We start from the raw sequence: 108,757 nt of genomic DNA, 5'->3' as shown, positions 1-108,757 counted from the left end.
GACGGCGAGCCGGCCATTCGGTCGCCTCGGCGGAGTCGCTCTTGCCGTCGTGCAAGCACTGATCTCCAAGCACTGATCTCCAAGCACTGATCTCCAAGCACTGATCTCAAAGGCTTCTTGGCGTCCGGCCATTTGCTCCCCTATGATATGGGTAGCGGTGCGGCGCTGATTATGATTTGCACTGTAACTGGACTTCAAAACACAGGCGCGCGACGTATCGCGCACCAATCGGGGGGCGTACGCCGATGAGAATTATACTTCTGGGGCCACCGGGATCGGGCAAGGGCACCCAGGCGCAGCTGCTGGTGCAGCGCTATGGCATCGTCCAGCTCTCGACCGGCGAGATGTTGCGTGCAGCGGTGGCGGCCGGAACGCCGGTCGGGCTCAAGGCCAAGGAGATCATGGCCAGCGGCGGTCTCGTGCCAGACGATGTCGTGGTCGGAATCATCTCCGATCGGATCGATCAGCCGGATGCAAAAAACGGTTTCATCCTCGATGGTTTCCCGCGGACCGTGCCGCAGGCCGAGGCGCTGGATGAGCTGCTCAAGCACAAGCACCTCAAGCTCGACGCCGTGATCGAGCTCCGCGTTAACGAGAGCGCGCTCCTGAACCGCGTCGAGACTCGCGTCGCCCAGATGCGCGAGCGGGGGGAGGAGGTCCGGCTCGACGACACCCCGGAAGTCCTGACCAAGCGGTTAGCCAGCTACCGCAGCCAGACGGAACCGCTGATTCACTACTATTCCGAGCGGCGGAAGCTCTCGACCATCGATGGTATGATGGCCATCGACGAGGTCACCCGCGCCATCCATCGCCAGCTCCTGGCGCTCGGGGCGGTCGAGCCCAAGACGCATGGCAAGACGCACGCCCGGGGTGCGACAAAGGCGGCCCCGGCCAGAAAGGCCAAGGCGGCGAAGAAATCGGCCAAAAAGCCCGCGAAGACGGCCAAAAAGGCCGCCAAATCCAAGAAGGCGGCCAAGAAGGCTACGAAGGCAGGCAAGAGAATCGTCAAGAAAGCCGCCAAGGAGGCGGGGAAGAAGAAGGCAGCCAAAAAGACCGCAAGGAAGGCTGTCAAGAAAGGTGCCAAAAGAGCCGCAAAAAAGGTCACGAAAAAGCGAGCTAAGCGCTAGCAGCGGTTGACGAAAGCCCCCTGAATCCCCTAATAAGCCCCGCATCCAAGTCGGATAGTTTCAAACGATGCCGGGCCCCAGGAAGACCAGGGGTGGGCGTCGTGTTCGCGTTTGTGAACACCTGCCCGAGAAACCAAGCACTTAAAGCACGATTCCTGACGAGGGATCGGCGACAGGAGAGAAGGCCGTGGCCCGTATTGCCGGCGTGAACATCCCGACCAACAAGCGCGTGCTGATCGCGCTCCAGTACATCCATGGCATCGGTCAGAAGATCGCCGGTGAGATCATGGAGAAGGTCAAGATCCCAGACGATCGTCGGGTCAATCAGCTCAGCGACGCCGAAGTGCTTCAGATCCGCGAAGTGATCGACCGCGACTATCTCGTCGAGGGCGATTTGCGTCGTGAGGTCGGCATCAACATCAAGCGTCTGATGGACCTCGGCTGCTACCGCGGCCTGCGCCATCGTCGCGGTCTGCCGGTGCGTGGCCAGCGTACCCACACCAATGCGCGTACGCGCAAGGGTCCGGCCAAGGCCATCGCCGGCAAGAAGAAGTAAGTTTTCGCATCCAATCACGGCGTGTGGCGGCCCGGGGATGACCCGTTCGCCACGCGCCTTTCGTTCCACAGGTGTAGCCGCTGGCATTACGGCGGCGTTTGAGATCTTCAGGAAAGGTAGTCTATGGGCAAGGAAGCCACCCGCGTTCGTCGTCGTGAGCGCAAGAACATCGCCTCCGGCGTCGCGCACGTGAACTCGTCGTTCAACAACACGACCATCACCATCACCGACGCGCAGGGCAACACGATTGCCTGGTCCTCCGCCGGCACGATGGGCTTCAAGGGCTCGCGCAAGTCGACCCCGTATGCCGCACAGGTTGCCGCCGAGGACGTGTCCAAGAAGGCGCAGGAGCACGGCATGCGCACGCTGGAAGTCGAAGTCGCCGGTCCCGGTTCGGGCCGCGAATCGGCGCTTCGGGCGCTCCAGGCTGCGGGCTTCACCGTCACCTCGATCCGCGACGTGACCACGATCCCGCACAACGGTTGCCGTCCCCGCAAGCGTCGGCGCGTTTGATACCAGATTGCGGGCGCATTGGCGCCCGCGATTACTTTTTGCAAAGCCGTGGAAATGATCTGCGGCCTTTCTCCAACGCCAGTGCCTGCAACAGCAGTCTGACTGGCCTGTATGGGTGAAACAGTGACGATCCAGAAAAATTGGCAAGAACTGATTCGGCCGAACAAGCTGCAGGTACAGCCCGGCAGCGATCCGACCCGTTTCGCGACCATCGTCGCCGAGCCGCTCGAGCGCGGTTTCGGCCAGACGCTCGGCAACGCGCTGCGCCGCATCCTGCTGTCCTCGCTCCAGGGCGCGGCGGTGCAGTCGGTGCACATCGACGGCGTGCTGCACGAGTTCTCCTCGATCGCGGGCGTCCGTGAGGACGTCACCGACATCGTGCTCAACATCAAGGACATCTCGATCAAGATGCAGGGCGAAGGCCCCAAGCGCATGGTCGTCAAGAAGTCCGGCCCGGGCGTCGTCACCGCTGGCGACATCCAGACCGTGGGCGACGTCGTCGTGCTCAATCCCGACCTGCAGATCTGTACGCTCGACGAGGGCGCCGAGATCCGCATGGAGTTCACGGTCGCAACCGGCAAGGGCTACGTGCCCGCCGAGCGCAACCGTCCCGAGGACGCGCCGATCGGCCTGATCCCGGTCGACAGCCTCTACTCGCCGGTCCGCAAGGTCTCCTACAAGGTCGAGAACACCCGCGAGGGCCAAATCCTCGACTACGACAAGCTGACCATGACGATCGAGACCAACGGCGCGCTGACGCCGGATGATTCCGTGGCCTACGCTGCGCGCATCCTGCAGGATCAGCTCAACGTGTTCGTCAACTTCGAAGAGCCGCGCAAGGAAGTCGCCCAGGAGATCATCCCGGACCTCGCCTTCAACCCGGCCTTCCTCAAGAAGGTGGACGAGCTCGAGCTGTCGGTGCGTTCGGCCAACTGCTTGAAGAACGACAACATCGTCTACATCGGCGACCTCGTGCAGAAGAGCGAAGCGGAAATGCTCCGCACTCCGAACTTCGGCCGCAAGTCGCTGAACGAGATCAAGGAAGTGCTGGCCCAGATGGGTCTGCATCTCGGCATGGAAGTGCCGGGCTGGCCGCCGGAGAACATCGACGAGCTCGCCAAGCGCTTCGAGGATCACTACTGATCCGAACGACGATAGGCTAAGGCGCGAATTCATCGCGCCTTAGCGGGCGAACGCAGGCAGCCCACCTGAGCAACTGTCCGACGAACCGTCGCGACGAATGAAATTCAAGGAATAGATAAAATGCGTCACGGCAAGGTTCATCGCAAGCTCAACCGCACCGCCGAGCATCGCCGCGCGATGTTCGCCAACATGTGCGCCGCGCTGATCAAGCACGAGCAGATCGTCACCACGCTGCCGAAGGCGAAGGAATTGCGTCCGATCGTCGAGAAGCTGATCACCCTCGGCAAGAAGGGCGGCCTGTCCATGCGTCGCCAGGCCATCTCCGAGATGCGCGACAAGGATCAGGTCAGGAAGCTGTTCGACACGCTCGCGCCCCGCTACAAGGATCGACAGGGTGGCTACACCCGCATCATCAAGGCCGGCTTCCGCTACGGCGACAACGCCCCGATGGCCGTGATCGAGTTCGTCGATCGCGACGTCGATGCCAAGGGCCAGGACTCCGGTCCGGTGCAGGAAAAGGAAGCCGAGGCGGCGTAAGCCGACCGCGGAGAGTTTTCAGAAAGCGGCGCCTTCGGGCGCCGTTTTTTTGTTGGCGCGGCTGCCTCTCATACCGCGCATCGTTTCGTTGAACGCGATTCCGGCCGGGGGGCTCTCGATGAGGATTGTGTCAGGGATTGCGCTGGCGCTGCTGATGTCGCCGGCCTCTGGCGAGACGCTGGTCGAGCGCGGCGCCTATCTCGTCAACAGCGTGATGGTTTGCCACAACTGCCACACGCCGCGAGGGCCGCAAGGGCTCGATCTCTCTCGCGCGCTCTCCGGCGGCAGCCAGGTTTTTGACGAGCCCGCCTTCAAGGTCTCTGGCTCCAACATCACACCGGACAAGGACACCGGCATCGGCAATTGGACCGACGCGGAGCTGAGGCGGTTTCTCGTCAGCGGCGTCAGGCCGAACGGAACCAGGGTCGCGCCGATCATGCCGACCGCGTTCTACACCGTGCTCACCACCCGCGATCTCGACGCGCTCGCAGCTTATTTGCACTCGGTGCCGTCGGTGCATCACGAGACGCCGGCGCCGGAGTACCGCATCATGCTGAAGCCGGAGATGCCGACCTACGCCGGCAAGCAAGCGAGCGAGGCTGAGCTGTCCGACAAGCTCGCGCGTGGGCGCTATCTCCTGACCATCGCCCATTGCCTGGAATGCCACACGCCGGACGGCCCGTCCGCCGTGCACGATTTCGCCGGAGCAAGCGGCAAGGGCGGTCGGACGTTCAAGGGGCCGTGGGGTGAATCTGTCTCTCCCAACATCACCGCGGATACAGCCGCGGGCATCGGCGGGTGGAGCGACGACGAAATCAAACGTGCGATTACACAAGGCATTGCACGCGACGGCCACAAACTGAAGCCGCCGATGGCCTATGCTGCCTATGCCAGCATGACGGCCCAGGATCTCGATGCCATCGTCGCGTTTCTCAGGACGCTTCCGCCTCACAACTGAATCCTCACGCGTCGGTGAGGAGCGATTGCACGCGCCCTTGCAGCTCACGATATCTCCGTCAGCTCTAATGGAGACATAGCATGAAGATCGACCTTTCCGGAAAGACCGCCCTCGTGACCGGCTCGACCGCCGGCATCGGCCACGCCATCGCCAGAGGCCTTGCCGGCTCGGGTGCGAGCGTCGTGATCAACGGACGCGGCCAGGACAAGGTCGATGCGGCCGTGCGCAAGCTGGAGGGAGCGGGCGGAAAGGTCCGCGGCATCGCCGCCGATGTCTCGACCGCTGCCGGCTGCAAGGCGCTTACCGCGGCGCTGCCAGACGTCGATATCCTCATCAACAATGCCGGCATCTTCGAGCCGAAGGACTTCTTCGACATTCCGGACGAGGACTGGAGCCGCTTTTTCGAGGTCAACGTGATGAGCGGCGTGCGCCTCTCGCGCGCGTACATGAAGGGCATGCTCAAGCGCAACTGGGGCCGAATCGTCTTCATCTCCTCGGAGTCCGGGCTCAACATTCCCGTCGAGATGATCCACTACGGCATGAGCAAGACGGCGCAGCTCTCGGTCGCGCGCGGCCTGGCGCAGCTCACACGCGGCACAGGCGTCACCGTCAATTCCGTGCTGCCAGGCCCGACAATGTCGGAAGGTGTCGAGACGTTCGTGAAGGATCTTGCCAAGCAGAACGGCCAGTCGGTCGATGAGGCCGCGGCCAATTTCGTCAAGCAGCATCGCCCAAGCTCGCTGCTCCAGCGCTTTGCCAGCGTCGACGAGATCGCCAACATGGTGGTCTATGCAGCTTCGAAGGAAGCCTCCGCGACCAACGGTGCGGCGCTGCGCGCGGAAGGCGGCATCGTCAACACGATTGCCTGAGATCAGCTCATGCCGGCCTATGTGATCTCGGAGGTCGAGGCGCGCGATCAGGCCGCAATGGAGGCCTATCGCACGCTGGCTGCTGCAACCATCGCGCAATATGGCGGCCGCTATCTCGTCCGCGGCGGCGCCACCGAGGTGGTGGAGGGCGGCCCGCCGCCTAAGACCATGATCATCGTGGAGTTTCCATCGATGAAACGCGCGCGCGAATGGTACGCCTCGCCGGAATACGCCGAAGCGCTGAAGCTGCGGCAGACGGCGCTGGAGCGGCGGTTGATGTTCGTCGAGGGCGCGGTTCCAGTCTAGCTGGTCTGCTCGCTTGCCTCTTCAATTCGCGGCGGGACCGGCTAAACCTCGGCTTCATGCTCTGGCCCCTGTCGACCCGCCACAAACGCCTGTTCAGGCTGACATCCGCGCGATGGCAGCGGCGGGCGATCTTCGTGCTCGGTGGGATCGGGGTGGGCGCCGCGGCGGTGGTGCTGGCCCAGCTCGCCGATCTGGCCCAGCACGCCTTCGCGCTGGTGTTGGCCAAGTCGCGCTACGCCGTGCTGGCGGTGACACCTCTCGGCTTCATGCTTTCGGCCTATCTGACCACCCGGCTGTTCCCGAACGCACAGGGCAGCGGCATTCCCCAGGCGATCGCCGCGCGGCATCTGACCGACCAGGCGGCGCGCGAGAGCCTGGTCTCGATCCGAATCGCGATCGGAAAGGTGATCCTCACCTTGTTCGGCCTGCTATGCGGTGGCTCCGTCGGCCGGGAAGGACCGAGCGTTCAAGTCGGCGCTTCCATCATGTTCGCGCTCGGACGCGTCTCGCCACGCCGCCAGCCCGGATTGATCCTGGCCGGCGCGGCCGCCGGCGTCGCGGCCGCCTTCAACACGCCGCTGGCGGGGATCGTCTTCGGCATCGAGGAGATGAGCCGTGCTTTCGAGACACGTACCAGCAGTCTCATCATCGCAGCGGTGATCGCGGCCGGTCTGACCTCGCTCGCGCTGATGGGCAATTACGCCTATTTCGGCAGCAGTGCGATGTCGCTAGCCCCCGGTGCCGACTGGCTGGCGGTTCCGGTGTGTGGCGTGGTTGGTGGCGTGGCCGGCGGCGTCTTCAGCCGTATCGTCATCGTGATGGCGCGCGGCTTCGCCCATCCGCTAGGGCGTTCGGTCAAGCGCCACCCGTTGTGGTTTGCGCTCGTGTGCGGCTTCGCAGTCGCGATCTGCGGCATCGTCTCCGGCGATACGATCTATGGCACAGGCTACCAGCAGGTAAAGACGGCCCTGGAGCAGGGCGCACCGCTGCCGCAGGACTTCGGCATCCTCAAGCTTCTCGCCACCACCTTCGCGGCAATCAGTGGCATACCCGGCGGAATCTTTTCGCCGTCACTCGCCGTTGGGGCCGGCCTCGGCAGCAATATCGCGTCCTTCTTCCACGACGCTCCGCTCGGTGCGATCATGTTGCTCGGCATGGTCTCGTATTTTGCCGGTGTGGTGCAGGCGCCGATCACCGCTTTCGTCATCGTGACCGAGATGACCGACAACCACGCCATGGTGGTGCCGTTGATGGCCGCCGCCCTGATTGCACATGCCACATCGCGGATGATCTGCGAGGAGGGGATCTACCACGCGCTCGCGAAGGGCTTTATCGAGCGGGCGACGCGTCCGCCTGAGACGAATGCGGCGCCCGCTTCGAGCTAAGACCTACCACCCCTCCAGCACGATCTTGCCGCGCGACTTGCCGCTCTCGAGCAGCGCGTGGGCCCGCTTGAGATTGGCCGCGTTGATCGTGCCGAAGGTCTGGTCGAGCGTCGTGCGCAGCACGCCCTTGTCGATGAGGTCGGCGACGTCATTGAGCAGATGATGCTGCGCGATCATGTCGGCGGTCTGGAACGAGGAGCGCGTGAACATCGATTCCCAATGCACCGAAATTGCCTTGCCCTTGAACGCGCTCACAGTGAATTCCGGGGGATCGTCGATCAGGCCGAACCTGCCCTGCGGCGCCATGAAGTCGGCGATGCTCTTGTAGTGCTGGTCGGTGAAGGTGAGGCTCGCCACCAGCGCGACCGGCGGCAGCATGAGCTTCTCGATCTGCTCCTTCATCGGTTGGCCGTGGTCGATCACCGCATGCGCGCCGAGATCGAGGCACCATTTTTGCGATTCCGGCCGCGTCGCGGTCGCGACCACCGTGAGGCCGGTGAGGCGGCGGGCGAGCTGGATCAGGATCGAGCCGACGCCGCCGGCGCCGCCGGTGATCAAGAGCGTGCGCGGATCGACACTCTTGCCGGGCACCGCACCGAGCCGATCGAACAACAGCTCCCAGGCGGTGATGGAGGTGAGGGGAAGGGCGGCGGCCTGCGCGAACGACAGGCTCTTCGGCTTGTTGCCGACGATACGCTCGTCGACAAGGTGGAATTCGGAATTGGTACCCTGGCGCAGGATCGAGCCGGCGTAAAATACCTCATCGCCCGGCTTGAACAGCGAGACGTCAGGCCCCACGGCATCGACCACGCCTGCCGCGTCATAGCCCAGAATCTTGGTCTCGCCCTCGGGCGGGGCGGCGCGCTTGCGCACCTTGTAGTCGACCGGATTGGCCGAGATCGCCTTTACGGCGACGCGGATATCACGGCCCTTGGGTTCGGGCTTGGCGGTCTCGAAATCGAACAGCGCGTCCTGATCCTCGATCGGAAGCGATTTCTTGTAGCCGACGGCCTTCATGGCTTGTCTCCTTCGAAAGTGTTGCAGGTGCTGGGTCCCGGGTTCGCGTTTTTTGCGCGCCCCCGGGACGACAGGCGAGACCTAGAACGCGAACTGCGTCCGCATCGCGACCGCATCGAACTTCGAGCCGACATCGGCGGTCGAGATCGGCGAGGCCTGCCTTGACACCGTGCCATGCAGATAGTCCAGCATGAAACGGACGTTGCCGTTGACGTACCAGTTCAGCGCCGCCGTGTAGACGGTCTGCCGGCCGCCCGCGATGCCGGTGGCGGTCCCGAGCTGATCGTTGAGGTCGATCGTGGAGAAGCGTCCCGCGACTTCCCACGCGCCCCAGCCGCCGCCCTCGAGCGAGAACGGGTGCGCCGGCTTGACGCCGCCATAGGCCGCATTCGCCGCATTATAGCTGCGACCCTCGCCCGTCAGCACGTAGCCGGCCTGCGCGTAGCCGCCCTGGAATTTGAGGCTCGGCGCACCCAGCGGCGGCAGGCCGGTGTTGGCGCTGCGATCGATGTTGTACCAGAAATACTCGCCTTGCAGGATCAGTGGTCCATAAGTGGCGGCCGCTTCGACGCTGTAGACCTGCGCGCCGGAGGCATTGGCGATTGCGCCGGTCGTGGCGAGCGCCGTGGGATCGATGCGCAGTTCCGGACGATCGTTAAGCGTCACCGTCTGCGCACCCGTCACCATGTTGCGCGACGGCTGGATCAGCCATTCGGCATTGCCGCCGAGATGGACTGAGTAGTCTTTGCCGCTGACGACCTGGCCGGCAACGCGGGCGACGGCGCCATACTGCTCGGAGGCACCGTTCGGTGCTGCGCTCGACGCCGAATGGATCGCGCCGGTCGAGGGCCCCGTGACGTAGCCGCCGATCCAGAGCTGGTCGTTGTACCAGCGCGTGCCGACAGCCGAGCGGAAGTCGCCCGCGGCGATGCTGGTCGCGATGATGCCGGCCGAGGCGCGCTCCATGAACATGATGTCGTTGGAGCTCGTGGCTTCATCGAGAGTGTAGGGCAGGTCCATGATGCCGCCTTCGATGGCCATCTTGCCGCCGAACGGTTTCAGGCCGGTATAGCTGAGATAGGCGTTCTCGATGCCGGAGACGCCGCCGCCGGGCAGCGAACCCGGAGCTGCGCCGCCAAACCCGTCGGAGGAGCCGCCGAAGTCGTAGACCAGCGCGAAATTCCAGTCGTTGAAGAACTTGCCGGCGAGACCGATGCGCGCGCGGCGGACGTTCTCGCCGCTATCGAGTTTCTGCGGCACGGTTGCGGCCGTGTTGGGCCGATAGTCGTAGCCGCCGGCGTCCCAATGCACGCGACCTGTGATCCCGACGCAGTTTGCCCCATCGGCAGTGCAGATGGTCGGCCGATTGTTCGGCATCGTCACGAGGACGCCGGAGGCAGGCGCCGGTCCCTTGAGCGGGATCGCCGCGTTGGCGTTGGCGACGACGGCCTTCGCTTCGGACCGCGCCTCAGCTTTCGCATCCGCCTTGGCTTCGGTCCTGGCCTTTGCTGCAGCGGCAGTGTTCGCCGCGGTCTGGCTCTGGAGCTTGTCGAGCTTCTGCTCCAGCATCTTCAACTGCTGCTTCAGGAGCGCGATCTCCTGGTCGCTGCTGCTCGCCGATTGAGCCTGGGCCTGCGAGGCTGCCAGCGCGGCGGCGAGACCAATCGCTGTGGCTGCAATTCTTGTCCTGCTCACGTCATGACTCCATCGGTTGACGAACTTCCCAAGTCGCTGGCGGAGAGCCTAGGTACGATCGATGACTGCTCCGCGACGCTGCGCCCGGTTGCGCGGTTCCCACTGGTGTAAATTCGCCGCAACCGAATCCGCCTAGCACCACCATGCAAGATGACGCACATCATGCCAATCGGCAGCCCCGGCAAATTGTAATTTCGCACGCAGAGCTTGCAGGCGGGACACACCAAAAAGGGGGTCGAATATCGCGCCGGGCGCCCTTCTATTGGCGGGCGAACGCGCCTATATTCCGGCGTCTTTTCCAAGAGGTAGGAATGTTTCGATCGACCTGGAGCGCCGTCGTCACGGCACTGTGCATAGCCTTTTCGGCCAATTTCAATCCGGCCGCCGCGCAGGACCGCCGAGTGCCGTCCTCGCCCGCCGAACTGCGGCTGTCCTATGCGCCGATCGTGCAGCGGGTGCAGCCGGCGGTCGTCAACGTCTATGCCGCCAAGGTGGTGCAGAATCGCAACCCGCTGCTCGACGACCCGATCTTCCGCCGCTTCTTCGGCGTGCCCGGCCAGCAACAGGAACAGGTGCAGCGCTCGCTTGGTTCGGGCGTGATCGTCGATGCGTCGGGACTCGTTGTCACCAACGTCCACGTCATCGAAGGCGCCGACCAGGTCAAGGTGTCGCTGTCGGACAAGCGTGAGTTCGAGGCCGAGATCGTGCTGAAGGACTCTCGCAGCGATCTCGCGGTGCTGCGCCTGAAGGACACCAAGGAGAAGTTTCCGGCTCTCGAATTCACCAATTCAGACGAGCTGATGGTCGGCGACGTCGTGATGGCGATCGGCAATCCCTTCGGCGTCGGCCAGACCGTGACTCACGGCATCATCTCGGCCTTGGCGCGCACGCAGGTCGGTATCACCGACTACCAGTTTTTCATCCAGACCGACGCGGCGATTAATCCTGGCAATTCCGGCGGCGCGTTGGTCGACATGAACGGCAGGCTCGCGGGCATCAACACCGCGATCTATTCGCGCTCCGGCGGCTCGCAGGGCATCGGCTTCGCGATCCCCGCCAACATGGTGCGCGTCGTCGTCGCCTCCGCGAAGGGCGGCGGCAAGGCGGTGAAGCGACCCTGGCTCGGGGCGAAATTGCAGGCGGTGACGCCGGAGATCGCCGAGAGTCTCGGCCTGCGTTCGCCGACCGGTGCGCTGGTCGCAAGCGTCGTTCCGAACGGACCGGCGGCCAAGGCCGGGCTGAAATCCTCCGACCTGATCGTCTCGATCGACGGCCAGACCGTGGATGATCCAAACGCCTTCGACTATCGCTTCGCCACACGGCCGCTCGGCGGCACGGCGCAGATCGACGTGCAGCGCGGCGGCAAGCCGGTCAAGTTGACGGTGGCGCTGGACGCCGCGCCCGATGCCGGCCGCAACGAGCTCGTCATCACCGCGCGCTCGCCTCTCCAGGGCGCGAAGGTCTCGACCATCACCCCGGCGCTCGCCGACGAGCTGCATCTGGACGCCGACACCGAAGGCGTCGTGGTCACCGATCTCGGCGGCGACAGCGCGGCCGCGAATGTCGGCTTCCAGAAGGGCGATGTCATCCTGGCCGTCAACAACCAGAAGATCAGCAAGACCAGCGATCTCGAAAAGGCGGCGGCCGAGCGCCAGCGCATCTGGCGCATCACGCTGGTGCGTGGCGGCCAGCAGATCAACGTCACGCTGGGCGGATGAGTCCGAAGCGACCACAGGAGACGCCAACTCTCTTCGCCGCGGCGGGGCTCGATCACGAGGCTCCGCATCCGCTGCCGGATCGGCTGCGGCCGCGCGCGCTTTCGGAGGTCGTCGGCCAGGATCACATCCTGGGTCCCGACGGCGCGCTGACGCGCATGCTGGAGACGCGCACGCTGGGCTCGCTGGTGTTCTGGGGCCCGCCCGGCACTGGCAAGACCACGGTCGCGAGGCTGCTCGCGGACGCCACCGATTTGCATTTCGAGCAGATCTCCGCGGTGTTCTCCGGCGTCGCCGATTTGAAGAAGGCCTTTGAGGCCGCGCGCGCACGCCGCGAGATGGGCAAGGGCACGCTGCTGTTCGTCGACGAGGTGCATCGCTTCAACCGCGCCCAGCAGGATTCGTTTCTGCCCGTCATGGAAGACGGCACGGTGGTGATGGTCGGCGCCACCACCGAAAATCCGTCCTTCGAGCTCAACGCGGCGCTTCTGTCCCGGGCGCGCGTGCTGGTGTTTCGCTCGCTCGACGCGGCCGCGATCGAAAAGCTGTTTGCGCATGCCGAGGAGATCGAGGGCCGCAAGCTGCCGCTCGACGAGGAAGCGCGCGCCGTGCTGGTGCGCATGGCCGATGGCGACGGCCGCGCGTCGCTGACGCTCGTCGAGGAAGTCTGGCGCGCCGCGCGCAAGGACGAGATTTTCGACGCCGCGCAGTTGCAGGAGATTTTGCAGCGCCGCGCGCCCATCTACGACAAGTCGGCCGACGGCCATTACAATTTGATCTCGGCGCTGCATAAGTCGGTGCGGGGCTCCGATCCCGATGCCGCGCTGTATTATCTCGCGCGCATGTTGGACGCCGGCGAGGATCCGCTGTTCCTGGCGCGCCGTGTCGTGCGCATGGCGGTCGAGGATATCGGGCTTGCCGATCCGCAGGCGCTGGTCATCGCCAACGCAGCCAAGGACGCTTTCGACTTCCTCGGTCACCCCGAGGGCGAGCTCGCGATCGCGCAGGCGGTGGTCTATCTCGCCACCGCGCCGAAATCGAATGCCGTCTACACCGCCTTCGGCAAGGCGATGCAGGTCGCAAAGCAGGCCGGCTCGCTGCTGCCGCCGAAACATATCCTCAACTCGCCGACCAAGCTGATGAAGTCGGAAGGCTACGGCGCATCTTACGAATACGACCACGACACGCCCGACGCCTTCTCCGGCCAGGATTACTTCCCGGAAGCCCTGGGCCGCCAGACCTTCTACGACCCGCCGGACCGCGGGTTCGAGCGGGAGATCAGGAAGCGGCTGGATTATTGGGCCAAGTTGCGCAAGGAGCGGGGTGGCTGAAGCCAAAATCGCCATTTCGCCGTGACGCGAGGCCGCTTTTGAGCTAGGCAGGCACCATGAGCCGCCGCATCAAAAGAACCGATCCAAAGCCCCGTTCGCGCGATGAGCGCAAGGAGGCGCGCCCGTTCCAGGCGCGCAGCGCGAAGCCTGCTGGGCTGCGGCCGGGCGGCAAGCCGGGCGCGAAGGCGCCGCGCTTTGCCAGCGAGCGCGTCGAGCGGCGCGCGCCCAAAGCCGAACCGGAAAAGGCTGCACCGGCAAAGCCCGTCGAGGCATTGCTGCCGACCAAAGTGCAGACCGTCAAGGTGACGGCCGACGAGAACAACATGCGCGTCGATCGCTTCCTTGAAGCGCACTTTCCCGGCCTGTCGTTCTCCCACATTCAGCGCGTCGTTCGCAAAGGCGAACTGCGCGTCGACGGCAAGCGCGTCGACAGCAAGGACCGGCTGGAGGAGGGCCAGAGCGTCCGCATTCCGCCGCTGAAGCTCGACACGCCGAAGGCACCCAACCCGCAGTCGGAGGCGGCGCAAAAGACACTTGCGGCGCTGAAGGAGATGACGATTTACGAGGACGACGACGTTCTCGTGCTGAACAAGCCGGCCGGACTTGCCGTGCAGGGCGGCTCGGGCATGACGCGACACATCGACCAGATGCTCGAGGTGATGCGCGACTCCAAGGGCCAGAAGCCGCGCCTCGTGCACCGCATCGACAGGGAGACGTCGGGCTGTCTCCTGATCGCCAAGACCCGCTTTGCCGCCTCGCATCTGACCGGCGCCTTTCGTTCGCGGTCGGCGCGAAAAACCTATTGGGCGCTGGTACCGGGGCTACCGAAACCGAAGCAGGGCCGCATCTCGACATTCCTTGCCAAGGAGGAGAGCGAAGACGACACCATCATGCGCATCGCCCAGCATGGCGACGAGGGCGCAAGCCACGCGGTCACGTACTATGCGGTGGTCGAGACCGCCGGCAACAAGCTGACCTGGGTGTCGCTGAAGCCGGTGACGGGGCGCACCCACCAGCTGCGCGCCCACATGGAACATATCGGCCACCCCATCGTCGGCGATCCCAAATATTTCAATATCGAGAACTGGCAACTGCCGGGCGGCCTGCAAAACCGGCTGCACCTGCTGGCGCGCCGCATCGTCATCCCGCATCCCCGCGGCGGCTTCATTGATGCCACCGCGCCGCTGCCGCAGCATATGCAGCAGTCATGGAACCTGCTCGGGCTCGATGCGAGCCGGTTTGATCCGATCGAGAACGCGCCGGAAGAGTAATCAAGTATGGCGCGCAAGTTGGCTGGCTACGTTCATTCGTACCGCCTTGCGAAACCGGTCAGACGCCACTGCTACGGTTGCGGCTCCGAAATTCGTACGAGGTAGCCCAAGAACAGGAAAAGCAGCCCGTCTCGCGCCAGATCGCCATGAGCAAAGCTTAGCATTGCCACGAAAAGGAAACCCATGAAGGCAAATCTGGCCTCGGCTCGTTCCAGGCGAGCGGTCATGGCAAGCGCTCCAAGCGCTATAAATCCAAGCAGCACGCCAGCCAGCCATCGAACTCAATGACAACCTGGGCAAGGCTGAGGTGGGTTTCCATGCCTAGGCACGTCATCTGGGTGAAGCTCGAAAGGCCGTGACCAAAGATCCCCGCGCGAGGTATCGCGCTGGCTACGTCGCTGATGAGCTTCTTTCGTGTCAGGACAGAATTATATTGTTTTAGGTCGCCGCACGCCGCTGTGCCGGCCTCACCTCGAGGACCGGCCTCAGCCTGAGGACCGGCCTCACCCCGAGGACCGACCTGAACCTGAGGACCAACCTCACCCCGAGGACCGAGCTCGCCCGGAGCGCCCACCTCAGCAGGAGAGCCCACCTCAGCAGGAGGAGACGCCGATATGGCGACGGCGAGACGCTCGGCGGTAGCGACGCGAGTATAGTACCCGGCGGCCCAGGAGGTCGAAACCACCAAGATGGCGACGAGTGCCTTAGCTCGCGTGCGGCGAGAGATAGCAGCTTCGCAGGCTAACGTGCATAGCAGCGCCACAATGGAAAAACGCAGGAGTGACGCCGCCAAGATGGCAAATACCACGCCGGCAGATATGTAGCCGATAACCAACCATAAGCGATTGAGGTGTGAGGCGACGAGACCAGCCAGCAGAAGAGCAAAGCAAACGGAAATCTGGGCCGGAGCGGCATCAAAAGTGCCGAAGACCAATGGTTTCCCGTGGAGATCGCTCCATTGATCTCGGAGCGCCACTACGATGCACGCCAGGCCAAGGAACCCGACCAGACCGAGCACCGCGAAAAATGGCCGCCCGGTCGTGCCAGACAACCGAGCTGCGGGATAAGCCGCCAAGGCGAGGATAAGTAGGGCTTCCTCCTTCAGAGGCCCTGGGCCGTTGACGACGGTAGAAATGCCAAGCCAAAGCACGAACAGGAGGAAAACGGAATCCCAGATCGTATTCCGGAAGTGGCCCATGGCGACAAGACCGACCAGCGGGCAAATTAGCACCGCGGCGCTTGACCACGATCCGAGCCCGATCCCGTGCAAGAGGATCATGATGGCGCCGGAACACACCAAAATGCCCAACAGAACGGACCTGACGGGCTGCTTATTTCCCGACCATTCCTCTAGCGGCTGCAATAGCCATTTGCTCGATGTCTCCTGGTCCATCCTCTAGCAAATCATCCAAAGCTGACTCGTTCGTGCCCATGACATGGTGGGAGCAACCAAAACTAGCCCGGTCTGACGTCGACTGTGGCGGCCATCAGTGAAACTCACCGGCATTGATCGTCCACCAGTTCTTTTCCAACCTTTAGTGGCTCTCGCGCGCAACGTCTATTGCCTTGGCCAGATCGACGGCCTTGGTCCCGTGACTTTGGCCGTTCCCGCCGACGGAACGGGAGGCGCTTGGCCGGGATCTCGGCGGAAGAAGTCTCTTCTTGTGTGTTACCTGCCGGGACATGCTGACGCAACCTGCCGCACCTCAAAGACGCTCCATCGAAGCAACTGAGCAGCCGACGAAGCGGCAGATCGGATAGACCTACCTCAATTCCGAAACTGCTCGAGAAACATCCGCAAGCTGTCGTGCGGGCTCTCGACATCCGTGATCAGCCAGCCCTCCGGGCCGTTCACCAGGATGAAGTTCAGCCTGAGCGGCCGGCCGCGGTTGTCGAAATTCGCCGCGACATAGGTCTTGTCGTATTGCCTGCGAACGACCGCGATCGCGACCGGGCCGAGCTTCCAGCTCGGGCTCTGCACCAGGAAATCGTAGGGCTCGACTCGCGGCGCGGACCACACCTTGCGCAAGGAGGGGTCGAAGAATTGCCGGGCGGTGGCGGCATCCCGCGGCAGGCCTTTTGAGAGCTCCGGCGCGCCCTGGCCGTAATGAGCGTAGACATTGCGGACCACCGATTCCGGAGTCCGAAATCCGGCCTGCGCCGCGGCCGGCCAAAACCCGGCGAACAGAGCCACAATGCCCGCAAGTTCCCTCATACCTGCCGCTCGCTTTATCGGTCGCCGCTCTTACCTTACAAGCCTAGCATTGAGTGATCAGGGCCGAAAACCAGATGCGCGAATTGTTCGATGAAGTTGCGGGGCGATCCCCGCTCGATCCGCAAGAGGCGGTCCGCCAGGCCTTGCGCGTGCCGTTGCGCAAGCGTTTCTATAAGGAGGTTCGGGTAACCGAGGCCGAGGGCGGCTTCGCCATCACCCTCGATGGCAAGCCGGTCCGAACGCCCTCTGGCCGCCAGGTGGTGATCCCCTCGCGCGCGCTAGCCCACGCAGTGGCCGCGGAATGGGCGGATCAGAAAGAGACGATCAATCCGTTGACCATGCCGCTGACGCGGATCGCCAACAGCGTGGTCGAGGGCGTCGTCGACCGCGTCGATCTCGTCACGGACGACCTTGCAAAATATCTTCAGTCCGATCTGCTGTTCTATCGCGCCGGCCATCCCGAGGGACTTGTCGCCCGGGAGGCCGCGCATTGGGATCCCGTGCTGTTCTGGGCCGCGGAGACGCTGGGCGCGCATTTCATCCTGTCCGAAGGCGTCATGCATGTGACGCAGCCGGAGGAGGCGCTCCAGGCCGCGCGTGCGGCGCTGCCGGGAGATGCCTGGTCGATCGCCGCCCTCCACGTGATCACCACCCTGACCGGCTCGGCGCTGCTGGCGCTGGCACTGGCCCATGGCGTGCGCGACGCCAATCAGGTCTGGGCGGCGGCTTATGTCGACGAGGACTGGAATGCCGAGAAATGGGGCGTGGACGACGAAGCGGCCGGCCGCCGCGCCGCCCGCCTGCGGGATTTCGAGGCTGCCGTGGCGGTTTTGACCGCGGTGAGGCCGCCAGCGGTCGGAGGTCCTTAACGAGAGGTTTACGAGGCGGCCTTAGGGTAGGACCTGCGCTTCCCGGGCCCCTCGCGATGCCGACGCCGATAAGTTCGATCGTTCCCGTCAGTGCCGCCAGCCCTGTTGCTGACGCGGCGACGCCCGATCTTGTGCTGCAGGCCGGCAGCGTGGTCGACGCAAGAGTCGTCAGCGTGCTCGCCGATAATCTGGTGCGGATCGCGATCGCCAACCTCTCGATGGATGTGATGTCCGAGGTGGCGCTGACACCGGGACAAAATCTCCAGCTTGCGGTGTCGCAAAACGGCGGCACGATCCGGCTCGCCGTCATGGGCGGGGCAGGCGAGGCGACCGCCGATCAGGTCACGCTGACGCCGGCTGCGGCCTCCCTGGTGGACAGCCCGCCGATTGCGCCGTCAGCGGGCGCGGCCCGCAATACCCTGACCCCGTCCGAACAGGCTGCTGTCACGACGGCCTCGGCCGAGGCGGTCACAAAGCAGGGCAGCCAGGCGCCGCTGTTCGCCAATCTGGCCGCGGTCGTCACCGGCAGCGATCTTCCAGTGGGGCTGAAGCAGGCGATGCTGGGCGTGCTGGCGCAGCAGACGCCGCTCAACACCGGGCTCGACGGCGGCGACATCGAATCCGCGTTCCAGAAGTCCGGGCTGCTCCTCGAGGCCTCGCTCGCCGCAGGCGTGACTCCGTCCTCCGGAACGATGCCGGATTTGAAAGCCGCGCTGCTGGTGCTGCGCCAGACGCTGACGACGCTCGAGGCGACCGCGCCACAGGCGCAAGGTGCCGCCCTTCCAGCTGGTACCGTGGCGACACCGCAGCTTGCTGCCGCGCAGACGCAGGCCGCGCAGGCCGCATTGCCGACAACCGAACCCGAGATCGCCCAACCACCGCAAATGCCGCACAGTGTCAATCTCGCGGCCTCTGTGTTGGCGGACATCGCTGGCAGTGCTCCGCAGCCCGCGGTGCCGCGGGCCATGACCGAAGGCCTTGCCGCGAGCCTCCTGCAAGAACTCACGCAAAACCTGCCGCGCATGACGGGTAATTTGCCGGGCTCGAACAAAGCCGTGCCCGACGGACATTTTTTCGAAGCCGCCGCGCGCGCGACGCCACCACCGGTTCGCGGAGCGTTGCCGTCGCCGCAATACATCGCCTCGCCGTCACTCGTACCAGATACGCCGCTCGCTGCGACCGTGCGTCGCCTGCTCGACGACACCGATGCCGCGATCGCGCGCCAGACCTTGCTGCAGGTTGCTTCGCTCCCCGATCGCACCGACGCCAGCGGTCACAGGATTGATCCGACCGTGCCGCAGTGGAATTTCGAGATTCCGTTCGCTACGCCGCAGGGGACGGCAATGGCGCAGTTCGAGATCTCGCGCGACGGCGGCAATGAATCCGCCGACCCCGCCAGGCGCGCCTGGCGCGCGCGGTTCACACTCAACGTCGAGCCGGCCGGACCCGTGCACGCTTTGATCACGCTCAACGGTGACAAGACCTTCGTGCGGATGTGGGCGGAGCGGCCGACGACCGCACAGCAGCTTCGCGCCGGAATCGGTGAGCTCAACCAGGCCCTGACCAGAGCCGAGCTCAAGCCCGGCGACATCCTGGTCCGCGATGGCACCCCGCCACAGCCCACTCCGGCCCGCGCTGGCCACTTCCTGGATCGCGCCACATGAGCGACCCGTCGAAGCTTGCGATTGCGCTTCATTACGAGAAGGGCAGCAACGCGCCCGTCGTCGTCGCCAAGGGCAAGGGCACGATCGGCGAAAAAATCGTCGAGATCGCGAAGGCCAACGACATCCCGATCGAGGAGAACGAGATCCTGGCCGGCGCGCTCTCCAAGGTCGAACTCGGCGAGGAGATCCCGCCCGACCTCTACAAGGCCGTCGCCGAAGTGCTGGTGTTCGTGCTGCGGCTGTCGGGGAGGCGGTAGCTGTCATCGTTTCACCACGAAAGCGGTTGCATGGTCGGGCCTTCTTCATCGCGTAAACGGACACGCCAGTGCTCACCCGCCGTTCCACCCTCGGCCTTCTCGCTGCAGCTGCCGCTTTGCCATCGCGCGGATTCGCCCATGTCGCGCCGCCGCGGAACGAGATTCGTGACAGCCTCGCAAAGCGCTTCACCGACCTCGGCACGGCCGGGACGTTCGTCGGCTACAAGGTCGAGGATTATCTGATCGTTGCGAGCGACAAGGAACGTTCGGGCGAGGCGAAGCTGCCGGCTTCGACCTTCAAGATACCGAACTCGCTAATCGCGCTCGAAACTGGCGTCGTCGCCGATCCCGACAAGGACGTATTTCCCTGGGATGGCGTGAAGCGTCCGATCGAGGCCTGGAACAAGGATCACACGCTGCGCAGCGCGATTCTCGTGAGCGCGGTGCCGGTCTATCAGGAGATCGCGCGCCGCATCGGGCAAGAGCGTATGCAGAAATACGTCGATCTGTTCGACTATGGCAACCGCGACATCGGCGACGGCATCGACCAGTTCTGGCTCACCGGCGCCTTGCGCATCGATCCGGTCGAGCAGGTCGATTTCGTCGACCGGCTGCGCCGCCGCGCGCTGCCGATCTCCAAACGCAGCCAGGATCTCGTCGCTGACATCCTGCCGGTGACCAAGGTCGGCGATAGCGTCATTCGCGCCAAATCCGGGCTGCTTGGCGCCGAGCGCGGCGAGCCGTCGCTTGGCTGGATGGTGGGCTGGGCCGAGAAGGGCGAAGCGCACACCGTGTTCGCGCTCAATATGGACTGCAAGGAGCCGCGTCTGGTCGGCGAGCGCATGCCGCTGACGCAAGCCTGCCTTGCCGAGATCGGCGCCGTCTAGCGCACACGCGCTGGCGCCGCTCGACTAGCATCCTCCGGGTCAAAGAAAAACCGGGAGGACAACATGAACTCAACGCCGCTCTGGCTGTCGTCGCTCACGCTTGCCGCCACGGGCGGCTGGCTCGCCGCCACGATGTTTGCCGGCCCCGCCAGCAGCAGGGAGCCGCGCTTTCCGCAACTCACGATGGACCAGCTCGACGCGAAGCAGAAGCCGCTCGGCGAGCAGATCATGAAGGTCTCGAGCGTCGGCATCGGCGGTCCCTACAATCCGATGATCCGCAGCCCGGTGCTCGGCCAGCGCCTGTTCGACCTGTTCCACTATCTGCGCTGGGAAACCTCGGTCCCGACAAAACTCAACGAGTTCGCGATCCTGATCATCGGGCGGCAATGGCGCTCGCAGGTGGAGTGGTACGCCCATGCGCCGCTCGCCGCGAAGGCGGGCCTGTCGCCCGACATCATCGCGGAGCTGAAGGCCAATAAGCGGCCTGCGAAGATGGCCGAGGACGAGGCCGTCGTCTACGACTTCGTCACCGAGCTCACCACGACCAGGAAGGTTTCTGACGAGACCTACGCGCGGGCGAAGAAGGCGTTTAACGATCAGCAGATCGTCGATCTCACCGCGGTCGCCGGCAATTACGTGATGGTCGCGATGCTGCTGGCAATGGCGGAGGAGACCGTGCCGCCGGACAAGCAGGAGCCGTTCAAGGCGGGCGAGCCGTAGGGAAGGTTCGTTGTGGCTATCCTTCGAGACGCCTGCTTCGCGGGCTCCTCAGGGATGAGGTCTTGTTGTGCGGCAAGAAGTCAGACCCTCATGGTGAGGAGCCCGCAAAGCGGGCGTCTCGAACCATGCAGGCCGAGCTGCTTCTCAGCTCAGCTTGAACAGCGCCTGCAAAAATCCCTCCACGGCCTTGCGCGACTCGGCGGCTGTCGCTGGATTGCCGCCGACATGCGGATTGAGCTCGACGCAGGAATCCTGGTAGGTGAACGGCGCTTTCGTATCGGCATTCATCAGCACGCCACCATCGCCTTCCTTGATCTGGCAATTGCGCACGGTCTGCGCACCCGTGGACACGGCAACCGTCTTGACGCCGAGCAGCCCACTGTCGAAGCCGTGCGCACTGTCGGGATATTCGGTCAGCACCACGTCGCGGCCGCCCGTCTTGAGCCGCTCGACGAAGGCCTTGCAGCTCTTGACGGGATTGTAGTCGTCGGGGGTGCCGTGGAAGATGCGGATCGGGCGCGCGGCGACGTCCGTGTCGTTCTGATAGGTCGTCGAGCAATCCGGATAGAACGGAATGTAGGCGGCGAACTGGATGCCGGACTTGTTCCAGAGCTTGTGGAAGCGGTTGAGGCTCGCATAGAGCGTCGCTTGTCCGCCGCGTGAAAAGCCCATCAGCACGATGCGATCTGGATCGACGCGGGGATGTTTTGCGAGGATCTCCAGCGAGCGATAGATGTCGATGACGAGGTTGAGCCGGCCGAGCAGGGCCTGGTTCGGCCCCACCACCGTCAGCCCGCGGCCGGTAAAGCCGTCGATCACGAAGGTCGAGATGCCCATGGCGTTGAACGCGTGCACCCAGGCTTCGGTGGTGGCGCCGACGCCGCTCGAGCCGTGCATCAGCACCACGACGGGGAGTTTTCCGCTGCCTTGCGCCACGCGGAGTTCGCCGGCGACCGTCACCGGCCTTCCGGCCGCGGCGTCGCCGCTGAGGAATTGCTGGTCGGAGAGGGTGAGCGAGGGGATCGGGTAGATCTCGGCGCGGGTGGCGACTTCCCTGGGAAGCGATTGCGCGTTGGCGCCCATGCCGGCGAATAGCGTTGAAATGCAGAGCGCCATGGCGGCGCGGAATGCCGTCGGCATCGGATCCTCCCCCGTGATTTTCAGTGAGTAGAACAACAGGCCTGCGCGCTGTCAAATTGACGCAAGCCGGCGGTTCGCCTCAGGCGGGATCGGCCTTCTTCACCGTCAGCGCCTGGTCGATGGCAAAACCGCCAATCTCGCTCATCGCCTGCGAGATGACGTCGCCCTTGCGCGCAAAGCCGGCGGAGAGGAAATCGAACTGGGTGCGCGCCAGCCGCAGCACCTCGATCGGCACGGAGATTGCGGTCTCGTTGAAGCTGTCGACCGAGGCGTGCAGCGTTTCCAGCTCGCTTGTGAGCTGGCCGATATGGCTCTCGGCGTGCTGCATCAAGCCGAGCAGCTTGCCGCGCTCGGCATCGAATGCCGCGCGCTCGGCCGCCGCGGCGGCGGTGACTTCGGCAAGCTGGCTGCGCAGCCCGTCGATTTGCTTGACCATGGCGTCGGACGTCATCTCACCGGCCTCGCGAAGCTCGCTGTTGCGCGTGTTCTCCTCGTGCTCCCGGTGATAGAGGCGTTCCGCCGACATCGCCCGCTGCGTCAGCGACTCGATCAGCACGGCCGCGCGCAGCAGCATCTCGCCGTTCCGCCCCGACACCATGCTGGCCATGCGCCGCAGGAAGTCGGTGGTTTCGGACGACGAGTTCGGCGGCAGGGGAACGACCGTCGCGGACATGGGGTGATGCTTGCAGCCGGAAATGATGACCGCCGCCGTACCGACTGAGCCCACGCAACATTCGGCGCCTGATCGCAAGCCTGGAGCAAGCCTGAATCGCCGCGCCCGGTCAACCGGCCGGGCCGCCAAATTTACGGGCAGCGCGCGGCGGTCAGGTATCCTTCTGCCGGCCGATCCGGCCGAGATGGGTGAAGCCGAACCCGGCCGAATATTTCAAGCCATAGCCCAGCGCCCGGTCGATGCCGATATGGGCGAGCCAGATCAAGGCGATGGACAGGGTGAGCGGCGAGGCGAGGCCGAAGCCGAGCGTCAGCAGCGCGACCGGCGCCATGTAGCTGTGGGCGGCGTTGTAGACCATCGCGCCGAGTTTGGCGTCCGACAGGTATGCCAGGAAGCTGAGATCGGGGACGAAGAACAGCAGGGCGAACACCAGCCATGAGCCGTCCCAGGCCCAGTAGAGCATCACCATCCCCACAAACAGGGTCAGGCCCTCCAGCCGCAGCAGGATGTTGACGCCGCCCGTCGCAGCGCCAATCTCCGCCGTTCCTTCGGTCATGCTCGTCTCCCAGGCAAAACTTTGAAATTCCTTGCGCTTTCCCGCTGCGGCAAGGCAGCCCTGCGGGACCGAAAGCCGCTTCCCGGCCCGCAAAATGCCGTGTTAGAACCCCGGCAATCGCATTTAGGTTAAGAACTGGCGGGAGCAAATGAAGAATATCCTGGACGCCCTTGAAGACCGTCGCGCCGGCGCAAAGCTCGGCGGCGGGGAGAAGCGCATCGAGGCGCAGCACGCCCGCGGCAAGCTGACCGCGCGTGAGCGTATCGAGCTCTTGCTCGACAAGGGATCGTTCGAGGAATTCGACATGTTCGTCGAGCACCGCTCCACCGAGTTCGGCATGGAGAAGAACAAGGTGCCCGGCGACGGCGTCGTCACCGGCTGGGGCACCGTCAACGGCCGCAAGACGTTTGTCTTTGCCAAGGACTTCACCGTGTTCGGCGGCTCGCTCTCGGAAACGCACGCGCTGAAGATCACAAAGCTTCAGGACATGGCGATGAAGGCGAGGGCGCCCATCATCGGCCTCTATGACGCCGGCGGCGCCCGCATCCAGGAGGGCGTCGCTGCCTTGGCCGGCTATTCCTACGTGTTCCGCCGCAACGTGCTCGCCTCCGGCGTGATCCCGCAGATCTCCGTCATCATGGGCCCCTGCGCCGGCGGCGACGTCTATTCGCCCGCGATGACCGACTTCATCTTCATGGTGAAGAACACCAGCTACATGTTCGTCACCGGTCCCGACGTGGTGAAGACCGTCACCAACGAGGTCGTCACGGCCGAAGAGCTCGGCGGCGCCTCCGTGCATGCCACGCGCTCCTCGATCGCCGACGGCGCCTTCGAGAACGACGTCGAGACGCTTCTGCAGATGCGGCGTCTGATCGACTTCCTGCCGTCCAACAACACCGACGGCGTGCCGGAATGGCCGGGCTTCGACGACATCGGCCGCGTCGACATGTCGCTCGACACGCTGATCCCCGACAATCCGAACAAGCCCTACGACATGAAGGAGCTGATCCTGAAGGTCGTGGACGAGGGCGACTTCTTCGAGATCGCGGATGCCTTTGCCAAGAACATCGTCACCGGCTTCGGCCGCATCGCGGGCCGCACGGTGGGCTTCGTCGCCAACCAGCCGATGGTGCTGGCCGGCGTGCTCGACTCTGACGCTTCGCGCAAGGCGGCACGCTTCGTGCGCTTCTGCGATGCCTTCAACATCCCGATCGTCACCTTCGTCGACGTGCCGGGCTTCCTGCCGGGCACCGCGCAGGAATATGGCGGCCTGATCAAGCACGGCGCGAAACTACTGTTCGCGTACTCGCAGTGCACCGTGCCGCTGGTCACCATCATCACCCGCAAGGCTTATGGCGGCGCCTTCGACGTCATGGCGTCCAAGGAGATCGGTGCCGACATGAACTACGCCTGGCCGACCGCCCAGATCGCGGTGATGGGCGCCAAGGGCGCGGTCGAGATCATCTTCCGCGCCGACATCGGCGACCCCGACAAGATCGCCGCGCGCACCAAGGAATACGAAGACCGCTTCCTGTCCCCCTTCATCGCCGCCGAGCGCGGCTACATCGACGACGTCATCATGCCGCACTCGACGCGGAAGCGGATCGCGCGGGCGCTGTCGATGCTGAAGGACAAGAAGGTGGAAACGCCGGCGAAGAAGCACGACAATTTGCCGTTGTGAGGGCACTTGTAGCCCGGATGAGGGTAGCTACATCCGGGTTTCTATCCAAGTCACGCATGTCGCTTCGCTCATGTGGGCTACCGATTCTGTTTCTGAGTTGGCATCCTCGATCCAAATCCAATGACCGAAGACGATCCGACCGACGAGATTTCAGACATCGAAGCGCGTATCGAGGCCTTGGCCGAGGTCGCCGAGCGCTGCCGTAAGTACATCCTGGCATCCAAGCTCGCGATCGGTGGCGGGGCTGCGCTGTTGCTGATCACGATCCTCGGCTTGTTCGGGATGGGGCAAACGGCCGCGCTCGGATCGATCGCCCTTGTGCTCGGCGGAATTGTCTCGCTTGGTTCGAACGTCAGCACGCTGCGGCAGACAGAGAGCGCGATCGGTGACGCGGAGGCGCTTCGGTCTCAACTGATCAGCCGCATCGACCTTCGCGTGGTCGCCGACACGCCGATGAAGCTCGCGTAATCGAGCAGCCTTACGCCGCAGCCTTGCGCGAAAGCACCTGCAGCTCCTCGCGGCATTCAGCTGCGAACGCCTGAAGCTGCTCGGCGGTTTGCCGGTCGAGGATCGCCTTTGCCAGCCGTTCGGCGCGGGCAAGCTGGTCTCTGAGATATGCGATGCGGGCCATGTGTCACCTTCCGCAGGGGTTGATTTGATGGCTGTGAGCCTAGGGCCGTCGCCGAATTAATTATGTGAGGCACGTCACACCTCACGCCGCGTCAGCGCGTCGCGTCCGCCGCAGCGAAATGCGCCATCTGGTCGGCGTGGGCCTTGGCGAAGGCGGGGCGGGCGGTGGCGCGCGCGACGTAGGCGCGGCAGGCCGGATGCTCCGTGAGCCCGTCAAAATGATCGACGAGGCGCAGCACGTCGGCCATCAGGATGTCGGCGACGGAGAAGGAGACCGTGAGCCATTCACGGCCGGCCAGCACCGGCTCCATGTGCTTGAGGCGGAGCTTGAGGAAGTCGTCGAAAAACTTCACGGCCGGTGAGCCGTCGTTATTCCCGGTGAACCTGAAAAGCGCCCAGGGCAGGCTCGCCATCTCCACGGAATTGAGCGCGGCGAATATCCATTCCTTCGCCTCAACGCGGCCGCGTGGATCCGTCGGCATCAGCTTCGCGCTGAGCTCGCTAAGATGCAGCAGGATCGCGCCGCTCTCGAAGATCGAGAGATCGCCGTCGGTCAGCCACGGCACCTGGCCGAACGGCTGGTGCGCGAGATGCGCGGCGCCGCGGTCGTCGAACGGCGCGCTGGCGACGCGGTAGGGCAAGGCGGCTTCTTCCAGCGCCCAGCGCACGCGAAGATCGCGGACGAAGCCGCGGGGCAGTTGGGGAACCCAGTTGAAGGTGGTGAGGGTGAGGTCGGCCATGGGACGTCTCCGTGCTGTCTTACGCATAGGACGGATGAGGGGCGCGCGGTCCGACACCGCTGCCAATCCTTTTTTGTCGTCGCCGACGTCATCGGCTAGTCTCATCCCAAACAACAGGAGGAAATCCGATGCCGTCAGCCTTCTTCGTCGTCCGCGCCATCATCACCGATGTCGGCAGGCGCGCCGCCTTCGACAGGTGGTACGAGACGGAACATCTGCCCGACGCGATGAAGGCGTTCGGTGCGAGTAAGGCCTGGCGGTTCTGGAGCCTCGACGATCCGTCACTGCATCAGGCGGTGTATCAGTTCGAGAGCGAGGCTGCGCTGCGCGCCATGCTGAAGGGCGATGCGCTGACGCAGCTGGTGGCGGATTTCAAGCGCGACTGGCCCGACGTGACGCGCACGCGCGAGTTGCTGGTGCTGGCGCAGGAGTTCGGGAAATAGAGCATCGGGCTACGGTGCTGCGAATTCTCCTGTCACCTGCGCAACGAAGCTGAACGCGCGATTCAGCTTCGGTTCATGTCGTCACCACGACACTCGCCTCTGCATCACTGGCACGACCATCCAAGAGGAAAGAAGTCATGGAGCGCCGGAACTTTTTGAAATTTGCAATCGGTGTCGCGGCCGGAGCTGCCGCGTTCACGACCGCCGCGCAGGCTGCGCCGCTGGCGCCGCAGTCGCTCGGTGATCCCAGCACGCCGCAAGGCAATCCCGACGCTCATCCCGCAGTCACCAGCAGCGAAGAGGTCGCGCAGTTGAAGCCCGAGCAGGTGCACTGGCACGGCCACCACCGTCATTGGGGTTGGCGCCGCCGTCACTGGGGCTGGCATCGCCGGCGATGGCACCGCCGTCATTGGTAAGCTTCGCGCACCAGGCTTGAACGGGGACCGCGATCGCGGTCCCCGTTTTGATTCGAGACATCCCGGTGCGGCGTCAGGCGCTCAAAAAGAAAATGGCCGCGCAGGCTTTCGCCGCGCGGCCATTTAGCTATGCAAAAAACGAGATCAGAACGGGCGGCAGCGGCCGGCGTACCAGCGGAAGCCATACGGGCACACGCGCGCGCGCGGCACGACCACGACAGGGGCCGGCGCAACCACGATCGGACCCGGGCGGACAACGACCGGACCGCGCATCGGGCGGCAGCCGCCATAGGCGCCGCGATACCAGCCGGGGCCGCAACCGCCGGCGGCGCTGGCCGCCTCGCTGAAACCAACGACCGCGCTGGCGAGCATCACGGCGGCGAACAGGTATTTCATTTGATCTTCCTTCTCGTCTTTGGGGGCAAGCTTTGGGGGGCAGGTTTTGGGGGCAGGATTGGGGCAGCTTCTAGGAGGGCTTGGCGCTTTCGGCGCACCATGAATCAAAAGACACGATTCGACACGTTAAAATCGCAACATGCCGACACGACGCCAGCCAAATCTGCCAATCATGACCTGAATGCGGCATGAACATTCCCCGCACGCGGCTCCGGACGACAGCAATGTCGCTAGCGGCCGAGAAAGCCCAGCACCAGCTCCTTGTACTTCTCTGGTGATTCCAGGAAGACGAGATGGCCAGTGTCCGGGATCACCTCGGCGCGCGCATTCGGCATCTTCGCCGCGAGTGCCTTCGCGAGCTCGGCGTTCTGCCCCATTTTCGCGCGCAGCGCCTCGGGCGCGTTCGGTCGGCCCGGTGCGTTGTGGTCGTCGGCGCCCATGATGAACAGCGTCGGCTCGGTGATCAGCGCGATCTCGTGCGCCACCGGCTCCCGATAGATCATCTGGCCGGAACTGACGAAGGCGCGCAGCCAGCGCGGATAATCCGGGCTGCCCTTGATGTTGAAGCGGGCGTCGATGAACTGCGTGATCGCCTCCGCCGGTAGCTTGATTGCATAATTGGTCTGGAGCTGCTTGCGATAGCCATCGGCGGTGAGCTTGTCCTCGGTCTCGATGATCTTCTCGGTCGGCGTCGGCGGCACATAGAGGCGGTAGTCTTCCAGCCCGATCGGGGCCGTCAGAACAAGATGAGCGACGCGGTCGGGATAGGCGCGCGCGATGCGGACGCCCAGCATGCCGCCGAGCGAATGGGCGACGATCTCGGCCTTGTCGATCTTGAGGTGATCGAGCAGTGCGATGGTGTTGCGCGCCAGATTGTCGAAATGCAATTCGCCGATCGGCTTGGAGGATTTGCCGAAGCCGATCTGGTCCGGCACCACGACGCGGAAGCCGGCCTCGCTCAGCATCTTGATAACAGGCGCCCAGTAGCTCGACGGGAAATTGCGCCCGTGCAGCAGCACCACGGTGCGGCCGTTCGGCTGCGCAGCCGGCACGTCCATATAGGCCATGCTGAGCTGCTCGCCGTCATTGGTCAGGGGCAGCAGGTGGACGGGATAGGGATAGGCAAAGCCTTCGAGCGCGATGCCGTAAGGCTCGCGCGGGGCGGCGTCGGCGGCGCGGGATATAAGAGGAGCGGCGAGAAGAGCCGCGCAAAGCACGGTCGGGAGGAGGCGGATCATTGAAGGCTCTGAGTCATGTTGGCGCTAGGAGACACATTCTCCGTCATGCCCGAGCTTGACCCAGGCATCCACGTCGTGCCGCGCAAACTGCACTAAAGATTGGGATGGCCGGGTCAAGCCCGGCCATGACGACGAGACACGCTTACACGCGCTTGTGTTCAGTCCTTCGCAGTCCCGAACAACGCGGCAAACTGCTTCTCGCCGGTGCGGGTGAAATTCACCACGCGGCTGCCGGGCGTGGCGTCGCGGGCGGCCCATTTCAGCTCGGCGAAACGCTGCATCATCGCGGCGCCGAGCGTGCCGGCGAGATGGTGGCGCCGCTCGCTCCAGTCGAGGCAGGCCTTGCACACGGGGCGGCGGGGATGGCTGAGCATGTCGGGCGAGATCTGCAGATGCTTGGCCAGGAAGCGCTCGCCCTCCGCCGTCAGCTCGATCTCCTGCTTCTTCTGCCTGACCAGGTTTTTCGCACGCAGGGTGTCGAGCATCTGCACGCCGAGATCGCCGGCGAGATGGTCGTAGCAGATCCGCGCACGCCGCAGCGCCGGATCCTTCGGCCCGGTGCGCACGCGCATGTGGCCGGTCCGCGCGGCGAGGCCCGCAAGGCCCTCCAGCACACCGGCGACATCGTCGTCGGTGAGGCGGTAGTAGCGGTGGCGGCCCTGCTTCTCCGGTTCGATCAGGCCACCGGCCTCGAGCTTGGAAAGATGCGAGCTCGCGGTCTGCGGCGTGATGCCGGCCTCCTGCGCCAGCTCGCTCGCGGTGAGCGCGCGGCCGTTCATCAGCGCCGTGAGCATGTTGGCGCGTGCGGGATCGCCGACGAGCGAGGCGATCATGGCGATGTCGGGACCTGATTTCATGCTTCGATGGTAGCCGAAGCATTGCGGTGAGGCAAGCGCGTAGCCTGTGTCCCGCAAACACGTCCTTGCGAGCGAAGCGAAGCAATCCAGTGCTTCAGCGGCGACGATGTCGCTCGCGTGTCTCGCACGATAAATCAGGAGCCCATCATGTCCATCACCGTCTTCATCCGCTACCAGCTAGATCCGTTCAAGAGGGCGCAGTTCGAGGAGTATTCGAAGCGCTGGCTTACCATCATCCCGAAATGCGGCGGTGATCTGATCGGCTATTTCATGCCGCAAGAGGGCACCAACAATATCGCGTTTGCGCTGATCACCTTCGAGAGTCTCGCTGCGTACGAGGCCTATCGCGCCCGGCTGCGTCAGGATACGGAAGGCATGGCGAACTTCCACTTCGCCGAGGAGCACAAATTCATCCTCGCGGAAGAGCGCACGTTTCTGCGCCAAGTGGTTTTGTAGGTGGTATTGTAGGCCATCAACTCAAGGAGAGACGTCCATGATCGCCGTGATCTTCGAGGTCTGGCCGAAGCCGGAACACCGCCAGGATTATTTCGACCTCGCGGCCGACCTCAAGCCGATCCTGCAAACCATCGACGGCTTCATCTCGGTCGAGCGTTTCGAGAGCCTGACCGACAAGGGCAAGATCTTGTCGGTGTCGTTCTGGCGGGACGAGGCGGCCGTGCAAGCCTGGCGCAACAGGATGGAGCACCGCCGCACCCAGGCCAAGGGCCGCGCAAAAATCTTCGCCGATTATCATTTGCGGATCGCCAGCGTGATCCGCGACTACAGCATGAATGATCGCGAGCAGGCGCCAAAGGACAGCCGCGCGGTGCACGACGCGCACTAGCGCGCGCGGCGGCACGTCCCCATCTCTGCGCGGCCAACAAGGGAGAGAAACATGCACGTGACAACTGCTGACAAGCGCGCGACCTTCAGGAAGCTGCACGAGAGCGGCTGCTTCATCCTGCCCAATCCGGTCGACGTCGGCAGCGCGAAAGCGTTGCAGCATCTCGGTTTCAAGGCACTCGCGTCGTCGAGTGCGGGCTTTGCCTGGACCATCGGCAAAGCCGACAACCATGTCAGCGTCGAGGAGGTCTGTCAGCATCTGGCGGCATTGAGCACGTCCGTCGATATCCCGGTGAACGCGGATTTCGAGGGCGGCTTTGCGGTCGAGCCGGACAAGGTCGCGGACAATGTCGAGCGCTGTGTGCGCACCGGCGTTGCCGGCCTGTCGATCGAGGATTCCACCGGCGACAAGGACAAGCCGATCTACGATCGCGCGCTCGCAGTCGAGCGCATCAAGGCGTCGCGCAAGGCGATCGGCGACAGCGGCGCGCTGCTGGTCGGCCGCTGCGAAGCCTACCTGTGGGGCGTGACCGACCTCAAGCTCGTCATCGACCGGCTCACTGCTTACGCCGATGCCGGCGCCGATTGCCTTTACGCGCCGGGCCTGAAGAGCCGCGAGGACATCGCCGCGGTGGTGAAGGCTGTCGCACCCAAACCGTTCAACCTGCTGATCGGCGGCTCCGGACTGTCATTGCAGGAAGCTGCCGATCTCGGCGTGCGCCGGATCAGCGTCGGCGGTTCACTCGCTCGCGCCGCCTGGGGCGGCTTCATGCGGGCCGCGAAGGAAATGGCGGATAAGGGGACGTTCACCGAGCTCGGTACCGGCTACCCCGGGGGCGAACTCAACAAGATCTTCAGCTAAAGACAAACGAAAGCGGCGGGATCTGAAATCCCGCCGCTGTCGCATATTGTTGCAAATCGTTACTTCGCGCCGTCAGCCGGTGCGGGCGTATCCGGGGCCGGCTTGCTCGGCGCGGCGCCCGTGGTCACGCCCGGGCCGGTGTTGGTGCGCGGCGTCACGTCACGCATGCCGGGAGGTGCGGCCGGATTGGTGGCCGGCGCCTGCTGGGCGGTCTGCGTTGCCGGCGTGGTGCTCGCCTGGTTGCTCGTGCCGGTGTTGTTCAGGCCATAGAATACGGCACCCAGCACCAAGGCGATTGCCACTGCGAACAGGGCTACTTTGCCGCTGGAGGCGGGGCCTTCGCCAAGCTCGGGGTCGACCTGAAGCTGGGCATCCCGTCGCGCCGCATTACGATACTCATCATCGGCGAGATTCGGGCGGTACGGATCGTTGATAAAACGGTCGTCAGCCATCGATTGGTTCTCCTCGATTATTGCGGCTGGACAACCCTTAGATGCGAGCTTCTGTTCCGCCCTCCTTAGTGCTTTCGTCGTATGTTGCGCCCGCGGCGGGAATCGGGAACCTGTTCGCTGGGGTGCCTGAAGCGTAAGCTCCGCTGACGGAAGGGAACAAAGCGATGTGGAGCTTGCCGCCGAGCGATAGCGTGCTGCATCTGTTGTCGCTGGTCGCGGTCGCGGCGCAAGGCATGACCGCCGCGCTCGCTGCGGGGCGCCGCAGCATGGATTGGCTTGGCGTCTGTTTCCTTGGCTGCATCACCGCGCTCGGCGGCGGCACCTTGCGTGATGTCTTTCTCGGCCATTATCCCCTGGCTTGGGTGCAAAACCCCATCTACCTCGCAATGGCCGGGGGCGCCGCCTTCCTCACCATCCTGATGGCGCGGCTGGTCCACCGGCTCAAACTGGCCTTCATCGTGCTCGATGCCATCGGCCTCGTCGTCTTCACCATGACCGGCTGCGACATCGCCTGGCAGATGGACGCCACGCTGCCGATCGTCATCGTCTCCGGCATGGTGACCGGTTGCGCCGGCGGCGTGTTGCGGGACGTGCTCTGCAACGACGTGCCGCTGCTGTTTCGCTCCGAGCTCTATGCCAGCGTCTCGGTGGTGACGGGGCTGTTCTATGCCACCGCCTTCGGCCTCAAGCTGAACGCCGAGCTCTGGACCATTTTGACGTTCGCCCTCGGCATCAGCTTCCGTCTCCTCGCGGTGCGCTACAAATGGGAGATGCCGAAATTCGTCTTCACGGAAGAGGAGGAGCGGGGGCCTTGAGCTACGGCTCCTGCTTCCGCGCCCTTGCCACTTGCGCCGGCGTCACCAGCGGTGCGGCGTTGCCCCAGGAATTGCGGATGTAGTTCGTCACCGCCGCGACCTCTTCGTCGGAGAGCTGGTTGGAATAGGCCGGCATCTCGCCGGTGTTGGGCGCGCGGGGCGTCGTGACGGTGTGAGCGCCGTCGAGGATGATGCGCAAGGTCGAGGACGGATTGACCGATTGCAGCAGCGCGTTGGCGGGTAGCGGTGGATAGATGCGCGGTGCGCCGGATCCGTCGGCCTCATGGCAGGCGATGCAGAGCTTGGCGTAGACGGCTTGGCCGGCCTTCATCTCGGGATCGTCAGGCGGCGTCACGATTGTCTCACGCCGCGCCGGCGGCAGGTCCTTCAGGTAAACCGCGATCGCGCGCACGTCGGCATCGCTCATCTTCGAAGTCGAGTTTACGACCACCTCTGCCATCAGCCCGCTGGCGTGGCTCCTGGCGTTGCGCCCACTCTGGAGATATTCCGTGACGTCCTCGACGCTCCACGATTTCAGCCCGGTGCGGGCGGCGCCATCGAGCCGTGGCGCGTACCAGCCGCCGACCTCGTTGCCCGCGAGTGCCTGCGCCTGCTTGTCCGCGCCAAAATAGTTCTTCGGCGTATGGCAGGCGCCGCAATGACCGAGCCCGGTGACGAGATAGCCGCCCCGATTCCACGCCGCGCTCTGGCTCTGGTCCGGCTCGAACAGGCCGGGTTTGAAATAGACCATTTTCCAGATCCGCATCAGGCCACGATAGCCAAACGGCCAGCGTAGTTCCGGCGGCTTGTTGCGGCTCGTGACGGCCGCGAGCGTTCCGAGATACGCCCGGATCGCCAGTGTGTCGTCCTTCGTCATCCGCGTGAAATAGGGGTAGGGAAACGCCGGGTAATAATTGGAGCCGTCGGGCGCGACGCCGGCGCGCACGGCGCGGGTGAAGTCGGCGTCGGTCCAGGCGCCGATGCCGGTGTCGCGGTCCGGCGTCAGGTTCGGCGCGTAGATCGCGCCGAACGGCGTGTCGATGCGCTTTCCGCCCGCGAACGGTTTGGCGGGATCGGCGGTGTGGCAGCCCGCACAGTCGCCGGCCTCCACCAGCGCCTTGCCGGTGGCGATCAGCTCCGGTGACGGCTCGGCAGCGACGGCCGCGTTCCCAACCGCACTGCACAACGCCAGACCCACGAGAGCCAGGCCAGCCAGAATCGTCCGCATCGAAAGCCTCTCCTGCGACCCATCGACGCCGTCCCGCATGATCGGGCGTCAATTCGTTGCGCGACGGCGGGGGTATGGTGACACAAAATGAAAATCGCGGATGCCAATGCAGCCACGAAATTGCGATTTTTACCCGGCGCTGGCTTTGGTCCAGAATTGTGATGCGGAGCGTGAAATATCCGACATAGAGTGGCGGAAATGGTCGGCGCGCCCTAGCTAAAAACAACGGGCAGGCAACGGCTTAAGCAGCCAGGCGCTCAAAAGGGCGGAAGAGGACATAATGGGCATCAACCAGGGTCCGATCAGTCTCGATCAGAAATACACCCAGGACACCGGACATATTTTCACGACCGGCATTCAGGCCCTGGTCCGCCTGCCGATGGCCCAGATCCGGCGCGACCGTGCCGCAGGGCTGAACACCGCCGGCTTCATCTCCGGCTATCGCGGCTCGCCGCTCGGCGGCTACGACCAGCAGCTCTTCGCCGCGCGCAAGCATCTCGAGCAGTACAACATCAAGTTCCAGCCCGGCGTGAACGAGGATCTGGCCGCGACCGCGGTCTGGGGCTCGCAGCAGCTCAACCTCTCGCCCGGCGCCAAGTATGACGGCGTGGTCGGCATCTGGTACGGCAAGGGCCCCGGCGTCGATCGCTGCGGCGACGTCTTTCGCCACGGCAATGCCGCGGGCTCCGCCAAGAACGGCGGCGTCTTATGTCTCGCCGGCGACGACCACGGTGCAAAATCCTCCACCGTCCCGCATCAGTCCGACCACGCCTTCATGTCGGCGCTGATGCCCTATCTCTACCCGTCGAGCGTCCACGAGATGATCGAGATGGGCCTTCTGGGTATCGCGATGTCGCGCTACTCGGGCTGCTGGGTCGGCATGAAGGTGATCACCGAGACGGTGGAGACCACCGCCGAGATCGATCTCACCGACGAGATGACGCCGTTCGTGATCCCGACCGATTTCGAGATGCCCGAAGGCGGCCTCAATCTGCGCTGGCCCGACGACCGCTTCGCCCAGGACCGCCGCCTGCAGGACTACAAGGGCTTTGCCGCGATCGCCTTTGCGCGCGCCAACAAGGTCAATCGCATCACGATGGACTCGCCCAACGCCCGCTACGGAATCATGGCGTCCGGCAAGAGCTACGAGGATATCCGGCAGGCGCTGCGCGAGCTCGGCATCACGCCCGAGGTCGCCGCCAAGATCGGACTTCGATTGTACAAGATCGGCATGCCCTGGCCCCTGGAGCCGGAAGGCGTCAGGCAGTTCGCCGTGGGCCTCGAGGAAATCTTCATCATCGAAGAGCGCCGCGAGATCGTCGAAAATCAAGTGAAGCAGGAGCTGTTCAACTGGCGCGACGACGTCCGTCCTCGGATCATCGGCAAGATGGACGACCACGACAAGCGCTTCCTCCCTTTTGCCGAAGAACTCAGCGTCGCCTCACTGGCGAGCTCGCTGACCGAGCGCCTGCTTCGACTTGATCTCAATCCCGAAATTGCAACGATGCTGCGCTCGAAGGCCGATTGGTTCAACGGCCGCCAGGCGTCGCAAATGCAGGCGACCGCGCCTGTCGCCCGCACCCCGTATTTCTGCTCCGGCTGCCCGCACAACACATCGACCAAGGTGCCCGAAGGCAGTCGCGCCTTTGCCGGCATCGGTTGCCACTTCATGGCGCTGTGGATGGATCGCTCCACCGAGACCTTCACGCACATGGGCGGAGAGGGTGTGCCGTGGGTCGGCGTTGCCCCCTTCACCAAGGAAGAGCACGTGTTCGCCAATCTCGGCGACGGCACGTATTTCCACTCCGGCAGCCTCGCGATCCGCCAGGCGATCGCCTCCGGCGCCAACATCACCTACAAGATCCTCTACAACGACGCGACCGCGATGACCGGCGGCCAGCATGTCGACGGCGAATTGTCGCCGCAGCAGATCACCTTCCAGCTTCACAGCGAAGGCATCCGCGAGATCTATCTGGTCTCCGAAAATCCCGACGCCTATCCGGCCAACGAGATCGCGCCCGGCGTCAAGACAGCGCATCGTGACGAGCTCGACGCGGTCCAGAAAACGTTGCGCAAGGTCAAGGGCGCGTCCGCGATCGTCTTCGTGCAGACTTGCGCCGCGGAGAAGCGCCGCCGCCGCAAGCGCGGCACGATGGAAGATCCGGCGCGCCGTGTGCTCATCAATCCCGCGGTGTGTGAAGGCTGCGGCGATTGCTCGGTGCAGTCGAACTGCATTTCGGTCGAGCCGCTGGAGACCGAGTTCGGCCGCAAGCGCGCCATCAACCAGTCGACCTGCAACAAGGATTATTCCTGCGTCAAAGGCTTTTGCCCGTCCTTCGTCACCGTCGATGGCGGCAAGATGCGCAAGCGCGCGCCTGCGGGCGTCGGCGATATCGGCGCGCTGCCCGAGCCGGCGTCGCGCCCGAACCTGGACAAGCCCTACAACATCGCGGTCGGCGGCGTCGGCGGGACCGGCGTGCTGACCATCGGCGCGTTGCTCGGGATGGCCGCGCATATCGAGGGCAAGGCCTCGATGATCCTCGACATGTCGGGCCTGGCGCAAAAGGGCGGGGCGGTGCTGAGCCACGTCCGCCTGTCGGATCACCCGGCCGAGGTGACCTGCTCGCGCATCGTCACCGGCACGGCCGATGTCGTGCTTGCCGCCGATGAGGTGGTCGCGGTTGCCAAGGACACCATCTCGCTCTGCGACAGCAGCCGCACCCGCGGCATCATCAACAGCCACGTCATCCCGACCGCTGACTTCGTCCTTAATCGCGATTTCAACTTCCAGACCCGCAAGCTGAACGGGTTGCTGGAGACCGCGCTGCACAAGGACTCGGTGTTTTTCGACTTCACCAAGCCGGCCGAACAGCTGCTCGGCGACAGCATCGCCACCAATATGATGATGATGGGCTACGCCTATCAGAAGGGCTTGCTGCCGTTGTCGGCGGAGTCGATCGAGCAGGCGATCGAGGTCAACGGCGTCTCGATCAAGATGAACAAGGAAGCCTTCCGCCTCGGCCGGCTCGCGGTCGCCGATCCGGCACGTCTTGCCGACATGCTGAAGGGCACTGACGAGGTCGTTGCGCCGAAGACGCTTGAGGCAATGACGCTCGACGAGCTCGTCGAGCACCGCGCCAAGCATCTCACCGCCTATCAGAACGGCCGGCTGGCCAAGCGCTACCGCAGGCTGGTGGACCAGGTCAGCGATGCCGTCAGGCAGGGCGGCTATGATGAGGCGCTGACGCGCGCCGTTGCGGTCAATTACGCCAAACTGCTGGCCTACAAGGACGAATACGAAGTCGCGCGGCTTTACACCGAGGGCGCGTTCGAAAAGCAGCTTCGCGACCAGTTCGAAGGCGACTTCAAGTTCAACTTCAACCTGGCGCCGCCGATCCTCAGCCGTGGCGTCGATGCGCTCGGCCGCCCGAAGAAGCGCGCTTTCGGCCCATGGATGCTTCCGGTGTTCCGCGTGCTCGCAAAATTCAAGTTCCTGCGCGGCACGCCGCTCGACATCTTCGGTCGTAGCGCCGACCGCAAGCTCGAGCGCGATCTGATCGCCGGCTACGAGAAGGACGTCGCCACCGTGCTCGGCCTGCTGTCGCCGCTCACGATCGACACCGCGGTTGAGCTGCTCTCGTTGCCCGACCGTATCCGCGGCTACGGTCCGGTCAAGGAGAAGGCCGTCGCAGACGCCAAGGCCCGCTACGCCCAGCTCGCCGCCGATTTGGCGAACCCGCCGCCGGCGCCGCGGCAGATCGCAGCGGAGTAGAATTTGTTGGGTGGGGTCCGCTGATCCACCCCACAAATTTCTGTTTGAAATCAATCTCCTTTCTACTGTGCATGGGGTTGTTTTCGCAGAAAAGGGTTTTTCGATAAAGCGAAACCGCTTGTGCCGTCGGGCAAAACACCTTTAGGGTTCTGCCCGTCGTTCCCGTCATTGCGAGCGCAGCGAAGCAATCCAGAAATGCGTCCGCGGAAAGATTCCTGGATTGCTTCGCTGCGCTCGCAATGACTGCTCCGGAAGCAGAGGCGCTCCGACCGACCGTCCACTTGCGCGGACCCGCTGCTCTCTCGCCCGGCGGAATATTTCCGCGCTTGCCAACAGGGCGGCAGCGGTTCAGAAAAAACCGGACGTGAGACACGCCAGCGGAGACCTTATTTGACCATCAAGGGCAAGGCCTACATTGCCGGGATTTTTGAACACCCGACCCGGCACGCGCCGGACAAATCCACCGCGCAGCTCCATGCCGAGGTCGCCAAGGGCGCGATCGAGGATGCCGGGCTCAGCAAGGACGATGTCGACGGCTATTTCTGCGCCGGCGACGCCCCGGGCGGCGCCTGGCCGATGGTCGATTATCTCGGGCTGAACACCAAGAAACTCCGCCATGTCGATTCCACCGAGACCGGCGGCTGTTCCTACATCATCCATCTCGGCCATGCCGCCGAAGCGATCGCCGCGGGCAAGTGCTCGATCGCGCTGATCACGTTGGCCGGCAAGCCGCGCACCGGGGCGATGCCGCCGCGCGCGGCCGGCGCCGAGGCCGATTTCGAGACGGCATACGGCGCGACCACGCACAATGCCTACGGCATGTGTGCCATGCGCCACATGCACGACTATGGCACCACGAGCGAGCAGCTCGCCTGGATCAAGGTCGCGGCCTCGCACCACGCGCAATACAATCCGCATGCGATGCTCAAGGATGTGGTCACCGTCGAGGACGTCCTGAACTCGCCGATGATCTCCGATCCCTTGCATCGCATGGATTGCTGCGTCGTCTCCGACGGCGGCGGCGCGCTGATCGTGACCACGCCCGAGATCGCAAAAAGCCTGAAGAAGCCGCTGGTCCGGTTGATCGGTCACGGCGAAGCGATGAAGGGCCCGCGCGGCGGCAAGGATCTCGACCTCACTTACTCCGCCGGAATCTGGTCCGGCCCGCGCGCCTTCGAGGAGGCCGGCATCACGCCGAAGGACATCAAATACGCATCGATCTACGACAGCTTCACCATCACCGTCTTGATGCAGCTTGAGGACCTCGGCTTCTGCAAGAAAGGCGAGGGCGGCAAGTTCGTCGCCGACGGCAATTTGATCTCGGGGGTGGGCAAGTTGCCGTTCAACACCGATGGCGGTGGCCTCTGCAGCAACCATCCCGTCAACCGCGGCGGCATGACCAAGATCCTCGAGGCTGTGCGGCAGCTGCGCGGCGAGGCGCATCCGAAGGTGCAGGTCAAGAATTGCGATCTCGCCATCGCCCACGGCACCGGCGGCTTGCTCGGTGTCCGCCACGCCGCCTCGACTGCCATTCTGGAGCGCGTGTGATGAGCGAAGCCAAGAAATATCCGGCGCCGGTGACCAACCCTGAGACCGCCGCGTTCTGGGACGCCGCCAAGCAGGGCAAGTTCATGATCAAGCGCTGCACCGCCTGCGGCGAGGCGCATTACTTCCCGCGCGCGATCTGCCCGTTCTGCTACTCCGACAAGACGGTGTGGGAGGAGTCTTCGGGCGAAGGCACGATCTACACGTACAGCTTGATGCGAAAGTCGCCGACCGGTCCTTACGCGATCGGCTACGTCACGCTGAAGGAAGGCCCATCGCTCCAGACCAATTTCGTCGATTGCGATCTGACGACGTTGAAGATCGGCCAGAAGGTGAAGGTGGTGTTCAAGCCGACCGATGGCGCGCCGCTGCCGTTTTTTACGCCGGCGTAGTTTGCTTCTTCCTTCTCCCCTCATGTCCGCCGAAGCCTTGGCGAAGGCGGATGTGGGAGAAGGTGGCGCGAAGCGCCGGATGAGGGGTATCGCTCCGCGGAGAAAGCTTTCACTGCGGAAGCAACCCTCACCCAAACGAGTTTGCCGCACGACTCGTGCAGCCCTCTCCCACAAGGGGAGAGGGCACTTCGACTGGCAGCGGCGCATAAGAATCCGGGGAGTAACAATAAAATGTCCGCCAGATACGACGAACTCAAAGGCCTCAAGAACCTCGGCCAGAAATATGCCTACACCGACCGTGAAGTGATGCTCTATGCCTACGGTATCGGCCTCGGCGCCGATCCGATGGACGAAAACGAGCTCGCCTTCGTCAACGAGGGCACGCTGTCGCCGCGGCCGCTCAAGGTGGTGCCGACCTTCGCCTCCGTCGCGGCATGGGGCGCGGGGCCCGGCGAGATGAACCTCAACCGCGTGATGGTGGTGGACGGCGAGCGCGATATCACCTTCCACCAGCCGCTGCCGGTCGCCGCGCACATCACCGCCGACTCCTCCGTCGTCGAAGTCTACGACAAGGGCAAGGACAAGGGCGTCGTCATCAGCCACCAGACCGTGCTCAAGAACGAGAAGGGCGAGAAGCTTGCGACGCTGGTCGCTTCGCGCTTCGCCCGCGGCGATGGCGGCTTTGGCGGGCCGAACCTGACCCAGCCCGATCCGCACAAGATCCCGTCGCGCGCGCCCGACACGACCATCGACATCGTCACGCGCCCCGATCAGGCGCTCGTCTATCGTCTGTGCGGCGACCGCAACCCGCTGCACTCCGATCCCGAGTTCGCAAAGAAGGCCGGCTTCCCGCGTCCGATCCTGCACGGCATGTGCACCTACGGCATCACCTGCCGCGGCGTGCTGCAGACCTATGCCGACTACGACGCCTCCGCCTTCCGCCAGCACGTCGCGCGGTTCTCCTCGCCGGTCTATCCCGGCGAGACCGTGACCATGGACCTCTGGAAGGACGGCAGCGTGATCTCGTTCGAAGCCAAGGTGAAGTCGCGCGGCGTCACCGTGATCAAGAACGGCAAGACGGTGCTGGGTTAGTCGGGCACCGGCGTTTCACTCCCTCGCCCCGCTCTTGCGGGGAGAGGGTGGGGTGAGGGGCTCTCACCGCGAGCCAAGACGGTGTTGAGACCTGTACCCCCTCACCCGGATCGCAAGGGCGATCCGACCTCTCCCCGCAAGCGGGGCGAGGTAAGAAAAACAAAACCAGGGAGACGCCACCATGGGATTACTCGACGGCAAGGTTGCGCTGATCACCGGCGCGGGCGGGGGGCTCGGTGAGGCCTACGCAAAGCTGTTCGCGCGGGAAGGGGCCTCCGTCGTCGTCAACGACCTCGGCGGACCTCGTGACGGCACCGGCGCCGACACATCGATGGCGCAGCTCGTGGTGGACGCGATCAAGGCCGAGGGCGGCAAGGCGGTCGCCAACGGCGCCGACATCTCCACCATGGAAGGCGGCCAGTCGGTGTTCGACGACGCCATCAAGCATTTCGGCCGTGCCGACATCCTCGTCAACAATGCCGGCATTCTGCGCGACCAGACCTTCGCCAAGGCCTCTGAGTCCGACTGGGACAAGGTCATCAAGGTGCATCTGAAGGGCACCTTTTGTTGCACCATGCCGGTGTTTCGCTGGATGCGGGAAAACGGCGGCGGCGTCATCGTCAACACCTCCTCGACCTCGGGCCTGATCGGCAATTTCGGCCAGAGCAATTACGGCGCGGCCAAGGGCGGCATCTGGGGCCTGTCCAACGTGCTGGCGATCGAGGGGCGCAAATACAACATCCGGATCTGGACGCTTGCGCCGGGCGCGCTGACCCGCATGACCGCAGACCTGCCCCGCTATAAGGAGAACCCCGGTGCGGCGCTGGGGCCGGACGGCATCGCGCCGGCCGTGCTATACATGGTCAGCGACTTGTCGGGCGACCAGACCGGCAAGGTGCTGGGCGTGTCCGGGCCCCGCGGCGTGCGCGAAATGCGGATGATGGAAATGGACGGCTGGAAGCCGCCGCACACGGCCTGGAAGGCCCAGGACATCGCCGATCATGCCAAGGAGATCTTCTTCTCCGAAGAGCAGATCAAGATGGGGGCGCGGCGGTTTTGACAGGCCGTCATCCCGGGGCACACGAAGCGTGAGCCCGGGATCCATGGTACAGCACGCGCAGCAGATAAATGGATTCCGGGCTCGTGCTTTGCACGCCCCGGAATGACCGAGGAAGAGAGACCCAATGAAACTCACCGCCGACGCCAAGGGCACCTTCGCAATCGCGCCGACGCCGTTCCACGATGACGGCCGGATCGACGAGCGCTCCATCGACCGCCTGACCGATTTCTACGAGGAGGTCGGCTGCGACGGCGTCACGGTGCTGGGCATCCTCGGTGAGGCGCCGAAGCTCGATGCCGCCGAGGCCGAGCGGGTAGCGGTACGCTTCGTCAAGCGCGCCAAGACAATGCAGGTGATCGTCGGCGTCTCCGCGCCGGGTTTTGCCACCATGCGCTCGCTGGCGAAGGCATCGATGGAGGCCGGTGCAGCCGGTGTGATGATCGCGCCGCCGCCGTCGTTGAGGACCGACGACCAGATCATCGGTTATTACAAGCAGGCGGCCGAGGCGATCGGCCCCGACGTGCCCTGGGTGCTCCAGGACTATCCGCTGACCTTGTCGGTGGTGTTCACCCCTGCCGTGATCCGCAAGATCGTCATGGACAATCCGAACTGCGTCATGCTCAAGCACGAGGACTGGCCGGGGCTGGAAAAGATCTCGACGCTGCGCAATTTCCAGAAGGACGGCTCGCTGCGGCCGCTCTCGATCCTCTGCGGCAATGGCGGGCTCTTTCTCGACTTCGAGATGGAGCGCGGCGCCGACGGCGCCATGACGGGCTACGCCTTTCCCGAGCTTCTGATCGACGTCGTGCGCCTTTCGAAGGAAGGCAAGCGCGACGCCGCCCATGATCTGTTCGACGCACATCTGCCGCTGATCCGCTACGAGCAGCAGCCGGGCGCGGGCCTCGCCGTGCGCAAATACGTGCTGCAGAAGCGCGGCATCATCGCCTCCAGCGCCCAGCGCAAGCCCGGCGCCACCATTACGCCTGCGGCGAAGGCAGAGGTCGAGTACCTGCTGTCGCGCGTCGCCCGAATCGACAAGCGCGCCAATCTCGGTCCGCAATCCAGCGCGGCAGGTTAGTCGAATGGCCGAGGCATCAGCATCACGCCCTGCGTCGACGATCCTCCTGCTGCGCGACGGCGTGAAGGTCGACGGCAAGAGCCGCGACGAAATTGAAGTCTTCATGATGGTCCGCCATCATCAGATCGAGTTCAATTCGGGCGCGCTGGTGTTTCCCGGCGGCAGCGTCGATGCCGGCGATCAGGAGATCGTCAAGCGCTCCGACCTGTATTCGGGAGGCGAGGGCTTGAGCGAAGCCGACCGCGGATTTCGGATCGCCGCGATCCGCGAGACCTTTGAGGAAAGCGGCATCCTGCTGGCGCGCTCGAAGGATTCAGGCAGCCCTGTTGACGCCAAGCGCGCCGGCGAAATCGCCGATGCGCATCGCGTGGCGCTCAACGAGCACAAGATCAGCTTCCTGAGCATTCTGGCCGATAACGGCCTCCAGCTCGCGCTCGATACGCTCGTGCCTTACGCGCACTGGATTACGCCGGAGGGCATGCCAAAACGTTTCGACACCTGGTTCTTCCTTGCGGCGGCACCGCCCGACCAGCTCGGCGCCCATGACGGCAGGGAGTCCACCGACTCGATCTGGGTCTCGCCGCGCGAGGCGGTGGAGGGCGGCGAGAGCGGCCGCTTCAAGCTGCCGTTCCCGACCACGCGCAATCTGATCCGGCTTGCCAAGCAGGGTAGCGTGAGCGCCGCGCTCGACCACGCCCGCGGGATGTCCGTCGTGACGGTGATGCCTGTCATGACCAAGACCGAAACCGGCCGTCAGCTCCGCATTCCCCGCGAGGCCGGCTATGACGGCGACGTGTTCGAGGTCGGAGCGATCGGCTAGGACACTTCGATACAAAACGAACTATTGACGAGGGCAGACGCGCTAGGTTCCGTCCCTGACGACGGGGCGGAGCGCGCGACATGGACGACCGGCAGGACAACAACATCGCCGTCGAGCTTGCGCTGCTGCTCGCACTCGCAACGCTCTGGGGCGGCTCCTACACCTTCATCAAGCTCGGCGTCGCCACCATTCCGCCGATCACGCTGATCGCGGCGCGCACCACGATCGCGGGCCTGCTGCTGCTCGCGATCATGTGGGCGCGGGGCATCAGGATGCCGACGGATGCCGCGACCTGGCAACGCTTTGCCTTCCAGGCCGTGCTCAACAGCGTGATCCCCTGGACGTTGATCGCCTGGGGCGAACGCCACGTCGGTGCCGCGCTCGCGACCATCCTCAACTCGGCAGGCCCGATCTTCACCTTCCTGCTCACGGCGGTCGTGACGCGTCACGAGGCGACGACACCGCGCAAGCTGGTCGGCGTCGTTGCCGGCATGGCCGGCATCCTGCTGATCGTCGGCGTCGATGCGTTCCATGATGTCGGAAGCGGCCTCGTCGCGGAGGCCGCCATCGTTGCCGCCACCATCTGCTACGCCTGCGCCGCCATCTTCGGTCGCGGCTTCAAGGGCCTCGATCCCATGGCGCCCGCGGCCGGCTCGCTGCTGGCGGGGGCGGCGGCGCTGATCCCGGCTTCGCTGATCGTCGAGCAGCCCTGGACGCTGTCGCCCTCGCTGAGTTCCGTGCTGGCGCTGGTCGCGCTGGCGACCTTCTCGACCGCCGCGGCCTTCGCGATCTATTTCCGCCTGATCCAGACCCTGGGCTCGGTCGGCACCACCGCGCAGGCCTATCTCCGCGTGCCGATCGGGGTTGCCATCAGCGTCGCCTTCCTCGGCGAGAGCCTGAGCCGGACCGCCTGGATCGGCCTTGCCTGCGTCGTCCTCGGCGTCGCCGCCATGACCATCCCGGCCCGGCGGCCGGCCGGCGTCAAAACGTCATAAAGCCGGGGCCAAGGAGGGCGGCAGGGCTTCAATATTAAGGATATTCGGCGGCCAGACGCATGTTCCCCCGGGACCGCAATACGTCGTATATTGGAGCTCCAATAGCCCGGTCCTCACATCACCAATGTCCGCCGAATTGACGCCGACCCCTGAGAAAAAGCGAACATTCTCGCTCTCCATCGGCCAGCTCACGTTCGGCAGCTTCCTTCTGGTGCTGGCGGTGATCATCGTCACCTCGACCGCGAGCGTGATCGCGATCCGGCACATCGACACGACCTTTGCCGAGCTGCAGCGGCTGCAGAGCGTCGGTGATCTCGCCGAGGACATCGACCGCCGCATGAACGAGCTGCGGCTCGCCGCGCGCGACTTCGTCACCGACCCCGGCGCTGGCATCCAGTTCAAGCAGGTGGGCGAGGCGGCCTCGACGCTCAGCGACATCCTGAAGAAGACCCGCATCGAGCTCGTGCCCGAGCAGCAGGATATGATCGACGGCGTCAGCGAGCGGCTTGCCACCTATCGCAGCGGGCTGGAGCGGATCTCGACGCTGATCGACCGCCGCGCCCAGCTGCTTGCCGGCCTGCCGCCGCTTCGCGACCAGTTCGACGCGGCTGTCTCCGGCACCGCGGACCGCGAGCTGGCGTCCCGCCTGTCGGAAGCGCAGAGCCGGATCGCGCTCGGTTTGCTTGCGCGCAACCCGTCCGCGGCCGAGCAGGCGGCGCAGAGCATGCGCGCGATGGGCGTCGCTGATCCCAAGCTCAGATCGGCCGTCAACGACTACGCCGAGGCGATCATCGCGGTCGCGGTCCGCGAACGGCAGATCGCCGACATTGACCGCGAGGTGCTGGGAACCGAGGGCCGGCTGATCGGCCGCGTCACCGAATTGCTGCGCGAGGTCAGCGCCCGGCGCGGCCACGTGCTGTCGCGCGACTTCGCCCGCACGCTGACGGAGGCGCGCTGGCAGAGCATCGTGCTCGGTACCATCGGCGTGCTGATCGGCATTCTCGCGGCCGGTTTCGTGGTGCGGCGGACGGTCCGTCCGCTCGCCCAGATCGCGCGGTCGATCCGCGCGCTCGCAGCCGGCGAGAAGAACACCTCGATCCCGTCCGCCGACCTCGACAATGAGATCGGCGACATTGCGCGGGCAGCCGAAGTGTTCCGCCGCGCGCTGGAAGAGGCCGACACGGCGCGCGAGGCGGCGGTGCGCGCACTGACCGAGCAGCGCCTCGCCGAAGAGAGCTATCGGAAACTGTTCGAGGGCTCGGTCGACGGCATCTATGTCACGACGCCTGCCGGCGACCTCCTCAACGCCAATCCGGCGCTGGCGCGGATGATGGGCTACGATAGCCCGCAGCAGCTGATCGACAGCATCAACGACATCGCCCACACCATCTACGTCAATCCCGAGGCGCGCGTCGAATATCAGCGGCTGATGGCACGCGACGGCATGGTGCGCGAGTTCGAGTACCAGGTGCGTCAGCGCGGCGGCGACATCCTGTGGCTGTCCGACAGTGCCACCGGCGTCCGCGACGACGCCGGCAACATCGTCCGCTACGAGGGCACGCTGCGCGACATCACCGACCAGAAGCGCGCGGAAGACGCCATCGCTGAAGGACGGCGCCTGCTCCAGCAGGTCATCGACACCGTGCCCGCGGTCATCAACGTCAAGGACCGCGACCTGCGCTACGTGCTGATGAACCGCTACATGGCCGGCATCTTCGGAATCGAGCCCGGCGATGCGCTCGGCCGCACCACGGCCGACCTGATGTCTCGCTACGGCGCGGCCAAGTCCGACGAGAGCGACAAGCGCGTGCTGACGCTGCGAAAAGGTCTCGGCTTCTACGAAGAGGAGTACATTGATTCTTCCGGCCACATGCGGCAATGGCTCGTCAACAAGCTGCCGCTGCTCGATGCCGAAGGCGAGATCGAGCGGATCGTCACCGTGGCGCTCGACATCGGCGAGCGCAAGCGCGGCGAGCAGGAGATGCGGAAAGCCAAGGAATCCGCCGAGACCGCGCTGCGCAATCTGCGCGAGACCCAGGCCTCGCTGATCGAGGCGGAGAAGCTGGCGGCGCTCGGGCGCCTCGTCGCCGGCGTCGCGCACGAAGTCAACAATCCCGTCGGCATCAGCCTCACGGTCGCCTCCGCGCTGGAGCGCAAGACCGCGATGTTCACCGCCGAGGTCGAGCGTGGCGAGCTGCGCCGCTCCGCGCTCAACGACTTCCTCCACACCAGCCGCGATGCGTCCTCGCAGCTCGTCTCCAATCTCAACCGCGCCGCCGAGCTGATCCAGTCGTTCAAGCAGGTCGCCGCCGACCGCAACTATTCGGACCAGCGCAGCTTCGATCTCGGTGACCTCACCGAGCAGGTGGTGATGAGTCTGCGGCCGGGCCTGCGCAAGCACAATCTGACACTCAACGTCGAGTGCCAGCCTGATCTGACCATGAACAGCTATCCCGGACCGTACGGCCAGGTGCTGACCAATCTGTTTCTCAACGCGGTGGCGCACGCCTTCCCGGACGGCCGGCCGGGGACCATCGACATCCAGGTGCGCGAGTCCGGCAAGGACAATGTCGAGATCATCTTCTCTGACAATGGTTGCGGCATGTCGCTCGACGTCCGTCGCCGTGCCTTCGATCCGTTCTTCACGACGCGCCGCGACCAGGGCGGCACCGGTCTCGGGCTGCACATCGTCTACAGCATCGTCACGAACAGGCTCGGCGGACGGCTCGATCTGGATTCCGAACCGGGCAGCGGCACACGCATCCAGATCATCCTGCCGCGCGTGGCGCCGCTCGAGCAGGCCGCGGAATAGCTCGAGCATTTTCGAGCGAACTAGATGCCGGTCCGCGTGAAGAAAACCCGTCGAAACAACAATTGAGAGATTCAGTTCTGATTCAATCAGAACCGAAGCTCTAGTCGGCCTCCGCAAGCTTGTGCAGCGTTGCGCCGAAAATCTGGCTGGCCTTGCCGACCAGCGCGGTGCCCGTCATGTCCCCGCGCGTCTCCGTGAAGGTGCCGCTGACGCCGATGCCGACCGCGGCAGGCCCGCCGAACAGCGGATTGTCGTCACCCCGCGGCGAGGTGTGACGCTGGACCAGCACCTCGCCCTTGAAGGTGTTGTCCTTCACCGTGTAGCTGCCGGTGTAATAGAGGTAGGCATCGCCGCCAAGAATCTTGCCGTCGCGAAAAAGAATCACGCCGCTGCCCTTGCCGACCCGACCATCGAGCAGGTTCACGTGAATCGAATAGAGGCCGTTCTTCATAACGTCCCGAGGCCGGCCGCCATCGCCCAATGGCGTAACCGGTAGGGCATTTATGCCAAAGGGCATGCGCCCACGCAACGCGGGAGTTTGGCCGCCGGCCTTGCGAGCCTGCCCGTGAGCCGTAGTTGTCCCGGCTTGTCTATGACACCGCCATGACCGTCTGATCATGAAGCGAGGCCAGTCGTTGCGAATCAAGTTGGCCCGCGAAATGCATAACCATTGTTGCACTGGCCGCGGGGTGCTGGAGCAAGACAAACGTGAGCAACTGGATCGATTCCGGCGGCGAGAAGCCGCGTCTGTACAGTGTGCGTCCCACGATTTGCGAAACACGAAAACGGCGGATTGGCGGCGCGGCACGCTGGCGAAGCGTGGCGAGCCTCGCTTGCGTCCTGGCCCTGATAGCACTCGCAGCCCCGATCGGGCACGCGCGCGACCGCGGCCAATTCGTCAACACCAATGCCGAATTGAAGGCCTGGTTCGACGGACTGCGAAGCGGCAAGGGGCCTTGCTGCTCCGACGCAGACGGCTCGGCGCTCTCGGATACCGACTGGGACAGCAAGGACGGGCACTATCGGGTCCGCGTCCCGCGCTATGGCTACGTGATCGACGGCCGGCCGCAGGAGCTCGTCTGGGTGGAGGTGCCCGAGGAGGCCGTGATCTCGGAGCCGAACCGGGTGGGGCGCACCATGGTCTGGCCGATCTACGGCTACATGGGCGTCGCCATCCGCTGCTTCATGCCCGGTAGCATGACTTAGGCGCACCGGGCGGCACATGACCGGTGAGCCGATGCGGCTCGCGCGGTATCAGGTATATTTCTTGTCGCGCTCGAGCAGCTCGATGGAGATGCCTTCGGGGCCGCGGATGAAGCAGATGCGCACGCCGGGGCGGATCGTGGTCGGTTCGCGCGTGAAGGTGACGCCCTTGGCCTTGATCTCGGCGGCGACGGCGTCGATGTCCTTCACCGTGAGACCGAAATGGTCGAGGCCCTGATGCGGGTGCGGCGGCGGCGGGTTGACCGCGTTGTCGCCCTCGAGTGGCGCGATGAAGATCCTTGCGCCTCCAAGGTTCACGTCGATCCGCCCGGGTGCTTGCACGATCTCGCCCCCAAGGATGTCCCGCAGCCAGGCCGCCGTGGCCTCCGGATCAGGGCTGCGCAGATGGACGTGATCCCAAGTGACGACTGGCATTTCATGTTCTCCCGACGGGTCTTGATGTTGCAGCGCATGTTAGCGGCCTCGGCCGGTGACCGCCACCGCTCTTGCCGACTCGACAGCTGCGCGGGAACCTTAGTTCGTCTTCCGGATTAAGGTAAGCAGTGGCCGAATCCGTTGTCGAACGTGTTTCCGCGGGGATCGGTGAGGCAGCCATGAACGCTGGGTTTGACCGCATCGGGTTAGGGCGTTTCGCCGGGACCGGCGAACGACTGGTGTGGGCGGTGACGATCGCGAGCGTTTCATTTGGGCGAGGCCTGCTGTGGCTGTTGGCGGCCATCATCGTCGGTTGCGGCACCTGGATGCTGCTCCCTGTTTCCAGAGGCAACAGTGCCGAACCGGTGAGGTCTGACGTGGCAGCCGTCGAGACGGCTCCTTCGCGCGATGTGGCCGCCGTGTCGTCGCCATCCGAAGCTCAGATTCCGACAATGGCAGAACTCGGTCGGATCAGGATTTCATCCCAGACCTGGCGCCGCGGCGGCCTTGGCTCCAAGGCGCTGGTGACGCTCACGCTGCGCAACGACAACGACTATGCCGTCAAGGATGTCGAGATCGTCTGCGCTTTTGCGCGGCGCGATGGTAGTCATCTCACCGACCGCAGCCGCGTTCTGGCTGATACGGTCGGCATGAAGAGCCGCAAGACTTTTGCGCGCATTCCCGTCGGCTTCGTCAACGTGAATGCCGATCAGGCAAAGTGTTCGCTTGTGGCAGCACGTCGGACATAAGGCCGGCATTGCCTGATAGCGGAAAAGTTACTGTCCCGGGGACTTGGCCAAGAAACTTGGCGTCGCCATTTGAACCGAACGGCTGGGCCAGGAACCAATTAAATGATCGCCTGTTAAGGTGGAGAGCCCACGCGGGGATGCGGGGGGCGGAGCGTGGCCAATGCCCATCTTTCGGTATTTCTTCTTTGTCGGTGGAGCCTTGCTGGCACTGCTGTTCGCGGCGAACTACGTTCTGCCGACTTCGCCTGTGACGCAGGCTATCGCAACAGCAAGCAACGAGCAGCCGTTGATCCGGATCCGGTCCGATCGCCACCTGCCGGAGCGAATTGTGCTCGACACCAGTCAGCCGACGCTTGCCGCCCCTGCGGTGAGGATCGCCGCAGTCGCGGCTCCCCAGCCGGCCGTGGAGGGCATGTCACCGGCTTTGGCCGAGATATCAGCCAAGGCGCGGGTCCGCGAGACGTTCGCTCAATTCACGCCGGCCGCGAAGGCCGATACCGCTGCGGCCAAGAAGACCGAAGCCAAGACGCAGATTCAGGCGCAGGCCCAGCTTCCTCAGGCTCAGCCCCCTCAGAGCCAGACGCAGCAGCCCAAGCGCAAGCTCGCCAGGACGCATCCGGTGCCGCAGCAAGGTCGCCCGATGATGGTGATGGCCCAGCAGCCGCATTTCGGCTTCTTCAACAGCACTTGGTAAGATCAGGTCCGCCCCCCTCTCGAATCGGGGCGGGAAGGGCTTTTTATTGGCCGGTCTCTCTGCTAATTCGAACCCATCCGAACGTCGTCCGGCCTGCTGGCTCGCCAGCAGCGATCTGAGGCGTGTCGGCTGCGGCCCAATGTCGGGGCCAGGGCGCTCGTAGCTCAGCTGGATAGAGCATCGGATTTCGATTCCGAGGGTCGGGAGTTCGAATCTCTCCGAGCGCGCCACTTCCGGATATGTTCCGCTCACAACGACGACCGCCGCGGCGGCCTGCCCCCGTCAGCCAGCCGTCGGACCGGCTTGCCGGCCTCGTGCCAGCGTGTCGGACGGCGCTTCGTGGAAGATCGCGCGGTAAGCTGCGGAAAACTCCCCCAAATGGTGAAAGCCTTGGGCGCGCGCGCATGTGGCGACGGTGGCGCCGCTGCCCTTGAGAAGGCGAGACCGGGTCGCCCACAATTTTTTCAGGCGAATGTACTGGTGCAGGCTCATGCCACGCACTTTGCTGACGGCGCCGCCGAGCGTCCGGATCGAGACGCCAAACTCGCCGGCGAGATCGGCGGTATAGATCGGAGCAGTCGGATGTGCTGCGACGTAATCGTCGATCCGTTGCACAAGTTTGATCGACCGCTCGCCCTGGACGGAGGCACTCCGGTCCGAGAGCGAATCGATGCGAAACAGATCGTCGAGCGCGAGCAGCAGGCCTTCCTGGAGATGGGCGGCGACCTCGGTCGTTTCGAACAGGGCCGGCTGCACCGACGCGGTACGCAGAATGTCGAACAGGAGCTGGCGTATGTGAAGCAAAGCGGGGCGGTTCGCGCTATAGGCCCGCAACTCGTCCGCCTGATCGAACCAGCCCCGGTCACTCAGGCCGAGTGAGAAGATGATCATCGCATGATGATTGGTCCGGCGCTCGACGAAATGGCATTCATCGCTGCCTCGGAGCGCGATGAAGAAACGCGCGTCCAGATCCATGCCCTTGGAATTGACCTGAAGGTCGTCCGTCATGGGCAGGATCACCATCCCGCCGGGCATCCGATAGGCGGCGTCGAGGATGCGCGCGAACGAGCGCATCATGACGATGCGGCAGCCGGGCAGGGAGACGACAGCGCGAGCCGCTGCGAAACTCCGGACGTCGAGCGGAATGCTTCTCGCATCCTCCATCGACTCGATCGGCCGAAACGCATCGACGTCGGCAAAGCCAATCAATTGAAGCGCCGAGGATGGGGCGAGGGCGTCGAACAACATGCGTATGGCCCGCTGTCGCAATGTGACAATCAAATGAACGTCAGTACATCGCCATCAATGGCGAAACATCGTGCTTCAGTAAACCGGATTCCGGGCCGTAGTATTGCGGACATCATGGCATGAGCCCGGCGGATCGATGTCGCCGTCAACGGTCCCGAGTCATCGGCTGGCCGGAAGCGAGGTCGATGAAATGCAGCCGCGTGCAGGCGGGACAGGCGAAGGAGGCAAAGCTCTGGGCCTCCTGTCTCTGTTGCTTCTCAAGATGTGTCTGCACGTTCATGCCCGTCTGGGGACATCGAAAAACGATCAAATCGACCATCGTCGGAGAATGACGGCGTCGCGGATTTCGTCTTTGATCTAGATCAGTTTTGGAATGACTCCAGACCAGCATCCTTGATCTCGCAAAAAGCGAAGGGGCCCCGGAGGGCCCCTTTAGAATCACCAGCGGCGGTAGCGAGGTCCGTAATAGCGAGGGCCGCCATAAAAGCGCGGTGCATATCGGGGACCGTAGTAGGGCCGCGGCGCGTAATATCCATAGTAGTTCGGACGCCAGAAACAGCGTCCCCACGCGTCACAGACCATGCGGACCTGCTCGACGTCGGAAACCTGCGGCGTCGCAGGAGCAGGCGCGATGGGCATGGCGGACGCCGCCGGTGATGCGACCAACGCACCCAGCAGGGTCGCGGCGACGAGGCCAATTCTAAGCTTCATGATGTCTTTCTCCGCTTACGCAATACAGGGATATCGAAGTTTGTTCTGATCAAATTGTGGCGGGACCGAAATGTAATGCTGATGAACAGGTCTTCAGCCAGCCCGCCGCAGGCCTGACCTTTAGCTCCGCCAGACTATCGCAGGTTCGCGCTCTTGACCAATGCTGTGCTTGCGTTGCGCTCCGCAGGACATGGCCGCCATCCTTGATCCCGCGCAACTCATCGGTGCAGCTTCGTCCCTAAGCTTGGCGTCGTGGCCAGCCTTTCGAGCATTTCGAAGAGCAGGCTCGCGAGGTCGCTTTGGAGCTGTGCAATGGACAAAATGAGAATCGACAAGGGTGACTGGCTGGTCGTGTGCGACGGGCGCAAGGCGCTCATTCTGGAAAACCTCGGCGACGGGATGTTTCCGAACCTCCACACCAGGGAGGTGCACGAGCAGCCCAATCCCTCGACCGGTGCGCAAGGGACCGACGCGCCGGGCAGGCTTCATGGCGCGGCCGGCACGCGCAGCTCGGTGGAGCAGACGGATTGGCACGACGAGGCCGAGCGCGCCTTCCTGCGCGGCCTGGCCGGACGGCTCAATGCCGCCGTCAGCTCAGGCGAGACCTCGGCCTTGACCATGGTGGCCTCGCCGCGAGCGCTTGGGATGATCCGCGCCGATTATTCGGACGTGGTGCGCAAGGCTCTCCAGGGCGAGGTCGGCAAGGACCTCGTCAAACTGCCGGTCTACGAGATCGAGAAGCAATTGCTGCTGTCGGGCACCGCCAAATAGCCGCCCCTCCCGCAGAGGACGCGCCTGCGCCCCTCAGAAGCAGGGGTGCCGGCGGCGGTCCTGGCCGACATAGGCGGCTGCGCTCTGGTAGCAATGGTTGGTCGATGGGCCGTCGTAAAAGGCGAACGTCCCGGGCGTGATGCCGGGCCCGTAATTGTGCAGATAGCTGATCGGGTAGGGCAGCGGGTTCGTGTAGTGGCGGTGATACCGGTGATGTCCCCGCGCCTCTGCGAGGCTAGGGGCAAGGATTGCGGCCGACAGGGCAGCAATCGCGGCTACAAGCTTCAACTTGCTCATCTCGAATCTCCGGAACCCGCACGAATAGGTCAGCCGTTTATAGCCAGTTCGAGCGGCCGGAACACCCGTCTGCAGCCCGGAAACCGGGGCCAATCCGGCAGATTTCCGGGTGGGTGTGACAGAATTGCCGGTTCTGTGGCCCAGACTTGCCCATTTTTGGCCTTTTCGAGATGCTTAACGAATTCCCCACACAAGTGTGACCAAAGAGAATTAGCTCAAGACTCCTGTTGCCGGCTTCGTGGGGTCCATAGGCCGGTCCATTCCTGAAGGCTTTCGCCGTCACCTCGCCATGCGCATCACGCTTCTGAGCCTGCTGTTGCTCTCGGTCGTCGCCGCCGCGCCGGCGCGGGCCGAACTGCACATCACCCGCGACCACGGCGGCTATGTCGAGGAGTACAAGGCCAAGTACAAGCGCGTCCGCGAGAAGGGCGAGCGCGTCATCATCGACGGCATCTGCAACTCGGCCTGCACCCTGGTGCTCGGCATCGTGCCGATGAACAAGATCTGCGTGACGCCGCGCGCCAGCCTCGGCTTCCACCAGGCCTACTACGACAAGGCCTTCACCTTCGGCATCAAGGTCACCAGCGCGGAGGGGACGTCCGACCTGATGGCCTACTACCCCGACACGGTGAAGGACTGGATCCGCCGCAATGGCGGGCTCACCACCGACATGAAAAAGATCAAGAACGGCGTCGAGCTCTGGAAGATCATCGATCCCTGTCCGGACGAATGGTGAGCGGCTGAGCCGTCCGGTCCATCGCAGCGCAGCATCGTCCGGACGGCACTGGCCGAAATTCGCATTGCCGCATTGGCCCCCGGTGGGGCAATGAGGGCGGCAATGAACCATAATCAAGAAGCCCTGACCGCCCGTGCCGCGCCGATCCTGTTCGTCCTGCTCTGGAGCACGGGCTTCATCGGCACCAAATACGTCGTCAACAATGCCGATCCCTTGACCTACCTCGCCATCCGCATGGCGTTCGTGGTTGGTCTGATGGCAATCATCGTCGCGATTGCGCGACCGAAATGGCCGGACCGTATCGGCATCGCGCACAGCGCGGTCGCCGGCATTCTCGTCCATGGCTTCTATCTCGGCGGCACCGCTATCGCGATTGCTCACTCGATTCCGGCCGGGCTCTCCGCGCTCATTCCGGGCCTCCAGCCGATCCTGACCTCGACCATCGCCAACCGATGGCTCGGGGAGAAGGTGACGCCGGTGCAATGGGCGGGGCTCGTGCTTGGCCTCGGCGGCGTGGTGCTGATCCTGCACGGCCGTCCCATGACCGGCGAAGCCGGGCTCGGCTGGCTCGCCTCCGTGGTCTCGCTGATCAGCATCACGCTCGGCACGCTCTATCAGCGCCGCTACTGCAACCACATCGACTGGCGCGCCGGCAATCTCGTGCAGTACGTGTCCGTCACGATCTTCTTCGCGATCGGCGCGTTCCTGTTCGAGGACCGCGTGGTGCACTGGACGCGCGAGTTCATGCTCGCGCTGGCCTGGCTCGCCGTGGCGCTTTCGATCGGGTCGATCGGGCTGCTGTACTGGCTGATCCGCCACGCCGCCGCCACGTCTGTTGCAAGCCTGTTCTATCTGGTGCCCGCCGTGACGGCGCTGATGGCTTATCTGCTGTTCGGAGAAATGCTCGATGCGCTGGCGATCACGGGCATGGTGATGTGCGCAGCCGCGGTGTTCGTGGTCAACCGACGCTTTTAGGATCGGCGAGCCGGGCCGCCGGAATACATCCCTGACGTGTGGGGTGTTGGTGTTAGGCTTGGGGCATTTCAGCCTCCTTTCACGTGGTGATTTCCATGAAGAAAGCGCGTCGTGCACCGCTCGGCAGATCTCTGAAGCCAGTCCGCATTGCCTGCATCAATTATGCAGAGGAGATGATGAGCGAGCGGATGATGGCGCGGCTCACGGCCGCGCTGTAGAAATGCTATGACGAGCACTTCCTGCCGGTCTGGGCCTACCCCGTCGATCTCGACGTTACCCGCAAGCCGAAGCCCGCCGACTGGCAGCTGGTCTATTTCAACGATGCGACCCACAAGAATTTCCTCGGGCGGCATGAATTGACGCATCGGGGACAGCCGATCTCGAAGATCTTCGTCAAGGCGCTGGGCGACGAGCCCGTCAGCGTGGCAGCCTCGCATTGAGCTGTTCGAGACGGTGCTCGACCCCATGGCCAATCTCTGGGCCGACAAGACCCGGCACACCCAATATGCCTACGAGGTCTGCGACGCAGTCGAAGAGGACGCCTTCGTCGTCATCGGCTTCCCGATGTCGAACTTCGTCTATCCCTCCTGGTTCGAACCCTTCAAGCATCCCCGCGGCACGAAGTTCGACCACATTGGATCGCTCAAGGAGCCGTTCTCGATGACCGAGGGCGGCCACGTCATCAAGAAGGTGAACGGCAGGAGATTGATCAAGCAGTTCGGCTCACCCGAGAAACGGCGGCGCTTCAACGCCGAGGACCGGCGCGGCCATCGCAGCGAATTTCGCGATCCGCAAGGCGAGCATCACCCGGGCCGGCGCGCAGCCAAGCGGCGAGGGTAGGGTATCGCTGGAGCCGTCTCCGGGCGCGTCCGCCCCCGGAGACTTCAGCGTTGCGATCAGCGCTTGGCCTTCTTTTTCGACTTGGCAGCTTTCTTGGTGGCCTTCTTTGCTGTTTTCTTGGCCGCCTTCTTCGACGACTTCTTTGCAGCTTTCTTCGAACTCTTCTTGGCCGCCTTCTTCGAAGTTTTCTTCGGAGCCTTCTTCGCAGCCTTTTTGGCTTTCTTCTTGGAAGCCTTCTTCGGCGCTACTTTCTTCGCGGCCTTCTTGGCGGCTTTCCTGACCTTCTTCACCGCAGTGACAGCGGCGTCCTTGGTCGCTTCCACGGCGGTGGTGATCGTGTCCATCGCCTGTTCGGTGATCGGCTTGTCGTCGTCCATATCGTCCCCCACGGTTTGCATGGAGCGATGACGATAGCGCGTTTCATAATTGTGTCAAAGCAACGCTCAACCTTTGCGGATCTTTGCGTAGGCGGCGAGCGCGCGCTCTCGTCCCTTGGCATGATCGACGATCGGCTGCGGATAGCTCTTGCCGAGCGTGACGCCGGCGCTCGCAAGCTCGATCGGCGTCGTCTGCCAGGGCTGGTGGATGAGCTTGGCTGGCGCATCCTTCAACTCGGGCACCCACCGTCGCACATAGGCTCCATCCGGGTCGAACTTCTCGCCCTGGAGCACCGGATTGAACACGCGGAAATAGGGCGCCGCGTCGGCGCCGCAGCCGGCGACCCACTGCCAGTTGGCGGGATTGCTGCCGGCATCCGCATCGACCAGCGTGTCCCAAAACCAGCTCTCGCCGGCGCGCCAGTCGATCAGGAGGTGCTTGACCAGGAACGAGGCGACGACCATTCGCACCCGGTTGTGCATCACGCCAGTGTGCCAGAGCTCGCGCAGGCCGGCGTCGACGATGGGATAGCCGGTGCGGCCGTGCTGCCAGGCGGCGAGCGCCTTGGCGTCGGGCTTCCATGGGAAGCCGTCGAAATTCGTTTGCAGGTTTTCGGTGGCAAGGTTGGGATGGTCGTGCAGCAGGTGCCGGCAGAACTCACGCCAGCCGAGCTCGCTCAGGAACTTGTCGATGCCGGATCCGATCGCGGGATTTTCTGCCGCGGCGAACCGCGCGGCGTGCCAGACCTGGCGCGGGCTGAGCTCGCCGAACCTCAAATGCGGTGACAAATGTGAGGTGCCCTCCCGGTCCGGGTGGTCGCGGTCGCCGACATAGCCGCGTGCGGTGTGCTTGAGAAAGTCGCGCAGGCGGGCGCGGGCGGAGGATTCGCCGGGGGTCCATGTCTCGCGCAGGCCGCCGGCCCAGTCGGGCTTGCCGGGCTCGAGCTTCCAGGTCTCCAGCGCGTCGCTGGCGACCGTCGGCGCCGGACGCAGCTCCTTCGGTGCCGGCAGGGGCTTCGGCGGATCGCCGAGCGCCAGCACGCGCCGCCAGAATGGTGTGAACACGCGCAAGCCGCGGCCTTCCTTGTTGCGGATTGCCGCGGGCGGGACGAGCAAGTCGCCCGGGAAACTTTGCGAGTCCACGCCGAGCTTTGCCAGCGCTGCTTCGAGCTGCCGCTCGATCGCCTGATGCGGCGCCTGTGCGATGCCGTTCCAGTAGACGGTGCGGGCTTCGCTGTCGCGGACCACCTCCGCGATCACCCTGACCGCCGGCCCCTTGCGCAGGATCAGAGATCCGCCGCGGGTAGCAATCTCGGCGCCGAGCGCCCGCAGCGACTGCGCCAGCCACCAGCGAGCCGCGGCGCCCGGCGCTCGCCCGGCCGCGTCGTCGAGCACATAGAGGCAGATCACCGGCGCGCCGGTCTTCACAGCCGCCTTGGCGGCAGCGTGGAGAGCGGGATGGTCGGACAGGCGGAGGTCATCGCGAAACCAGACGATGATGGGCGGAGCGCTTGGCGTAGTCCTTTGCGTAGTTCTGGGCGTGGTCAGGATGTCCTCGTTAACAATTTCGAAAGCATGTCGCGGGGCGTCGATTGGAACCGCCGTTAATGTGACCGTAAGCCGATTGCATGAATATGCAGGAATTACAGGAGTCATTCCATTCATGTCCGACCTTGCAACGGCGAAGTTTCTGCCGCAATTCAAACTTGGCACCAAGGCGCTCCTCTGCGCGGTGCTGCTGATCGCCATGAATACGGCGCTCGTGGTCGGCGCCGGCTATTGGTCGCTCAGCTCCGCTTTCAACGATCGTGCGCTCCGCGACATCGAAGTGAGTTTGCGCACGCTGGCGCTGGCCTTTGCCGAAATCGTTCCGGATGCGAAGATCACGATGCGGGATGGCGCGGTCGCGCGCGCCGAGATTCCCAAGATGCCGGAATTTAGGGATCACGCCATCGTCGATCGCGCGGTGTCCTATGTCGGCGGCAACGCCACCCTGTTCGTATTCGACGATGCGAGCGGGCAGTTCGTGCGGCGCTCGACCAACGTGAAGAAGGAAAATGGCGACCGCGCCGTCGGGACCCAGCTTGCCGCCGATCATCCGGCGCAGGCGCTGCTGCGTCGTGGCGAGGCCTACAAGGGCCCGGCCACGCTGTTCGGCAAGACCTTCATGACCGCCTATTTCCCGATCGCCGACGCCAGCGGCAAGGTCGCCGGCATCCTCTATGTCGGCATCCCGATGGCCCAGTTCGAGAGCATGCTGGCCCACACGATCGAAAGCATGGCGATCGCCGCCGGGCTCGCCGCGCTGTTGGTGCTGGTCCTGACCTTGCTGGTCGTCCGCCGCGTCACCAAGCCGCTCACCTCCGTGACGCGCTCGCTGACCGCGCTCGCCGAAGGGCAGAGCGACGTCGAGATCGATTGCGAGGATCGAGGCGACGAGATCGGCGAGATCGCCCGCACGGTCGCGGTGTTCAGGAGCAATTCGCAGGAGCGGGCGCGGATGCGCGGCGAGCAGGCGGCCGCTTCGGCTGCAGCCGCCGAGCAGCGCAAATCCGACCTGCGCAATTTCGTCGAAGAGTTCCGCGGCGGTGTCGGCGGCATTCTCGACAAGGTGCTGACATCGTCAGGCGAATTCGAGCGGACTGCGCGGCAGCTCACCGACGCCGCGCGCTCGACCGCCGATCTGTCGGCGCGCTCGGCCGGAGCTTCCGAAAACGCCTCCGAGCACGTGCGTTCGGCGGCGTCGGCCTCGGACGAGCTGTCTCAATCGATCTCTGAAATCACCCGGCGCGTGCAGGAATCGAACGTCATTTCCGCTGAGGCCGTGCGGCAGGCCGAGGCGACCGATCAGCGCATCGCGCAGCTCTCCGAGGCGGGCGCGCGCATCGGCGATGTCGTCAAGCTGATCACCTCGATCGCCGAGCAGACCAACCTGCTGGCACTGAACGCGACCATCGAGGCCGCGCGCGCGGGCGATGCCGGCCGCGGTTTTGCGGTGGTGGCCCAGGAGGTCAAGACGCTCGCCGGCCAGACCGCCAAGGCGACCGACGAGATCTCGAACCAGATCGCCAGCATGCAGCTTGCGACCGAGGAATCGGTTGTCGCCATCAAGGCGATCAGCCAGACCATCGAGCGCATCAGCGGCATCGCCGGCTCGATTTCGGCTGCGGTCGAGCAGCAGAAGAGCGCGACCCAAAACATCGTCGCCAGTGTTCGCGCGGCGGTATCGGGCACGGCCGATGTCGCCGTCAACGTCCGTCAGGCCGCCGAGGGTGCGAACGAGACGGGTGAGACGTCCAGCCGGATGTTTGCCTCCGCCCAGGCGTTGTCGGGCGAGAGCCTGCATCTGAAGGCCGAGGTCGAGGGCTTCCTCGAACGCGTGCGCGCGGCGTAAGAGCTAACATCGTCATCCCGGGCGGCGCTGACGCATCGCCCGGAATGACAGTTGGGTTATTTCGGCTGCGGCACGATCCGGATGTAGGGCTTCGGCTCCTTCCAGCCTTGCGGGTAGATCGTCTTGGCCTCGTCATTGGAGACCGAGCCCGCGATGATGACGTCGTCACCCTGCGACCAGTCGGCCGGGGTTGCGACCCGGTGCTTGGCGGTGAGCTGGAGCGAGTCGATCACGCGGAGGATCTCCTGGAAGTTCCGGCCCGTCGTCATCGGATAGACCAGCACCAGCTTGATCTTCTTGTCCGGCCCGATGACGAAGACGTTGCGGACGGTCTGGTTGTCGGCGGCGGTGCGGGTGAGGGGATCGCCCGAGATGGCGGCCGGCAGCATGCCGTACAGCTTGGAGACGTTGTAATCGGTGTCGCCGATCATCGGATAGTTCGGGGCCGCGCCTTGCGTCTCCTTGATGTCCTCGGACCATTTGGCATGGCGGTCGACCGGATCAACCGAGAGGCCCATCAGCTTGACGCCGCGCTTGTCGAATTCCGGCTTCAGCTTGGCGAGCGCGCCGAGCTCGGTCGTGCAAACCGGCGTGAAGTCCTTGGGGTGCGAGAACAGCAGCGCCCAGCTATTGCCGATCCAGTCGTGGAACTTGATCTTCCCTTCGGTGGTCTCGGCTTCGAAGTCGGGGGCGGTGGTGCCGATCGGAAGCGTCATGGTTCTACCTCATGCTATTGAATTTGCTTATGAATTCATCTTTGACCGTCGGGGCCAGTATAGGGGCTCCACGACCTCAAGTGAACGCTAACTGAACCGCTTCAAGTAAAATGTGAATTCCTTCTTCGAAGGCCTGATTTCCTAGCACCTTTTTGTTACAGCCGCGCCTGCGGCGAAACATCTCCACCGGGGCTATACGGGCGCGATTGCCCCGAGAAAGCCTTTTATGACCCCCATCACGCTCGCCCGGCGCTTGCCAGAACCAAACTGGTCCTGACAGCGACCAATTGGCAACCATTGAGAAAAGTCGCGATCCCCGTACCGAATCATTAACCACCCCTTTACGCCGGCATGAAAATGCTGGCCGATCAGAAGAAATCTGGAAGTGAACTATGTCTGCCGCTGCGCATAAGTCTGTTGAGTCGCCGTCCCTCGAACCGTCCTGCCTCGAACCGTCCTGCCGCGATACCTCGGCCCATGCACTGACCATCGTGCGCGACGGCGTGATCACGGGCGAAGGCCCGACCACCAAGGGAAGGGTGCACTTCTCCCGCTCGCTCGATGCCGATGACACCGCCTGGTGCGCCCGCATCCTGACCGCCACAGCCGTCAACGACCAGCCGATCAGCCGCACTGAGGCCGAAGTGCTGTTCGAGATCAATGAAGCCGCAACCGAGCGCACCGATGGCGGCCGGTTCGACGATTTGCTTGCTAAGGCTGTGGCCCACTATGCCGCCAGCGCGTCTGGCCTGAAGGTGCCGCCGCGTAGCGTGGCGCTGTCGGCCGAGTCCGACATCGAGAGCTGGGCGCCGTCCTATGCCTCCAAGGTCAACAGCGAAATGCTCGAGTGGATCGCCGGCCAGATGCGCGGCAAACGCCACAACAACCGTCGCCTGATGGCGATGGTGGCGACCTTCCTGGGCGCCACCGCGCTGCCTCTGGCGGGCCAGCTGCCGAACGTGTTCGACATAGGCATGTAAGATTTTGGGCATGTAAGATTCTGCGCCTCTCACGAGGACGCATTTGAACGGCGGGGTTATTTCCCCGCCGTTTTTTGTTTGCCGGCGTCCGGCTCCAGCCCAAGCGTGCGGCCCGGGAAGCCGGCAGTGTCGAAATAGCGCTGGCTGCCGACGCGCTGGAAGTTCAGCACGGTCTGCAGGCCGTTCTCGGACTTCTTCGACTTCTCGACCCCCTTGTACGCCTTCGGCACGATGCCATTGGGCAACGCTTCCGACATCACGCGGCCGAGGAGGCCGCCGTTCTGCGATGCGCGCAGGCCGAGCAGCTGGGCGGCGGTCATGCCGACATCGGCATTGCTGACCGGAATATCGCTGACATAGCCGGCTTTGAAGTCCGGCCCGATCGCGGCCATGAAGTTCATGGTGTCGCCGCGGCTGAAGCTGCCATGCATGCCCTGGCCCTGGCGCAGCACGGTGTCGGCGACCTGCACCGAGCAGTTGGTCGGCGCCTCGCCGCAATCGCTGGCGTAGGAGCGGAAGTTGACGACGATCGCCGGCGTCGGCGTCGCCGCCTTGCCGCGCAGATTGATGCTCGACAGCGGCAGGGTGCCGGGGAAGCGGCCTAGCGAGTCGTCGACGAACAGGCCCGAGACGTAGTCTTGCTCGAGCAGCGTCTTGATGGTCCTGGCCGCCAGCTTCTTGTCCTTGTTCGGCAAATAGATCAGGTCGGAGCCGCCATTGGTGGCGACGACGAGATCGGGCTTTTCCGGATCCTTGCCGAGCACGCCGTTGCCGGCCTTGGGATGCTTGTTGCCCTCGACCTTGGCGTTCTTGTCGTTGGGATCGAACAGCGGCAGGTCGAGCGCCTTGGCAAGGTCGAGCGCCAGAAAGCCCATTGGCAAAAAGTCCTTCGGCGTGTCGTCATAGCTGAGCTTGGCCGAGGGGCTGGTTTTGCTTTCCTTGGAGATGGTCGAGAAGCCGTGGTCGGCCTGGACCATGATGTTGGTGTTGGCGGCAAGGCCGAGCTCGTCCAGCGCCTTGCGGAGCTGGGCGAGGTTGTTGTCGGCATTCTTGATGCCGGCCATCGAGGTCGGCCCGTTGATGCCGGGCATGATCTGGTTGAGGCTGTCGCCGGTGTTGTGCTGACTGCCGTCCGGGTCGCGCGACCAGAACACCAGCACGAACGGCTTGTTGCGCGCCTTGAACATCGGCAGCACGACCTTGGCCGCGACGTCGGCGAAATAGGCCTGCTGCGCGACATTGGCGACCGTGGTGCCCGGCGTCTTGGCATCGCCCGCCTTGGAGTTGTCGCCACGCGGCGGCGTTGCGAGGGGCAGGCCGGCCTTGGTGAGAGCGGCCTTGACCTCGTCCGACAGCGCCACGCCATTTTTGCCGCCGGCATCGTCGAACACGACCGAATGCAGGCCGGCCTTTTCGGGCTTGTCGGTGTGGTCGAACTGATAGGTCGGCCCATGCTTGCCGAGCGCGGCGGTGCTGTAGCCCTTGTCGCGGGCCAGCTTCAGGATCGTGTCTTCATTGAGATAGTCGCCCTTGAAATGCTCGTCGATGTCGCCGAGCACGGCGTCGTTCTCGATGAAGGGGACGACGGTCTCGCCGGCGGGCACCGAGGTATAGTTGGTCCAGATCGTGTTGGAGAACACGCCGGTGTCGCCGAGATAATGGCCGGTCGACATCGCCGAGCCGTTGGCCATGGTGAAGGTCGGGAATAGCGAGTGCGAATTCTTGAAATTGACGCCCTTGTCGCGGATTTCGGCCATTGCGGGGGCAGTCTCGGGTGTGACCTTCAGCGCGCGTAGACCGTCCGGAATGAACAGGATCAGGTTACGGGGCGTGTTGTTCTCGGCGGAGGCAGGTCCGGTCGAAAGTCCGGCGGACAACACTGTCAGTCCGGCTGACAGCAACACCAGTGAACGGCGCATCAAAATCTCTCCCTGCGAGGCGGCTTGGCCGCCAACCGCGGCCCCCGGTTCGTTTAGTTTCGCTGCATGACGGTTTTGTTACAAGAGCGGAGCGGCACGCAAAGAAGGGTGGCGGCCGCTCGCGTGTCCCGGACGCGCTGCAGCGCGTAGCGGTGCTGCGCAGAGCCGGGACCCAGCAGGTCCCACGGCACGCTGTTGCATGGGCCCCGGCTCTGCAGCGCACCGCCAAGAGGCGCTGCGCTGCGTCCGGGGCACGAGACCGTTGTTGGACAACCGACATGGGATCGCAGCCTCGCGGCGCATTTCGCCCGAGCTTTGCTTCGTCGCCTCACCCTCGATTGAAAGAGGGCGCAGGGAAGGCCGGGTGCCGGCTGGCACCCGCGGTCCACTGTGCGAGATTGTCGTAAGAACAATGCACAGCGGCATACAGGTGAAGCCCAACACACGGCCTTCCCTGCGCAGTGGCTTTACGGCTTATGTCGTGATCTCCCCGGGGAGCGATGCACTATTGCCCCCGTCGCCTTGCGGATGGCTGACGCGTGTGCCCGGTTGGGCAACCACATCACCACAAGACTTGACGCACAGACCCCGGGCGTCAGGACCACACGATTTTGCCGTACGCCGGTCACACCGGTCGTGTGCGCGACGCTTTCGCTCACGGTTGCCCGCCCTGCGAAACCCTTCGCGCCGATGTGACCAACGTCCACCGCCGTCCGGCCCGCGTTCGTGACGATCGCGATACGCCCCTCTTCCTTGGGCCGGGTCGAGAAACTCCTAACAAAAATCCGAATTCTAATAAAGAGAAATATTTTGTCGCCGGTCCGTTGACCCCGGACTTGGGTGTTTCGCCCGAAATGACGCAAGGGATTGTGGCCGGAGCCGTCAGTCCGGCGCGGTCGGGACCGGCGTATTCTGCGCGACCGCCTTGGCCGGCGCGGCCGTCATGGAATTGCGGCCGCCATTGGCGAGGTTGCGGCGAAGCGATGGCGGCGCCGCTTGCAGGGCGAAGATGATCGCGATCTGGGTCCGGTTCTGAAGGCGGTATTTGCGCATGATGTTGCCGATATGCGCCCGCACCGTGTTCTCCGAGATCTTGAGCTCGTACGCGATGTTCTTGTTCTGCATGCCGCGTGCGATCAGCATCATCAGGTCCCGCTCGCGTGGCGTTGGTGTGATCGAATGTTTCGGATCCGGACTCATGACTGCTCCTCCGTGGCCTTTGGTCGACGCGAACACCCCAGCATGTTCTCACTCCGTCTTGAGTGCCTCGATCGGACTGAGCTTGGATGCCTTGTAGGCGGGATAAAAACCGAAGATCAGGCCGGTCGCGATCGAGAAGGCGAGGGCGAGGCCGATCGCCTGGCCGTCGATCGAGGTGATCCATCCTGCCATGCGCGCGACCGTCATCGAGAGCGTGACGCCGGCACCGACGCCGATCGCGCCGCCGAGCAGGCAGAGCACGAGCGCCTCGCAGAGAAACTGAAGACGGATGTCCCGCATCCGCCCGCCAAGCGCGCGCCGAATTCCGATCTCTCGCGTGCGCTCGGTGACCGACACGATCATGACATTCATGATGCTGATGCCGCCAACGAGCAGCGAGACCGAGGCGATAGCGACGAGCAGGAGCGCGACGGTGCGGATCGCTCCCTGCTGCGCTTCCATGGCGGCGGCCGGATCCTGGACCTTGAAGTCGTCTTCCTGACCAGCGGGGATACGGTGGCGCTGCCGCAGCAGGTTTTCGATCTCCGTTCGCGCCCCCGCCATCTGTCCGTCCGCAGCCACCTTGGCGATGATGTAGGCGACCGAATCCCGGTTGATGTTGCTTGCGCTGCCGAGGAAGCGCAGCTTGGCGGTGGTGAGCGGCACGAAGGCGACGTCGTCCTGCGCCGGTCCCTTGCGATCGAGAACGCCGACCACTTCGAGCGGCACCTTCATGATCCGGATCTGTGCGCCGATCGGGTCTTCGCCGGGCGCGAACAGCTCCTGCGCCACCGTGCTGCCGAGGATCACGACCTTGCCGGCGCCTGCCTCCTCGGTGCCGGAAAAATAGCGCCCGGTCGCAAGCTGCCAGTCGCGGACCATGAAGTGCCCGGTCGTCGTCCCGTTGATGGTCGTGTTCCAGTTCTTGCTCTCGTGAATGACCTGCGCCGTTCCTGCAATCGAACCCGCCGCTGCCTGGATCTCGGGGATCTGCTCGAGGATCGCCTGCACGTCGCTCTCGGTCATGGTCAGCTTGCTGCCATCCTTGAGACGCACGCCGCCCTGGTAGACCGCGCCGGGGTTGATCATCAGCACGTTGGCGCCGATCGAGCGGATCTGCTCCTGGAGGCGAAGCTGCGCGCCGGACCCGATCGCAAACACGGTGACGATGGAGGCGACGCCGATCACGATGCCGAGCATGGTGAGGATGCTGCGCAACGGATTGAGGCGCAAGGCGTGCAAAGCGATCTGAAAGCCCTGGAGCATCGTCATGGCGCAGCGTTCCGTTTCGGCAGGATCGGGACCAGCGTTTCGTCAGCGACGAGCTCGCCGTCGTGCAGGCGGATCGTGCGCCGGCACTGGGTCGCGATGCCGGGATCATGCGTGATCATCACGATGGTCTGGCCGGTCCGGTTGAGCGCGGCGAACAGGGCCAGTATCTCGGCGCCGGTACGACTGTCGAGCGCGCCGGTCGGCTCGTCGGCGAGCACGATCAGCGGAGAGGCGATCAGGGCGCGCGCGATCGCGACGCGCTGCTGCTCGCCGCCCGAGAGCTGCCGCGGGAAGTGGTGGGCCCGGTGCACCATGCCGACGGCCTCCAGGCTTTGCTCGGCGCGGGCCAGGCGTTCCTTGCGGCTGATGCCGCAATAGACCAGCGGCAGCGCGACGTTCTCAATCGCATTGTGGCGCGCGAGCAGATTGTAGGACTGGAATACGAAGCCGATGCTGCGGGCGCGCAGGGACGACCGGTGGTCCTCGGAGAGATCGGCGACGTCGGCTCCCTCGAGATAGAGCGCGCCCTCGCTCGGCAGGTCGAGCAGCCCGATCATGTTCATCAGCGTCGATTTTCCCGAGCCGGACGGTCCCATCACCGCGACGATCTCGCCTCGTTCGATGTCGAAGCTGACATTGCGCACCGCAGTCACCGCTACTCCGTCGGCGCGATAGGTCCTGGAGACCGACTGCAGGCTGATGAGGGGCTGGGGGGCCGTCATGATCCGAACCTGATGCCGAGAAACTCCATGCCGGCCGGCCGGATGGCCTGACCCACGGCGACCTGACTGCCCTCGACGAGGTCTCCGCTCCTGAGCGCGACCTGTTCGGTGCCGGCCGCGCCGACGGTCACGGGAATACGCCGGAGTGAGCCGCTTGCAGTGCGCGCCCACACCCCGCTGCGCGCCGCGGCATCCGGCTGCGTGCCGGAGGGCTGGAAGCGCAACGCGGCAAGCGGCACTTTCAGCACGTCGTCCTGCCGCTCGATCACGATCTTCACCAGGGCGGTCATGCCGGGCAGCAGCGCGCCGTCGAGATTGGAGGTCGCCAGGACCACGGTGTAGGTCACGACGTGCTGCTGGTTCTGTGGTGCCTTGCGCACCTGCCGCACCACCGCCTCGAAGCGGCGGTCCGGGTAGGCATCCACCGTGAAATGGGCGCGCTGGTCGGGGGCGATTCGCCCGATATCGGCTTCGTCGACCTGGGCGTGAATTTCCATGTCCTCCAGTCGGTGCGCGACCACGAACGTCGTGCGCGATTCCAGTCCGACCGCGAGCGTCTGGCCCTCGTTGACGAACCTGCCGACGACGACGCCATCGATCGGCGAGCGGATCACGGTGCGGTCGAGATCGGCCTGGGCCGCAGCGAGAACGGCCGCCTTCTCCGGCACGGCCATTCGTGCCTGCTGCAATTCCGCCTCGATCCGGCGGATATCGGCCTGCGCGCCGTCGACTGAGTAGGCGTTCAGGGACATCAGGACTTCGGCTTCGCGCTCTTGGGCAAGCCTCGCGGTGAACTCCGTCTGGGCGTCATCCACCGCCGTTACCGCCACGACATTTTGTGACTGTAGAGCCAGCTTGCGCTGCAAGGTCTTCTGCGCCGACGCCTTGACCGCCTGCGCGCTGTCGAGCTTGGCCACGAGTACGTCTCTGCTGCCCCTGGCGTTTTGCAGATCGATCCTGGCGCGGTCGAGCTTGGCCCGCTCGATGTCGACAAAGGAGTTCGCCACCGCCACGGCCGCCCTGGCTTCGTCGACTTTGGCCGCAAAGCTGCGCGGATCGATCAGGGCGAGCGGCTGATCCTTCGTGACTGTGTCGTTGAAATCGACATAGACCCGGGCGAGCTGCCCGGACAGTTGGGAACCGACCTCGATCGTCTTGACCGGCTGCAGGGCGCCGGTGACGGTGATGGTCTGCTCGATGCTGCCGCGCTGGATCGAGGCATAGCGGAATACGGGGGCGTCCGATCCGAAGGTCCGTGTTTCCCGCCCGACCGGTCCGAGCAGCCGCTGGGTCGATTCATAGGCGCGGGCCGCCTTCTGCGCCGCGGCCCCGGCGGCGTCGCTGATCACGGCTGGCCGGGCGGCGTAGATCGCGGCGAGGCCACATGCGGTTCCGAGCAAGGCAATAACTGGCACAAATCGCATATCAAAAACCCGCCTCTTGAAATGGCATCGTTGGCGGCACGGAGAAAGATCGCGCTATGGTTGTAAATCTTAGAAAGCGCAGTCGATCGTCAGTGTGTCGCCGCTGCCGGGGCGTCGGTCGGGTGCGCTTGATGATCCAGAAGTAAAGTCTTCGGGTGCTATTTTTCGTGACTTGCCGGAAATGCATACGGAGCGTATCGATATGATGCGCGCGGTATCGAACTCGACAAGCTGACTTAACGTCCCGTCTGTTCTGGCTGAAGCGGCCAGCGCCTGGCGTTCAAGTCGGCACGTGGGTGGCGACGCCATGACGCAGCGGGCGATACCGAAGTTCCAGATCGTCGCATTGTCGATATCGCGCCTCGCTGTGATGCCGCAGCTCCCAAGCGCGAATCCCCGCAATCACGAAACCCGATATGTGAACACCTTCACTCGTCTTGAACGGGTGTTGGCCCTAAGACGTCGAAGCGGCGGATCGGAGCGACTCGCCCGATCCCCGCGAATTCATCCAAGCACCTTGATCTCGCTTGCAAGAAGAATGGATGGCTCGTTGCGTGTTCATCGAGCCCCAAGCCGGGGAGCCCGTTGCCATGAGTTCAGGTCAAGCTACAGTTTATATCATTGATGACGAAATTCAGATTCGAACTGCGATAGGAAGTCTCTGCGAGGAGACCGGGCATCAGGTAAAATTGTTTGCATCGACGGACGAGTTCGTCGCGGGCAGTATTTCCGGCGGACCTTCATGCCTCGTGCTCGACGTCCGCTTTCCCGGCACGGCGCCGACCGGCCTCGAGCTTCAGCGCCGGCTCGCCGAGACGGGCGTGCTCATCCCGATCGTCTTCATCAGCGGCCATTCCGACGTCCGGGTCTCGGTCGAGGCCATGAAGCGCGGCGCAGTCGAGTTTCTTCCAAAACCGTTTCGCGAACAGGAGATCCTCGATGCGATCAGGCATGGCATCGAGCGCGACCGCAGGCGGCTCGAACGCGAAGATAGCGTGCGCGAGGCGCGCCAGCGCGTCGAGACGCTGACGGCAAGGGAGCGCGAGATCATGCTGTTGATGGCCGAGGGTCTCGTTGCCAAGCAGATCGCGGCGAAGCTTGGGGTGAGCGAAGTGACGGCCAAGGTCCATCGCGCCAGGATGATGCGAAAGCTGGAGCTTCGCTCGCCGATCGAGGTGGTGCGGTTGGTCGACAGCATGGGACGCGAAGACGAGACGACACGAATTGGCGCGGGACAACCGTACAGCTAGTACTGCGGGCACCAAGGCGCCGCGCAACGTCTAGTCCGTACCGATTAGCATGAACTGCAGTCTGTCGCACGCAGCACGATCGGTTCAAAGTCGGTCCTGCGATGTCGGCCTCCTCCAAGACGGCATCCGAACCCAGTCAGAGATCTTAGCCAGAAAGGATATTCCATGCGCAAATTGTTTTTTGCTTCCGTTGCCGTGCTCGCCCTGTCCTCCGCCGCGCAGGCCGCCAACACCTCGACCACCGTGCAAGTGGGCCTCGTGAACGGTTCCAGCGTCTCGCAGCAGGGCCTCACCAACGACACCTCGTCGACCAGCCAGCTCGGCCTCGTCAACAGTGCGACCACGATGCAGGGCACCAGCGCGGCCTCGCTCAACAACGGCAGCACGGTCAACCAGATCGGCGTGCAGAACTCGGCGACCACCGGCCAGGTGGCGTTCGGCAACAACGGCAGCTCGATCACCCAGAACTCGTTCGGGCCTGCCCCGCTCCAGAACAACGCCGCCGCCGTCGGACAGCTCAGCGTGTTCGGCGTTAACGGCAGCACCGTCTCGCAGACGGCGCACTAAGCCAGCCCCGTTTGGCCGGACGCGCCAATTGCGGCGCGTCCGCGCCATTCTTGAAAGCACCGCCTCGGGCAGGACGACTCGGTGAGAGGTTGTCCGCCGACTTTTGCGGAGGAAATGTCATGCATCAAAAATATCTCGTTGCCACGATCGTCGCGTTCAGCCTGTTGACCGCCGTCGATGCCCAGGCCGGCAACTCGGCCAGCGTGCTGCAATTCGGCACCACCAACAACTCCTTCATCTCGCAGAGTGGCGGCACCAACAACAGCGCCACCACGATGCAATTCGGCGCCACCAATACTGCAACCACGTTGCAGACGGGTTCGCTCCTCACCGTCAACACCTCGGTGATCGGGCAGGGCGGTACGACCGCGACGGCGTCGAACACGGCGCTGGCCGGCCAGGCCGGTGGCTTCAATTCGAGCCTGATCGGCCAGATCGGCGCGAACAACGCGGCCGGCGTCGGACAGCTCGGAATCCTGAACGGCTCGACGATTTTGCAGCAGACTCCGTGATCGCAATCCTTTTCGATAGCGAGGCATTTCATGAGACATTTTTCAGGCGCCGCCTGTGGCGCATTTCTTACCTTGTGTTGCGGGGGCGCCGGCTCGGCCGGTGCCCAGACTGCCGATATCAAGACCATCGTGTCGCTCGGCGGCCCGCCGGTGGTGCTGAACCAGAACAGCCAGCTCAACATGGCCGGCGTGTTCATGATCGGCGGCAGCACCAGCGCGACCGTCACTCAAAACGGCACGAACAACGCGACCGGTATCCTGCAATTCGGCGGGACGACGTCGGCATCGGTCGGGCAGACGGGCATGAATAATCTTGCGTTTGTCGGCCAGGCCGGCCAGTCGACCAGCAGTTTCCTGTCCCAGTTCGGTGCGTTCAACTCGGCGACTGTTGTCCAAAATAGCCACTGAGCTGAGTGCGACCTCGCCGTCGTCAGAAATGTAATGGGGGCAAGGCAATGAAATGCGCTAGGCTACTGCTGGCATTGGCGGCATTGCTTGCCGTCGTCAGCGTCGCGTCCGAGGCATCCGCCGGATCCGTCCAGCGCGGCGTGACGAACCGGAACGTGAGCATCGAGACGATCGTGCAATTCGGCAACGATGTCCAGCCGGTCACGATCGAAGAGAACAGCCGCATCAATATCGCGCGTGTCATCCAGATCGGTGGCACGGGAACGGTCGATGCGACGATCATCCAGAACGGCACGCGAAATTATGTCGATGTGATCCAGGTGGGTGGCACCACCAATGTGGCGATCGGCCAGTCGGGCGTGAGCAACATTGCCGATATCACGCAGGTCGGCAATTCCACCAACGCCCTCCTGCTCCAGATCGGAGACATGAACACGGGAACGGTGCGACAATTCGGGCGCTCCAACTGGCTGTCGATATTTCAGTTCAGCCGGTGATCGTGAATGCGAGGTGCAACATGAGATTCATCGTACTTGCAGCAGGAATGAGCATCATGACGGCGATGACAGCCGGGCCGGCCGGAGCTGGCGAGTCCGACGACGGCCATACCACAATCGTTCAGGACGAGAACGGCACGTCCGTCATTACCCAGAGCGGCGATCCGGCGCAGGCCGAGGTCAAGATTGAGAAGGAGCCCGGGCGCACGACGGTCTATCGCCGCAGCGGCGGCAACACCGCCATCGTGTCGCAGGGCACCGGAAATCCGCAGGACATGCTGGACTGGCTGCGCAAGCAGCAGGGCCGCTGACGAACGAAGGCCCATCGTCCGTGACGGACGATGGGCCTCGGCGTGAGCGGGCGTTACCAGCTCCGATAGACGCCCGTCAGGGTGCCGTTGTTGTTACCCTCCGGGCCGACATCGCCCTGCGTCGAGCTCGGCGCCGGATGGTTGGTGCCGTTGAGCGCACCGTAAGGCCCCGCGACATCCGGATAGTACGCGCGTGGCTGAACCGGTTGGTAAGCGGGGGCCGTGCGGTCCCATCCCGCGCGCGGTCCGTTCCAATCATAGCCCTGGGCCGAAGCGGCCGCCGTGCCCGCGACGAGTGAAGCCGTGATCAGGCAGAGGAGTTTCGATTTGTTCTGCATTGGACATGCTCCTTGCTGGTGTCGGGAGCCAACGACCGCAGTGCGGGAGCGTTCCGGGCGTTGTCGGCCGAAGCGATCAACTCCGATCAACTGGTTATGAAGTCCGTTTTCCCGGAACACGTGCGACATCAGCCGGAATCCCGGGCGTCTTGCCGCAGCTTGTTCCCTATCAATCCCGTGCCTTAACCAATAATTAATTATACGTTTGCGGGTGGGCGACAGCCCGGCCTAGCGTGCGGTGGGGAGCCGCTATCCGCGAAGCCAAACGAGTTGGTGCGTATCATGATGTCCAGATCATTTGGGGCGTTGCTCGCCTCGCTCAGCGCAGCCGCGCTGCTCCTTGCCCCCAGCGACAGTTTTGCCCGACCCGGCGGCGCCGTCGCACATGCCGCCACGCCTTCCGGTCCGGCGGCGCGTCCGCCGATTGCGCCGGGCGCCAGGTTCCGTGGCCGCAACACGCCCTGGGTCTACTGGCCCGGCGGCGGCGGGTTCTACTATGACAATGCAGGCTACGGCCAGCCTTTCGCCGAGACCGCCCAACCCGTATCGAACGACGTGCGCTACACCTACACGTACGACGTTCCCTGGGATTGGACGCATCGCTTCCCGCCGAACGTGGTGCCGTCCGACCGGCCCTACGTGCCGAGCTGTCCGACGGAGCAGGTCACCGTGCCCGGCCGCGGCGGCGGCGAGCACACCGTCAACATCATGCGCTGCTACTGAGCAGCGCGTTCGGCTCAGCTAGCCCAGCTCAAAACTGGTCACGCCGAAGACGCGGTCGATCCGCAGCGGCGCGATCGGCCCCGTGTACATCCGAGCCGTCTCGAACACCGGCTTCAGCCCGAGCTTTTCCGCGAGTGCGATCGCCTCGCGATTGACGGCGGGGACGTCGAGGAAGATTTCGCCGCCGCTTGCGCTCGCCAGCAAGGCCTGCACGATTGCGTCCGCCGCCGCGCGGTCGTCGGCGACGAGCGGGCCGATCTTGCGGCCGGTCCGGCACGGCCGGATCACGCCCCATGCGGTGAGCTTGCCGTCGCGCAGCAACGCGCGACCAACATGTCCTGATGTGCCGATCCAGGCACGCAGGAAGGCACCGCGCGGAGCCGGGAACACCGTCGCATCGTCGGCTTCAATGAGCGCGAACGGGATCGTGTCGAGCGCAATTACGTCGGCGGGCGGCTTCGGTGGCGCGGCGACGATGCCGCCATAGCGAATATTGGCGTAGGCAAGCTGGAAGCCGGACTTTCTGTAATTGTCCTGCTGCGCGACCACACCGTCGAGCCCGATCACGCGGGGACGCGCATGGGCGATCGCCGCGTTCCAGATGCGCAGGCCGTGGCCGCAGCCGCGAAAATCTTCGCGCACGATGTAGAAGCCGAGAAATGCGAAGCGATCGTCGTAATTGACGCAGGAGACGGTCGCGACCGGCTCGCCCTCGATCTCGCCGACGAAGAAGCCCTTCGCGTCCGGGATCGCGAAACAGGCGGCATCGGAGAGGCCCGGATTCCAGCCCTCGGCCGCGGCCCACTCGACGGCGGTGGCGATCTCCTCGGGGCGCAAATTGCGGATCTGCAAATCGCTCATCTTTCAAGTCGCTTTCGACGGTGGACCTTCCGGCCGGTCCGGCGGTAGAAGGCCTCATGACAGGCCGGGCCTGCGGCTCGCCTCCACGATATCACAAAGGATGATCGCTCATGGCAGCAGAGATGGCAGCAGAGAAGGTCGCACTCGTGACCGCCGGCGGTAGCGGCATGGGGGCAGGGGCCGCGCGTCGGCTCGCAGCCGACGGCTTTCGCGTCGCCATCCTGTCTTCTTCCGGCAAGGGCGAGGCCCTGGCGGCTGAGCTCGGCGGGTTAGGGGTCACCGGTTCCAACAAGTCGCACGACGATCTGAAGCGGCTTGTGGACGGGGCGCTTGCCCGATGGGGACGCATCGACGTGCTCGTCAACAGCGCGGGCCATGGGCCCCGGGCGGCGATCACCGAGATTACCGACGAGCAGTGGCACACCGGCCTCGACACCTATCTGCTCAACGTGATCCGTCCGACCCGGCTGGTGACGCCGATCATGCAGACGCAGAAGGGCGGCGCGATCATCAACATCTCGACCGCCTGGGCGTTCGAGCCGAGCGCGATGTTTCCGACCTCTGCGGTGTTCCGCGCCGGCCTTGCCGCCTTCACGAAGATCTTCACCGACACCCATGCCGCCGACAACATCCGCATGAACAATGTGCTGCCGGGTTGGATCGACAGCTTGCCGCAGCTGGATGCACGCCGCGACAGCGTGCCGATGCGGCGTTACGGCAAGGTCGAGGAAATCGCCGCGACGATCTCGTTCCTGGCGTCCGACGGCGCGGCCTACATCACCGGACAGAACATCCGCGTTGACGGCGGACTGACGCGTTCGGTCTGAGCCGGACCGATTCGAATCGCGTTCTCGCGGGGTGTCGCGATGCGACAGTGGTGTGTGTGGCCCGCCGCTGCCGAAGGGTGATGCGTGGCCCCTCCGTCACACCCGTCACGCGTTCGCGCGCCGCACGACTCACACTACGTCACAGCCCCTATGAACTTCGCCGCAGCCCAAGACGGCGAGGGACCGGCAGCCTATGCCGGATCTGCGCCGGACAACTTCCGCCCGCGCGCATTCGACACGCGAGACCGATCGCGTGAGGCAAGGAGACTGGAATGAAGAAGTTTTTGCTGGCGGTGGCCGCGGTCCTCTTGGGCACCACATCCGTGCAGGCGGCAGACCTCGCGGCGCACTACACCAAGGCACCGATGATGGCGACGGCCTACAACTGGACCGGCTTTTACGTCGGCGGCAATGTCGGCGGACAATGGGGCAGCGCCAATCCCGCCAGCTCGACCGCGGTTGCTCCCTTCGGCTATTTCGCGGACACGAGTGTCACTGCGATTGCTGCGGTCGGCGCCCAGCGCGTCAACAGCTCCAGCGTCACGGGCGGTCTCACCGCCGGCTACAACTGGCAGGTCAACAATGCCGTGCTCGGCCTAGAGGGCGACATCAACCATTTCGGCTTCAAGGGCAGCGGGTCCGGGTCGGCGCTCTATCCCTGTTGCGCCCCGACCGGCTTCACCGTGTCATCTTCGGTCTCGGCCGACTGGCTCGCCACCATCCGCGGCCGCATCGGCTTCCTCGCGGCTCCGACCTGGCTGCTCTACGCCACCGGCGGCGCGGCCATCGCCGAGGTGAAGGGCAATTTCAACTTCACCGACACGTTCGCCGCGGCGACGGAGTCGGCCGCGATCCGCGACACGCGCCTCGGCTGGACCGCAGGTGTGGGCACCGAATATGCCGTCGGCGGCGGCTGGTCGCTCAAGGCGGAATATCTCTACGTCGATCTCGGACGCAGTACCGTGACCAGCACCAATCTGCTTGGCGGCGCGTTTCCGACCAGCGTCTTCACCCACTCGGTCGATATCAAATCGAACATCGTGCGCGTCGGCGTGAACTACAAGTTCGGCGGACCGGTCGTCGCGAGGTACTAAGCATCCCGTTTCCATCCTGGCGCCGAAAGCCCCGGTCTGGCCGAGGCTTTCTGTTTCGGCGAGGCGGGGTCAGTGCGAAGCCACGAGGCGCGCCAACGCCGGCAGGATTTTATAGCGCGCGATCTCGTGGGGATATTCGCCCCGATTGGCGAGCAGCACGATCCCGATCCGCTGTGCCGGCACGAGGCCGATATAGCCGGAGGCGTTGTTGAGCCCACCCGGCTTGTCGACGACGGCGACGCCTGGAAGACGCACCGTCTCCCAGGCCATTCCCTGTCCGAACTTGTCGTCGACGCGGAAAACCTCGTGCTGCGTCATCCGCAATGCCTCGCGCAACTGCGGATTGATCGACCGCCCGTCGACGCAGGCAGCAACGAATGTCGCGAGATCCCGCGGCGAGGAAAACATCTGGCCCGTGCCGGGGAAATCAAAATAACTCTGCTGGTTGCCGATGGGGCCGATCGCCATGCCCTGATCCGAATAGCCCTGGACCGCGCGCTGCATCCAGGCCTCCTCCATGACGGCACGGCCGTCCTCGCCACGTTCGGGCACGGAGGTCGCATTCATGTCGATCGGCTTGAAGATGCGTTGTTCGAACAGGCGTGCGATCGGAGCGCCGTAGCAGCGCTCGAGCACCAGTTGAAGCAGCACGTAGCCGGCATGGCTGTAGACGCGCTGCTTGCCCGGCACTTCGCCGGCCTGCGGTCTCCAGCTGTTGAACATGTCGATGAGCTGTGCGCGCGAAAAAGTGTCGCTCGGCCACGGCGGATGGTCGGTCGGCAGCAGCATGCCTGAGGTGTGCGTGACGAGCTCGCCGACGGTGATGCCGCGGACATAGTCGCCGGTGAGCTCGGGGAGATATTCCGCCAGACGATCGTCGAGCCGCAGCTCGCCGCGGAGGGTGCCGAGCGCGACCAGCGTCGCCTCGAACGGCTTACGCAGGGAGCCGAGGTTGAACAGCGTATCCGGCGTGACCGGCCTTCGCGCGGCGTCGTCGGCAAAGCCGTAGGTGAAGAATTCGAGATGGCTGCCGGCATAAAGCGCGGCGGCCAGACCGCCCGGCTGGTCCGGCGTCGCGGTCGGCGCCAGCTCGTTCGCGACGATGTCGCGCATCTGTGCGATCATGTCTGAATCCGCCGCGGCGTAGCGCGGCCAGGCAAGCGCGAGGGGAACGAGCGCAGCGCGGGCGAGCGCCCGTCGGGTGAGATACGATGAGGTGGCAACAGACGGCACGGCTCTGGTGCAGGATTCGATGCGCCCCCGGTCTCTTGTAGCGGGAAGGGCGGTGCCTCCCTATTCACGATTGCGCGTGGTGGGTTCCGCGCGCGTGGTTTGTAGCCCGGATGAAGCGAAGCGCAATCCGGGATAGCGCCGCAGCCGAGCGAGCGGCCCCGGATTACGCTTCGCTTCATCCCGGCTACCAGTCGGCAAAACTTCACTTAGCTAATTGGCTAACAATTGTTGACGCCAGACGGCGACGGGCCTATAGTTAGCTCCATGGCTAACCAATTATCCCGACTCGATCAGGTTTTCGCGGCCCTTGCCGATCCCACCCGGCGGGCGATCGTGATGCGGCTCTGCGCCGGCGAGGCGTCGGTCGGCGAGCTTGCCGATCCCTTCGAGATGGCGCTGCCGAGCTTCATGAAACACATCCACGTGCTGGAGACGAGCGGGCTGGTCCTGTCGGAGAAATCCGGCCGGGTGCGCACCTGCCGCCTCAGTCCTGACGCGCTCCTCAGCGCGGAGGACTGGTTCCAGCACCAGCGTGCGATCTGGGAGGCGCGGCTCGATCGCTTCGAAGCCTATGTGATGAAGCTGAAGAAGGAGCGGACGGCTGCCAAGCGGTCGTCCAAGACAAGTAACAAGACGACCAAACGGAAAGGTTCCTGACGATGACGAATTCTGCCAATCCCGCCTTGTCGCAATGGTCGCTCGACCGCGAGATCGTGATGTCCCGCGTGATCGACGCGCCGCGCGATCTGGTGTTCGAAGCGTGGTCCGACCCGAAGCACCTGCCGCAATGGTTCGGGCCGAAGGGGTTCAAGCTCGAGACCTTCGAGATCGACGTGCGCGTCGGCGGCGTCTGGCGCTTCAACATGATCGGCCCGGACGGCACGGTCTACCCGAACCGCATGCGCTTTCGCCGCATCGAGCGGCCGTCGCTGATGGAGATGGATCACGGTACCGACCAGGACGAGGATCCCGGAATGTTCCGTTTCACCGTCACCTTCGCCGAACAGAGCAACGGCAAGACGGTTCTGATGATGCGACAGCTGGCGTCGAGCACGGCGCAGCGCGACGGCATGATCAGCTTCGGTGCCGTCGAATACGGCTACCAGACGCTCGACAAGCTCGTGGCTTATGTGGGTGGGATGAAGAGATAGGCGAGCAGCCACTTCCTCCCTCATGCCGGGGAGGCCGCGGAGCGGCCGCCTCGAAGCACGAGCACCACCGGTGATGCCTTCAGGCGAGCGCCCCTCAGGACGAGGGGCGCTTCATTCCTTCGCCTCGTCCGTGACGATGTCGCCGATTTTCTGCCAACGCTGGCCGTCGAACTGCACCATCTGGAACTGCTTGTTGACGCGGTAGTCGGTCGGCGTCGTCGTCACCGAGATGCCCGGCAGCGTCAGGTCGAGTGTGATGTTGTTCAGGCGGGCGGCCTGGCGCATCACGTTCTCGCGCGTGAGATCGTCGCCGCATTGCTTCAGCACCTGCACCAGCAGCTGCGCGGTGATATAGCCGTAGACGTTCAGGTTCGAATCCTTGTCGCCCTCTGGGTAGTACTTGGCCATGAAGGCGAGATATCGCTTCATGCCGGGATCGTCCTTCCATTCGGGATCGGCTGAATCCTTGACATAACCGACGCTGACGACGCCCTTGGCGTTGTCGAGTCCGGCGGGTTTCAGCACCGCGCTGACCGAGGAGGCGTTGATGTCGATGATGTGCAGCGGCTTCCAGCCGATCTCGGCGACCTTCTTGATGGCCTGCGCGGCCTGTTTCGGCGTCGTGGCGCTGAACAGCACGTCGGCACCTGCATCCTTCAAACGCAGGATCTGCGAGTCGATGGTCGGCTCGGTGATCTCGTAGGACGTCTCGGCGACGATCATCTTCGCTTTGTCACCGAGGCCTGCCTTGAAGCCGGCGAGGTAATCCTTGCCGAGATCGTCGTTCTGATAGAGCACGCCGATCCTGGCGTTCGGATGGTTCTTCAGAAGATATTGCGCGTAGATCCGGCCCTCGACGAGGTAGGAGGGGTTGAAGCCCATGGTCCAGGGGAAGTTCTTCGGATCGGTGAAACGCGCGGCACCGGTTGCCGCGAAGAGCTGCGGGACCTTCTTGGCGTTGAGATATTTTTGCACGGCGACATTCGGCGCCGTGCCGATGATCTGGAAGGTCAGCAGCACCTCGTCGCTTTCGACCAGCTTGCGGGTCTGCTCAACCGTCTTCGGAGGCGAATAGGCGTCGTCATACTGGATCAGATTGACCTTGCGGCCGTTGACGCCGCCCTGATCGTTGATCATCTTCATGTAGGCGGCCTGGGTCTTGCCGATCACGGCATAGGCCGAGGCCGGCCCGCTGAGCGGGACTGTCTGGCCGACCTTGATCTCGGTGTCGGAAGCGCCGGGATCGTATTTCTTCTGCGCCTGTGCTCCCGGGATCGATAGCGCGAGAGCGATCGCGCCTGCCGCGACGCGTTTGAGAAGTATTGTTTTCATTTCCATTCCCTGTTCGTGACTGTCACTCACCCTTGAGGCCGGCCTCGCGGATCAGCCCGGTCCATTTCTGCGTCTCGTTGTCGATGAACTGGCCGAACTCGGCCGCGGTGCCGGCGCGCACTTCGAGGCCCTGGGCGGTCAGCTTGCCCTTGATCGCGGGCTCGGCCAGCGCGCGCAAGACCTCGGTCTGCAGCTTGTCGACGATGGCGCGCGGCGTCGTCGAAGGCGCCATGAAGCCGTACCAGCCGGCGGCGGCCACGTTGGGAAAACCCTGCTCGCGCAGGGTCGGCGCTTGCGGATAGAGCGCGCTGCGTTCGGCGGAAGCGACGCCGAGCACGATGAACTTGCCGCTCTGGATGTAGGGCAGTGCGGTCGGCAGTGCCGTCAGCGTGGCATCGACGCGGCCGGCGAGCAGCTCGGTATAGGACGCGGCATCGCCACGGAAGGGAATGTTGAGCCCCTTGACGCCGGCATCCCTGAACAGGAGTTCGCCGGCAAGATGCGGCTGCGAGCCGGCGCCGGGCGAAGCGAAGGTCAGGCCATCCGGCTTCGATTTGCCGTAGGCGATCAATTCGGGGAGCGTCTTGAACGGCGCGTCCGCGCTGATGATCAGGAACAGCGGCGCGATCACAGCCATAGCGACCGGCTGCAGATCCTTGCGCTCATAGGTCAGCTTGCCGAACAGCGCTTCGGCGGTGGCGTAGGGCGCCGCGACATAGAGCAGGGTATAGCCGTCGCCCGGCGCATGCGCGACCGTGTCGTTGGCGATGCGGGTGCCGGCACCCGGCTTGTTCTCGACGATGAACTGCTGGTGCAGGTTGCGGCCGAACTCTTCGGCCAGCAGCCGCAGCGAGATGTCGTTGGAGCCGCCGGGCCCGTAAGGGGAGATCAGCCGCACCATGCGCGACGGCCAGGCGTCCTCAGCGCGTGCGGCGAATGGAAGTCCCGATATCGAAAGGGCGAGGGTGCCCAATAATGTTCGCCGTGTGACGGTCATGGTGGCCTCCCGGTGGCGGAGCGCCGATTGTCTTGTTCATCGTCTGGCGCTCTTCTTGTTTTGCTTTTGTGTTTCGGTCGCCGGCGCCGCCCCAATCATGGTGCGGATGCTGTCAGCAAGGGCGGCAATGCGCGGGCCGATCTCGCCCTCCAGCTGGCCGGGCTGGAGCCGGAATGCGGGAATGCCGCAATTGATCGAAAAGGCCTGCTTCGCCTCACGCGCAAGAAACAGCGGCGCGGCGACGGCGTGGATCGAGGCGATGTACTCGCCGAAGCAGGTGCAGAAGCCGCGGCTGGTGCATTGTGCGAGGCCGGCGCGGTAGGTCTCGCGGAACGCCGACCACAGCTCGGTGTCCTCGCTTGCAATGCGCTCTTCGAGCTGTGCGGCATCGGCTTGCGGCAAGGTCGCCGCCGCGGCACGGCCCATCGCCGTCATCACCACGGAAATGGGCATGCCGATGTCGGGGACGTGCGGGCCGACGTCGCCGGAGCGCGCGGTCTCGACATAGATCATGGAGGTCGCATCGAGCAGGCCGATCGAGACCGTGCCGCGCACGCTTTGTGCCAGCTCCTGCATCATGGGACGCGCGACCTGGCGGAACTGCATGTCGGCGAGCAGCGGATGCGCCATGCGAAGTGCGCGCGCGCCGACGCGATATTTGGCGCGTTCGGAATCGTAGCGGAGGTAGCCGAGTTCGGCGAGCGTATGCGTCAGCCGCGCCACCGTCGGGCGCGGAATTCCGGTCAGCGTCGACAGCTCCATGTTGCCGAGCTGCGTTGCCCCCGCCTTGAACGCTTCGAGCACCACGAGGCCTTTTGCGAGCGTCGTTGCGAACGCCGCGTCGTCGACGCTGTCCGCCAGCACGGCGGCGGCGGACGAGGAGGCGCGGATCGGTTTGGACGCGGTTCTGGCCATGCAGGCTTAATGAACCGGGCCGGGCTTGTTGTCCAATAGATTCAGAAAAGGCAGTCTTATGTCCACTATCCGGACATGTGGCGCCTTTGCCGGCGGGGACAAATGTGCGCGAAGAGCCCCCGCCGCACACAGATTTTCGTCGCGATTCCGTGGCTTGTTGTGACAGGATTATTACGATTGAATGTCAGATCGATTACAGCGGAGCGATTCATGTTGCAGTGGCAGGCGCGGACAAATCCCCTCGCGTGGTGGTGGGGGTCCCTGACGCTGGTCAGTGCTGCCAACATTCTCGTCTGGTTCATGCTGTACCGCGAGTTCTACCCGACGCCTGCCGGCAGCATCGGTGGCGGCTCCGACATCGGGCTGATGTTCGTGCTCTGCGCCGGCTATGTCTTCGGCTGCGCCTTCCGCTCGTTCCTGCCGCGCGCCGACGTGCAGCGCATCTGTCTGTTCGACACCTGGCTCTCCAGCGTCTTCGTCGGCCGCACGGTCGCGACCGTGGCCGAACTGTGCTTCGCCGCGCAATGGGCAGTCATCCTGCATCAGCTCGGGACCATGACGGGCGCCGAGACGGTCGTGAACATCGCGTGGGTGATCGTGCCCATCATCATCATCGCGGAGTGCTTCTCCTGGTATGCGGTGGTGACGACCAACTTCCTCTTCAACGCGATCGAGAACTCGCTGTGGGCGGTGACATTCTTTCTCGCGGGCATCGCGCTGTGCCGGCTGATGCCGGAATTCCAGGGACCGGTGCGTTGGGCGTTGATTGCCGGCATCATCGGCATCGCCTGCTTCCTGGCCTTCCTCGTCACCGTCGACGTGCCGATGTATCTCAGCCGCTGGCGGGCAGGGCATGAAGAGGGCAACAGATTGCTCGGCTTCCTCGAAGGCCTGCATGACGTCTCGACGCGCTGGGTCGTGACCCACGACATCGCGCACTGGAAGGGCGAGCTGACCTGGATGTTCCTGTATTTCACCGCCGCGGTGTGGTCGAGCCTCGCGCTCTGTGCGCTCTACGCGATGGAAGGTTATCTCACGCGCTATCTGGCCTGAGCGATCAGGCCTCGCCGAGATCGACCTCCGTCAATATGCCCTGGCGCAGCGCCAGCCGGACCAGCTCGATGTCGGAGCCGACGCCGAGCTTGTCCTTGATCAGGGAATGCAGGTTCGCCACCGTCTTCGGGCTGACATGGAGCGTCTCGGCGATCTCCTCTGTCGTGTTCTCGGCGAGCAGCAGCCGCAGCACCTCGAACTCGCGCGGCGTGAGGACGTCGGCGGCCGAGCTTTCCCCGGCGAGCCGGCTCAGCGCGAGCTCATGGTCGATGTCGGGGCTGATTGCGATCTTGCCGGCGAGCACGTCCATCACGGCGCGCACCAGCGTCTCCGGTGGACTGGTCTTGGTGACGTAGCCCCTGGCGCCGGCGCGGATCGCCTGCACGGCAAAGCCGGCATTTTCATGCATGGTGAAGACGAGGATCCTCGCGCCCTTGTCCCACTGCCTGATGCGCCGGACCGCCTCGATGCCGCCGATGCCGGGCATGCTCAGATCCATGATGACGAGGTCGGGCGCCTCCGATTTGTAGAGACGATAGGCCTCCGCGCCGTCGGCGGCTTCGGCGATGACGCGAAGTCCCGGCTGCTTCTGGAGCACGGAGCGATAGCCCTCGCGGACGACGGAATGGTCGTCGACCAGCAGAATGGTGGCATCGGCCGCGCTCATGCGGCATGCTCCAGCGGCGGTCGATCGGCGGCTGCGAGCGGAATGACCACGCGCAGTGCGGAGCCGCCGTTCGGCGCAGCCTCGAAGCTCAATTGGCCGCGCAAGGCTGCGACGCGCTCGCGCATGCCGAGCAGGCCCATTCCCGATTTCGCGACGGGATCGCTCGCGCGTCCGTCATCGTCGATCGCAAGCGCGATCTCGCCGGCGCCCATCGTCAATTCCAGGCTGACCTTGGTGGCGACGGCATGCTTGGCGGCATTGGTGAGCGCCTCCTGCACGATCCGGTAGAGGCTGGCGCTGATCGTGGCCGGCAGGGTCTCGAATGCGCCGTCGAACCGGATCGAGAAGCGCGTCTCGCCGCGGCTGCGCCCGTTCCAGCCCGCGACGAGGCCTTCGAGGCTGGCGACGAGCCCGAGCTCCTCGACATCGGGTGGCCGCAGCCGGAACAATGTGCCGCGCAACGTTTCCATCATGCCGGTTGCGGTCCGCGCGATGCCGTCGCATTCGCCAAGCAGGGCAGGGCAGTCCTGCGCGGCGGTCTGGCGAGCGGAGGAGGCGAGGGCGCGGATGGCGGCGAGGGACTGGCCGAACTCGTCATGCAGCTCGCGCGCGAGATGGCGGCGCTCCTCGTCCTGGAGCGCGATCAGCTTTCGCGTCAGCTCGCTGCGTTCGGCAAGCGCGGTCTCGAGGCTTTCGGCGAGATGGTTAAAGCCGTCGCGGATCGCGGAGAGCTCGGCAAGGTCGAACGGCGGCAGCCGCGTGGTGAGGTCGTTGGCGGCGATCCGCTCGAGGCCGGTGCGGATCATGCGGGTGGGGCGCAGCGCGCGTGCCAGCGCGGCGTAGACCAGCGCGCAGAGCAGCGGCAGCGCGATCGCCAGCGCGAGCATCAGGCGGCCGGCCTCGTGCCAGGCCTCCGCCGTCTGCACGGCCGGCTCGACCGAGACCACGGCGTCGCCGAGCTTCGCTCCGCGCACGATCACAGGCCGCGCGGCTTCGCGGCCGGGGTCGAACAGGCTGCGATAGAAGGCCGTGAAGGCTTGCGGTGGCGGGTTCGCCGGGGCGGGCGCGCCGCTGCAGAAGCGCTGGAGGATGTCGCCGCTCGTGCCGCGGAACGCCAGGCACAGGCCGGGCGTCATCACATAAGCCGAAACTGGGTCGAGATTGGGAAAGTCCGAGCGGGGGCTCGCGACCCACTGGATCTTGCCCTGCTGCAGCTCCAGCGTCTTGGCCACGATCGCGGCGATATCGTCGAGGCGCGCATGCGCCGCGCGGTCGGCCGTAATCAGGAAATAAGCGGAGATCGCGGTGAAGCAGGCGGCCGATATCGCGGCCACGCGCAACGTCAGACGGACTTTGAGATCGAACCTCGGGCGGTTCCACATCGGCAGGCACCTGGTGCGAACGGGTTTGTCGCGTCCGCATTAAACGGCAGATCGCATCCGGCGCAAAGCCGCCAGGCGTGAGCGCGGTGCACCGTCGTGAAATTTTCCCGGCCATCGTCGGGACCGGCGCTGCTGCATGGCCTGATTGCGCCGTCCAGATTGGCGCGCCGTTCCGTCACACGAGGCACATTTATGCACCTCCGCCGGTTGATCCTGTCAGTCTGTCTCCTTGTCGTCCTCCCGGCGTCTTATGCGCTTGCCGAAACCGCCATCGGCGTCGCCATGGACGATTTCAGTTATGCCGATACGTCGGCTGAACCCGCCAACCAGGCCGCCGCCCACGAGCGACGGCTGGCGGCCTTCATGGCCGCGCTCCGGCAAGACATCGGCGGGGACCGGCGCTACCGGCTCGTGCCGTCGGCCCAGGACGGCGCGGCGTTCAAGGTCATCGGCGGCATCCAGAAGACGAGCACGCTGGTACAATGGGCCAAGGTCGCCGTGATCGATGTCGGCGCCAAAAAGGTCGTGATGGACAAGCTCTACACCTTCCGTGGCGACAATGATGAATCATGGCAGCGTGCCGAGATCTTCGTGTCGCGCGAGATCATGGCCGCACTCGGCACACCCGCGCCGATCGCACTCGCGGTGTTCGAATTCGAGCTCGACGACAACACCGCGGCGCCGGCCGCCGGCCTCGCGGCCGCGGATGCATCCTATCTGGCCGAAGTGACCGGGAGTGTCCGCGACGCCCTCGGCCGATCCGGCCGCTACCGCCTCGTCGATGTCGGCAGCACGAACGAGAAGGCGGTGAAGGCACGCGCTTTACGCGACTGCGGCGGCTGCGAAGCGGCGATTGCGCAAGGGCTCGGTGCGGATCAGTCGCTGATCGGGGTGGTGCGGCGGGTCAGCCGTACCGAATATACGCTCGGCTTCCAGGTGCGCGATGCCAGGACCGGCGCGGTGCTGGCACGCGGCGACAGCGGCCTGCGCCTGGGCGCGGACTATTCCTGGAAACGGGGCGCGGTGCGGCTGGTCAGTGATCGCATGATCGAGAACCAGCCGCAGCAATAGGCCTCAGGCGCGGCCTCAGAACGTCAGCTGCACCTTCATCGACTGCGAGCGGTCGCTGGCGAGCTCGAACGCGGCGACCGCGTTCTCGAACGGCATGGTCGCCGTGATCAGCGGCTTGACGTCGATCAGGCCTTCCCCCATCAGCCGCACCGCCAGCTCGAATTCGGAGTCGAAGCGGAAGGTGCCGCGCAGCTGCAATTCCTTGGCGACGATGGAGTTGATCGGCAGCGTCATCTCGCCGCCGAGGCCGAGCTGCACCAGCGTGGCACCGGGCCTGAGCACGTCGAGCGCGGTGCGGAGTGCGGCCTGGTTGCCGGAGGCTTCGAACAGCGTGTCAAATACTCCCTTGCCCGTGCGCCAGGGATCGAGCGCCGTGGCATCGGCCGCGACATTGATGGCATGACTGGCCCCCAGCTTCCTGGCGACCGCAAGCGGCGCCTCCGCGACGTCGGTGACCACGATCTCGGCCGCGCCGCCGAAGCGCGAGACCAGAATCATCAGCGCGCCGATCGGGCCGCAGCCGGTGATCAGCACGCGCTTGCCGAGCAGGGGCCCGGCCTGGTTGCCGGCATGCAGGCACACCGCGAGCGGCTCGGCGACCGCGGCTTCCGCCAGCGATAGCTTGTCGGTGATCGGAACGGCCTGCGCCGCATCGACGGTGATGAATTCGCGAAAGCCGCCCTGCACATGGGGAAAGCGCATCGCGCTGCCGAGGAAGCGCATGTCGAGGCACTGGTTGCGCATGCCTTCCTGGCAATGCAGGCACTGGCCGCACGGCTTGCTCGGGTTGACCGCGATTCGGGCGCCCGGCTTCACGTTCGTGACGCCGTCACCGACGGCTGCGACAACGCCGGCGATCTCGTGCCCCAGCGCCATCGGCTGCTGGATGCGCACGACACCGAAGCCGCCGTGATGATAGTAGTGCAGATCGGACCCGCAGATGCCGCCGTTCGCGATCTTGACGCGGACTTCGCCCGGGCCGGGCGCTGCATCCGGATAGAGGTCGATCCGCAGATCTTTTGGTGCATGAATGACGACGGCGCGCATGCTCTCGTTCCCTGTTCGCGATTACATCGCGGCGATCATGCCGCCATCGACATAGATGATCTGGCCGTTGACATAGGTCGAAGCATCCGACGCCAGGAAGATCGCAGCGCCGACCAGCTCGTCCGGTCGGCCCCAGCGCTTGGAGGGAACGCGGCCCATCAGCCAGTTGTTGAAGTCGGTGTTGTTGACCAGCGCCTCGTTCATGTCGGTCAGCATGTAGCCGGGGCCGATCGCGTTGGCCTGGATGCCGTGCTGGGCCCATTCCACCGCCATCGAGCGGGTCAGGTTCTTGATGCCGCCCTTGGCGGCGGTGTAGGGCGCAATCGTGGGACGCGCGAGCTCGCTGCCGAGCGAGCCGATATTGATGATCTTGCCGTGCTTGCGCGGGATCATGCGCTTGGCCGCTTCGCGGCCGATCACGAAGGCGCTGGTGAGATTGGTCTCGATCACCTTGCGCCACTCGTCAGTGGTGAACTCCACCAGCGGCTTGCGGTGCTGGATGCCGGCATTGTTGACGAGGATGTCGACCGCGATGCCCTTGTTGTCGAAGTCGTTGAAGGCGGCGACGATCGCGGGCTCGACGGTGACATTGAAAGCGGCGCCTTCGGCCTGATGCCCGGCAGCGCGAAACTCGGCGACGGCCTGCTCGACGCGGTTGGGATCGACGCCGTTGACGATGATCCTGGCGCCGGCCTTGGCCATGCCCTCGGCGATGGCGCGGCCGAGGCCGCGGGAGGAGCCGGTCACGAGCGCGGTGCGGCCGGAAAGGTCGAAGAGGGCGGTGCTCATCTCAAGAATCCTCAGATGTTGGAACGGCGCACGGTCAGATCGGAGCGGTCGAATACGGCGGGCAGAAGGTCGACGCCGAGGCCGGGGCCTTCCATCGGATAGACGAAACCGTCCTTGATCGTGGGCATGGTGGTGACGAGCTCATTGTACCAGCCCTTGTAGAAAGCGCGCACCGATTCCTGGATCAGCGTGTTGGGCTGGCTGAACGACATGTGGATGGCGGCGATGAAGCCGATCGGGCCGATGCAGTCGTGCGGTGCGAAGGGCCGGTGATAGGTCTCGGCCATCGCCGCGATCTTGCGGCCTTCGGTGAGGCCGCCGGTCCAGCACAGATCCGCCATAACCACGTGCATGGCGTCGCGGTCGAGCATGTCCTTATAGGGGAAGCGCGAGCCGAGCGTCTCGCTGGCGCAGACCCAGACGTCGGTGCAGCGGGCGTATTCGGCCAGCGCCTGCGGCGAGTTCATCCGGATCGGGTCTTCGTACCAGGTCGGCTTGTAGGGCTCGAGCGCGCGCGCAATCTGTTTCGCGGTCGGCAGGTTCCAGAGCGAATGAAGCTCGACCATGATCTCCATCTTGTCGCCGACGGCCTTGCGGATTTTTTCAAACGGCTCGATCGCGTGCTTCATCTGGGCGGCGGTGATGTACAGGCCCTTGTTCTCCTGCGCCGCCGGATCGAACGGCCAGATCTTCATCGCCGAGATGCCGCTCTCCAGCAGGTTTTCGGCAAGCGCATCGGCGTTGTTCATGAAGCCGTCGAGGTCTTCGTAGGGCCCCTGGGAGCCACCGAGATTCCAATTCGCGACCGGGCTGATATTGGTGGAGCGGACATATTGGGTGCCGGCGCAGGTGTTGTAGATGCGCTGCTTGTCCCGGCAGAGGCCGCCGAGCATCTGGTGCACCGGCTGATTGCAGACCTTGCCGAACAGGTCCCATAGCGCAATGTCGATCGCCGAAGCCGCGCGATATTCGACGCCGGTGGACGACTGCGCCATCGGCAGGTTCAGCATGTCGCGATGGATCGCCTCGATGTGCAGCGGATTGCGGCCGAGCAGGCGGCCGGCAAAGGTGTCGTGGATCTGGGCCTCGACCGCGCCGGCGCCGTAGAAGGTTTCGCCGAGACCGATCATGCCCGTGTCGGTGTGGACGCGCACCCAGATGACGTTGGAGAATTCTTCGGTGCGCAGCGTCTCGATCGACGTGATCTTCACGGCAATACTCCTCCCATCGCAGGCGCGCGCAGCGCCGTTTTGTTGTCATTCCGCACCGCAACATGGTGCGGGCAGGGGTCGAGTCTTACGCTCGCTTGTAATATATCACAACATGTTTTAGGGATATCACCAACAAAGCGCCGCCCTGCAACGACGGCGCGGGCTGAGGGGAGAGACGACATGGCAACGCGCAAGCGCGCGCTCGAGGTGGTGAGGAACGACGACGGCGAGGGCAAGCCCTCCCGGCGCAACCGTCTCAACTTCTTCGAGCTGGCGTATCAAAGGATCGAAGAGCTGCTCGTCCATTGCGAGCTCAAGCCCGGCCAGTTCATGACGATGCTGGAATTGCAGCATATCACCGGCTTCGGCCGCACGCCGGTTCATCACGCCGTCAATCGTCTCTCCGCCGATACATTGATCATCATCCGTCCGCGCCACGGTCTGCGCATTGCGCCGATCGATCTGGCACGCGAGCGCATGCTGCTGGCCTTGCGCCGCGACATGGAGCGCTTCGTGATCCGGCTCGCGGCCGATCGCGCCAGCCTCTCGCACCGCAATCAGGCGCTGCATATCGAGCGACTCTTGCGCGAGCGCCGCGCCAATCTGACCCTCGACGAGTTCAATCATATCGACCGCCGCATCGACGCGCTGGTGCTGGAGGCGGCAGGCGAGCCGTTTCTGGTGCACACGCTGCGGCCATTGCACACGCTGTACCGGCGCATCGGCTACATCCACCACCGTTTCATGCCGGGGCAGGCCGAACTGTCAGGAACAATCGATCATCATCTGGCTATTCTTAATGCGGTTGCCAATCGTCGCGTCGAGGACGCGGTGAAGGCCAGCGATGCACTGATCGACTACATGGGCGAGATGTTCACCGGCATGGAGGTGGGGATCGACCCGCGCCTGCTCGATTGCAGCATCGAGCCGCTGCTCGGCACGTAAAAATTCAGGAGGACCAAAGATGTCGACGATGGCGATGCCACAACCGACCGCGAGCGAAGCCGCGGTCCGCTACCTCATCACGAACTACAGTCCCAAGGGCAACAAGGTCGGCTGGCTGATGATGGCCTCGATCCTGGTCGAAGCCTGGGACCTCTATTCGATCGCCTTCGTGCTGATCTTCATCAAGGAGCAGTTCAATCCCGATCCGCTAATGCTGGGCCTGGCCGCGGCCGGTACGCAGGGCGGCGCCATGATCGGCGCACTGCTCGGCGGCTGGCTCTCCGACAAGATCGGCCGCCGTGTCATGTTCCTGGTGACGATGGTGATGTTCATCGTGCTGGCGCTGGCACAGGCCTTCGTGCCCAGCGTCGGCTGGCTCGTCGTGATCCGCTTCCTGCTCGGCATACCGCTCGGTTCGGACATCTCGACCGGCTACACCTACATCATGGAATCCATGGCCAAGGGTGAGCGCGAGGTCATGGGTAACCGCTGGCAGTTCATGTTCGCGGTCGGCGAGGTCTTGACGATCGGCGTCATCGTGATCTTCCTGCTGTTCGACATTCACCACGAGACGCTGTGGCGGGTGACGCTCGGCCTCGGCGCGCTGCCGGCGCTGATTATCCTGATCATGCGGCACGACGTGCCTGAGACGGCGGTGTGGCTGGTGCAGAAGGGACGCTACCGCGAGGCCAAGCAGGTCGCGCGCGAGATGTTCAACGACGATCTCGCCATGCTGCCGGACCGTGACGTGGAGGTGCCCAAGGTCTCCACCCGTGCGTTCCTCGCCGACCTCAAGAAGGATCCGATCCGCTGGCGCGCCACGATCTACGGCTGGATCGCCTGCTTCGCGCAGGCCAGCGAGTTCTCGACCTTCGCGTTCTACCTGCCGGTGCTCTTTGTGATGGTCGGCGTGTCGAGCGTGCTCGGCATCAATCTGGTGACGATGGCGCTATTCTCCTTCGCCGCCGTGTCGGGCTGGGTCGGTCCGCTGCTGACGCCGAAGATCGGCCACCGCGGCATCTCGATCGCGGGCTTCTCGATCGTGCTGGTCTCGCTGCTGGTCGCGGCCTTCGCGCTCTACACCGACAACAAGATCCTGCTGCCGTTCGCGGCTGCTGCGATGCTGTGGGGCCATTATTGGGATGCGTCGAACTGCATGACGATCCCGACCATGGTCGCAAAGCCGAAATATCGCGGCACCGCCAGCGGCTTCGCCTACATGTTCGTGAAGCTGCCGTCGTTCCTGGCGATATTCCTGTTCCCGACGGTGTTCGCTGCGATCGGGCAGGCCAATGCCACGCTGATGGTCGCGATCTTCCCGCTGATCGGATTGCTCGCCGCAATCTTCATCCTGCCGGAAGTCTACGGCTACGAGAACGATTGACGGTGCGTGACCCCGGTCGCGGCCGCGATGGCCGCGATCGGGCTTTTCCTGTGGACGTGGCGCGCCAAGGGCTACGGGCTTAGGAAGATGGGATCGATCCCAGCACCGTGGCCGAGCAGGCCGATCACCTGAAGCTGTGCGCTGTGCAGGTCGATCTCCACGATGGCGAACAGGGTCAGCAGCACCACGACCGAAAAGACCAATAGCGGGTGGGATGCTTCACCCCGGCCTTGGTCCGCTGTGGTGAAGCCTTGAAACGTGCGGCGCAGGGAGAAGCTCTGCGGCAATGCCTTCGACTGGATCTGCATGATGAACCTTCCTTGCCGCGCGGTATCAGGCCGCGCGACAAGGTGCAGTATAGGCCCGGCGTCAGCGGCGACATTGATGCGCCGCAAACTGCGCGCGATTACCGGATCGCGGCCGCAAGCGCCGCGATCAAGGCGGGCGGCGTCACCATCACTCCGAGCTTCAGGAACGGCCAGGCGCCGACCTCGATCTTTTCCCGCCGCAACGCCACCAGCCACAGGATGGTGGCGAGCGAACCGGTCACCGACAGATTCGGCCCGAGATCGACGCCGATCAGGATGGCGCTCACGACCGGCGCGGGCAAGTGATCGCTGGCGGCGACCGAGCCGGCAACGAGGCCGACGGGAAGATTGTTGGCGATGTTGTCGGCGATCGCGGTGGCGATGCCGACGCTCCAGGCCGCCTTCGTCACGGATTGCCCGACAGCTTCATGCAGCAGCGCGCTGAGCTGCCCGATCACGCCGGTCTTGATCAGCGCTTCCACCATCACGAACAGCCCGCCGACCAGCGGCAGCACGCTCCAGGAGACGCCGCGCAGCACGGGGAGCGGCGATTGCCGGTTGAGCAGCAGCACGATTGCGGCTGTCACCACGCCGCAAACGAAGGTCGGCAGGCCCAATTGCTTGTCCAGCGCGGAGGCGGTGACCAGCACGATTCCGATCGCCACGATACCGATGGCCGTCAACTTGCCGCCGCGGCCGAGCTTTGGATGCGGCACGCTGCGCGCGATCGTCTCTTCCTTCAAGACGCGGTGCTGGGTCAGGCGTAGCACGACATAGGTCAGAAGGATCGAGGCCGCCGAGGGCAGGGCGAACAGGCGCAGCCATTCGGTGAGCGCAGGCATGTGGGCCCCGAACACGACGAGATTGGCCGGGTTGGAGATCGGCAGCACGAAGCTCGCGGCGTTGGCGATGAAGGCGCAGACGAAGAGATAAGGCAGCGGCTTGGCGCCGGCGGCGCGCGTCGCGGCATAGACGGCGGGCGTCAGCACGATCGCGGTGGCGTCGTTCGAGAGCAGGACGGTGACGAGCGTGCCGACGATGTAGATCAGCAGGAACAGCCGCTGCGGCGAGCCGCCGGCATATTCCACGGCGAGCGCCGCGAGATAGTCGAACAGGCCTTCGAGCCGCGCCAGTTCGGCGATCAGCATCATGCCGATCAGGAACAGATAGACATCCACGCCTTTTTCGATGCCGGTGAGCGCATCCCGCCACGGCAGCAGGCCGAGCAGCACCAGCGCACTGGCGCCGATGACGGCCCAGATCGCCTCCGGCAGGCGAAAGGGCCGGATGATGACGCCTGCGGTCGCGGCGACGATGATGCTCCAGGCCAGGATGGCGTCAGACGGCACGTTCGATCCCTAGGATGTGTCGGTTCATTCGGCAGCGATAGCGGAAGCCGCCGCCGCTGTCTTCCCCGCGGGCGCGGACCGCCGTCTGCGCATCGCCGCGTCTCGGGCCGAGTTTCGGTCTATGATTTTGTTCAAAAGCCTGCCGGGTTGGAGCGGCGCGATAGCACCGTCATTGCGAGGAGCTCTTGCGACGAAGCAATCCAAGCTGCGCCGCCGGATGATTCTGAATCGCTTCGCCGCGCTCGAAATGACGCAGTCCGTGCCGCGTTCTCGCGATCGTCACACTCACCGCGCCATCGACGGCTTTGCCGTGATCGCCTTGCGCAAAATGCGCGACAGCGCTTCGACCGAATACGGCTTCTGGATCAGCTCGAAACCGCGATCGGCGTTCTCGGCGAGAACGTTGCTGTAACCAGAGGTGAGCACGACGGGCAGGCCCGGATAGCGTTCGCGGATGATGCCGGCGAGCTCGACGCCGTTCATGCCGGGCATGATGACGTCGGAGAAGACGAGATCGACGGCGAACTCGTTCTCGCCGAGGATGGCGAGCGCCGCATTGGCGTTGGCGGCGCGGCGAACGACATAGCCGAGGTCTTCCAGCAGCTCCGTGGAGAAGCGACCGACCTCGTCGTCGTCTTCCACCACGAGCACGCGATAGCCGCGCCCGGTGGCCGCGGCCTCATAGGTCAGCGCCGCGGCTTCCTGATCCGTCGCGGGGCTTTGCGCCCGCGGCAGATAGATGGTGAAGGTCGCACCTTCACCATGTGTGCTCGTCACGGCGATGTCGCCCTCGGACTGCTTTGCGAAGCCGAAGGCCTGGCTCAGGCCGAGGCCGGTGCCCTTGCCGACCTCCTTGGTGGTGAAGAACGGCTCGAAGATGGCCTCGATGTTTTCGGGCGCGATGCCGCTGCCGGTGTCGGCGACCGAGATCGCGACAAAGTCGCCGCCGCGCGCCGGTTGCGCGCGAAGGTTGGGGATGCCCTGAACTTTCCGGACCGCGATGGTGAGGCGGCCTTCGCCGTCCATGGCGTCGCGTGCGTTGATGGCGAGGTTGATCAGCGCGGTCTCGAATTGCGCGATATCGGCGACCGTGAAGCAGTCGCCATCGTGAACCTCCACCGCGATTTCGATGCGAGCACCGACCAGCGGCCGGACCAGTTGCGCGACGCCTTCAATCTGGCTGCCGACGTTGAATATCTGGGGTTTCAGTGGCTGCCGGCGCGCAAACGCCAGCAGCTGGGCGGTCAGCTTGGAGGCACGCTCGACGGTGTCGGAGATGGCATCGACATAGCGGCGGCGGCGCTCCTCCGGCAGCTCGCGGCGCCGCAGGAAATCGGTGGCCGAGCGGATGATGGTAAGCAGATTGTTGAAGTCGTGCGCGACGCCGCCGGTGAGCTGGCCGATCGCCTCCATCTTCTGCGATTGCCGCAGCGCTTCCTCGCCGCGGCGGCGCTCGGTGATGTCCACCGCCTCGGGCACCGCGCCGGTGATGTTGCCGTGGCGGTCGAGCACCGGGCGCATGCCGAACTCGAAATCACGCTCGCCGATGGGAAGGCGCAGGCGCATCTCCAGCCGCACGGCTTCGCCTTTCAGCACGGTGTCGAAGGCCTCGCGCACCCGCGCACTCATGCTCTCTGTCGTGCTGAACCAGGGCGTCTGCCATAACGGCTTTCCGATCACGTCCACAGGGCTCGCCTTGATGGCGTCGAGCACGGTCGTGTTGGCGTAAAGCAGCTCGCCCTTGAGATTGACGAGACCCTGATATTGGTTGCTGGTCTCCAGGATCGCGCGCAGCCGCGCCTCGTTGGATTCGAGCTCGGCGGTGCGCTCGGCGATGCGTTCTTCCAGCGTCTCATTGAGCTGCCGGAGCTCGATCTCGGCCTGCTTGGCCACCGTAATGTCATGGGCAACGCCGATGAAGCCGATATGCCTGCCGGTCGGGTCCCAGCGCGGCTGCGATTCCGAACGCAGCCAGCGCCATTCACCGGCGGCGTTCTTGTAGCGGGCTTCCAGCACGAACGGTTTGAGCGATGCTTCACCCTGAACGGACTGCTGCAGCACATGCGGCAGGTCGTCCGGATGGAGCACCTTGCGCCAGTCGAAGGAGATGGCCTGGTCATAGGGCAGGCCGACGAAATCGACATAGGCCTGGTTGGCGAAGGACCGTGTGCGGTCGAGTTTCGTGACCCAGATCGGCACCGGGGCGCTGTCGGCGATCAGCCGGAAGCGCTCCTCGCTCTCGCGCAGGGTCTCGCGCACCAGCATCTGGTCGGTGACGTCGATATGGGCGCCGACGAGGCGGAGGGCACGGCCGCCACCGTCGCGCTCGATTTTGGCAACGACGCGGATCCAGCGGGTCTCGCCGTCGCTCGGGCGGATGATGCGGTATTCGGCGGTGTAGTCCTCGCTGGTGCCGGACAGCGCGTCGATGAAATGCTTCACCGTAGCGTCCCGGTCGTCGGGATGAATGCGGTTGATCCAGTCCTCGTGCGACTCGTCGGCGGCTTCCGGCGGCAGGCCGTGGAGCATCAGATATTCCGGCGAACGGCGGTTCTTGAAGCCTTCGCGGAAGTCGACTTCGAGACCGCCGACCTTGCCGATGCGCTGGATGCGCGCAAGCTCGGCTTCGCGCTCCTGGAGCGCGCGATAGGCGTTGTCGCGCTCGCGTGCGACGTCTTCCAGGTGCTGGCGCAGCCTTTCGGCGGCGAAGGTCTCGGGCAAAGGATCGTTCAAGGCGGTGGCCGTTGTGATGCGGGAGCGCACGTGGCCGACCGATATTCACACAGACGAAGCGTGATGGCCATGGCTCAAAGGAAATATGGAAAGAAAGACGTCGCCGAATGCAGTGTGGTGGGCATGAACGAACGCCGAGTCTGGCTATTTGTTCCGAACCTTGGAACGATGAGCCTTCCGGGCGCGTATCTCCGGGGCGCCACAACTTTCATTCCCAAAAGCTCCCTTTCCGAAGAGGCTAAATCTTGAAGCTTTTTGTCTGCCAGGCCTGCGGCAACGTCCTCTATTTCGAGAACCGCGCCTGCGAACGCTGCGGGCATCACGTCGCGTTCTTGCCCGAGAAGGAGACGATGTCGGCGATCGAGCCCGACGGGGAGGCTCAAGGTGGGGTCTGGCGGACGCTGGCTACCAAGGGCGAAAGTCGCATGCTGTGCAGCAATGCCGAGCATGATGCGTGCAACTGGCTGACGGATGCGGGCGATACCACCGGCTATTGCCGCGCCTGCCGCCATAACGGCGTCGTCCCGGACCTGTCGGATCCGGCGCAACTCGCCGGCTGGCGGGAGCTGGAAATGGCGAAGCACCGGCTGTTCTATTCCCTGATCCGCTGGAAGCTGCCGCTCCAGACCCGGCAGGACAATCCCGAACATGGCCTGATCTTCAATTTCCTCGCCGACGATCCGCAGAGCGGGCAGAAGGTCCTGACCGGCCACGACAACGGCCTGATCACGATCGCGCTGACCGAGGCCGACGACATCGAGCGCGAGCGGCGCAGGCTGGAGATGGGCGAGCCCTACCGGACGCTGCTCGGGCATTTCCGCCACGAGGTCGGGCACTATTTCTGGGACGTGCTGGTGCGCGACGGCGGCAAGCTCGACGAATGCCGCGCCGTGTTCGGCGACGATTCCGCCGATTACGGCCAGGCCCTGCAGCGCCACTATGCCGATGGCGCCCCGCCGGACTGGCAGCAGAACTACGTTTCGGCCTACGCGACGACGCATCCGTGGGAGGATTTCGCGGAGACCTGGGCGCACTATCTTCACATCGTCGACACCCTGGAGATGGCCAGCGAGTTCGGCATGGAGGTGCGGCCCAAGGTCGACCGCGACGGGGAGTTGACGACGCGTATCCGCTTCAACCCTTACGATGCGAGGGACGTCGAGGCGATCGTCAACGCATGGCTGCCTTTCACCTTCGCCATGAACAGCGTCAACCGCGCCATGGGCATGCGCGACCTCTATCCGTTCATCCTCTCGCCGGTCGTTGTCGACAAGCTCGGCTTCATTCACGGCCTGGTCCGGGACGTGGGCAAAGCCGGGAAGCCGTAGGCCCTTCGGGGCCTGCCAGGCCCGTTTCGGTCTTGCTTTGGTCTTGCGCTGGTACGCCAGAGGACCCGGATTTTGACCGTTGCCTCCGGCCTATTTTGATGTACCACGGGAGCCACACGGCCCTCCCATAGGCTCCAACGGCCAGGGAAGGGTCCCGCCCAAGGTCGAGACTCAAGAAAAGCATGTTCAAACGCATTCTGATCGCCAATCGCGGCGAAATCGCCTGCCGGGTCATCAAGACCGCTCGCCGCATGGGAGTTCAGACGGTCGCGGTGTATTCCGAGGCCGACCGCGACGCCCTCCATGTCGAGATGGCCGACGAGGCCGTGCTGATCGGCCCGCCGGCTGCGGCCGAGAGTTATCTGGTGATCGAGAAGATCGTGGAGGCCTGCCGCAAGACCGGCGCCGAGGCCGTGCATCCCGGTTACGGCTTCCTGTCTGAGCGCGAGGCGTTTCCGCGCGCGCTCGAGGCGGCCGGTATCGTCTTCATCGGCCCCAACCCGGGTGCGATTGCGGCGATGGGCGACAAGATCGAATCCAAGAGGGCTGCCGCGAAGGCAAAAGTCTCGACCGTGCCCGGCTATCTCGGCGTCATCGACGACGCCACGCACGCGGTCAAGATCGCCGACGAGATCGGTTATCCCGTGATGATCAAGGCCTCGGCCGGCGGTGGCGGCAAGGGCATGCGCATCGCGCATTCGACCTCCGAGGTCGCCGAAGGATTCAACCTCGCCAAGGCCGAGGCCAAGGCCTCGTTCGGCGACGACCGGGTCTTCATCGAGAAGTTCATCGTCGACCCCCGCCACATCGAGATCCAGCTGCTCGGCGACAAGCACGGCAACGTGATCTATCTCGGCGAGCGCGAATGCTCGATCCAGCGCCGCAACCAGAAGGTCATCGAGGAAGCGCCGTCGCCGCTGCTCGACGAAGCCACTCGCCGCAAGATGGGCGAGCAGGCAGTCGCACTCGCCAAGGCCGTGAATTACGACTCTGCCGGCACCGTCGAATTCGTCGCGGGGCAGGACAAGAGCTTCTACTTCCTGGAGATGAACACGCGCCTCCAGGTCGAGCATCCCGTCACCGAGCTTGTCACCGGCGTCGACCTCGTCGAGCAGATGCTCCGCGTTGCCGCCGGCGAGAAGCTCGCCATTGCGCAGAAGGACGTCACGCTCACGGGCTGGGCAGTGGAGTCGCGTCTCTACGCCGAAGACCCGTTCCGCAACTTCCTGCCCTCGATCGGGCGCCTCGTGAAATACCGTCCGCCGGCGGAAGCGAGCCAGGACGGCATCACCGTGCGCAACGACACCGGCGTGCAGGAGGGCGGCGAGATCTCGATCCATTACGATCCGATGATCGCCAAGCTCGTCACCCACGCGCCGTCGCGCGCGGCCGCGATCGAGGCGCAGGCCACCGCGCTGGACTCATTCTATGTGGACGGCATCCGTCACAACATCCCGTTCCTGTCGGCGCTGATGCATCATCCGCGCTGGCGCGAAGGCCGGCTCTCCACCGGCTTTATCGCCGAGGAATTCCCCAAGGGCTTTGCCGTGCGCGTGCCGGAAGGCGAGGTCGCACGGCGGCTTGCCGCGGTCGGCGCCGCCATCGATCACGTGCTCGGCGAGCGCAAGCGGCAGATCTCGGGTCAGATGGGCGGCCGCATCGTGCAGCGCGAGCGGCGCCGTGCGGTCTGGCTCGAGCGCCAGGAGATCCTGCTGGAGATCGCGCGCGAGGGCGAGGCGGTCGCGGTGCGTTTCCTCGATGCCGACGGCAAGGCCGGCAATGCGCATCTGTTGCAATCGCCGTGGAAGCCGGGCGATCCGGTCTGGCAGGGCACCATCGACGGGCACCTCGTGGCGGTGCAGGTGCGCCCGATCGCGAACGGCATCCGCCTCGCGCATCAGGGCGTCGAGGTGCCGGTCTATGTCTGGACCGAAGCGGAAGCTGCCTCGGCGCGGCTGATGCCGGTGACCACGGCTGCCGACACCGGCAAGAAACTGCTTTGTCCAATGCCCGGTCTCGTGGTCTCGATCGCGGTCACCGAAGGGCAGGAGGTCAAGGCCGGCGAGACGCTCGCGGTGGTCGAAGCCATGAAGATGCAGAACGTGCTGCGCGCCGAGCAGGACGGCACCGTAAAGAAGATCCACGCCACCGCCGGCGCGACGCTTGCGGTGGACGCGCTGATTTTGGAGTTTGCGTAGGGGCCCAATGTCGTCCTGGCGAAAGCCAGGACCCATTACCCCAGGGAGTAGTTGTTGATGGCGATGGTGGCCGTCATTTTCTGCCACCATATCCAATTGTGGTAATGGGTCCTGGCTTTCGCCAGGACGACGGCGGGGACGCAATTCGCACTAACCGAGACATCACCATGGCCTTTCGTTCCCGCCGCGAAAAACTGCGAGCGATCCTGTCGGGCGGGACGTGCGTCCATCCCGGCTCGGTCTACGACGCCATCTCGATCCGCATCGCCGAGGATCTCGGTTTCCCGCTCGGCATGTTCGGCGGCTCGGTGGCTTCGCTCGCGGTGCTCGGCGACCCCGACATCACGCTGATCACGCTCACCGAGCTTGCCGAGCAGATGCGGCGGATGTCGCGTGCGGCAGCGCTTCCGGTGCTGGTCGATGCCGATCACGGCTATGGCAACGCGCTCAACGTGCGCCGCACGGTGCAGGAGCTGGAGACGGCGGGCGCCGCCGGCCTCACCATAGAGGACACGCTGCTGCCGGCTGGGTTCGGCGAGGCGAAGACGCAGCTGATCTCGCTGGAGGAGGGCGTCGGCAAGATGAAGGCGGCACTCGACGGCCGCGGCGATCCCTCGCTCGTCATCATGGGCCGCACCGGCGCGGCCTCGATCACCTCGATCGGGGATGCGATCCGCCGCGCCAGGGCCTATGAGGCTACCGGCGTCGACGCCCTGTTCTTCACCGGCATCAAGTCGCGTGCCGAGCTCGAAGCCATCGCATCTGCGACGCGCCTGCCGATCGTGCTCGGCGGCGCGCCGGAGGAGCTGAACGTGCTCGAATACCTCGCGGGCCAGCGCGTGCGCATCGCGCTTCAGGGCCATGCGCCGATCGCGGCCGCAACACAGGCCGTTTACGAGACGCAGAAGGCGCTACGCGACGGCACTGCGCCGAAGAATCTCAAAGGCCTCCCGTCATCGGACCTGACCAGCCGTGTCACGCGCGAGGGCGACGTCAAGGCGCGTAGCGCCGATGTCCTTGGACTGAAACAATGAGCCGGGCGATCCTCCAGGTCATGATCCGCGGCCGTGTACAGGGCGTCGGCTACCGGGCTTGGCTCGAGCATCAGGCGACGACGTGCGGTCTCGAAGGCTGGGTCCGCAACCGCCGCGACGGCAGCGTCGAAGCGCTGTTCGCAGGACCGCCGAAGCACGTCGCCGACATGGTGGCGCTGTGCCGCCACGGCCCACCGTCTTCGCGTGTCGACAGTGTCACCAGCGAGACGGCCGATGTCGGCGAGCTGAACTTGCGCCGGGCAGGCGAGGCGTTTTCGGTGTTGCCGACGGTATAGCCAGAGAATTACCGCGGCAGCTTGGCGATCGCTTCGCTCAATTCGTGGATCTCGTAGGGCTTGCGCAGGATCGGGAAATCGCCGCGCACGCCTGCGGCGACTTCGCTGTAGCCGGTGGCGAGCAGAATCGGCAGGCCGGGGCGGATCTGGCGGAGGTGATGGGCCAGGCTGAGCCCGTCCATCTTGCCGGGCATGACGATATCCGAGAACACGAAGTCGACGCCGTTCTTCTCGATCTCGCTCAAGGCGGCTTCGGCGTCCGCGACCCGGCGCACCCGATAGCCGAGCTGCTCCAGGAGACCGATGCTGACGGCGGCGACGTCCGGATTGTCCTCGACCAGCAGCACCGTGCCGCTGCCTTGGAACGCCGGTTCTCCCGCCGCCTCGCGCGATGGTTCGTCTTCTCCGCGCGGCAGGAGGATGGTGAAGGTGGTGCCCTTGCCGAGCGCGCTCGCGACCCGGATCGTGCCGCCGGCCTGATGGGCGAAGCCGTGCACCTGGGAGAGACCGAGGCCGGTGCCCTTTCCGATCGGTTTGGTCGTGAAGAACGGCTCGAAGATCTTGTCGAGAACGTCGGAGGGAATGCCGAGGCCGGTATCGCTGACGTCGATCGCGATGAATTCGCCGACGAGGGGGTCCTCGTTGAGCACGAGATTGCGCGCTGCGATCGTCACCGTGCCTCCGTCGGGCATCGCGTCGCGCGCATTGATGACCAGGTTGAGCAGCGCGGTCTCGAGCTCGGAAACGTCGGTCCTGATCGGCCAGACGTCGCCGCTGACGTCGAAAGCCAAGCGCACGGAGCTGCCGACGCCGGCATCGAGCACCTCGCGGATCGCCGCGATGCGGTCGGCGAAGTCGATCGCCTGCGGATTGACGCTCTGCCGCCGCGCGAAGGTGAGGAGCTGGTTGGTCAGCGCCGCGCCGCGCCTGGTGGCGGTCTCGATCGCTGAGATCGCGCGCTGAAGCTTGGCTTCGTCGTCGGCCCCTCGCTTCAGCATGTGGAGGCTGCCGCTGATGATCATCAGGAGGTTATTGAAGTCGTGGGCGACCCCGCCGGTGAGCTGGCCGAGCGCATCGAATTTCTGGGATTCGGCGAGCTGCTTCTGCATCGCCTCGAGCTTGAGCTGGGTATTGCGGCGCTCGGTGATGTCGCGCGTGATCTTGGCGAAGCCGACCAGCTCGCCGGCCTCGTAGATCGGATCGATCACGACGCTGGCCCAGAAGAAAGTGCCGTCCTTGCGGACGCGCCAGCCTTCCTCCTCGTAACGGCCCTTTTCCCGCGCAATCCCGAGCGCACGGGCGGGCTTGCCGTTGGCGCGGTCGGTCTCGGTGTAGAAACGGGAAAAGTGCTGGCCGAGGATCTCCCCGGGGGAATAGCCCTTGATGCGCTCGCCGCCGATGTTCCAGCTGGTGATTCTTCCGGTGGGATCGAGCATGTAGAGCGCGTAGTCCGCAACTCCTTCAACTAACAGGCGGAAACTGCGTTCGCTTTCGAACAAGTCCCTCTGCTGACTAGACTTCTCGACCATTCCCGGACCCTGCCTCAACGGGGGCAAACGCAGCACGTGGCGGATTGTTCCCGCGGGTTTGGAACCTTTTTAGGCAATATTGCGAGCCCGTATGCAGGACGCAGTCTAGCAGACACACGCAGCGCATTCGAGCCGGAAAGCCGTCCAGAGTCAGACCGCCGCCGCGCTCCGAAACGTCGCGGCCACCGCGCGCAATGCCGCGAGCTTGGCGGGATCGCTGACCTTCGAATGCAGCATCACTTTGGAGTTGCCGAGTTTCGGCAGCTTATGGGTCGGCCCGATATCGACCAACCCGGGAGGCGCGATCCGTCGCGCCAGCGGCGCGATTGCAAGTCCGGCAAGTGCGGCCGCGACCACCGCCGTGACGCCGCCGCCGACAAAACGCTCGCGCCAGGCGAGGCCGGCCTTGTCGAGCGCGCGCACCGCGATCGCACGGACCCCGCAGGGCGGGGCGAGGGTTGCGAGCGGCAGCGCTTCGCCCTTGGGCACGGTGAAGCGTCTTGACGCGAACCAGCCGAACTCGTCCTCGGCCAGCTTCTCGCCGCCGCGGCGGCTGCCTTCCTGGCGCACGATCACCGCATCCAGTTCGCCCGCATCATAGGCCTCCTGCATCTCGCGCGAGAAGCCGATGGTGACAGCGAGCGTGAGGTTCGACGACATCGCATGCAGGCGTTCGAGCAGGGGTACCAGCTCCGGCCCCGCGGCGTGGTCGGAGATGCCGAGCGAGAGCGACTGCGCGACCGAGGCCTCGCCCGACAGCGCGCGGTCATGTGCCGCGATCAGCGCCCGGGCGCGCTCGAGGAACATCGCGCCGTCTGCCGTGAGCCGGACCGCCCGCGGCGAGCGCTCGACGAGGCGCTTGCCAAGCAGCGTTTCCAGCCGTTGCAGCTTCAGACTGACCGCCGCCTGGGTCGTGCCGAGCGCTTCGGCGGTGCGGGTGAAGCTCTGGAGGTCGGCGACCAGCAGGAAGGCCTGGACGGTGGCGATATCGAGCGTTGCTGTCATTATGATATGTTATCACTGCTATCAATAGAGATAAGATACCAAAATGTCGAGGGCCGGTCTAGCTTCTTACCAACGCCGCGCGAACCGCGCGACATGATGAGGAGAACGACCATGCCGCTGATCACCGTGTCCTACACCACCTCCCGCCAGTCGCCCTCGCTGAAGGCCGACATCGCGAGCGCCGTGTCCGAGCTCACTGCAAAAATCCTGCACAAGGATCCTGAGGTCACCGCCATCATCGTGAAGTCGGTGGAAGCGGGTGACTGGTTCGCCGGTGGCAAGTCGCTCGCAGAGCAAAAGCTGGCGAGCTATTGGATCGACATCCACGTCAGCGAAGGCACCAACACCAAGGACGAGAAGGCCGCCTATCTCGCCGCGATGTTCCAGCGCATGGCCGGGATCCTGGGGCCGCTGCATCACGAGACATATCTGCACGTCGATGAAGTCAAGGGCGACGCCTATGGCTTTGGCGGCCTCACCCAGGAACGGCGCTACATCGCCGGCAAGCTCGAGGTCTCGCCGGAGAAGGCATGAGGAGAGGGGCCGCGGGTGAACCACCGCACCCGCGGCCTGAACCGGTTGCCAGAGATCGTCAGCTCGCTATGCCAAACTGCACCTCGGAATTGTTCAGGAAACAGGTCTTGTCGAACAGCTTCAAATCGAGCGGGTTCGGCAGCCTGACATCGTCCAGGTCAGGGCAGGGTTTGAGCGATGGATCATAGGAGCGGTCGATCTGCGAGATGAAGACGACGATCAATCCCTTGTCGCGCGCGAATGATTTCAACGCGCGCACCTGAATGGTGAGGTCGGGATTTTCCCGCCGCTGGTCGAGCAGTTGCAGATAGTCGATCACCACGACCGTACCGCGCGGCGCCGCGGCCATCTGCTTGACGACGTAATCGGCACTGATGGCGTCGGAGCAATCGATCTCGAAGAGTTTTTCGAATTGCGCCAGGTCCACGCCGATCGCCCGAAAGCGATCCAGAACGTCTTTCTCGGTGTATTCGAGCGAGAAGAACGCCGCGCGATGGCCCGACCGCATCGCCTCCACAGCAAGCTCGAGGCTCATCAGGGTCTTGCCCTGGCCGGGGCGCGCCCCGACCAGCACCAGGTCACCCGGTTGGAATTGCGGGAAAAGCCGGTTGGCCGGCGTCGCTGCGGCCGCTTTCGCCGCGAGCATGCTCCATGCGGAAAAGCCTTCCCTCGCGGCGATGCGGTCGAGCGCATCGTGCAGCGGGATGCCTTCCTCGCGGGACAGGCGCTTCGCTCTTCGCTTCAGATGATAGATGGGTGCAGACAGTCTCATCGCAAAACCTCCCATTGCGAGCTGAAACGCAACCCCTCCTTATGCCTGGCGCTCGAACAGTCGGTCCGATGGTTTAGTCGCCCGGCATGACATCTGCTTTCCCGGCGGAGGGGGGAGGCGTGGGCGACACCGGAATCGAGCGTAGCCGATTCCGCATTGGCGGAAAACGATAGAGGCGGGGCGCTCTACAGAAAGCGTTAGACGGCTTCCGGCATCAGCGCCCGGGTCGGCCCGAACAGTTCCTCGAAGGCCTGCCGGAGCGCGACGTCGACATCGGCCATCGTCACGAGCTGACCGAGATCGACCAGCGAGGTGACGCCGTAGCGGGGATCGGCGACGCCGCAGGGCACGATGCCGGCGAAATGCGACAGCTCCGGCTCGACATTGATGGCGATGCCGTGAAACGAGACCCAGCGCTTCAGCCGGACGCCGATTGCCGCGATCTTGTCCTCGTGCTCGGGTCCCTTGTCAGCCCGCTTCACCCAGACGCCGACCCGGTCCTCGCGCCGCTCGCCACGGATGTTGAAGGCGGCGAGCGTCCGCAGACTCAGCTCCTCCAGGCTCGCGACATAGGCCCGCACGTCCGGCCGGCGACGCTTGAGGTCGAGCATGACATAGGCCACGCGCTGGCCGGGCCCGTGATAGGTGAGCTGGCCGCCGCGCCCGGTGGCAAAGGTCGGGAATCGGGCATCGAGCAGGTCGGTGGCCTTGCCCGAGGTGCCGGACGTGTAGAGCGGGGGATGTTCCAGCAGCCAGACCAGCTCCGGAGCTTCACCCGCTGCGATCGCCGCGACGCGCGCCTCCATTTCGGCCACGGCCTCCGGATAGGGCACCGGCGCGTCCGAAATCCGCCACTCCACCGGCTCGCCGGAGGAGCCGGAAAACGGCGTCAAATCGAGCTCTTGGCGCTGGTTTTGGCGGGGGTTTCGAGGTGAATTAACCATTGGCTAACCATAACCGGGTGATGATCGCAGGCGCAAATTCCAAGTCGTTAGTCCCAAGTCCCAAGTCCCAAGTCCCAAGTCCCAAGTCCCAAGTCCCAAGTCCCAAGTCCTAGTCCCAAGTTGCGGTGGTCCTGAAGTGCCTACTCTCGACAAAGTCACCGTGGATCTCATGGTCGTCCTCGGGACGACCACCATGCCGATCCATCAGGTATTACGTCTTTCCCGCGGCGCCATCATCGAGCTGGACGCAACCGAGGCCGACGAGGTCAAGGTTTTGGCCAATAATTTGCCGGTCGCCTCCGGCGTCGTGCTGGTCGACCGCAACCGGATCGCGGTCGAGGTCAAGCAGATGCTGCCACGTATCCCGGGCACGCGGTAGCGGCCTGGGCATACGGTAGCGGCTCGGGCAGGCGGAAAAGGCCGATCTGGGCGCAAGGAGCCGGAACTTTCCTGCCAAGCTTGTGGAATTCAGGGCTTTTGGAGGCTTGTACCCCTCTGACGGATTTGTTAGATCGGCGCCGTTGATCCGGTTGGCCTTCAAGCCTCAAGCCGGCATCCCCAAAAGCGCTCGTGGCGGAATTGGTAGACGCGCTGCCTTGAGGTGGCAGTGAGTAAAATCGTGGGGGTTCGAGTCCCTCCGAGCGCACCAAGAAGCAAAACCTTCCAAACAGCTATCCCCCTGAAAACGCAGCGAAATCCTCGCGGCGCGCTTCTGGCCCTTCCCGCCTCGGCGTTTTGTGTGATACAGATCGGGATATGTTCTGTGATACACGGCGGGAGAACGCACCTTGGTAAGACAGGAAAATCAGGATCGCTTTCTGCTCTTGAGGGACGGCGTCTATTACTACTGGCGGCGCGTGCCGAAGGTCGTCGTGCATCTCGACGACCGCGTGCCAGTGATCCGGGTCTCGCTCAAGACAGACGATCTGGCGAAGGCCAGGGGGCAGAGGGACATCCTCGAAGAAGCCGACAACATCCTATGGGCGTCTATGCTCACGGACGGCGGGAAGAGCGAGGCGGCGATGGCCGCCTACAAGGTCGCCCGAGCCCGTGCGGAGGCTCTAGGTTTCGCCTACCGCCCGGCGGTGGAGATTGCACAGCTTCCAATCGAAGACCTCGTCAGGCGCTTCGCTGCGATCTCTGACACGCGGACGCCGGTGGCCGTCGAGACGGCCGTCCTGGGCGGCGTGGATCGCCCACGGGTGAAGGTCAGCGAAGCCTTCGAGATTTACTGCAATGAGATCGCGGCCGTCGAGATCGTCGGCAAGAGCGAAGAGCAGAAGAAGTCGTGGAAGAAGGTCAAGCGCTACGCGGTCGAGGCGTTCACCAAGGTCGTCGGCGAAGACCTCGCGATGGACGACATCACGCGCGACCACGCAAAGAAGATGCACGATCACTTCAAGGGGCTGATCGCGCCGAAGGACGCCAAGGCGGACAAGAAGTCGGCCTCCCTCGGCAAGCGTCGCCTGGGCGACATGAGCATCCTCTACAAGCGCTACTATGCCCATATCGGCGTCGAGGGGCGTTCCAATCCATTCGAGGGCCTGACCTTCAATCAAAATTTCAAGAAGCGCCGCCTGCCGTTTCCGATTGAATGGGTGCGTGACGTGATCCTGAAGCCGGGCGCGCTCGCGGGCATGAACGACGACGCTCGCCACATCGTCTTCGTCTGCATCGAGACCGGCGCTCGCCCAATCGAACTTCGCTATCTGCGGAAGGAAATCTTGCTGATGGCGTTGTCGTTGGCGGCCTTCATGACGATCGATCCGGGCTTGCGATAGGGTTGCTAAGGAGCATCGTCCGAAAAATTGAACCGTTTGAGGAGGTCGTTTCAATATCTCTAACGAGCCCGGCCGCGATGCACGAGCCACACGTCGAGACAAGAATGGGTGGGGATTCCCAAACGATAAAGGCTCGCGACCTGAGACGGGAGCCTTAAAGCATCAGCATCAGGGGGGCATGCGTATAGTGATGTCAGAATAGTGCGATCAAGTGGATGATCAGTCGCGGAATGCCAAGGAATCGGCGCACAATTAAACTGCGTTCGACGAAACGACGTTGAAACGAAAGCCGTCGCCTTGAGAGGAGAGGAGAGGAGAAGGCAGAGTGTTCGGGGAGAATTAGTGAGCCAACCGATCCCGTTCCGGGCCGTTCCTAATGAAGTCCTCGAAGCTGTCGCTCTATGCTGATTGCTTGGTTCGCATTGCGGGCGCGTCTTTCAAAGGAATTGCGCCCATTGCCCGGAGGTTTGCGCTGGGCTTCCTCGAATTGCAACAGCTGATTTCAAGCGAGTCTGATTGCCTAACGTGCCTCGTTCGTCTCGCTTAACAGCAATCGTACAGCCTCCATAGTGAAGGCTGCCGAAACGAAGGAACCGTAATCCTGCAACTCGTCTCCCTTCGCCTCGTTCGCCTTGTCGACGACCACCTTCGCACTAAAGGCGTGAATCGATCGAGCGCAAAGCTCAGCCGCTCGATGGAATCCATACACTTCCATATCAATCCCTGCGACCTTTCTATGCTGTGCTTTCACAGTCTCTAGGCGCGCTTCGCTTGCAATCACAGCTGAGCCACTTGTGAATGCCGCCAATTTCGGCGTCGATATTTTTGAGGGACGGTCACCTCCGGAAAACGGTGCTTCCAGTCGTTGAATTAAGCCCTTCGTCTCCAGAAGCTTGCTTAAAGTTAAGCGGGTAATGCCGTTCTCTTTAACGCCCTTTTCGCGAAGGCAATCTCTTATGACTGCCCATTTATTTTCGTCATCCTCAAAAACAACTATTGCCATTTTAGCTTTCCCAACAGAGCGTCAAAAGCCGTTTCCCATTCAGGTGTTTTATATGAGTACAAGACTGCGCCGAGCACTTCTTGCCTGTACTTGGCGGATAGTACGCGTGCTGCTTGATGCAGTCTTACACGTTCGCCTCCGACGATGATGTCGGGGTACTGGGTGACAATGATTACCTTTGTAGAGACCCTAGTACTCGAAAGGGCTCGTAAGATTTCTATGCCCCCAACTGCCTGACCTCCGCCACCACTGCCCACGTCACCGGTGCTTGAAAAGGTCGGCAGGGCCATGTCAACAATAATGAGATCATAAGCTCCCTTCATTACTTCGAGCACCGCCTGTCGTACCCCAATTGCGCGAGTTAGTTCAGATGCTGCAAGGCCTTTAATCGCTCCAGCTCGGTTTCGGTGAGAAGATATTCCAACCCAGTCGTGTGCTCACAGATGAAGCGCATTTCGTGTTGATCAAGGCGAGCAGAATTTCCGGCCGATTCAAGATAGGTGATCAATTGAACGGTCTTCAAAAACGAACCGCAGCATTGATGCTTCAGGAAATCGTTCGGGTCCTGAAAGCCCTGAAGTGCCTTAGTCAGATCGCGTGCGGTGAGAGAATCGCGAGCCGCAAGCGATGGATCTATTTTGGGCGACAACGTTGACAACAAGCGAGGGGCTAGTATGGCGTCAACAAACGCACGGTATCGCGCGCAATCCACAAACTCGGTGAATGCAAAGGCGCGTTGGTAGTAGACCATGTCGGCTTCGGCTGCTGACGCGTCGTCATACAGGGCGCGGGCGTTGAACGGAGTGTTCGCAAATGCGGATAGGGCTTCAACAATGCTGGGATCGAGTAAGTCGAGGGCGAGCGATCGAGTATCTTGCCATCGATCACCAAAATTAAGCGCTGAAATAATGCCGCAGATCTCATCTACGAGTGACATCGAATGGGATTTGCGAAGTAGGGCTCCTAGATCAGGCCGTGAAAGCGGCGCAGGAACAAGGTCATGTAAGGCTAGAAGCTTGCGATAGTCGTCCTCCTTAAGCTTTTGATGAAGCTGAACGCGTGTGGAGAGTACGCATACGACGAAGGCCGCCTGATTGACAAATGCGCGCGAGCGCGGCGAGTTCTACGATGGCGTTGCGTGAAG

Annotated in this window: 112 protein-coding genes, 2 tRNA genes and 1 pseudogene; 67 read left to right on the top strand and 48 right to left on the bottom strand. The window is 64.3% G+C overall.

Annotation, left to right across the window (positions count from 1 at the left end):
- Positions 1-245 precede the first annotated feature (245 nt).
- From AC0L21_RS22365 to AC0L21_RS22325, 9 genes are all read left to right on the top strand, one after another.
- The gene (locus AC0L21_RS22365; protein WP_473263982.1) at positions 246-1,127 is read left to right on the top strand and encodes an adenylate kinase; all 882 of its coding nucleotides are present in this window, start codon (positions 246-248) and stop codon (positions 1,125-1,127) included.
- A gap of 187 nt (positions 1,128-1,314) precedes the next feature.
- Entirely contained in the window at positions 1,315-1,683 is a 369-nt protein-coding gene (gene rpsM, locus AC0L21_RS22360; protein ID WP_007611599.1) for a 30S ribosomal protein S13, read from the top strand.
- A 123-nt stretch (positions 1,684-1,806) separates the two neighbouring features.
- Positions 1,807-2,196, top strand: a complete 390-nt coding sequence (gene rpsK / locus AC0L21_RS22355; RefSeq protein WP_007603045.1) for a 30S ribosomal protein S11 — start codon at positions 1,807-1,809, stop codon at positions 2,194-2,196.
- 111 nt (positions 2,197-2,307) lie between these two features.
- Positions 2,308-3,339 (top strand): DNA-directed RNA polymerase subunit alpha, encoded by a 1,032-nt coding sequence (locus tag AC0L21_RS22350; RefSeq protein ID WP_007603046.1) that lies wholly within the window; start codon positions 2,308-2,310, stop codon positions 3,337-3,339.
- A gap of 120 nt (positions 3,340-3,459) precedes the next feature.
- On the top strand, positions 3,460-3,876 hold the full coding sequence (gene rplQ, locus AC0L21_RS22345; RefSeq protein ID WP_456769435.1) for a 50S ribosomal protein L17: 417 nt from the start codon (positions 3,460-3,462) through the stop codon (positions 3,874-3,876).
- Positions 3,877-3,994: 118 nt separating this feature from the next.
- Positions 3,995-4,834, top strand: a complete 840-nt coding sequence (locus tag AC0L21_RS22340) for a c-type cytochrome (RefSeq protein WP_473263981.1) — start codon at positions 3,995-3,997, stop codon at positions 4,832-4,834.
- Between the two features lie 80 nt (positions 4,835-4,914).
- A complete protein-coding gene (locus AC0L21_RS22335; protein ID WP_473263980.1) occupies positions 4,915-5,703 on the top strand; it encodes an SDR family NAD(P)-dependent oxidoreductase in 789 nt (262 codons plus the stop codon).
- Between the two features lie 9 nt (positions 5,704-5,712).
- Positions 5,713-6,009, top strand: coding sequence for a DUF1330 domain-containing protein (locus AC0L21_RS22330; protein ID WP_473263979.1), 297 nt, complete (start codon positions 5,713-5,715; stop codon positions 6,007-6,009).
- 56 nt (positions 6,010-6,065) lie between these two features.
- Entirely contained in the window at positions 6,066-7,394 is a 1,329-nt protein-coding gene (locus AC0L21_RS22325; RefSeq protein ID WP_473263978.1) for a chloride channel protein, read from the top strand.
- Positions 7,395-7,397: 3 nt separating this feature from the next.
- Here AC0L21_RS22325 and AC0L21_RS22320 read toward each other — a convergent pair whose 3' ends face one another.
- Positions 7,398-8,411 (bottom strand): zinc-binding alcohol dehydrogenase family protein, encoded by a 1,014-nt coding sequence (locus tag AC0L21_RS22320; protein WP_473263977.1) that lies wholly within the window; start codon positions 8,409-8,411, stop codon positions 7,398-7,400.
- 81 nt (positions 8,412-8,492) lie between these two features.
- Positions 8,493-10,106 (bottom strand): OprO/OprP family phosphate-selective porin, encoded by a 1,614-nt coding sequence (locus tag AC0L21_RS22315; protein WP_473263976.1) that lies wholly within the window; start codon positions 10,104-10,106, stop codon positions 8,493-8,495.
- Between the two features lie 311 nt (positions 10,107-10,417).
- Here AC0L21_RS22315 and AC0L21_RS22310 point away from each other — a divergent pair, with 311 nt between their 5' ends.
- From AC0L21_RS22310 to AC0L21_RS22300, 3 genes are read left to right on the top strand one after another with little or no spacing between them, the layout of a single operon-like run.
- Positions 10,418-11,824: a DegQ family serine endoprotease gene (locus AC0L21_RS22310; protein WP_473263973.1), complete on the top strand. Its 1,407-nt coding sequence runs from the start codon at positions 10,418-10,420 to the stop codon at positions 11,822-11,824.
- Positions 11,821-13,152: a replication-associated recombination protein A gene (locus AC0L21_RS22305; protein ID WP_473263971.1), complete on the top strand. Its 1,332-nt coding sequence runs from the start codon at positions 11,821-11,823 to the stop codon at positions 13,150-13,152. Before AC0L21_RS22310 ends, AC0L21_RS22305 begins: the two co-directional genes overlap by 4 nt.
- A 56-nt stretch (positions 13,153-13,208) precedes the next feature.
- Entirely contained in the window at positions 13,209-14,423 is a 1,215-nt protein-coding gene (locus AC0L21_RS22300; protein WP_473263968.1) for an RluA family pseudouridine synthase, read from the top strand.
- A 71-nt stretch (positions 14,424-14,494) separates the two neighbouring features.
- On the opposite strand, the gene AC0L21_RS22295 is transcribed toward AC0L21_RS22300, so the two are convergent.
- The 3 genes from AC0L21_RS22295 to AC0L21_RS22285 form a co-directional block, all read right to left on the bottom strand.
- Complete coding sequence (locus AC0L21_RS22295) at positions 14,495-14,650, bottom strand: hypothetical protein (protein WP_247455500.1); 156 nt, start codon at positions 14,648-14,650, stop codon at positions 14,495-14,497.
- A 17-nt stretch (positions 14,651-14,667) separates the two neighbouring features.
- Positions 14,668-15,816 (bottom strand): collagen-like triple helix repeat-containing protein, encoded by a 1,149-nt coding sequence (locus tag AC0L21_RS22290; RefSeq protein ID WP_473263966.1) that lies wholly within the window; start codon positions 15,814-15,816, stop codon positions 14,668-14,670.
- A 375-nt stretch (positions 15,817-16,191) separates the two neighbouring features.
- Positions 16,192-16,638: a hypothetical protein gene (locus tag AC0L21_RS22285; protein ID WP_473263964.1), complete on the bottom strand. Its 447-nt coding sequence runs from the start codon at positions 16,636-16,638 to the stop codon at positions 16,192-16,194.
- A 74-nt stretch (positions 16,639-16,712) separates the two neighbouring features.
- Here AC0L21_RS22285 and AC0L21_RS22280 point away from each other — a divergent pair, with 74 nt between their 5' ends.
- The 5 genes from AC0L21_RS22280 to AC0L21_RS22260 all read left to right on the top strand — a co-directional run bounded on the left by AC0L21_RS22280 (position 16,713) and on the right by AC0L21_RS22260 (position 21,035).
- Positions 16,713-17,507, top strand: coding sequence for an ATP12 family chaperone protein (locus AC0L21_RS22280; protein WP_473263962.1), 795 nt, complete (start codon positions 16,713-16,715; stop codon positions 17,505-17,507).
- A gap of 56 nt (positions 17,508-17,563) precedes the next feature.
- Positions 17,564-19,171, top strand: coding sequence for a flagellar hook-length control protein FliK (fliK, locus tag AC0L21_RS22275; protein WP_473263960.1), 1,608 nt, complete (start codon positions 17,564-17,566; stop codon positions 19,169-19,171).
- Entirely contained in the window at positions 19,168-19,428 is a 261-nt protein-coding gene (locus AC0L21_RS22270; protein WP_007603059.1) for an EscU/YscU/HrcU family type III secretion system export apparatus switch protein, read from the top strand. The genes fliK and AC0L21_RS22270 overlap by 4 nt, the downstream gene beginning before the upstream one ends.
- Positions 19,429-19,496: 68 nt before the next feature.
- Complete coding sequence (locus tag AC0L21_RS22265) at positions 19,497-20,315, top strand: penicillin-binding transpeptidase domain-containing protein (protein WP_473263958.1); 819 nt, start codon at positions 19,497-19,499, stop codon at positions 20,313-20,315.
- A 63-nt stretch (positions 20,316-20,378) separates the two neighbouring features.
- Positions 20,379-21,035 (top strand): carboxymuconolactone decarboxylase family protein, encoded by a 657-nt coding sequence (locus tag AC0L21_RS22260; RefSeq protein ID WP_473263956.1) that lies wholly within the window; start codon positions 20,379-20,381, stop codon positions 21,033-21,035.
- Positions 21,036-21,179: 144 nt separating this feature from the next.
- On the opposite strand, the gene AC0L21_RS22255 is transcribed toward AC0L21_RS22260, so the two are convergent.
- The 3 genes from AC0L21_RS22255 to AC0L21_RS22245 form a co-directional block, all read right to left on the bottom strand.
- Entirely contained in the window at positions 21,180-22,175 is a 996-nt protein-coding gene (locus tag AC0L21_RS22255) for a dienelactone hydrolase family protein (protein ID WP_473263955.1), read from the bottom strand.
- Positions 22,176-22,254: 79 nt separating this feature from the next.
- Positions 22,255-22,848, bottom strand: a complete 594-nt coding sequence (locus AC0L21_RS22250; RefSeq protein ID WP_473263954.1) for a hypothetical protein — start codon at positions 22,846-22,848, stop codon at positions 22,255-22,257.
- A gap of 151 nt (positions 22,849-22,999) precedes the next feature.
- Positions 23,000-23,404 carry a DUF4260 domain-containing protein gene (locus AC0L21_RS22245; RefSeq protein WP_473263953.1) on the bottom strand — a complete coding sequence of 135 codons (405 nt, stop codon included), beginning with the start codon at positions 23,402-23,404 and terminating at the stop codon, positions 23,000-23,002.
- 148 nt (positions 23,405-23,552) lie between these two features.
- Between AC0L21_RS22245 and AC0L21_RS22240 the strand changes: the two genes are divergently transcribed.
- Positions 23,553-25,085: an acyl-CoA carboxylase subunit beta gene (locus tag AC0L21_RS22240; protein WP_473263952.1), complete on the top strand. Its 1,533-nt coding sequence runs from the start codon at positions 23,553-23,555 to the stop codon at positions 25,083-25,085.
- Positions 25,086-25,205: 120 nt separating this feature from the next.
- The gene (locus tag AC0L21_RS22235; protein ID WP_473263951.1) at positions 25,206-25,553 is read left to right on the top strand and encodes a hypothetical protein; all 348 of its coding nucleotides are present in this window, start codon (positions 25,206-25,208) and stop codon (positions 25,551-25,553) included.
- Positions 25,554-25,563: 10 nt separating this feature from the next.
- Here AC0L21_RS22235 and AC0L21_RS22230 read toward each other — a convergent pair whose 3' ends face one another.
- Positions 25,564-25,716, bottom strand: a complete 153-nt coding sequence (locus tag AC0L21_RS22230; protein ID WP_473263950.1) for a hypothetical protein — start codon at positions 25,714-25,716, stop codon at positions 25,564-25,566.
- Positions 25,717-25,807: 91 nt separating this feature from the next.
- Positions 25,808-26,455, bottom strand: coding sequence for a glutathione S-transferase family protein (locus tag AC0L21_RS22225; RefSeq protein WP_473263948.1), 648 nt, complete (start codon positions 26,453-26,455; stop codon positions 25,808-25,810).
- Between the two features lie 128 nt (positions 26,456-26,583).
- Here AC0L21_RS22225 and AC0L21_RS22220 point away from each other — a divergent pair, with 128 nt between their 5' ends.
- Positions 26,584-26,898, top strand: coding sequence for a hypothetical protein (locus AC0L21_RS22220; protein ID WP_473263947.1), 315 nt, complete (start codon positions 26,584-26,586; stop codon positions 26,896-26,898).
- Positions 26,899-27,035: 137 nt separating this feature from the next.
- Positions 27,036-27,314 (top strand): twin-arginine translocation signal domain-containing protein, encoded by a 279-nt coding sequence (locus AC0L21_RS22215; RefSeq protein ID WP_473263945.1) that lies wholly within the window; start codon positions 27,036-27,038, stop codon positions 27,312-27,314.
- Positions 27,315-27,458: 144 nt separating this feature from the next.
- Here the strand turns inward: AC0L21_RS22215 and AC0L21_RS22210 are convergent, their stop codons facing one another.
- The 3 genes from AC0L21_RS22210 to AC0L21_RS22200 all read right to left on the bottom strand — a co-directional run bounded on the left by AC0L21_RS22210 (position 27,459) and on the right by AC0L21_RS22200 (position 29,805).
- Complete coding sequence (locus AC0L21_RS22210; RefSeq protein ID WP_007603074.1) at positions 27,459-27,710, bottom strand: GCG_CRPN prefix-to-repeats domain-containing protein; 252 nt, start codon at positions 27,708-27,710, stop codon at positions 27,459-27,461.
- 230 nt (positions 27,711-27,940) lie between these two features.
- Positions 27,941-28,948 (bottom strand): alpha/beta fold hydrolase, encoded by a 1,008-nt coding sequence (locus tag AC0L21_RS22205; RefSeq protein WP_473263944.1) that lies wholly within the window; start codon positions 28,946-28,948, stop codon positions 27,941-27,943.
- A 158-nt stretch (positions 28,949-29,106) separates the two neighbouring features.
- A complete protein-coding gene (locus tag AC0L21_RS22200) occupies positions 29,107-29,805 on the bottom strand; it encodes an ArsR/SmtB family transcription factor (RefSeq protein WP_473263942.1) in 699 nt (232 codons plus the stop codon).
- Positions 29,806-29,952: 147 nt separating this feature from the next.
- Here AC0L21_RS22200 and AC0L21_RS22195 point away from each other — a divergent pair, with 147 nt between their 5' ends.
- Genes AC0L21_RS22195 through AC0L21_RS22185 form a run of 3 tightly spaced genes read left to right on the top strand, consistent with a single transcriptional unit; the run spans position 29,953 to position 31,510 of the window.
- Positions 29,953-30,261 carry an NIPSNAP family protein gene (locus AC0L21_RS22195; protein ID WP_473263940.1) on the top strand — a complete coding sequence of 103 codons (309 nt, stop codon included), beginning with the start codon at positions 29,953-29,955 and terminating at the stop codon, positions 30,259-30,261.
- A gap of 37 nt (positions 30,262-30,298) precedes the next feature.
- Positions 30,299-30,649, top strand: coding sequence for an antibiotic biosynthesis monooxygenase family protein (locus AC0L21_RS22190; protein WP_473263939.1), 351 nt, complete (start codon positions 30,299-30,301; stop codon positions 30,647-30,649).
- 51 nt (positions 30,650-30,700) lie between these two features.
- Complete coding sequence (locus AC0L21_RS22185) at positions 30,701-31,510, top strand: isocitrate lyase/PEP mutase family protein (protein ID WP_473263938.1); 810 nt, start codon at positions 30,701-30,703, stop codon at positions 31,508-31,510.
- 59 nt (positions 31,511-31,569) lie between these two features.
- Here AC0L21_RS22185 and AC0L21_RS22180 read toward each other — a convergent pair whose 3' ends face one another.
- Positions 31,570-31,962 (bottom strand): hypothetical protein, encoded by a 393-nt coding sequence (locus AC0L21_RS22180; protein WP_027567464.1) that lies wholly within the window; start codon positions 31,960-31,962, stop codon positions 31,570-31,572.
- 164 nt (positions 31,963-32,126) lie between these two features.
- On the opposite strand from AC0L21_RS22180, the gene AC0L21_RS22175 reads away from it, so the two are divergent.
- Positions 32,127-32,777 (top strand): trimeric intracellular cation channel family protein, encoded by a 651-nt coding sequence (locus tag AC0L21_RS22175; protein WP_473263935.1) that lies wholly within the window; start codon positions 32,127-32,129, stop codon positions 32,775-32,777.
- A gap of 1 nt (position 32,778) precedes the next feature.
- On the opposite strand, the gene AC0L21_RS22170 is transcribed toward AC0L21_RS22175, so the two are convergent.
- Positions 32,779-34,005 (bottom strand): cytochrome c, encoded by a 1,227-nt coding sequence (locus AC0L21_RS22170; protein WP_473263933.1) that lies wholly within the window; start codon positions 34,003-34,005, stop codon positions 32,779-32,781.
- Positions 34,006-34,285: 280 nt separating this feature from the next.
- Between AC0L21_RS22170 and AC0L21_RS22165 the strand changes: the two genes are divergently transcribed.
- From AC0L21_RS22165 to AC0L21_RS22125, 9 genes are all read left to right on the top strand, one after another.
- Positions 34,286-37,777, top strand: coding sequence for an indolepyruvate ferredoxin oxidoreductase family protein (locus AC0L21_RS22165; RefSeq protein WP_473263932.1), 3,492 nt, complete (start codon positions 34,286-34,288; stop codon positions 37,775-37,777).
- 390 nt (positions 37,778-38,167) lie between these two features.
- Positions 38,168-39,325, top strand: coding sequence for a thiolase domain-containing protein (locus tag AC0L21_RS22160; RefSeq protein WP_473250638.1), 1,158 nt, complete (start codon positions 38,168-38,170; stop codon positions 39,323-39,325).
- On the top strand, positions 39,325-39,714 hold the full coding sequence (locus tag AC0L21_RS22155) for a Zn-ribbon domain-containing OB-fold protein (RefSeq protein ID WP_007611535.1): 390 nt from the start codon (positions 39,325-39,327) through the stop codon (positions 39,712-39,714). Before AC0L21_RS22160 ends, AC0L21_RS22155 begins: the two co-directional genes overlap by 1 nt.
- Positions 39,715-39,945: 231 nt before the next feature.
- The gene (locus AC0L21_RS22150) at positions 39,946-40,806 is read left to right on the top strand and encodes a MaoC family dehydratase (RefSeq protein WP_473263930.1); all 861 of its coding nucleotides are present in this window, start codon (positions 39,946-39,948) and stop codon (positions 40,804-40,806) included.
- Positions 40,807-40,987: 181 nt separating this feature from the next.
- On the top strand, positions 40,988-41,866 hold the full coding sequence (locus AC0L21_RS22145) for an SDR family oxidoreductase (RefSeq protein WP_473263929.1): 879 nt from the start codon (positions 40,988-40,990) through the stop codon (positions 41,864-41,866).
- Positions 41,867-41,990: 124 nt separating this feature from the next.
- A complete protein-coding gene (locus AC0L21_RS22140) occupies positions 41,991-42,944 on the top strand; it encodes a dihydrodipicolinate synthase family protein (RefSeq protein ID WP_473263928.1) in 954 nt (317 codons plus the stop codon).
- A gap of 4 nt (positions 42,945-42,948) precedes the next feature.
- Positions 42,949-43,764, top strand: coding sequence for an NUDIX hydrolase (locus tag AC0L21_RS22135; protein ID WP_473263927.1), 816 nt, complete (start codon positions 42,949-42,951; stop codon positions 43,762-43,764).
- 80 nt (positions 43,765-43,844) lie between these two features.
- A complete protein-coding gene (locus AC0L21_RS22130) occupies positions 43,845-44,759 on the top strand; it encodes a DMT family transporter (protein WP_473263926.1) in 915 nt (304 codons plus the stop codon).
- Between the two features lie 124 nt (positions 44,760-44,883).
- Entirely contained in the window at positions 44,884-47,571 is a 2,688-nt protein-coding gene (locus AC0L21_RS22125) for a PAS domain S-box protein (RefSeq protein ID WP_473263925.1), read from the top strand.
- A gap of 100 nt (positions 47,572-47,671) precedes the next feature.
- Here the strand turns inward: AC0L21_RS22125 and AC0L21_RS22120 are convergent, their stop codons facing one another.
- Entirely contained in the window at positions 47,672-48,022 is a 351-nt protein-coding gene (locus AC0L21_RS22120) for a GrlR family regulatory protein (protein ID WP_007603093.1), read from the bottom strand.
- 257 nt (positions 48,023-48,279) lie between these two features.
- On the opposite strand from AC0L21_RS22120, the gene AC0L21_RS22115 reads away from it, so the two are divergent.
- Positions 48,280-48,777 (top strand): hypothetical protein, encoded by a 498-nt coding sequence (locus AC0L21_RS22115; protein WP_473263924.1) that lies wholly within the window; start codon positions 48,280-48,282, stop codon positions 48,775-48,777.
- 48 nt (positions 48,778-48,825) lie between these two features.
- Here the strand turns inward: AC0L21_RS22115 and AC0L21_RS22110 are convergent, their stop codons facing one another.
- Positions 48,826-49,209: a VOC family protein gene (locus AC0L21_RS22110; RefSeq protein ID WP_007603095.1), complete on the bottom strand. Its 384-nt coding sequence runs from the start codon at positions 49,207-49,209 to the stop codon at positions 48,826-48,828.
- 179 nt (positions 49,210-49,388) lie between these two features.
- On the opposite strand from AC0L21_RS22110, the gene AC0L21_RS22105 reads away from it, so the two are divergent.
- The 3 genes from AC0L21_RS22105 (at position 49,389) to AC0L21_RS22095 (ending at position 50,882) form a co-directional block, all read left to right on the top strand.
- Positions 49,389-49,958 carry a hypothetical protein gene (locus AC0L21_RS22105; RefSeq protein ID WP_473264022.1) on the top strand — a complete coding sequence of 190 codons (570 nt, stop codon included), beginning with the start codon at positions 49,389-49,391 and terminating at the stop codon, positions 49,956-49,958.
- 160 nt (positions 49,959-50,118) lie between these two features.
- Positions 50,119-50,652 (top strand): hypothetical protein, encoded by a 534-nt coding sequence (locus AC0L21_RS22100; RefSeq protein WP_473263923.1) that lies wholly within the window; start codon positions 50,119-50,121, stop codon positions 50,650-50,652.
- A gap of 153 nt (positions 50,653-50,805) precedes the next feature.
- Positions 50,806-50,882, top strand: a tRNA-Arg gene (locus AC0L21_RS22095).
- 52 nt (positions 50,883-50,934) lie between these two features.
- Here the strand turns inward: AC0L21_RS22095 and AC0L21_RS22090 are convergent.
- Positions 50,935-51,900, bottom strand: a complete 966-nt coding sequence (locus AC0L21_RS22090) for an AraC family transcriptional regulator (protein WP_473263922.1) — start codon at positions 51,898-51,900, stop codon at positions 50,935-50,937.
- A gap of 438 nt (positions 51,901-52,338) precedes the next feature.
- A complete protein-coding gene (locus AC0L21_RS22085; protein WP_084462300.1) occupies positions 52,339-52,611 on the bottom strand; it encodes a hypothetical protein in 273 nt (90 codons plus the stop codon).
- A gap of 312 nt (positions 52,612-52,923) precedes the next feature.
- Between AC0L21_RS22085 and AC0L21_RS22080 the strand changes: the two genes are divergently transcribed.
- Complete coding sequence (locus AC0L21_RS22080) at positions 52,924-53,382, top strand: host attachment protein (protein WP_473263921.1); 459 nt, start codon at positions 52,924-52,926, stop codon at positions 53,380-53,382.
- A 33-nt stretch (positions 53,383-53,415) separates the two neighbouring features.
- On the opposite strand, the gene AC0L21_RS22075 is transcribed toward AC0L21_RS22080, so the two are convergent.
- Positions 53,416-53,679 (bottom strand): hypothetical protein, encoded by a 264-nt coding sequence (locus tag AC0L21_RS22075; RefSeq protein ID WP_473263920.1) that lies wholly within the window; start codon positions 53,677-53,679, stop codon positions 53,416-53,418.
- Positions 53,680-53,968: 289 nt separating this feature from the next.
- Here AC0L21_RS22075 and AC0L21_RS22070 point away from each other — a divergent pair, with 289 nt between their 5' ends.
- The 3 genes and pseudogenes from AC0L21_RS22070 to AC0L21_RS22060 all read left to right on the top strand — a co-directional run bounded on the left by AC0L21_RS22070 (position 53,969) and on the right by AC0L21_RS22060 (position 56,230).
- On the top strand, positions 53,969-54,415 hold the full coding sequence (locus AC0L21_RS22070; RefSeq protein WP_473263919.1) for a hypothetical protein: 447 nt from the start codon (positions 53,969-53,971) through the stop codon (positions 54,413-54,415).
- Between the two features lie 102 nt (positions 54,416-54,517).
- A complete protein-coding gene (locus tag AC0L21_RS22065) occupies positions 54,518-55,390 on the top strand; it encodes a DMT family transporter (protein ID WP_473263918.1) in 873 nt (290 codons plus the stop codon).
- Positions 55,391-55,485: 95 nt separating this feature from the next.
- Positions 55,486-56,230, top strand: a pseudogene (locus AC0L21_RS22060) (hypothetical protein).
- A gap of 56 nt (positions 56,231-56,286) precedes the next feature.
- Here the strand turns inward: AC0L21_RS22060 and AC0L21_RS22055 are convergent.
- Together AC0L21_RS22055 and AC0L21_RS22050 are read right to left on the bottom strand one after the other, a co-directional pair.
- Positions 56,287-56,607 carry a histone gene (locus AC0L21_RS22055; protein ID WP_473263917.1) on the bottom strand — a complete coding sequence of 107 codons (321 nt, stop codon included), beginning with the start codon at positions 56,605-56,607 and terminating at the stop codon, positions 56,287-56,289.
- Between the two features lie 66 nt (positions 56,608-56,673).
- A complete protein-coding gene (locus AC0L21_RS22050) occupies positions 56,674-58,077 on the bottom strand; it encodes a cryptochrome/photolyase family protein (protein WP_473264021.1) in 1,404 nt (467 codons plus the stop codon).
- Positions 58,078-58,270: 193 nt separating this feature from the next.
- Here AC0L21_RS22050 and AC0L21_RS22045 point away from each other — a divergent pair, with 193 nt between their 5' ends.
- Complete coding sequence (locus AC0L21_RS22045) at positions 58,271-60,001, top strand: methyl-accepting chemotaxis protein (RefSeq protein ID WP_473263916.1); 1,731 nt, start codon at positions 58,271-58,273, stop codon at positions 59,999-60,001.
- A gap of 56 nt (positions 60,002-60,057) precedes the next feature.
- Here AC0L21_RS22045 and AC0L21_RS22040 read toward each other — a convergent pair whose 3' ends face one another.
- Positions 60,058-60,717: a peroxiredoxin gene (locus tag AC0L21_RS22040; RefSeq protein WP_212092146.1), complete on the bottom strand. Its 660-nt coding sequence runs from the start codon at positions 60,715-60,717 to the stop codon at positions 60,058-60,060.
- A gap of 392 nt (positions 60,718-61,109) precedes the next feature.
- Here AC0L21_RS22040 and AC0L21_RS22035 point away from each other — a divergent pair, with 392 nt between their 5' ends.
- The gene (locus AC0L21_RS22035; RefSeq protein WP_473263915.1) at positions 61,110-61,697 is read left to right on the top strand and encodes a hypothetical protein; all 588 of its coding nucleotides are present in this window, start codon (positions 61,110-61,112) and stop codon (positions 61,695-61,697) included.
- Positions 61,698-61,753: 56 nt separating this feature from the next.
- Here the strand turns inward: AC0L21_RS22035 and AC0L21_RS22030 are convergent, their stop codons facing one another.
- From AC0L21_RS22030 to AC0L21_RS22010, 5 genes are all read right to left on the bottom strand, one after another.
- Entirely contained in the window at positions 61,754-63,616 is a 1,863-nt protein-coding gene (locus AC0L21_RS22030; protein ID WP_473263914.1) for an alkaline phosphatase family protein, read from the bottom strand.
- An 882-nt stretch (positions 63,617-64,498) separates the two neighbouring features.
- Positions 64,499-64,816 (bottom strand): response regulator transcription factor, encoded by a 318-nt coding sequence (locus AC0L21_RS22025; protein ID WP_473263913.1) that lies wholly within the window; start codon positions 64,814-64,816, stop codon positions 64,499-64,501.
- A gap of 48 nt (positions 64,817-64,864) precedes the next feature.
- Positions 64,865-66,088: an ABC transporter permease gene (locus AC0L21_RS22020; RefSeq protein ID WP_473263912.1), complete on the bottom strand. Its 1,224-nt coding sequence runs from the start codon at positions 66,086-66,088 to the stop codon at positions 64,865-64,867.
- Positions 66,085-66,810 carry an ABC transporter ATP-binding protein gene (locus AC0L21_RS22015; protein ID WP_473263911.1) on the bottom strand — a complete coding sequence of 242 codons (726 nt, stop codon included), beginning with the start codon at positions 66,808-66,810 and terminating at the stop codon, positions 66,085-66,087. The genes AC0L21_RS22020 and AC0L21_RS22015 overlap by 4 nt, the downstream gene beginning before the upstream one ends.
- Positions 66,807-68,234: an efflux RND transporter periplasmic adaptor subunit gene (locus AC0L21_RS22010; RefSeq protein WP_473263910.1), complete on the bottom strand. Its 1,428-nt coding sequence runs from the start codon at positions 68,232-68,234 to the stop codon at positions 66,807-66,809. Before AC0L21_RS22010 ends, AC0L21_RS22015 begins: the two co-directional genes overlap by 4 nt.
- Before the next feature lie 590 nt (positions 68,235-68,824).
- On the opposite strand from AC0L21_RS22010, the gene AC0L21_RS22005 reads away from it, so the two are divergent.
- The 6 genes from AC0L21_RS22005 (at position 68,825) to AC0L21_RS21980 (ending at position 71,779) form a co-directional block, all read left to right on the top strand.
- A complete protein-coding gene (locus AC0L21_RS22005) occupies positions 68,825-69,484 on the top strand; it encodes a response regulator transcription factor (protein ID WP_473263909.1) in 660 nt (219 codons plus the stop codon).
- A 165-nt stretch (positions 69,485-69,649) separates the two neighbouring features.
- Positions 69,650-70,051: a curlin subunit CsgB gene (locus AC0L21_RS22000; protein ID WP_473263908.1), complete on the top strand. Its 402-nt coding sequence runs from the start codon at positions 69,650-69,652 to the stop codon at positions 70,049-70,051.
- A gap of 119 nt (positions 70,052-70,170) precedes the next feature.
- A complete protein-coding gene (locus AC0L21_RS21995; RefSeq protein WP_007611483.1) occupies positions 70,171-70,563 on the top strand; it encodes a hypothetical protein in 393 nt (130 codons plus the stop codon).
- Between the two features lie 30 nt (positions 70,564-70,593).
- Positions 70,594-70,971: a curlin gene (locus tag AC0L21_RS21990; protein WP_473263907.1), complete on the top strand. Its 378-nt coding sequence runs from the start codon at positions 70,594-70,596 to the stop codon at positions 70,969-70,971.
- Between the two features lie 47 nt (positions 70,972-71,018).
- On the top strand, positions 71,019-71,468 hold the full coding sequence (locus AC0L21_RS21985) for a curlin (protein WP_473263906.1): 450 nt from the start codon (positions 71,019-71,021) through the stop codon (positions 71,466-71,468).
- A gap of 20 nt (positions 71,469-71,488) precedes the next feature.
- On the top strand, positions 71,489-71,779 hold the full coding sequence (locus AC0L21_RS21980; protein WP_473263905.1) for a hypothetical protein: 291 nt from the start codon (positions 71,489-71,491) through the stop codon (positions 71,777-71,779).
- 53 nt (positions 71,780-71,832) lie between these two features.
- Here AC0L21_RS21980 and AC0L21_RS21975 read toward each other — a convergent pair whose 3' ends face one another.
- Positions 71,833-72,117 carry a hypothetical protein gene (locus AC0L21_RS21975; protein ID WP_473263904.1) on the bottom strand — a complete coding sequence of 95 codons (285 nt, stop codon included), beginning with the start codon at positions 72,115-72,117 and terminating at the stop codon, positions 71,833-71,835.
- A 282-nt stretch (positions 72,118-72,399) separates the two neighbouring features.
- Here AC0L21_RS21975 and AC0L21_RS21970 point away from each other — a divergent pair, with 282 nt between their 5' ends.
- Positions 72,400-72,840, top strand: a complete 441-nt coding sequence (locus AC0L21_RS21970) for a hypothetical protein (RefSeq protein WP_473263903.1) — start codon at positions 72,400-72,402, stop codon at positions 72,838-72,840.
- 18 nt (positions 72,841-72,858) lie between these two features.
- Here AC0L21_RS21970 and AC0L21_RS21965 read toward each other — a convergent pair whose 3' ends face one another.
- Positions 72,859-73,701, bottom strand: coding sequence for a GNAT family N-acetyltransferase (locus AC0L21_RS21965; RefSeq protein ID WP_473263902.1), 843 nt, complete (start codon positions 73,699-73,701; stop codon positions 72,859-72,861).
- Positions 73,702-73,823: 122 nt separating this feature from the next.
- Here AC0L21_RS21965 and AC0L21_RS21960 point away from each other — a divergent pair, with 122 nt between their 5' ends.
- Both AC0L21_RS21960 and AC0L21_RS21955 read left to right on the top strand, forming a co-directional pair.
- Complete coding sequence (locus AC0L21_RS21960; protein WP_473264020.1) at positions 73,824-74,528, top strand: SDR family oxidoreductase; 705 nt, start codon at positions 73,824-73,826, stop codon at positions 74,526-74,528.
- Positions 74,529-74,800: 272 nt separating this feature from the next.
- Positions 74,801-75,622: an outer membrane protein gene (locus AC0L21_RS21955; RefSeq protein ID WP_473263901.1), complete on the top strand. Its 822-nt coding sequence runs from the start codon at positions 74,801-74,803 to the stop codon at positions 75,620-75,622.
- A gap of 69 nt (positions 75,623-75,691) precedes the next feature.
- Here the strand turns inward: AC0L21_RS21955 and AC0L21_RS21950 are convergent, their stop codons facing one another.
- Positions 75,692-76,747, bottom strand: a complete 1,056-nt coding sequence (locus AC0L21_RS21950; RefSeq protein ID WP_473263900.1) for a serine hydrolase — start codon at positions 76,745-76,747, stop codon at positions 75,692-75,694.
- Between the two features lie 372 nt (positions 76,748-77,119).
- Between AC0L21_RS21950 and AC0L21_RS21945 the strand changes: the two genes are divergently transcribed.
- The gene (locus AC0L21_RS21945; RefSeq protein WP_007611471.1) at positions 77,120-77,512 is read left to right on the top strand and encodes an ArsR/SmtB family transcription factor; all 393 of its coding nucleotides are present in this window, start codon (positions 77,120-77,122) and stop codon (positions 77,510-77,512) included.
- A gap of 2 nt (positions 77,513-77,514) precedes the next feature.
- Positions 77,515-78,006 carry an SRPBCC family protein gene (locus tag AC0L21_RS21940; RefSeq protein WP_007611469.1) on the top strand — a complete coding sequence of 164 codons (492 nt, stop codon included), beginning with the start codon at positions 77,515-77,517 and terminating at the stop codon, positions 78,004-78,006.
- Between the two features lie 111 nt (positions 78,007-78,117).
- Here the strand turns inward: AC0L21_RS21940 and AC0L21_RS21935 are convergent, their stop codons facing one another.
- Genes AC0L21_RS21935 through AC0L21_RS21925 form a run of 3 tightly spaced genes read right to left on the bottom strand, consistent with a single transcriptional unit; the run spans position 78,118 to position 81,250 of the window.
- Positions 78,118-79,338 (bottom strand): ABC transporter substrate-binding protein, encoded by a 1,221-nt coding sequence (locus AC0L21_RS21935; RefSeq protein ID WP_473263899.1) that lies wholly within the window; start codon positions 79,336-79,338, stop codon positions 78,118-78,120.
- Between the two features lie 22 nt (positions 79,339-79,360).
- Positions 79,361-80,335, bottom strand: a complete 975-nt coding sequence (locus AC0L21_RS21930) for a Bug family tripartite tricarboxylate transporter substrate binding protein (RefSeq protein WP_473263898.1) — start codon at positions 80,333-80,335, stop codon at positions 79,361-79,363.
- A 36-nt stretch (positions 80,336-80,371) separates the two neighbouring features.
- Positions 80,372-81,250, bottom strand: coding sequence for an IclR family transcriptional regulator (locus tag AC0L21_RS21925; protein WP_473263897.1), 879 nt, complete (start codon positions 81,248-81,250; stop codon positions 80,372-80,374).
- Positions 81,251-81,460: 210 nt separating this feature from the next.
- Between AC0L21_RS21925 and AC0L21_RS21920 the strand changes: the two genes are divergently transcribed.
- Complete coding sequence (locus tag AC0L21_RS21920; protein ID WP_473263896.1) at positions 81,461-82,303, top strand: hypothetical protein; 843 nt, start codon at positions 81,461-81,463, stop codon at positions 82,301-82,303.
- 4 nt (positions 82,304-82,307) lie between these two features.
- Here the strand turns inward: AC0L21_RS21920 and AC0L21_RS21915 are convergent, their stop codons facing one another.
- A complete protein-coding gene (locus tag AC0L21_RS21915; protein ID WP_027518509.1) occupies positions 82,308-82,970 on the bottom strand; it encodes a response regulator in 663 nt (220 codons plus the stop codon).
- Positions 82,967-84,352 (bottom strand): HAMP domain-containing sensor histidine kinase, encoded by a 1,386-nt coding sequence (locus tag AC0L21_RS21910; RefSeq protein WP_473263895.1) that lies wholly within the window; start codon positions 84,350-84,352, stop codon positions 82,967-82,969. The genes AC0L21_RS21915 and AC0L21_RS21910 overlap by 4 nt, the downstream gene beginning before the upstream one ends.
- 192 nt (positions 84,353-84,544) lie before the next feature.
- On the opposite strand from AC0L21_RS21910, the gene AC0L21_RS21905 reads away from it, so the two are divergent.
- Positions 84,545-85,423: a DUF3280 domain-containing protein gene (locus AC0L21_RS21905; RefSeq protein ID WP_473263894.1), complete on the top strand. Its 879-nt coding sequence runs from the start codon at positions 84,545-84,547 to the stop codon at positions 85,421-85,423.
- A 15-nt stretch (positions 85,424-85,438) separates the two neighbouring features.
- Here the strand turns inward: AC0L21_RS21905 and AC0L21_RS21900 are convergent, their stop codons facing one another.
- From AC0L21_RS21900 to AC0L21_RS21890, 3 genes are read right to left on the bottom strand one after another with little or no spacing between them, the layout of a single operon-like run.
- Entirely contained in the window at positions 85,439-86,470 is a 1,032-nt protein-coding gene (locus AC0L21_RS21900) for an L-idonate 5-dehydrogenase (protein ID WP_473263893.1), read from the bottom strand.
- A gap of 21 nt (positions 86,471-86,491) precedes the next feature.
- Entirely contained in the window at positions 86,492-87,259 is a 768-nt protein-coding gene (locus tag AC0L21_RS21895) for an SDR family oxidoreductase (protein ID WP_473263892.1), read from the bottom strand.
- A gap of 11 nt (positions 87,260-87,270) precedes the next feature.
- A complete protein-coding gene (locus AC0L21_RS21890) occupies positions 87,271-88,470 on the bottom strand; it encodes a mandelate racemase/muconate lactonizing enzyme family protein (protein ID WP_473263891.1) in 1,200 nt (399 codons plus the stop codon).
- A gap of 180 nt (positions 88,471-88,650) precedes the next feature.
- Between AC0L21_RS21890 and AC0L21_RS21885 the strand changes: the two genes are divergently transcribed.
- Together AC0L21_RS21885 and AC0L21_RS21880 are read left to right on the top strand one after the other, a co-directional pair.
- The gene (locus tag AC0L21_RS21885) at positions 88,651-89,415 is read left to right on the top strand and encodes a GntR family transcriptional regulator (RefSeq protein WP_473263890.1); all 765 of its coding nucleotides are present in this window, start codon (positions 88,651-88,653) and stop codon (positions 89,413-89,415) included.
- Positions 89,416-89,434: 19 nt separating this feature from the next.
- On the top strand, positions 89,435-90,799 hold the full coding sequence (locus AC0L21_RS21880) for an MFS transporter (RefSeq protein WP_473263889.1): 1,365 nt from the start codon (positions 89,435-89,437) through the stop codon (positions 90,797-90,799).
- A gap of 71 nt (positions 90,800-90,870) precedes the next feature.
- Here the strand turns inward: AC0L21_RS21880 and AC0L21_RS21875 are convergent, their stop codons facing one another.
- From AC0L21_RS21875 to AC0L21_RS21865, 3 genes are all read right to left on the bottom strand, one after another.
- Positions 90,871-91,107, bottom strand: coding sequence for a hypothetical protein (locus AC0L21_RS21875; RefSeq protein WP_473263888.1), 237 nt, complete (start codon positions 91,105-91,107; stop codon positions 90,871-90,873).
- 98 nt (positions 91,108-91,205) lie between these two features.
- Positions 91,206-92,456: an arsenic transporter gene (locus AC0L21_RS21870; RefSeq protein WP_473263887.1), complete on the bottom strand. Its 1,251-nt coding sequence runs from the start codon at positions 92,454-92,456 to the stop codon at positions 91,206-91,208.
- 285 nt (positions 92,457-92,741) lie between these two features.
- Positions 92,742-95,219: a PAS domain-containing hybrid sensor histidine kinase/response regulator gene (locus AC0L21_RS21865; RefSeq protein ID WP_473263886.1), complete on the bottom strand. Its 2,478-nt coding sequence runs from the start codon at positions 95,217-95,219 to the stop codon at positions 92,742-92,744.
- A 215-nt stretch (positions 95,220-95,434) separates the two neighbouring features.
- On the opposite strand from AC0L21_RS21865, the gene AC0L21_RS21860 reads away from it, so the two are divergent.
- The 4 genes from AC0L21_RS21860 to AC0L21_RS21845 all read left to right on the top strand — a co-directional run bounded on the left by AC0L21_RS21860 (position 95,435) and on the right by AC0L21_RS21845 (position 100,045).
- The gene (locus AC0L21_RS21860; RefSeq protein WP_473263885.1) at positions 95,435-96,517 is read left to right on the top strand and encodes a zinc-binding metallopeptidase family protein; all 1,083 of its coding nucleotides are present in this window, start codon (positions 95,435-95,437) and stop codon (positions 96,515-96,517) included.
- 182 nt (positions 96,518-96,699) lie between these two features.
- Complete coding sequence (locus AC0L21_RS21855; protein ID WP_473263884.1) at positions 96,700-98,715, top strand: acetyl-CoA carboxylase biotin carboxylase subunit; 2,016 nt, start codon at positions 96,700-96,702, stop codon at positions 98,713-98,715.
- Between the two features lie 167 nt (positions 98,716-98,882).
- A complete protein-coding gene (locus AC0L21_RS21850; protein ID WP_473263883.1) occupies positions 98,883-99,749 on the top strand; it encodes an isocitrate lyase/PEP mutase family protein in 867 nt (288 codons plus the stop codon).
- Positions 99,746-100,045, top strand: a complete 300-nt coding sequence (locus AC0L21_RS21845; protein ID WP_473263882.1) for an acylphosphatase — start codon at positions 99,746-99,748, stop codon at positions 100,043-100,045. The genes AC0L21_RS21850 and AC0L21_RS21845 overlap by 4 nt, the downstream gene beginning before the upstream one ends.
- An 8-nt stretch (positions 100,046-100,053) precedes the next feature.
- Here AC0L21_RS21845 and AC0L21_RS21840 read toward each other — a convergent pair whose 3' ends face one another.
- Together AC0L21_RS21840 and AC0L21_RS21835 are read right to left on the bottom strand one after the other, a co-directional pair.
- The gene (locus AC0L21_RS21840) at positions 100,054-101,574 is read right to left on the bottom strand and encodes an ATP-binding protein (protein WP_473263881.1); all 1,521 of its coding nucleotides are present in this window, start codon (positions 101,572-101,574) and stop codon (positions 100,054-100,056) included.
- Positions 101,575-101,724: 150 nt separating this feature from the next.
- Positions 101,725-102,579 carry a LysR family transcriptional regulator gene (locus AC0L21_RS21835; protein ID WP_473263880.1) on the bottom strand — a complete coding sequence of 285 codons (855 nt, stop codon included), beginning with the start codon at positions 102,577-102,579 and terminating at the stop codon, positions 101,725-101,727.
- A 111-nt stretch (positions 102,580-102,690) separates the two neighbouring features.
- On the opposite strand from AC0L21_RS21835, the gene AC0L21_RS21830 reads away from it, so the two are divergent.
- Positions 102,691-103,113, top strand: a complete 423-nt coding sequence (locus tag AC0L21_RS21830; protein ID WP_007603164.1) for a tautomerase family protein — start codon at positions 102,691-102,693, stop codon at positions 103,111-103,113.
- A gap of 58 nt (positions 103,114-103,171) precedes the next feature.
- Here AC0L21_RS21830 and AC0L21_RS21825 read toward each other — a convergent pair whose 3' ends face one another.
- The gene (locus tag AC0L21_RS21825) at positions 103,172-103,885 is read right to left on the bottom strand and encodes a DNA helicase (protein WP_473263879.1); all 714 of its coding nucleotides are present in this window, start codon (positions 103,883-103,885) and stop codon (positions 103,172-103,174) included.
- 197 nt (positions 103,886-104,082) lie between these two features.
- The gene (lipB, locus tag AC0L21_RS21820; protein ID WP_473263878.1) at positions 104,083-104,829 is read right to left on the bottom strand and encodes a lipoyl(octanoyl) transferase LipB; all 747 of its coding nucleotides are present in this window, start codon (positions 104,827-104,829) and stop codon (positions 104,083-104,085) included.
- Between the two features lie 136 nt (positions 104,830-104,965).
- Here lipB and AC0L21_RS21815 point away from each other — a divergent pair, with 136 nt between their 5' ends.
- The 3 genes from AC0L21_RS21815 (at position 104,966) to AC0L21_RS21805 (ending at position 106,610) form a co-directional block, all read left to right on the top strand.
- Positions 104,966-105,208 (top strand): FliM/FliN family flagellar motor switch protein, encoded by a 243-nt coding sequence (locus AC0L21_RS21815; protein WP_007603171.1) that lies wholly within the window; start codon positions 104,966-104,968, stop codon positions 105,206-105,208.
- A gap of 185 nt (positions 105,209-105,393) precedes the next feature.
- Positions 105,394-105,478 (top strand) — tRNA-Leu (locus tag AC0L21_RS21810).
- A gap of 139 nt (positions 105,479-105,617) precedes the next feature.
- Positions 105,618-106,610 (top strand): DUF6538 domain-containing protein, encoded by a 993-nt coding sequence (locus tag AC0L21_RS21805; RefSeq protein ID WP_473263877.1) that lies wholly within the window; start codon positions 105,618-105,620, stop codon positions 106,608-106,610.
- A gap of 520 nt (positions 106,611-107,130) precedes the next feature.
- On the opposite strand, the gene AC0L21_RS21800 is transcribed toward AC0L21_RS21805, so the two are convergent.
- Positions 107,131-107,613, bottom strand: coding sequence for a hypothetical protein (locus tag AC0L21_RS21800; RefSeq protein WP_473263876.1), 483 nt, complete (start codon positions 107,611-107,613; stop codon positions 107,131-107,133).
- Between the two features lie 361 nt (positions 107,614-107,974).
- Positions 107,975-108,550, bottom strand: coding sequence for a hypothetical protein (locus AC0L21_RS21795; RefSeq protein ID WP_473263875.1), 576 nt, complete (start codon positions 108,548-108,550; stop codon positions 107,975-107,977).
- Positions 108,551-108,757: the final 207 nt, after the last annotated feature.

The organism is Bradyrhizobium sp. WSM4873 (assembly GCF_055811355.1).
This window is presented reverse-complemented; position numbering and strand designations above follow the sequence as displayed.

Excerpts from the sequence above, each read along its gene's own strand:
- AC0L21_RS22365 (WP_473263982.1), top strand. The coding sequence starts at position 246 with ATGAGAATTATACTTCTGGGGCCACCGGGATCGGGCAAGGGCACCCAG.
- rpsK (WP_007603045.1), top strand. The coding sequence starts at position 1,807 with ATGGGCAAGGAAGCCACCCGCGTTCGTCGTCGTGAGCGCAAGAACATC.
- AC0L21_RS22350 (WP_007603046.1), top strand. The coding sequence starts at position 2,308 with ATGGGTGAAACAGTGACGATCCAGAAAAATTGGCAAGAACTGATTCGG.
- rplQ (WP_456769435.1), top strand. The coding sequence starts at position 3,460 with ATGCGTCACGGCAAGGTTCATCGCAAGCTCAACCGCACCGCCGAGCAT.
- AC0L21_RS22340 (WP_473263981.1), top strand. The coding sequence starts at position 3,995 with ATGAGGATTGTGTCAGGGATTGCGCTGGCGCTGCTGATGTCGCCGGCC.
- AC0L21_RS22335 (WP_473263980.1), top strand. The coding sequence starts at position 4,915 with ATGAAGATCGACCTTTCCGGAAAGACCGCCCTCGTGACCGGCTCGACC.
- AC0L21_RS22330 (WP_473263979.1), top strand. The coding sequence starts at position 5,713 with ATGCCGGCCTATGTGATCTCGGAGGTCGAGGCGCGCGATCAGGCCGCA.
- AC0L21_RS22325 (WP_473263978.1), top strand. The coding sequence starts at position 6,066 with ATGCTCTGGCCCCTGTCGACCCGCCACAAACGCCTGTTCAGGCTGACA.
- AC0L21_RS22320 (WP_473263977.1), bottom strand. The coding sequence starts at position 8,411 with ATGAAGGCCGTCGGCTACAAGAAATCGCTTCCGATCGAGGATCAGGAC.
- AC0L21_RS22310 (WP_473263973.1), top strand. The coding sequence starts at position 10,418 with ATGTTTCGATCGACCTGGAGCGCCGTCGTCACGGCACTGTGCATAGCC.
- AC0L21_RS22305 (WP_473263971.1), top strand. The coding sequence starts at position 11,821 with ATGAGTCCGAAGCGACCACAGGAGACGCCAACTCTCTTCGCCGCGGCG.
- AC0L21_RS22300 (WP_473263968.1), top strand. The coding sequence starts at position 13,209 with ATGAGCCGCCGCATCAAAAGAACCGATCCAAAGCCCCGTTCGCGCGAT.
- AC0L21_RS22295 (WP_247455500.1), bottom strand. The coding sequence starts at position 14,650 with ATGACCGCTCGCCTGGAACGAGCCGAGGCCAGATTTGCCTTCATGGGT.
- AC0L21_RS22290 (WP_473263966.1), bottom strand. The coding sequence starts at position 15,816 with ATGGACCAGGAGACATCGAGCAAATGGCTATTGCAGCCGCTAGAGGAA.
- AC0L21_RS22285 (WP_473263964.1), bottom strand. The coding sequence starts at position 16,638 with ATGAGGGAACTTGCGGGCATTGTGGCTCTGTTCGCCGGGTTTTGGCCG.
- AC0L21_RS22280 (WP_473263962.1), top strand. The coding sequence starts at position 16,713 with ATGCGCGAATTGTTCGATGAAGTTGCGGGGCGATCCCCGCTCGATCCG.
- fliK (WP_473263960.1), top strand. The coding sequence starts at position 17,564 with ATGCCGACGCCGATAAGTTCGATCGTTCCCGTCAGTGCCGCCAGCCCT.
- AC0L21_RS22270 (WP_007603059.1), top strand. The coding sequence starts at position 19,168 with ATGAGCGACCCGTCGAAGCTTGCGATTGCGCTTCATTACGAGAAGGGC.
- AC0L21_RS22260 (WP_473263956.1), top strand. The coding sequence starts at position 20,379 with ATGAACTCAACGCCGCTCTGGCTGTCGTCGCTCACGCTTGCCGCCACG.
- AC0L21_RS22255 (WP_473263955.1), bottom strand. The coding sequence starts at position 22,175 with ATGCCGACGGCATTCCGCGCCGCCATGGCGCTCTGCATTTCAACGCTA.
- AC0L21_RS22250 (WP_473263954.1), bottom strand. The coding sequence starts at position 22,848 with ATGTCCGCGACGGTCGTTCCCCTGCCGCCGAACTCGTCGTCCGAAACC.
- AC0L21_RS22245 (WP_473263953.1), bottom strand. The coding sequence starts at position 23,404 with ATGACCGAAGGAACGGCGGAGATTGGCGCTGCGACGGGCGGCGTCAAC.
- AC0L21_RS22240 (WP_473263952.1), top strand. The coding sequence starts at position 23,553 with ATGAAGAATATCCTGGACGCCCTTGAAGACCGTCGCGCCGGCGCAAAG.
- AC0L21_RS22235 (WP_473263951.1), top strand. The coding sequence starts at position 25,206 with ATGACCGAAGACGATCCGACCGACGAGATTTCAGACATCGAAGCGCGT.
- AC0L21_RS22230 (WP_473263950.1), bottom strand. The coding sequence starts at position 25,716 with ATGGCCCGCATCGCATATCTCAGAGACCAGCTTGCCCGCGCCGAACGG.
- AC0L21_RS22225 (WP_473263948.1), bottom strand. The coding sequence starts at position 26,455 with ATGGCCGACCTCACCCTCACCACCTTCAACTGGGTTCCCCAACTGCCC.
- AC0L21_RS22220 (WP_473263947.1), top strand. The coding sequence starts at position 26,584 with ATGCCGTCAGCCTTCTTCGTCGTCCGCGCCATCATCACCGATGTCGGC.
- AC0L21_RS22215 (WP_473263945.1), top strand. The coding sequence starts at position 27,036 with ATGGAGCGCCGGAACTTTTTGAAATTTGCAATCGGTGTCGCGGCCGGA.
- AC0L21_RS22210 (WP_007603074.1), bottom strand. The coding sequence starts at position 27,710 with ATGAAATACCTGTTCGCCGCCGTGATGCTCGCCAGCGCGGTCGTTGGT.
- AC0L21_RS22205 (WP_473263944.1), bottom strand. The coding sequence starts at position 28,948 with ATGATCCGCCTCCTCCCGACCGTGCTTTGCGCGGCTCTTCTCGCCGCT.
- AC0L21_RS22200 (WP_473263942.1), bottom strand. The coding sequence starts at position 29,805 with ATGAAATCAGGTCCCGACATCGCCATGATCGCCTCGCTCGTCGGCGAT.
- AC0L21_RS22195 (WP_473263940.1), top strand. The coding sequence starts at position 29,953 with ATGTCCATCACCGTCTTCATCCGCTACCAGCTAGATCCGTTCAAGAGG.
- AC0L21_RS22190 (WP_473263939.1), top strand. The coding sequence starts at position 30,299 with ATGATCGCCGTGATCTTCGAGGTCTGGCCGAAGCCGGAACACCGCCAG.
- AC0L21_RS22185 (WP_473263938.1), top strand. The coding sequence starts at position 30,701 with ATGCACGTGACAACTGCTGACAAGCGCGCGACCTTCAGGAAGCTGCAC.
- AC0L21_RS22180 (WP_027567464.1), bottom strand. The coding sequence starts at position 31,962 with ATGGCTGACGACCGTTTTATCAACGATCCGTACCGCCCGAATCTCGCC.
- AC0L21_RS22175 (WP_473263935.1), top strand. The coding sequence starts at position 32,127 with ATGTGGAGCTTGCCGCCGAGCGATAGCGTGCTGCATCTGTTGTCGCTG.
- AC0L21_RS22170 (WP_473263933.1), bottom strand. The coding sequence starts at position 34,005 with ATGCGGACGATTCTGGCTGGCCTGGCTCTCGTGGGTCTGGCGTTGTGC.
- AC0L21_RS22165 (WP_473263932.1), top strand. The coding sequence starts at position 34,286 with ATGGGCATCAACCAGGGTCCGATCAGTCTCGATCAGAAATACACCCAG.
- AC0L21_RS22155 (WP_007611535.1), top strand. The coding sequence starts at position 39,325 with ATGAGCGAAGCCAAGAAATATCCGGCGCCGGTGACCAACCCTGAGACC.
- AC0L21_RS22150 (WP_473263930.1), top strand. The coding sequence starts at position 39,946 with ATGTCCGCCAGATACGACGAACTCAAAGGCCTCAAGAACCTCGGCCAG.
- AC0L21_RS22145 (WP_473263929.1), top strand. The coding sequence starts at position 40,988 with ATGGGATTACTCGACGGCAAGGTTGCGCTGATCACCGGCGCGGGCGGG.
- AC0L21_RS22140 (WP_473263928.1), top strand. The coding sequence starts at position 41,991 with ATGAAACTCACCGCCGACGCCAAGGGCACCTTCGCAATCGCGCCGACG.
- AC0L21_RS22135 (WP_473263927.1), top strand. The coding sequence starts at position 42,949 with ATGGCCGAGGCATCAGCATCACGCCCTGCGTCGACGATCCTCCTGCTG.
- AC0L21_RS22130 (WP_473263926.1), top strand. The coding sequence starts at position 43,845 with ATGGACGACCGGCAGGACAACAACATCGCCGTCGAGCTTGCGCTGCTG.
- AC0L21_RS22125 (WP_473263925.1), top strand. The coding sequence starts at position 44,884 with ATGTCCGCCGAATTGACGCCGACCCCTGAGAAAAAGCGAACATTCTCG.
- AC0L21_RS22120 (WP_007603093.1), bottom strand. The coding sequence starts at position 48,022 with ATGAAGAACGGCCTCTATTCGATTCACGTGAACCTGCTCGATGGTCGG.
- AC0L21_RS22110 (WP_007603095.1), bottom strand. The coding sequence starts at position 49,209 with ATGCCAGTCGTCACTTGGGATCACGTCCATCTGCGCAGCCCTGATCCG.
- AC0L21_RS22105 (WP_473264022.1), top strand. The coding sequence starts at position 49,389 with ATGAACGCTGGGTTTGACCGCATCGGGTTAGGGCGTTTCGCCGGGACC.
- AC0L21_RS22100 (WP_473263923.1), top strand. The coding sequence starts at position 50,119 with ATGCCCATCTTTCGGTATTTCTTCTTTGTCGGTGGAGCCTTGCTGGCA.
- AC0L21_RS22090 (WP_473263922.1), bottom strand. The coding sequence starts at position 51,900 with ATGTTGTTCGACGCCCTCGCCCCATCCTCGGCGCTTCAATTGATTGGC.
- AC0L21_RS22085 (WP_084462300.1), bottom strand. The coding sequence starts at position 52,611 with ATGAAGCTTAGAATTGGCCTCGTCGCCGCGACCCTGCTGGGTGCGTTG.
- AC0L21_RS22080 (WP_473263921.1), top strand. The coding sequence starts at position 52,924 with ATGGACAAAATGAGAATCGACAAGGGTGACTGGCTGGTCGTGTGCGAC.
- AC0L21_RS22075 (WP_473263920.1), bottom strand. The coding sequence starts at position 53,679 with ATGAGCAAGTTGAAGCTTGTAGCCGCGATTGCTGCCCTGTCGGCCGCA.
- AC0L21_RS22070 (WP_473263919.1), top strand. The coding sequence starts at position 53,969 with ATGCGCATCACGCTTCTGAGCCTGCTGTTGCTCTCGGTCGTCGCCGCC.
- AC0L21_RS22065 (WP_473263918.1), top strand. The coding sequence starts at position 54,518 with ATGAACCATAATCAAGAAGCCCTGACCGCCCGTGCCGCGCCGATCCTG.
- AC0L21_RS22055 (WP_473263917.1), bottom strand. The coding sequence starts at position 56,607 with ATGGACGACGACAAGCCGATCACCGAACAGGCGATGGACACGATCACC.
- AC0L21_RS22045 (WP_473263916.1), top strand. The coding sequence starts at position 58,271 with ATGTCCGACCTTGCAACGGCGAAGTTTCTGCCGCAATTCAAACTTGGC.
- AC0L21_RS22040 (WP_212092146.1), bottom strand. The coding sequence starts at position 60,717 with ATGACGCTTCCGATCGGCACCACCGCCCCCGACTTCGAAGCCGAGACC.
- AC0L21_RS22035 (WP_473263915.1), top strand. The coding sequence starts at position 61,110 with ATGTCTGCCGCTGCGCATAAGTCTGTTGAGTCGCCGTCCCTCGAACCG.
- AC0L21_RS22030 (WP_473263914.1), bottom strand. The coding sequence starts at position 63,616 with ATGCGCCGTTCACTGGTGTTGCTGTCAGCCGGACTGACAGTGTTGTCC.
- AC0L21_RS22025 (WP_473263913.1), bottom strand. The coding sequence starts at position 64,816 with ATGAGTCCGGATCCGAAACATTCGATCACACCAACGCCACGCGAGCGG.
- AC0L21_RS22020 (WP_473263912.1), bottom strand. The coding sequence starts at position 66,088 with ATGACGATGCTCCAGGGCTTTCAGATCGCTTTGCACGCCTTGCGCCTC.
- AC0L21_RS22015 (WP_473263911.1), bottom strand. The coding sequence starts at position 66,810 with ATGACGGCCCCCCAGCCCCTCATCAGCCTGCAGTCGGTCTCCAGGACC.
- AC0L21_RS22010 (WP_473263910.1), bottom strand. The coding sequence starts at position 68,234 with ATGCGATTTGTGCCAGTTATTGCCTTGCTCGGAACCGCATGTGGCCTC.
- AC0L21_RS22005 (WP_473263909.1), top strand. The coding sequence starts at position 68,825 with ATGAGTTCAGGTCAAGCTACAGTTTATATCATTGATGACGAAATTCAG.
- AC0L21_RS22000 (WP_473263908.1), top strand. The coding sequence starts at position 69,650 with ATGCGCAAATTGTTTTTTGCTTCCGTTGCCGTGCTCGCCCTGTCCTCC.
- AC0L21_RS21995 (WP_007611483.1), top strand. The coding sequence starts at position 70,171 with ATGCATCAAAAATATCTCGTTGCCACGATCGTCGCGTTCAGCCTGTTG.
- AC0L21_RS21990 (WP_473263907.1), top strand. The coding sequence starts at position 70,594 with ATGAGACATTTTTCAGGCGCCGCCTGTGGCGCATTTCTTACCTTGTGT.
- AC0L21_RS21985 (WP_473263906.1), top strand. The coding sequence starts at position 71,019 with ATGAAATGCGCTAGGCTACTGCTGGCATTGGCGGCATTGCTTGCCGTC.
- AC0L21_RS21980 (WP_473263905.1), top strand. The coding sequence starts at position 71,489 with ATGAGATTCATCGTACTTGCAGCAGGAATGAGCATCATGACGGCGATG.
- AC0L21_RS21975 (WP_473263904.1), bottom strand. The coding sequence starts at position 72,117 with ATGCAGAACAAATCGAAACTCCTCTGCCTGATCACGGCTTCACTCGTC.
- AC0L21_RS21970 (WP_473263903.1), top strand. The coding sequence starts at position 72,400 with ATGATGTCCAGATCATTTGGGGCGTTGCTCGCCTCGCTCAGCGCAGCC.
- AC0L21_RS21965 (WP_473263902.1), bottom strand. The coding sequence starts at position 73,701 with ATGAGCGATTTGCAGATCCGCAATTTGCGCCCCGAGGAGATCGCCACC.
- AC0L21_RS21960 (WP_473264020.1), top strand. The coding sequence starts at position 73,824 with ATGGCAGCAGAGAAGGTCGCACTCGTGACCGCCGGCGGTAGCGGCATG.
- AC0L21_RS21955 (WP_473263901.1), top strand. The coding sequence starts at position 74,801 with ATGAAGAAGTTTTTGCTGGCGGTGGCCGCGGTCCTCTTGGGCACCACA.
- AC0L21_RS21950 (WP_473263900.1), bottom strand. The coding sequence starts at position 76,747 with ATGATCGCACAGATGCGCGACATCGTCGCGAACGAGCTGGCGCCGACC.
- AC0L21_RS21945 (WP_007611471.1), top strand. The coding sequence starts at position 77,120 with ATGGCTAACCAATTATCCCGACTCGATCAGGTTTTCGCGGCCCTTGCC.
- AC0L21_RS21940 (WP_007611469.1), top strand. The coding sequence starts at position 77,515 with ATGACGAATTCTGCCAATCCCGCCTTGTCGCAATGGTCGCTCGACCGC.
- AC0L21_RS21935 (WP_473263899.1), bottom strand. The coding sequence starts at position 79,338 with ATGAAAACAATACTTCTCAAACGCGTCGCGGCAGGCGCGATCGCTCTC.
- AC0L21_RS21930 (WP_473263898.1), bottom strand. The coding sequence starts at position 80,335 with ATGACCGTCACACGGCGAACATTATTGGGCACCCTCGCCCTTTCGATA.
- AC0L21_RS21925 (WP_473263897.1), bottom strand. The coding sequence starts at position 81,250 with ATGGCCAGAACCGCGTCCAAACCGATCCGCGCCTCCTCGTCCGCCGCC.
- AC0L21_RS21920 (WP_473263896.1), top strand. The coding sequence starts at position 81,461 with ATGTTGCAGTGGCAGGCGCGGACAAATCCCCTCGCGTGGTGGTGGGGG.
- AC0L21_RS21915 (WP_027518509.1), bottom strand. The coding sequence starts at position 82,970 with ATGAGCGCGGCCGATGCCACCATTCTGCTGGTCGACGACCATTCCGTC.
- AC0L21_RS21910 (WP_473263895.1), bottom strand. The coding sequence starts at position 84,352 with ATGTGGAACCGCCCGAGGTTCGATCTCAAAGTCCGTCTGACGTTGCGC.
- AC0L21_RS21905 (WP_473263894.1), top strand. The coding sequence starts at position 84,545 with ATGCACCTCCGCCGGTTGATCCTGTCAGTCTGTCTCCTTGTCGTCCTC.
- AC0L21_RS21900 (WP_473263893.1), bottom strand. The coding sequence starts at position 86,470 with ATGCGCGCCGTCGTCATTCATGCACCAAAAGATCTGCGGATCGACCTC.
- AC0L21_RS21895 (WP_473263892.1), bottom strand. The coding sequence starts at position 87,259 with ATGAGCACCGCCCTCTTCGACCTTTCCGGCCGCACCGCGCTCGTGACC.
- AC0L21_RS21885 (WP_473263890.1), top strand. The coding sequence starts at position 88,651 with ATGGCAACGCGCAAGCGCGCGCTCGAGGTGGTGAGGAACGACGACGGC.
- AC0L21_RS21880 (WP_473263889.1), top strand. The coding sequence starts at position 89,435 with ATGTCGACGATGGCGATGCCACAACCGACCGCGAGCGAAGCCGCGGTC.
- AC0L21_RS21875 (WP_473263888.1), bottom strand. The coding sequence starts at position 91,107 with ATGCAGATCCAGTCGAAGGCATTGCCGCAGAGCTTCTCCCTGCGCCGC.
- AC0L21_RS21855 (WP_473263884.1), top strand. The coding sequence starts at position 96,700 with ATGTTCAAACGCATTCTGATCGCCAATCGCGGCGAAATCGCCTGCCGG.
- AC0L21_RS21850 (WP_473263883.1), top strand. The coding sequence starts at position 98,883 with ATGGCCTTTCGTTCCCGCCGCGAAAAACTGCGAGCGATCCTGTCGGGC.
- AC0L21_RS21845 (WP_473263882.1), top strand. The coding sequence starts at position 99,746 with ATGAGCCGGGCGATCCTCCAGGTCATGATCCGCGGCCGTGTACAGGGC.
- AC0L21_RS21840 (WP_473263881.1), bottom strand. The coding sequence starts at position 101,574 with ATGGTCGAGAAGTCTAGTCAGCAGAGGGACTTGTTCGAAAGCGAACGC.
- AC0L21_RS21835 (WP_473263880.1), bottom strand. The coding sequence starts at position 102,579 with ATGACAGCAACGCTCGATATCGCCACCGTCCAGGCCTTCCTGCTGGTC.
- AC0L21_RS21830 (WP_007603164.1), top strand. The coding sequence starts at position 102,691 with ATGCCGCTGATCACCGTGTCCTACACCACCTCCCGCCAGTCGCCCTCG.
- AC0L21_RS21825 (WP_473263879.1), bottom strand. The coding sequence starts at position 103,885 with ATGAGACTGTCTGCACCCATCTATCATCTGAAGCGAAGAGCGAAGCGC.
- lipB (WP_473263878.1), bottom strand. The coding sequence starts at position 104,829 with ATGGTTAATTCACCTCGAAACCCCCGCCAAAACCAGCGCCAAGAGCTC.
- AC0L21_RS21800 (WP_473263876.1), bottom strand. The coding sequence starts at position 107,613 with ATGGCAATAGTTGTTTTTGAGGATGACGAAAATAAATGGGCAGTCATA.
- AC0L21_RS21795 (WP_473263875.1), bottom strand. The coding sequence starts at position 108,550 with ATGTCACTCGTAGATGAGATCTGCGGCATTATTTCAGCGCTTAATTTT.